At 27.3% G+C, this 115,343-nt stretch carries 101 protein-coding genes, 1 pseudogene and 3 riboswitches; of the genes and pseudogenes, 14 read left to right on the plus strand and 88 right to left on the minus strand.

The genetic code is table 11. From position 1 onward, the window contains the following. The first annotated feature begins 173 nt into the window (after positions 1-173). The gene (locus ACYUET_RS04275; protein ID WP_460278003.1) at positions 174-1,064 is read left to right on the plus strand and encodes a LysR family transcriptional regulator; all 891 of its coding nucleotides are present in this window, start codon (positions 174-176) and stop codon (positions 1,062-1,064) included. 38 nt (positions 1,065-1,102) lie between these two features. On the opposite strand, the gene ACYUET_RS04280 is transcribed toward ACYUET_RS04275, so the two are convergent. From ACYUET_RS04280 to ACYUET_RS04315, 8 genes are all read right to left on the minus strand, one after another. Further along, positions 1,103-1,564 carry a hypothetical protein gene (locus tag ACYUET_RS04280; protein ID WP_460278004.1) on the minus strand — a complete coding sequence of 154 codons (462 nt, stop codon included), beginning with the start codon at positions 1,562-1,564 and terminating at the stop codon, positions 1,103-1,105. Between the two features lie 140 nt (positions 1,565-1,704). Continuing rightward, positions 1,705-2,745, minus strand: a complete 1,041-nt coding sequence (locus ACYUET_RS04285; RefSeq protein WP_460278005.1) for an alpha/beta hydrolase — start codon at positions 2,743-2,745, stop codon at positions 1,705-1,707. A gap of 263 nt (positions 2,746-3,008) precedes the next feature. Then, positions 3,009-3,659, minus strand: coding sequence for an SGNH/GDSL hydrolase family protein (locus ACYUET_RS04290; protein ID WP_460278006.1), 651 nt, complete (start codon positions 3,657-3,659; stop codon positions 3,009-3,011). Between the two features lie 145 nt (positions 3,660-3,804). Further along, on the minus strand, positions 3,805-4,209 hold the full coding sequence (locus ACYUET_RS04295; RefSeq protein ID WP_460278007.1) for a ribosomal maturation YjgA family protein: 405 nt from the start codon (positions 4,207-4,209) through the stop codon (positions 3,805-3,807). A 480-nt stretch (positions 4,210-4,689) separates the two neighbouring features. Continuing rightward, a complete protein-coding gene (locus ACYUET_RS04300) occupies positions 4,690-6,177 on the minus strand; it encodes a reverse transcriptase family protein (RefSeq protein WP_460278008.1) in 1,488 nt (495 codons plus the stop codon). Continuing rightward, on the minus strand, positions 6,174-7,982 hold the full coding sequence (locus ACYUET_RS04305) for an SWIM zinc finger family protein (protein ID WP_460278009.1): 1,809 nt from the start codon (positions 7,980-7,982) through the stop codon (positions 6,174-6,176). Before ACYUET_RS04305 ends, ACYUET_RS04300 begins: the two co-directional genes overlap by 4 nt. Continuing rightward, positions 7,972-10,989: a hypothetical protein gene (locus ACYUET_RS04310; protein WP_460278010.1), complete on the minus strand. Its 3,018-nt coding sequence runs from the start codon at positions 10,987-10,989 to the stop codon at positions 7,972-7,974. Before ACYUET_RS04310 ends, ACYUET_RS04305 begins: the two co-directional genes overlap by 11 nt. A 774-nt stretch (positions 10,990-11,763) precedes the next feature. Continuing rightward, on the minus strand, positions 11,764-12,279 hold the full coding sequence (locus ACYUET_RS04315) for a hypothetical protein (protein WP_460278011.1): 516 nt from the start codon (positions 12,277-12,279) through the stop codon (positions 11,764-11,766). Between the two features lie 288 nt (positions 12,280-12,567). Here ACYUET_RS04315 and zupT point away from each other — a divergent pair, with 288 nt between their 5' ends. Next, positions 12,568-13,371 (plus strand): zinc transporter ZupT, encoded by an 804-nt coding sequence (gene zupT, locus ACYUET_RS04320; protein ID WP_460278012.1) that lies wholly within the window; start codon positions 12,568-12,570, stop codon positions 13,369-13,371. A 197-nt stretch (positions 13,372-13,568) separates the two neighbouring features. Here the strand turns inward: zupT and ACYUET_RS04325 are convergent, their stop codons facing one another. The 5 genes from ACYUET_RS04325 to ACYUET_RS04345 form a co-directional block, all read right to left on the minus strand. Next, entirely contained in the window at positions 13,569-14,891 is a 1,323-nt protein-coding gene (locus tag ACYUET_RS04325) for an NCS2 family permease (protein WP_460278013.1), read from the minus strand. A gap of 375 nt (positions 14,892-15,266) precedes the next feature. After that, positions 15,267-15,491 carry a hypothetical protein gene (locus ACYUET_RS04330; RefSeq protein WP_460278014.1) on the minus strand — a complete coding sequence of 75 codons (225 nt, stop codon included), beginning with the start codon at positions 15,489-15,491 and terminating at the stop codon, positions 15,267-15,269. Between the two features lie 217 nt (positions 15,492-15,708). Next, positions 15,709-16,671: a YybS family protein gene (locus tag ACYUET_RS04335; protein ID WP_460278015.1), complete on the minus strand. Its 963-nt coding sequence runs from the start codon at positions 16,669-16,671 to the stop codon at positions 15,709-15,711. A gap of 263 nt (positions 16,672-16,934) precedes the next feature. Further along, positions 16,935-18,152 (minus strand): tryptophan synthase subunit beta, encoded by a 1,218-nt coding sequence (trpB, locus tag ACYUET_RS04340; protein WP_460278016.1) that lies wholly within the window; start codon positions 18,150-18,152, stop codon positions 16,935-16,937. Between the two features lie 196 nt (positions 18,153-18,348). Next, on the minus strand, positions 18,349-20,052 hold the full coding sequence (locus ACYUET_RS04345) for a methyl-accepting chemotaxis protein (protein WP_460278017.1): 1,704 nt from the start codon (positions 20,050-20,052) through the stop codon (positions 18,349-18,351). 237 nt (positions 20,053-20,289) lie between these two features. On the opposite strand from ACYUET_RS04345, the pseudogene ACYUET_RS04350 reads away from it, so the two are divergent. Next, positions 20,290-20,364 (plus strand): annotated as a pseudogene (locus ACYUET_RS04350) (8-oxo-dGTP diphosphatase MutT); the annotation flags it as partial. A 395-nt stretch (positions 20,365-20,759) separates the two neighbouring features. On the opposite strand, the gene ACYUET_RS04355 reads toward ACYUET_RS04350, so the two are convergent. From ACYUET_RS04355 to ACYUET_RS04365, 3 genes are all read right to left on the minus strand, one after another. Beyond that, complete coding sequence (locus tag ACYUET_RS04355; RefSeq protein ID WP_460278018.1) at positions 20,760-22,763, minus strand: methyl-accepting chemotaxis protein; 2,004 nt, start codon at positions 22,761-22,763, stop codon at positions 20,760-20,762. A 340-nt stretch (positions 22,764-23,103) separates the two neighbouring features. Next, positions 23,104-23,469: a heavy-metal-associated domain-containing protein gene (locus tag ACYUET_RS04360; RefSeq protein WP_460278019.1), complete on the minus strand. Its 366-nt coding sequence runs from the start codon at positions 23,467-23,469 to the stop codon at positions 23,104-23,106. 216 nt (positions 23,470-23,685) lie between these two features. After that, complete coding sequence (locus ACYUET_RS04365; protein WP_460278020.1) at positions 23,686-24,267, minus strand: TetR/AcrR family transcriptional regulator; 582 nt, start codon at positions 24,265-24,267, stop codon at positions 23,686-23,688. 226 nt (positions 24,268-24,493) lie between these two features. Between ACYUET_RS04365 and ACYUET_RS04370 the strand changes: the two genes are divergently transcribed. Then, positions 24,494-26,497, plus strand: coding sequence for an oxidoreductase (locus ACYUET_RS04370; RefSeq protein WP_460278021.1), 2,004 nt, complete (start codon positions 24,494-24,496; stop codon positions 26,495-26,497). Positions 26,498-26,657: 160 nt separating this feature from the next. Here the strand turns inward: ACYUET_RS04370 and ACYUET_RS04375 are convergent, their stop codons facing one another. From ACYUET_RS04375 to ACYUET_RS04455, 17 genes are all read right to left on the minus strand, one after another. Continuing rightward, a complete protein-coding gene (locus tag ACYUET_RS04375) occupies positions 26,658-28,739 on the minus strand; it encodes a HAMP domain-containing methyl-accepting chemotaxis protein (RefSeq protein ID WP_460278022.1) in 2,082 nt (693 codons plus the stop codon). A 48-nt stretch (positions 28,740-28,787) separates the two neighbouring features. Next, positions 28,788-29,276 (minus strand): chemotaxis protein CheW, encoded by a 489-nt coding sequence (locus ACYUET_RS04380; RefSeq protein WP_460278023.1) that lies wholly within the window; start codon positions 29,274-29,276, stop codon positions 28,788-28,790. A gap of 20 nt (positions 29,277-29,296) precedes the next feature. Beyond that, positions 29,297-31,348, minus strand: a complete 2,052-nt coding sequence (locus ACYUET_RS04385; protein WP_460278024.1) for a chemotaxis protein CheA — start codon at positions 31,346-31,348, stop codon at positions 29,297-29,299. Between the two features lie 29 nt (positions 31,349-31,377). After that, complete coding sequence (locus tag ACYUET_RS04390; protein ID WP_460278025.1) at positions 31,378-31,731, minus strand: response regulator; 354 nt, start codon at positions 31,729-31,731, stop codon at positions 31,378-31,380. Between the two features lie 340 nt (positions 31,732-32,071). After that, complete coding sequence (locus tag ACYUET_RS04395) at positions 32,072-32,899, minus strand: methyl-accepting chemotaxis protein (RefSeq protein WP_460278026.1); 828 nt, start codon at positions 32,897-32,899, stop codon at positions 32,072-32,074. 218 nt (positions 32,900-33,117) lie between these two features. Next, positions 33,118-33,996 carry an aldose 1-epimerase family protein gene (locus ACYUET_RS04400; RefSeq protein ID WP_460278027.1) on the minus strand — a complete coding sequence of 293 codons (879 nt, stop codon included), beginning with the start codon at positions 33,994-33,996 and terminating at the stop codon, positions 33,118-33,120. A 380-nt stretch (positions 33,997-34,376) separates the two neighbouring features. Further along, on the minus strand, positions 34,377-34,781 hold the full coding sequence (locus ACYUET_RS04405; protein ID WP_460278028.1) for a hypothetical protein: 405 nt from the start codon (positions 34,779-34,781) through the stop codon (positions 34,377-34,379). Positions 34,782-34,922: 141 nt separating this feature from the next. After that, positions 34,923-35,624, minus strand: a complete 702-nt coding sequence (locus tag ACYUET_RS04410; RefSeq protein WP_460278029.1) for an HAD family hydrolase — start codon at positions 35,622-35,624, stop codon at positions 34,923-34,925. A gap of 78 nt (positions 35,625-35,702) precedes the next feature. Then, positions 35,703-35,801: riboswitch (TPP riboswitch) on the minus strand. A 147-nt stretch (positions 35,802-35,948) separates the two neighbouring features. After that, positions 35,949-36,452, minus strand: a complete 504-nt coding sequence (locus ACYUET_RS04415) for a GNAT family N-acetyltransferase (protein ID WP_460278030.1) — start codon at positions 36,450-36,452, stop codon at positions 35,949-35,951. Between the two features lie 290 nt (positions 36,453-36,742). Beyond that, positions 36,743-37,300 carry a cytochrome b5 domain-containing protein gene (locus ACYUET_RS04420; RefSeq protein WP_460278031.1) on the minus strand — a complete coding sequence of 186 codons (558 nt, stop codon included), beginning with the start codon at positions 37,298-37,300 and terminating at the stop codon, positions 36,743-36,745. Between the two features lie 123 nt (positions 37,301-37,423). Continuing rightward, positions 37,424-37,984: a hypothetical protein gene (locus ACYUET_RS04425; protein ID WP_460278032.1), complete on the minus strand. Its 561-nt coding sequence runs from the start codon at positions 37,982-37,984 to the stop codon at positions 37,424-37,426. A gap of 237 nt (positions 37,985-38,221) precedes the next feature. Then, positions 38,222-38,881 (minus strand): 7-cyano-7-deazaguanine synthase QueC, encoded by a 660-nt coding sequence (gene queC, locus ACYUET_RS04430; RefSeq protein ID WP_460278033.1) that lies wholly within the window; start codon positions 38,879-38,881, stop codon positions 38,222-38,224. Between the two features lie 148 nt (positions 38,882-39,029). Beyond that, positions 39,030-39,620 carry a GTP cyclohydrolase I FolE gene (gene folE, locus ACYUET_RS04435; RefSeq protein ID WP_460278034.1) on the minus strand — a complete coding sequence of 197 codons (591 nt, stop codon included), beginning with the start codon at positions 39,618-39,620 and terminating at the stop codon, positions 39,030-39,032. A 1-nt stretch (position 39,621) separates the two neighbouring features. After that, positions 39,622-40,287 carry a putative 7-carboxy-7-deazaguanine synthase QueE gene (queE, locus tag ACYUET_RS04440; RefSeq protein ID WP_460278035.1) on the minus strand — a complete coding sequence of 222 codons (666 nt, stop codon included), beginning with the start codon at positions 40,285-40,287 and terminating at the stop codon, positions 39,622-39,624. Between the two features lies 1 nt (position 40,288). After that, positions 40,289-40,720 (minus strand): 6-carboxytetrahydropterin synthase QueD, encoded by a 432-nt coding sequence (queD, locus tag ACYUET_RS04445; RefSeq protein WP_460278036.1) that lies wholly within the window; start codon positions 40,718-40,720, stop codon positions 40,289-40,291. A gap of 19 nt (positions 40,721-40,739) precedes the next feature. Beyond that, entirely contained in the window at positions 40,740-41,498 is a 759-nt protein-coding gene (locus ACYUET_RS04450) for an acyl-CoA dehydratase activase (protein ID WP_460278037.1), read from the minus strand. After that, positions 41,495-42,496 (minus strand): 2-hydroxyacyl-CoA dehydratase family protein, encoded by a 1,002-nt coding sequence (locus ACYUET_RS04455; protein ID WP_460278038.1) that lies wholly within the window; start codon positions 42,494-42,496, stop codon positions 41,495-41,497. The genes ACYUET_RS04450 and ACYUET_RS04455 overlap by 4 nt, the downstream gene beginning before the upstream one ends. Positions 42,497-42,883: 387 nt before the next feature. Here ACYUET_RS04455 and ACYUET_RS04460 point away from each other — a divergent pair, with 387 nt between their 5' ends. The 3 genes from ACYUET_RS04460 (at position 42,884) to ACYUET_RS04470 (ending at position 45,220) form a co-directional block, all read left to right on the plus strand. Beyond that, positions 42,884-43,171, plus strand: coding sequence for a DUF503 domain-containing protein (locus ACYUET_RS04460; RefSeq protein ID WP_460278039.1), 288 nt, complete (start codon positions 42,884-42,886; stop codon positions 43,169-43,171). 502 nt (positions 43,172-43,673) lie between these two features. Beyond that, positions 43,674-44,453 carry a flagellar motor stator protein MotA gene (gene motA / locus ACYUET_RS04465; protein ID WP_460278040.1) on the plus strand — a complete coding sequence of 260 codons (780 nt, stop codon included), beginning with the start codon at positions 43,674-43,676 and terminating at the stop codon, positions 44,451-44,453. A 23-nt stretch (positions 44,454-44,476) separates the two neighbouring features. Further along, on the plus strand, positions 44,477-45,220 hold the full coding sequence (locus ACYUET_RS04470; RefSeq protein WP_460278041.1) for a flagellar motor protein MotB: 744 nt from the start codon (positions 44,477-44,479) through the stop codon (positions 45,218-45,220). 81 nt (positions 45,221-45,301) lie between these two features. Here ACYUET_RS04470 and ACYUET_RS04475 read toward each other — a convergent pair whose 3' ends face one another. Genes ACYUET_RS04475 through ACYUET_RS04485 form a run of 3 tightly spaced genes read right to left on the minus strand, consistent with a single transcriptional unit; the run spans position 45,302 to position 47,603 of the window. Beyond that, a complete protein-coding gene (locus ACYUET_RS04475) occupies positions 45,302-46,033 on the minus strand; it encodes an ATP-binding cassette domain-containing protein (protein WP_460278042.1) in 732 nt (243 codons plus the stop codon). Between the two features lie 20 nt (positions 46,034-46,053). Continuing rightward, a complete protein-coding gene (locus ACYUET_RS04480; RefSeq protein WP_460278043.1) occupies positions 46,054-46,962 on the minus strand; it encodes a glycine betaine ABC transporter substrate-binding protein in 909 nt (302 codons plus the stop codon). After that, complete coding sequence (locus tag ACYUET_RS04485; RefSeq protein ID WP_460278044.1) at positions 46,962-47,603, minus strand: ABC transporter permease; 642 nt, start codon at positions 47,601-47,603, stop codon at positions 46,962-46,964. Before ACYUET_RS04485 ends, ACYUET_RS04480 begins: the two co-directional genes overlap by 1 nt. Before the next feature lie 384 nt (positions 47,604-47,987). Here ACYUET_RS04485 and ACYUET_RS04490 point away from each other — a divergent pair, with 384 nt between their 5' ends. Continuing rightward, positions 47,988-48,581 (plus strand): hypothetical protein, encoded by a 594-nt coding sequence (locus ACYUET_RS04490; RefSeq protein WP_460278045.1) that lies wholly within the window; start codon positions 47,988-47,990, stop codon positions 48,579-48,581. Positions 48,582-48,651: 70 nt separating this feature from the next. Here the strand turns inward: ACYUET_RS04490 and ACYUET_RS04495 are convergent, their stop codons facing one another. Beyond that, positions 48,652-49,941, minus strand: a complete 1,290-nt coding sequence (locus ACYUET_RS04495) for an alpha-amylase family glycosyl hydrolase (RefSeq protein WP_460278046.1) — start codon at positions 49,939-49,941, stop codon at positions 48,652-48,654. Between the two features lie 284 nt (positions 49,942-50,225). Then, positions 50,226-50,401: riboswitch (Lysine riboswitch) on the plus strand. Between the two features lie 214 nt (positions 50,402-50,615). On the opposite strand from ACYUET_RS04495, the gene ACYUET_RS04500 reads away from it, so the two are divergent. After that, a complete protein-coding gene (locus tag ACYUET_RS04500) occupies positions 50,616-52,106 on the plus strand; it encodes an amino acid permease (RefSeq protein WP_460278047.1) in 1,491 nt (496 codons plus the stop codon). A 143-nt stretch (positions 52,107-52,249) separates the two neighbouring features. Here the strand turns inward: ACYUET_RS04500 and ACYUET_RS04505 are convergent, their stop codons facing one another. Further along, complete coding sequence (locus ACYUET_RS04505) at positions 52,250-54,253, minus strand: leucine-rich repeat domain-containing protein (protein WP_460278048.1); 2,004 nt, start codon at positions 54,251-54,253, stop codon at positions 52,250-52,252. Between the two features lie 479 nt (positions 54,254-54,732). Here ACYUET_RS04505 and ACYUET_RS04510 point away from each other — a divergent pair, with 479 nt between their 5' ends. Further along, entirely contained in the window at positions 54,733-54,981 is a 249-nt protein-coding gene (locus tag ACYUET_RS04510; protein WP_460278049.1) for a TM1266 family iron-only hydrogenase system putative regulator, read from the plus strand. A 67-nt stretch (positions 54,982-55,048) separates the two neighbouring features. Beyond that, positions 55,049-56,467: a [FeFe] hydrogenase H-cluster radical SAM maturase HydG gene (gene hydG, locus ACYUET_RS04515; protein WP_460278050.1), complete on the plus strand. Its 1,419-nt coding sequence runs from the start codon at positions 55,049-55,051 to the stop codon at positions 56,465-56,467. A gap of 384 nt (positions 56,468-56,851) precedes the next feature. Here the strand turns inward: hydG and ACYUET_RS04520 are convergent, their stop codons facing one another. From ACYUET_RS04520 to ACYUET_RS04760, 49 genes are all read right to left on the minus strand, one after another. Next, the gene (locus ACYUET_RS04520; RefSeq protein WP_460278051.1) at positions 56,852-58,792 is read right to left on the minus strand and encodes a [FeFe] hydrogenase, group A; all 1,941 of its coding nucleotides are present in this window, start codon (positions 58,790-58,792) and stop codon (positions 56,852-56,854) included. A 365-nt stretch (positions 58,793-59,157) separates the two neighbouring features. Beyond that, positions 59,158-59,283: a hypothetical protein gene (locus ACYUET_RS04525; protein WP_460278052.1), complete on the minus strand. Its 126-nt coding sequence runs from the start codon at positions 59,281-59,283 to the stop codon at positions 59,158-59,160. Between the two features lie 74 nt (positions 59,284-59,357). Further along, a complete protein-coding gene (locus tag ACYUET_RS04530; RefSeq protein WP_460278053.1) occupies positions 59,358-59,717 on the minus strand; it encodes a hypothetical protein in 360 nt (119 codons plus the stop codon). Positions 59,718-59,987: 270 nt separating this feature from the next. Then, positions 59,988-60,278 (minus strand): ethanolamine utilization microcompartment protein EutM, encoded by a 291-nt coding sequence (eutM, locus tag ACYUET_RS04535; protein ID WP_460278054.1) that lies wholly within the window; start codon positions 60,276-60,278, stop codon positions 59,988-59,990. A gap of 55 nt (positions 60,279-60,333) precedes the next feature. Further along, entirely contained in the window at positions 60,334-61,005 is a 672-nt protein-coding gene (locus ACYUET_RS04540) for a phosphate propanoyltransferase (protein ID WP_460278055.1), read from the minus strand. Continuing rightward, positions 61,006-62,565, minus strand: a complete 1,560-nt coding sequence (locus tag ACYUET_RS04545) for an acetaldehyde dehydrogenase (acetylating) (protein WP_460278056.1) — start codon at positions 62,563-62,565, stop codon at positions 61,006-61,008. It abuts the gene before it with no gap. 39 nt (positions 62,566-62,604) lie between these two features. Next, on the minus strand, positions 62,605-63,237 hold the full coding sequence (locus ACYUET_RS04550; protein WP_460278057.1) for a BMC domain-containing protein: 633 nt from the start codon (positions 63,235-63,237) through the stop codon (positions 62,605-62,607). A gap of 22 nt (positions 63,238-63,259) precedes the next feature. Beyond that, the gene (locus ACYUET_RS04555) at positions 63,260-63,922 is read right to left on the minus strand and encodes a cupin domain-containing protein (RefSeq protein WP_460278058.1); all 663 of its coding nucleotides are present in this window, start codon (positions 63,920-63,922) and stop codon (positions 63,260-63,262) included. 166 nt (positions 63,923-64,088) lie between these two features. Beyond that, positions 64,089-64,637, minus strand: coding sequence for a BMC domain-containing protein (locus tag ACYUET_RS04560; RefSeq protein ID WP_460278059.1), 549 nt, complete (start codon positions 64,635-64,637; stop codon positions 64,089-64,091). 1 nt (position 64,638) lies between these two features. Beyond that, the gene (locus ACYUET_RS04565; protein WP_460278060.1) at positions 64,639-65,967 is read right to left on the minus strand and encodes a 4Fe-4S dicluster domain-containing protein; all 1,329 of its coding nucleotides are present in this window, start codon (positions 65,965-65,967) and stop codon (positions 64,639-64,641) included. Positions 65,968-65,984: 17 nt separating this feature from the next. Continuing rightward, positions 65,985-66,248 (minus strand): EutN/CcmL family microcompartment protein, encoded by a 264-nt coding sequence (locus tag ACYUET_RS04570; RefSeq protein WP_460278061.1) that lies wholly within the window; start codon positions 66,246-66,248, stop codon positions 65,985-65,987. Further along, positions 66,245-66,547: a BMC domain-containing protein gene (locus ACYUET_RS04575; protein ID WP_460278240.1), complete on the minus strand. Its 303-nt coding sequence runs from the start codon at positions 66,545-66,547 to the stop codon at positions 66,245-66,247. The genes ACYUET_RS04570 and ACYUET_RS04575 overlap by 4 nt, the downstream gene beginning before the upstream one ends. 15 nt (positions 66,548-66,562) lie before the next feature. Then, positions 66,563-67,408 carry an ethanolamine utilization protein EutJ gene (eutJ, locus tag ACYUET_RS04580; protein ID WP_460278062.1) on the minus strand — a complete coding sequence of 282 codons (846 nt, stop codon included), beginning with the start codon at positions 67,406-67,408 and terminating at the stop codon, positions 66,563-66,565. Next, complete coding sequence (locus tag ACYUET_RS04585; protein WP_460278063.1) at positions 67,390-68,058, minus strand: cobalamin adenosyltransferase; 669 nt, start codon at positions 68,056-68,058, stop codon at positions 67,390-67,392. The genes eutJ and ACYUET_RS04585 overlap by 19 nt, the downstream gene beginning before the upstream one ends. Beyond that, positions 68,058-68,510, minus strand: a complete 453-nt coding sequence (locus ACYUET_RS04590; RefSeq protein ID WP_460278064.1) for a EutP/PduV family microcompartment system protein — start codon at positions 68,508-68,510, stop codon at positions 68,058-68,060. Before ACYUET_RS04590 ends, ACYUET_RS04585 begins: the two co-directional genes overlap by 1 nt. Further along, the gene (eutS, locus tag ACYUET_RS04595; RefSeq protein WP_460278065.1) at positions 68,507-68,860 is read right to left on the minus strand and encodes an ethanolamine utilization microcompartment protein EutS; all 354 of its coding nucleotides are present in this window, start codon (positions 68,858-68,860) and stop codon (positions 68,507-68,509) included. Before eutS ends, ACYUET_RS04590 begins: the two co-directional genes overlap by 4 nt. A gap of 41 nt (positions 68,861-68,901) precedes the next feature. Next, on the minus strand, positions 68,902-69,855 hold the full coding sequence (gene cutD / locus ACYUET_RS04600) for a choline TMA-lyase-activating enzyme (protein WP_460278066.1): 954 nt from the start codon (positions 69,853-69,855) through the stop codon (positions 68,902-68,904). A gap of 117 nt (positions 69,856-69,972) precedes the next feature. Continuing rightward, the gene (gene cutC / locus ACYUET_RS04605) at positions 69,973-72,513 is read right to left on the minus strand and encodes a choline trimethylamine-lyase (RefSeq protein ID WP_460278067.1); all 2,541 of its coding nucleotides are present in this window, start codon (positions 72,511-72,513) and stop codon (positions 69,973-69,975) included. A gap of 50 nt (positions 72,514-72,563) precedes the next feature. Continuing rightward, on the minus strand, positions 72,564-74,054 hold the full coding sequence (locus tag ACYUET_RS04610; RefSeq protein WP_460278068.1) for an aldehyde dehydrogenase family protein: 1,491 nt from the start codon (positions 74,052-74,054) through the stop codon (positions 72,564-72,566). A gap of 31 nt (positions 74,055-74,085) precedes the next feature. Next, positions 74,086-74,391 carry a BMC domain-containing protein gene (locus tag ACYUET_RS04615; protein ID WP_460278069.1) on the minus strand — a complete coding sequence of 102 codons (306 nt, stop codon included), beginning with the start codon at positions 74,389-74,391 and terminating at the stop codon, positions 74,086-74,088. 27 nt (positions 74,392-74,418) lie between these two features. Continuing rightward, positions 74,419-74,715, minus strand: coding sequence for a BMC domain-containing protein (locus ACYUET_RS04620; RefSeq protein WP_460278070.1), 297 nt, complete (start codon positions 74,713-74,715; stop codon positions 74,419-74,421). A gap of 162 nt (positions 74,716-74,877) precedes the next feature. Then, entirely contained in the window at positions 74,878-75,144 is a 267-nt protein-coding gene (locus ACYUET_RS04625; protein WP_460278071.1) for a hypothetical protein, read from the minus strand. After that, positions 75,145-76,239: a hypothetical protein gene (locus ACYUET_RS04630; RefSeq protein ID WP_460278072.1), complete on the minus strand. Its 1,095-nt coding sequence runs from the start codon at positions 76,237-76,239 to the stop codon at positions 75,145-75,147. 563 nt (positions 76,240-76,802) lie between these two features. Beyond that, positions 76,803-77,663: a MerR family transcriptional regulator gene (locus tag ACYUET_RS04635; RefSeq protein ID WP_460278073.1), complete on the minus strand. Its 861-nt coding sequence runs from the start codon at positions 77,661-77,663 to the stop codon at positions 76,803-76,805. Positions 77,664-77,869: 206 nt separating this feature from the next. Continuing rightward, entirely contained in the window at positions 77,870-79,018 is a 1,149-nt protein-coding gene (locus ACYUET_RS04640; protein WP_460278074.1) for a 1-propanol dehydrogenase PduQ, read from the minus strand. Between the two features lie 288 nt (positions 79,019-79,306). Next, the gene (locus ACYUET_RS04645) at positions 79,307-79,771 is read right to left on the minus strand and encodes a UPF0158 family protein (protein ID WP_460278075.1); all 465 of its coding nucleotides are present in this window, start codon (positions 79,769-79,771) and stop codon (positions 79,307-79,309) included. A gap of 232 nt (positions 79,772-80,003) precedes the next feature. Beyond that, positions 80,004-81,650: a beta-N-acetylhexosaminidase gene (locus ACYUET_RS04650; RefSeq protein WP_460278076.1), complete on the minus strand. Its 1,647-nt coding sequence runs from the start codon at positions 81,648-81,650 to the stop codon at positions 80,004-80,006. A 112-nt stretch (positions 81,651-81,762) separates the two neighbouring features. Beyond that, the gene (locus tag ACYUET_RS04655; protein WP_460278077.1) at positions 81,763-82,632 is read right to left on the minus strand and encodes a phage replisome organizer N-terminal domain-containing protein; all 870 of its coding nucleotides are present in this window, start codon (positions 82,630-82,632) and stop codon (positions 81,763-81,765) included. Between the two features lie 488 nt (positions 82,633-83,120). Continuing rightward, positions 83,121-84,209, minus strand: a complete 1,089-nt coding sequence (locus ACYUET_RS04660) for a sensor histidine kinase (RefSeq protein ID WP_460278078.1) — start codon at positions 84,207-84,209, stop codon at positions 83,121-83,123. Further along, entirely contained in the window at positions 84,199-84,894 is a 696-nt protein-coding gene (locus tag ACYUET_RS04665) for a response regulator transcription factor (RefSeq protein WP_460278079.1), read from the minus strand. Before ACYUET_RS04665 ends, ACYUET_RS04660 begins: the two co-directional genes overlap by 11 nt. 53 nt (positions 84,895-84,947) lie before the next feature. After that, a complete protein-coding gene (locus ACYUET_RS04670) occupies positions 84,948-86,885 on the minus strand; it encodes a serine hydrolase domain-containing protein (RefSeq protein WP_460278080.1) in 1,938 nt (645 codons plus the stop codon). Between the two features lie 318 nt (positions 86,886-87,203). After that, positions 87,204-88,334 (minus strand): deaminase domain-containing protein, encoded by a 1,131-nt coding sequence (locus tag ACYUET_RS04675; protein WP_460278081.1) that lies wholly within the window; start codon positions 88,332-88,334, stop codon positions 87,204-87,206. 204 nt (positions 88,335-88,538) lie between these two features. Further along, positions 88,539-89,351, minus strand: a complete 813-nt coding sequence (locus ACYUET_RS04680) for a class I SAM-dependent methyltransferase (protein WP_460278082.1) — start codon at positions 89,349-89,351, stop codon at positions 88,539-88,541. Between the two features lie 395 nt (positions 89,352-89,746). Further along, a complete protein-coding gene (locus ACYUET_RS04685) occupies positions 89,747-90,481 on the minus strand; it encodes an EFR1 family ferrodoxin (protein ID WP_460278083.1) in 735 nt (244 codons plus the stop codon). A gap of 334 nt (positions 90,482-90,815) precedes the next feature. Continuing rightward, positions 90,816-92,114 carry a diaminopimelate decarboxylase gene (gene lysA / locus ACYUET_RS04690; protein WP_460278084.1) on the minus strand — a complete coding sequence of 433 codons (1,299 nt, stop codon included), beginning with the start codon at positions 92,112-92,114 and terminating at the stop codon, positions 90,816-90,818. 19 nt (positions 92,115-92,133) lie between these two features. After that, positions 92,134-93,333: an aspartate kinase gene (locus tag ACYUET_RS04695; protein WP_460278085.1), complete on the minus strand. Its 1,200-nt coding sequence runs from the start codon at positions 93,331-93,333 to the stop codon at positions 92,134-92,136. Between the two features lie 245 nt (positions 93,334-93,578). Continuing rightward, a riboswitch (Lysine riboswitch) is annotated at positions 93,579-93,749 on the minus strand. A 125-nt stretch (positions 93,750-93,874) separates the two neighbouring features. Beyond that, entirely contained in the window at positions 93,875-94,681 is an 807-nt protein-coding gene (locus ACYUET_RS04700; protein WP_460278086.1) for an HAD family hydrolase, read from the minus strand. Positions 94,682-94,857: 176 nt separating this feature from the next. After that, the gene (locus tag ACYUET_RS04705; RefSeq protein ID WP_460278087.1) at positions 94,858-96,213 is read right to left on the minus strand and encodes an MATE family efflux transporter; all 1,356 of its coding nucleotides are present in this window, start codon (positions 96,211-96,213) and stop codon (positions 94,858-94,860) included. Between the two features lie 147 nt (positions 96,214-96,360). Then, positions 96,361-96,936, minus strand: a complete 576-nt coding sequence (locus ACYUET_RS04710; RefSeq protein ID WP_460278088.1) for a TetR/AcrR family transcriptional regulator — start codon at positions 96,934-96,936, stop codon at positions 96,361-96,363. 132 nt (positions 96,937-97,068) lie between these two features. Continuing rightward, positions 97,069-97,647 carry a sugar O-acetyltransferase gene (locus tag ACYUET_RS04715; protein WP_460278089.1) on the minus strand — a complete coding sequence of 193 codons (579 nt, stop codon included), beginning with the start codon at positions 97,645-97,647 and terminating at the stop codon, positions 97,069-97,071. Between the two features lie 173 nt (positions 97,648-97,820). After that, positions 97,821-99,581: a 1-deoxy-D-xylulose-5-phosphate synthase gene (locus tag ACYUET_RS04720; RefSeq protein WP_460278090.1), complete on the minus strand. Its 1,761-nt coding sequence runs from the start codon at positions 99,579-99,581 to the stop codon at positions 97,821-97,823. A gap of 497 nt (positions 99,582-100,078) precedes the next feature. Continuing rightward, on the minus strand, positions 100,079-100,189 hold the full coding sequence (locus ACYUET_RS04725; RefSeq protein WP_460278091.1) for a MetS family NSS transporter small subunit: 111 nt from the start codon (positions 100,187-100,189) through the stop codon (positions 100,079-100,081). Then, positions 100,190-101,695 carry a sodium-dependent transporter gene (locus tag ACYUET_RS04730; RefSeq protein WP_460278092.1) on the minus strand — a complete coding sequence of 502 codons (1,506 nt, stop codon included), beginning with the start codon at positions 101,693-101,695 and terminating at the stop codon, positions 100,190-100,192. A gap of 577 nt (positions 101,696-102,272) precedes the next feature. Beyond that, positions 102,273-103,025, minus strand: a complete 753-nt coding sequence (locus tag ACYUET_RS04735; RefSeq protein ID WP_460278093.1) for a hypothetical protein — start codon at positions 103,023-103,025, stop codon at positions 102,273-102,275. Between the two features lie 247 nt (positions 103,026-103,272). Then, positions 103,273-104,391: a DUF1349 domain-containing protein gene (locus ACYUET_RS04740; protein ID WP_460278094.1), complete on the minus strand. Its 1,119-nt coding sequence runs from the start codon at positions 104,389-104,391 to the stop codon at positions 103,273-103,275. Positions 104,392-104,649: 258 nt separating this feature from the next. Next, entirely contained in the window at positions 104,650-106,134 is a 1,485-nt protein-coding gene (locus tag ACYUET_RS04745; RefSeq protein WP_460278095.1) for a hypothetical protein, read from the minus strand. A 31-nt stretch (positions 106,135-106,165) separates the two neighbouring features. Next, on the minus strand, positions 106,166-107,638 hold the full coding sequence (locus ACYUET_RS04750) for a YncE family protein (RefSeq protein WP_460278096.1): 1,473 nt from the start codon (positions 107,636-107,638) through the stop codon (positions 106,166-106,168). A 115-nt stretch (positions 107,639-107,753) separates the two neighbouring features. Further along, positions 107,754-107,996: a DUF3343 domain-containing protein gene (locus ACYUET_RS04755; RefSeq protein WP_460278097.1), complete on the minus strand. Its 243-nt coding sequence runs from the start codon at positions 107,994-107,996 to the stop codon at positions 107,754-107,756. A gap of 272 nt (positions 107,997-108,268) precedes the next feature. Further along, complete coding sequence (locus tag ACYUET_RS04760) at positions 108,269-109,759, minus strand: hypothetical protein (RefSeq protein WP_460278098.1); 1,491 nt, start codon at positions 109,757-109,759, stop codon at positions 108,269-108,271. A 255-nt stretch (positions 109,760-110,014) separates the two neighbouring features. On the opposite strand from ACYUET_RS04760, the gene ACYUET_RS04765 reads away from it, so the two are divergent. The 3 genes from ACYUET_RS04765 to ACYUET_RS04775 all read left to right on the plus strand — a co-directional run bounded on the left by ACYUET_RS04765 (position 110,015) and on the right by ACYUET_RS04775 (position 113,811). Then, entirely contained in the window at positions 110,015-110,776 is a 762-nt protein-coding gene (locus ACYUET_RS04765; protein ID WP_460278099.1) for a hypothetical protein, read from the plus strand. 279 nt (positions 110,777-111,055) lie between these two features. Then, on the plus strand, positions 111,056-111,562 hold the full coding sequence (locus tag ACYUET_RS04770; RefSeq protein ID WP_460278100.1) for a DUF4489 domain-containing protein: 507 nt from the start codon (positions 111,056-111,058) through the stop codon (positions 111,560-111,562). 446 nt (positions 111,563-112,008) lie between these two features. Continuing rightward, positions 112,009-113,811 carry a glycosyltransferase gene (locus ACYUET_RS04775; protein WP_460278101.1) on the plus strand — a complete coding sequence of 601 codons (1,803 nt, stop codon included), beginning with the start codon at positions 112,009-112,011 and terminating at the stop codon, positions 113,809-113,811. A gap of 178 nt (positions 113,812-113,989) precedes the next feature. On the opposite strand, the gene rfbH is transcribed toward ACYUET_RS04775, so the two are convergent. Beyond that, complete coding sequence (gene rfbH / locus ACYUET_RS04780) at positions 113,990-115,315, minus strand: lipopolysaccharide biosynthesis protein RfbH (protein ID WP_460278102.1); 1,326 nt, start codon at positions 115,313-115,315, stop codon at positions 113,990-113,992. Between the last annotated feature and the right edge of the window lie 28 nt (positions 115,316-115,343).

Below are 115,343 nucleotides of genomic sequence, written 5' to 3' on the forward strand. Positions count from 1 at the left end.
ATTAACCCTTCTTTTCATGTAAATTTACACTTTTAAGTAATTTTTAATTATTTATCTTTACTTGTAAAAATATAATTTATTCTTTATTATTATATCAATAGAAAATCTATATTTAAAATACATATTAGGAATAGATTTATACTCAAAAGATATAAATAAATAGGTGAATAATAATGGATATAAGACAACTTAAATACTTTCTAACCATAGCTGAAGAAGGACATATAACTTCAGCAGCAAAAAAATTAAATATTTCTCAACCGCCATTAAGTAAACAACTTAAATTATTAGAAGAAGAACTTGGAGTAGTTTTGTTTAATAGAACAAGTAGAAGTTTAGAATTAACAGAAGCTGGTATTTTACTCCAAAATAAATCTGAACAATTACTTGAGTTATATAAATCAACTGTAAATGAAATGAAAAATCTCAATGATAGTTTTAAAGGAACATTAGGTATAGGAACAGTTTGTTCCTCAGGAATTAATGTATTACCACAAAAGATAAAGGAATTTAGTAAAAAATATCCTAAAATAGAGTATGAAATATATGAGTGTAATAGTTTTAAAATAATGGAACTATTGAATAATGGATTAATTGATGTTGGATTTGTTAGAGAACCTTTTAATACTTCTTTGTACAATTCTTTTGTAATTAAAGATAATCTAAAAAACAATATAAATGACTACTTTGTCGCAATTGCAAAAGATGAATTCTATGATACCACTAAAGGTAATACAGTTTTTCTTAAAGATTTAAAAGATAAACCATTAATAATTAACCGAAGATATGATGAAATTATAAAAAATGCTTGTAATAAACTTGGATTTGAACCAAAGATAATATGTAGAAATGATGATATTATTACTTCATTAAGTTGGGCTAAAGCTGGAATAGGCATTTCGATTTTACCTCTTACTGCATCTAATATATTGCCTACTGGTAACCTAAAAATAAAAAAGATATTAGAGCCTTCTATTGAATCCTATTTAAGATTAATATGGCCTAAAAATAAAACTTTATCAAATATTTCTCGTAATTTCATAGAAATGTTTCAACTCATTTAAAAAAGCTAGGAAAAGATTTTTTCCTAGCTTTTATGATTTTAAAACATTGATTTAACATTTCCATTAGATTTGTCTACATAATACCAACCACTTGTTACTGCATGCCCTTTAACTATGTCATAACAGTGAATTACATAAGAATTTCCTTCTATATGGTCATATTCAATTCTACTCGCAATACGCTTTCCGTTATTTGCAAGATATTCTTTTACTTTTTGTTCTGCCCTAAAAAATTCTATATTACTAACACCGTTAGTCCATGCTCCACTAGAATTTAAATAATATCCGTCAATAGTTGTATCATGTGCCATGTATCCATCTGAATAAAAATAATACCAATTTCCATCAATTAATTTCCAACCTGTTGAACAAGAATTACCTTCTGTATACCACCATCCTGTTGAGTTTTGTCTCCAAGCTGCATTAGTTTTTACTGGATTTAACAGTGCTATTCCACAAAATATAAACAAAGCTAAAAGTAGTTTTTTAAAGCTTTTCATTGGTTCATCCCCCTAATTAATAATATATTCTATGTTTTCCTGTACAATTATACTATTAGGGTATATTTTGGACAATATATTTTAATTATATTTTAGTATTTTTAATAAAAATACCATTTAATTTAATGCTTAAATTATAATTATTCTTTATTTTTATCAAATTCCTTTTTTAAATATAAAGAAGTCTGCTTTAATGCCTCATCAGCCTTCGGTGTTATCTTATCCATTGTAATAAATCCATGAGTAACACCAGTGACTCTTATCATCTCTACATTAATTCCAACCTCTTTCAACTTATTACCATAAGCTTCTCCCTCATCCCTAAGTGGATCAATTTCTGCTGTTATTACAAGAGTGTTTGGTAAACCTTTAAAATCTTTAGCTAAAAGTGGTGATGCATATGGACTCTTTCTATCCTCATCTCTTGGTACATATAACGAAATATACTTTTCCATTTCTTCTTCAGAAATATTGAATTTATTAGAAAAATAAGACCACGATTTAGTATTTAATTCAAATATATTGGTGGATGGATATGTAAGTACTTGACAAATTATGTTAGGACCTTTTTTATTCCTTGTCATTAACGAAACTGCTGCTGTAATATTTCCTCCTGCACTATCTCCTGCAAGAGCTATATTTTTTTCGTCTCCATTTATACTTGCTGCATTTTTATATACCCATTCTAACGTATTATAAACATCAATAACGCCATTTGGAAAAGGATTTTCTGGTGCTAGACTATAATCTACAGATATTACAATTGCTTCTGTATTTTTTGAAATCTTTCTACAAACATTATCATGTGTATCAATGTTACCAGCAATCCAACTTCCACCATGAGAATAAATAATTATAGGAAGTTTTGTCTCTGATTCTGGTCTATATATACGTATTGGTATCTTATGAGAATTTACTTCTATATTTCTATCTTCAATTATATTAAACTGTATAGGTTTTTTTGAGACTTTATTGGAATCTCTATTTAAGTAACTTCTAATTTCTTCAATTGACTTCTCTTCAATTGACTTAGGATTAATAAATTTATCTATCTGTAAGTTTAATGCCACATACATATCAATTTTACCATTATTGGTTTCAGCTAAATTTCTTATAACCAAAAACAATCCTATAATAAATACAAATATAAATCCTACTATAAACTTGATGCTTCTTTTCATATTCTTTACCTCAATTAATTTTATATATAAAAAATCACTAAGAAACTGTGGAAAATCGATTTTTTACACATCTAAATTTTCAAACATATGTAAGAAAAATCTGACTGATTTATCTGTTGATCTCTACCATATTATTATTCAAGATAAAAATATTATACAATAATTAAGCATTTTGTTTATTTTTATATTTATAAAAATAGAATTCAAATTCTAGTATTGAAAATGTAAAATGTTATCTTAAAAATATATTTATTGATTTGATTTTAAGATAATATTTCAATACAACGTTTTGCAAGTGCTTCTCCTAGTAATTTATGTCCTTCTTCTGAAAGATGAAGTGAATCAATTTCAGAAGCTTTAGTAATTAATGAAGCATCAATAAATTCTACTTTTAATTCCTTAGCAACTATTTCATAATTCTTTGCAAGATTCCTAGAAAGTTCATAACTTCTCATATAACCAAACTCTTCTCCAGATTGGGATGTATTAATTCCTTCACCAATATGTATTGGAGATACTAATAAAACTTTTGATGGAATATTACTTAAGCTCTTTTCTGCTGTAATATCAAGAGCCATTTTTGTAAGAATAGCAGCTCCTTTTGCTACATCACAAGCTGGTACATGAAACTTTTCTTTTAAATCATTTGTTCCAAGCATTATAATAATTAAATCTAATGGATAATGAGATTTAATACATGCTGGAAAATATGTTTTACCATTTTTTATATCATCATAATATGGATCATCTAAAACAGTTGTACGACTATTCAATCCTTCCTCAATAACTCTATACTTATTTCCTAATATATTTTGCATTACACCAGTCCAACGCTTATCATAATCATATCGTCCATTATTTTCAGGATTAAATCCATATGTATTTGAATCTCCATAACAAAGTATATGTTTCATTTAAAAACTTCCTTCCTTAAATATTTTGTGTAGACTACGTTACATGAATTTTATTTTCTTATTTTACACATAGACTACATATAAATAATGTACTGCATTATTTTTTATATTATCTGTAAATGCTTCTAAAATATTAAACTTATCATTATCTTATAATATAATTATTAAATCTTCCTATTATTTTATCTAAAATTACTCCTATCAATATTCCAACTGTATAACATAAAATATCACTCCATAAAAATCCAAAACCTAAAACTAATCCTCCTAATGTAGTACTCCTTATAGCATCAATCCAAGATGCATGATAAAGCTGACTTAATTCAATACTATATGAAAATACTATAGAGCAATTAGCAATAAACTTAGTTGATTTTTTATTGAAAATAAAAGAAATTAATAAAAAAATCATTAAAGACCATAATGTATCTCCTGAATATTCTGAAAGAAACATTGGAATATGATTCAATTTTCTTGAAAGCAATCCTAATACCATAACTAATAATGTTAATATCAAATATATATACATGTTTCTTTTAATTATTACCATCTCCAATTAACTACTATAATTTATTATGTTCATTCATAAATTTTATTATATGCAAAGATTTTGAAATCTTTAACTTTATTTAAATTATCATAAAAAAGATTACCTTCAATATTAAAAACAGAAGGTAATCTTATAATCTCATAGACTTCTTGCTAACAATTCTTATATTTGGTTGTGACACTTCAGCGTAGCACCAATACTGTGGCATAACCGAAGGCTCGATTTTTAATGCCCACAGTATTGGTAGCGTAGCGAATTGCGCGCAACCTAATGATGTGTATTTGACAAATCTCCACCGTGGCGCAACACCACAGCATAAAGGCCAAGAAATCTATGTTTATTTTTCAATTTTCTTACTTGTTAAAGTATACCATATTAAAAACTAAATTTCAACATTTTTTGACTGTTTTTATATATTAATTTTTTAATAATGATTTGAAACTCAATCCTCTAATTAAGTATTTTACTATAAAAAAGCAACTAATTATTTATTAAATTCATAGCATCATTAATAATATCTTTATATCTCTCTTCATTAACACTTTTAACCCATGATGTCATACCTGATATTTCATTTATAACTTTGTTTGATAATATTTCTCCTCTAGCTTTAACTTTATTTGCATTATAAATTGCAGCTCTTAATATTTTGATCCACTTTTTAGGTACTCCAATTTCTTCATTGTTTATTACAATGCCTGTTATGCATTGACGATTATTTTTTCTTAAAAACTTTGTTTTATCTTTATTTATATTAAAGCCTTCTTCTTTAACTATCTTTGATACTAACCCTATAAAACTTCCAACTTTTAATTCATTAATATCTCCTGTGAAGCTAAAACTCATATCATCTGCATATCTTGTATAAATAAAATCATATTTAGATGCTAGTCCATTTAATCTTTTATCTAATTTTACACAAATAATATTTGTAATCATAGGACTTGCAGGTGACCCTTGAGGAAGAATTCTATCTGATATTTTAACATACTTTTCTTCTCCTCTAACTTCTACCTTCATACGCTCACAATATGTACAAATCATAGCTAACATAGATGCCACATACCCAGAATATCCAAAAGATTTAAACATTCCTCTCACTCTTTCAAATGTAATAGTTGGGAAGAAATCTTCAAGGTCAATATTAATAAGTAACTCTGGCTTTTTAACATGAACTTTTGCTGCTGAAACTACAGATTTTCCTTTTAAAAATCCATGTGCATAATTACTTGTAGGAATTTTTGATAAAATTTCTTCTAAAATTATTCTTTGTGAGTTTTTTAATATTAATTTAGGAGCTGCAATATTACGAACTCCTCCCTTTTTCTTAGGGATAGTATACCTATGATAATTATCAACTGAAATAACGTCTCTATGATAAACTAAAAATCTTAATTTCTTATATTCTATTCCAAGAAAATTAGCTAATTCTTTATCATCTTTTATAATAGGTAATTCTTGTGATAATAACTTATCTTCATCAGTTTCTTTATCATAAAGTAAAGAAGAATAACCTTTTCCTATAAATACAATTTTATTTTCTTTTTCTTTTTTCCATTCTTTAGAACGCTGCTCTTTTTCAAGTTCTCTTTGTCTTTTTCTTTCAGCACGTCTCTCAATAGACTCTTGCATAATAGTTTTAGATACATCTAACCTAATTCTTTCATAATCCCAAGTCTCATCATACTTTTTTTGAAGCTCTCTTAATTTTAAATTGATTTTATCTTTTTCCTCATATAACTTAGAAATATCATTAATTACCTTTTCATATTTTTCTAATAAACATTTTCTTTCGTTGTATTGTTCTTCTGTTTCACTTTCTTGTCTTTCATAAGGTGTAGGTAAATTTTTAGGCCAAAATCCATACTCTTGCATCTTTATAAGGGTAAATTCCTTTTTACCCATTGTATTTACAGCTTCTCTATAGTCTTTTCTGTTATCCATATTATTTTCTTGGTTCTCCATCATAGTACCGTCTCCATAATATCATTAATTTTGTATTCTTTATTTGGTTCTAATTTTAATTTCAAAAATTTTGTAGACATCATATATAAAGCTAGAATATGTGAACAAGGAGCTGAAATATTTCTAGGTCCCTTATTAAAATCTCTACAATTACATTTAACTTTTGAAATTTGGCCATCTTCATCTATTGTCAATAAAGTTTCTGTTAAATCAAACTCTCTATTAAAATCATCTGTTCTATAGTATTTCCATTTTTTATATTTAGGATTTGGTGTTTTTAGTGAATGTTTAAAAATAAATTCATTATCTTCGGTCATTTTAGCACTAAACTTATCCATTCCCTCTTCTATATGTTCCTGAACTTTTAGTTCCATACTCGTTGTCTCATACAGTTCATTTGGAATAGGTATATTGCATAATCTTCTAAATCTTATATTATCATTTATTGGATCATAGTATCCTTCACCACGCCTTAAAAGCATACCAATTCCAGCTTTATTAATGCTCTTTGAATCTTCATTTAACTCTTCATAAATATTTTCCATTGAAGCAAAACGTTTTTCTTTTAATAATTTATAAACTTTTTCATAATTTCCATCACCTATAAAGCCACCTAAAATATTAAAAGCTGTTCCTTTAACCCAATCATTAGAAGACCATGATGAGAACCCAATAGTCATTTTCATAGTCCCCATATCTCCTATAATAAATTGTGGCATTCCAAATCCAAGAAGTCTTAATTTAAAAGATTTAACTAAAGGAATTATCTTTTCCAAAACTAACCAACGTCTTCTTCCCCATATTTTCTCTTCTCTTTTCTTTTCACCATTATATATTGATTTAAGTGTAAGAGTAGTTCCAAATGGTTCAAAAACAATTTTCACTGGTTTGTTAGGTTCTAATACCCATTTCATATATCTAGGGCTTTTTTTAGCTTTATGCCTTCTTAAAAATGAACATATATCATACATGTCTATTGGTGATAATTCAATATCTATTCCTCCTAAACTTGAAGCAGAAGAAACTTGATTAAAACCTTTTATCCATGTTTCAGGAAGATCTATTTTCTTTTCCATATGTTCTGGCATTACTCCACTATCCACTCCAAATCCTTCTGGATTAACTGAAAGCTCAACATCACTATATGTTCTAAATCTTTTAATTTCTTTAGCTAACTTAGCTGAAAAATCTATATTAGTTGTTCCTAAAGATGGTTTTTGAAGTAATTCAAATTCTTCCATATCAATTGATAAGCATCCATATGTAGACTCATCTACAGAAAATGCTTCAAAAGATACTTGATCCGGATGTACTGTTATTACTGGATCTAGCACAAACCAAAGGTCAAGATCTCTATCTTTTATAAATTTCCAAAAATCTTTTTCAATCTTATAATAATCGTTCCATATATCATGTTTATCAATTTCTTTTTTAAGATTATTTTTAATATCAATTAACTTAAATATATCTGAATTTTTATCTTCTATTTCATCTAATAGTACATTCATATCCTTATTAAGATTTTCTCTAACCTCAGGTAAATATTGTTGATGTTTTAAAATTCTTCTTTCAATTTCCCCATCAAGCCATTCAAAAAATTCAACTCTTTCTTTCTTTTTCTGAGTCATATCTGAAACGACAATCTCACGTAGCATAAGCATTGCATCTCTAAAAATAAGAGGATGCTTTAATTTACCTAAAAAAGAGACTTTTTCATCCCTAGAAAGATCAGGACTAAGTCCTAAAACTGTTTGTTCTCCTTGATTTATACACATTGATGGACTTGCATATTCATAATTAACCTTCAAGAGACATATCCCCCTTTCTTATTTTAGCTAATGCAACAAGTGCACGTTCTGAATCTATAAGTATATTAGAACCTCCAATATCTAATAAAATTTCCTCAAGCTCTTTTAATTTATTTCTATGTTTAATTGCAAATTTAGGAATAGCTTCATATATATTATTTTTACTCTTAGAAATCCTATTAGGAAGGAATATCAAAGTCTTTATATAATACATAAAAAGTTCTTCATCTCCATCACCTAAATTATCAAGTATTTCATTTGTTTTATTAGAAATATAAGCTTTTATATCACTAGAGGTATGCTCTAACATTTGAATAATAAATTCTTTAGGAAGTAAATCCCCATAGATTTCATCTAATTTTCTAAGTCCAAATAAATAAACTTTATTTACCGGAGAATCAATTATCATACCATGTAATTTCTTTTGCTTTTCTTTTTCCATACTTTCAAAAATTTCTTCTGCTTTTTTATTAAGTATTGTTACATCAGATTCAAACATAATTAATAATGTAGAAAATCTTTTGCTTAACTCTTCGCTATTTTTCATAACAATCTCAAATAATATTTTAATCATTTGAGATGTACCAGATTCTAATATAGTTATAAATTGAGTATCAGAAGGTAATTGATTATTTTTTATAGATTCTAAAAGAGAAATAACTTGTCTATTTCTCAATGAAATTGCTTTTTGTTCATTTTCTATATTAATTTCTTTAAGTAAGTTTTCTAACTCTTCATATGAAATTGAAAAAATCACTTCTTCTATAAATAATTCAATCCATTCTGACATATTAGATTTTTCAAATATTGAGGAAATAACATGTAATATTAAATCAACTTTTTCATTAAATAAAATATTTTCAACTTTATTTGTAGAAAGTGATAATATGTCTTTAATATCTTTAGATAAATTAATATTAACTTTCTCAAATTTTTCACTATTGTCTATAATAGATTTTATAAAGTTTAAATATTCATTTTCATCTAAAGAAAGAAGGTTATTCTTAAATAAGCTTATCCATTTATCAAGATCATCTAAGAACATTAAATCTTTTATATCACTAGATTTAAATAATCCATTAGTCCTCTTAAAGAAACTCATTGCAAGCTCATTACTAATTTCACTATTACTATTAATTAAATCTATCATTAGTCTTGAATCAAATTTATTAATTTTATTTATCTTGTCTGTAAGAATTTCTTTGAACATATTTCCAAGCGGTTCATAAGAAACTTCAGTTAAATCAATTAATTTTTTATAAGACATAGTACTTATAAGTTCATTAGTTTTTTCTGAATCCTTTAATATGTAATAACATGCTTTAAATACATGATCAATATTTGAATTAATAGCAATGTATAATACATCTTCTAAATGGTTGTCCCATATTTCTTTCATGAACTCGTATCTTCCTTGAAGTTTCATTAATTGGTCATTTGACATCCATTCATGCCTAGCATACCAATTATCCCAACCAACTGGAGGCTTTTCTTTAAAGTCATAATATAAATAATGTTTTATAAAATCATTAAATTGGAAATTACCTTTAAATTTACACACATAATCATACTTTGTATAACTTGTTAAAAGTGATTTCATAGCCTCTATAAATTTTTCCGAATCATTCTTTGCATAAGAATCAATAATTCTTCTTACATATCTTTTAAAATATTTTAATTCTTTACTTTTACCATTGCCTTTAAAATAATAAGTTAATCTTGGAGCATCTAAATAATAAGCTATTGTCCCAATTACATCCGCTAAACCATAAACTTCTGCTTCTTCTATTGAGTTTTTAAGAGTAATAGTATTTAACATTACTCCATCAGTATAAAGTCCCTTTTTATAACGCTGAGGAGCTCTATTCTCTACCCATTCACCTTTTTCATAATCATATCTTCCATAGTATTCTTTTAAAAGATCTTGAGCAGCATATTTTCTATAATTAGCACCTTCAAGTATCTTATTTTTAGGAATATCTTTGCCGTCAATATGAATAAGATGTAAATCCATTTCATGTAGGTGTTCACGTATTGAATTTTCTCTATTTTCTCTTAATTCTTTAGTTAATGAATTTATATAAATATCTATACATCTTTTTACACCCTTATTATAACTTTCAGCAGCCCAATTTATATTAGATGAAATAATATTTCTCGCTTCTTCTATTAATAATGTATTATTTCGTTTGGCAAGTTCTAAAAACAAACCTGATATTACCTCAGTACTTCCAAGCTTTAAAATCAAATCATATATTTCTTTTGGTGGATTACTTTCAATTAATTGATTTAGATTCTTCTTTCTCATGTAAAGATTTTTATGACTTAGCATGTTATAAATATTTAAATAATACTTATAATATGCTATATCCAATTTAAGAATTTCATTAGGATGTTTAGCTAATTTAAAGTTAGAAAAATTTATATTTAATGCTTCTATCTTCTCTACACATTCTTCATATGTTATTTCTGTAAAATAATTTAATCTAATTTTATTCTCTTCTTCTAAATTCTTAAATTCTTTCACTACATAATTTTCATCTCTATCCCAATACCAATTATATTTAATACCAGTTTTGTAATACATTTTAGGAAATTCTTCATCTTTATTTCTATTATAATATCCATCTTCTTCTATAATCTTTACTGATTGAAAAGATGGTAAATGTCCTTCATTACCTTTAAAAAAGGCATAACTTGTATATTCAACTTCATCTTCAAGAATATTATTTATTGATTCTCCATCACTTTCAGTACTTTTAAACTCATGTTTTCCATAAAGTATAAGAAAACTTGGATTATTATCACTATCCCATCCCCATAAAACTATGCTTCTTAAGGGATTATACTCTTTCTTCCATGTTTTAATTTGTAAATTATTATTCCCTATTAAACAGTTTATACTTTTTTCATTATCATTTAATTTATCTTGTTTAATTAAATCTTCCTTCGGTTTCAAGAAAGAAAAAACTGTTTTCAAAAAGTTATTTTCTTTATAGTTTGACATAACAGTAAAACCACCTTACCCTTTTAATATTGTAAAAAGATCTTAATCTCAGATGAAATTTTTTCATTTGAAATCTAGAAATCGTTATCTATAAACCTTCATATACTTATTCTAATCTTTCTGATTTTAAGTATATATTTTATAAATATCATTGACTAAACTTTTATTAATATAATATTATAATTTACTATAAAATATAATATCCATATAGTCCTTTACAAACTATTTTACCACATTTTTGTTTAATTTTGAACTTTTTTGTCTAATCTAGTTATTAATGGTTTTATATACCTTTACAAAATCTTATTTGTAATTGCAGAATTTAAATTAAGAAATGATTAAACTTTATAATATCTAAAATTTAAATATTATAAAAAATTAATAAACTAAGTATATTGTTATGGTTTTAAAGATTAAAACTATTTATAATATAAAAAAGTGCAAAAAAAAGACTTTTACATGAATGATAATAAACAAAACACCTTTAAGAAATATATCAATATTTCTTGGCGTTTTCTCTATTATATATAACCATGTAAAAATCTTGCTACAGATTCTCACTATATGTCACTATTATATAATATAAATTATATAATTCGATATGCTAAATATCATTAGCATTATGTGTTTCTTACTTCTCCTTTATCTTACTATATATTACATAATATTGCAACATATTTTGCGAATTTTTTTAAACTTTTATTAGAAATTAGTAAAATATTATGATGATATTTTTTATTTATAAAACTTTCACTATCATCTTTACATTTTAATTTACACTTCAAATATAGGTTGATTAGAATTTCTATCATAAACTCCTTTTACACCTTTCAATATATAATAAGATGATAAAATTCCAATTACATTTCCAATATTAATATCTATATTAGGTTGAAGGGAAAAAGTTATTTCTCCATTAGTAGACTTTCTATATAAATCATCATATCTAATGAATCCTATTTGTGTAGCTATTAATCTTGTAATTACTCCTAAAGTTACTGCTTCCAATGATAAAAAATCTGGATTTGGAAGGTCTTCTGAGTTTGAATTATTATTATATTTATTATAAATTAATTCAAATCCTTCCATTATTGATATATAACCAAGGATATCAGCATATATGTTTACTATTTGAATACATCTTGCTATTTCTAGTAAGTTCAAACTATTTATATCATCTTCAGACATATTTTGATTATTATTACCCGCATTGGCATTATTATCAGTGTCATTGGTATTAGTTTTATTATTTGTAGAATAATCATTCTTATAATTTGAATTTTGTGCCACACCATTTCATCTCCATCTGCTTTCTCTTCTTTATTATAATATAGAATTAAAATTTTATTGGTGAAGAATTTTTAGATTTATCCTTAATTATTATATAAATAAAGAAAAACTATGCGTAGTATAGCTTTAAATTTATATTTGTTAAAAATATATTTAATATTTTATTGATTAAAATCTTTTAAGACGTTATAATATAAATCATAAAACAATATTGATATTGAATATCAATTGATATAATGTTGAATTGAATATTTTAACATTATATCTTCTTTACAAAGGAGGGATACTATGAATGATATTTTATTTGCTTTTTCATTAACTCTTTTTTCAGGATTGTGTACAGGCATAGGAAGTGCTTTTGCTTTTTTTGCTAAAAAAACTAATACCAAATTTCTTTCTATAAGTCTTGGTTTTTCAGCTGGTGTTATGATTTATGTATCAATGATTGAAATATTTTTTAAAGCTAAAGATGCTCTTACATCTCAATTTGGAATAAAAACTGGCTCTTGGCTTACAGTAATATCATTTTTTGCAGGAATGCTTATTATTGCACTTATTGATAAAGTTATTCCAGTTGGAGAAAATCCACATGATATATATAAAGTTGAAGATTTAAATTCAAATAAAGTTAATTCAAACAATAAACTTTTAAGAACAGGATTATTTACTGCAATAGCAATTGCAATTCATAATTTTCCAGAAGGACTTGCAACATTTATTTCTGGTCTTCAAGCTCCATCTATAGCTATACCAATAGCTATAGCTATTGCAATTCATAATATACCAGAAGGTATAGCTGTATCCGTTCCTGTTTATTATGCTACTGGAGATAAGAAAAAAGCTTTTGTATACTCATTTCTTTCTGGTCTATCCGAACCATTAGGGGCTATTATAGGGTATTTAATTTTAATGCCTTTTATTAATAATACAGTATTAGGTATTATTTTTGGTGCAGTAGCAGGAATAATGGTTTTCATATCCCTTGATGAACTTCTTCCATCTGCAAGAGAATATGGAGAACATCATCTTTCAATATATGGATTAGTAGGTGGTATGGTTATAATGGCAATTAGCTTATTATTGTTTTTGTAATATGTTAAAACTTCTATCAATTTTAATTTAACTACAAGAAATAAAATAATAAATCAAAGAAGTATTTATATTCATTAAATAAAATTATTAGTTAATATAATTATAAAAAACTTTCTCTTAACCAAAAGAAGTTAAGAGAAAGTTTTTTCAACTTAGTTATTTATCTTTATAATACTGATCTTTCCTAAAATATATTCTTATATTAAGAATTTTAATAAGAATATTAATCCTACGACTACTGTAGGTATACTAATATCTTTTATTTTTCCTGAAAATAATTTTAATAGTATATATGAAACAACTCCAAATACAATCCCATCTGATATACTATAAGATAATGGCATCATAATTATAGTTAAAAATGCTGGAATAGCTTCTGTAAAATCTGAAATATTTATTTCTCTTATCGGTTCTATCATAAATAATCCAACCAATACTAATGCAGAACAAGTTACTGCTGGAGTAATTGATGCAAATATAGGAGCAAAAAATAATGATAATCCAAACATTATTGCTGTAGATACTGCTGTTAATCCTGTTCTACCACCTTCTGCGACTCCTGATGCACTTTCAACAAATGTACTTACTGTGCTTGTACCAACACATGCACCAAAAGTAGTTCCTATAGCATCTGCTAAAAGAGCCTTATTTATATTTGGAACTTTTCCATTTTCATCTAACATTTTTGCTTTAGTTGTTACTCCAACCAAAGTTCCTATAGTGTCAAACATATCCATGAATAATAATGTAAATAATGCAATAAGCATATCTATAGAAAATATATTATTCCACTCAAAATCAAATAAAACATCCTTAATTGACGGAGGTGCACTCACAATACTTGTAGGAGCTGGTGTAATTCCTAAAGGAATTCCTATTACTGCAGTCACAAGCATTCCTATAAACAATGCACCTTTCACATTCTTAGCTAAAAGAATACCAGTAATTATAATTCCTATAATTGCAAGTAATGCTGTACCACTTGTTATATCTCCAAGTGCTAAAATTGTTGAATTATCTTTTGGATGAACTATAACTCCTGCACCTTCAAGTCCTATTAATGAAATAAGTAAACCAATACCTACAGAAATAGCTTTTTTAATATTATTAGGTATTGAATCAACAATAGCTTCACGCACATTAAATAAAGTTAGTAAAATAAATATAATACCTTCTAAAAGTACTGCTGTTAAAGCAAATTGATATGAATATCCCATTCCAATAACTACATTAAATGCAAAGAATGCATTTAATCCCATTCCTGGCGCTTGAGCAAATGGTAATTTAGCATATAGTCCCATTACTAATGTTGCAACTACTGCTGATAAAGCAGTAGCGGTAAATACTGCTCCCGGATCCATACCTGCTGCTGATAATATAGATGGATTTACTATTAATATATAAGCCATAGTCATAAAAGTAGTAAGTCCTGCAACAGCTTCTGTTTTAACATTAGTATTGTTTTTAGTAAGTCCGAAATATTTATCTAACATTCCGTCCTTTTCAAATAGTTTTTTCATTAAATCACTCTTTCGTAAATCATTTTTCCACCTGAACTATAATACGTCATCTTTTGATATATTGCAATAGTTTCAGGTGATTTTTAGACTATTTTAGAGTTAATTTTCGTATTTTTGTAGTTTCTAGCGAACAATACAAAGTTTTATTCCAGCTAATAATTCGTATTTTGTGCGTAATTTTAACTTTAAATATATATCATAAAGCCTTAAAATATTAAATCTAATATTTTAAATAATATTATAGTAACAAATTTCTATTTTAAACATAATATATATTAGTAAACAAAAGATAAAAAAGTATTAGTATTATAATAAAATTGTATTTTACAAATTTTATTATAGTCTAATACTTTAAATTAAATATAATATATTGAATTATATTATATAATTATTTAATTTTAACTCTTCTATTAACGAATTAAAATGTGAACTCTCTTCTCCTTCATCATACTGATTGCAGATTTTCTCTCTAACTTCATTTAATTCACATCTACTCTTTTTTTGTTTCATATACAGATAAAAATTTAATACATCTTGTAATAATTTTTCATCTTGTTCTTTTGATAATATGTTTGTTATTTTCTCGGTTAATAAATTCATTATGACACCTCTACATTATTTTTATAATCAAGAACTTTTTCCTAAGTTAATTATTTAAATTAATCTATAGATTAGTTATTATTTTTATTACTTATTCCACTCTTACAACTAATCATCTTTATTATACAATAACAATATATATATTGTTAACTGTAAAAATATGCTTTTATTCTATAATGATTAAAGAAAAATAATATTTTATCTTTTAAATTGTTATTTATAAATCTAGTAAATATCTCTCTAAAGTTGCACTTTGTCTATCTCTAAAATTTAATATTTTATCAATTACAACATTAAATACTACTATAGAAATACTTGTTAATTTAAAAAAATTAATTAACATATATAAACTTCCTACTTGCACAAATAATGATACTATCTTAGATTTAATTAATAAATACATAAACTTGTTAAGCATAGTATAACTATCTTGAATCACAAAATATAAAACCACGTATTTTACAGAATTAAGTAATATATCAATATATATTTGTGATATTAAATACTCATTCATCCCTACTAAAATTGTTAGTATTATATAAATTATTCCTATATTTATAGTTCTCTTAGAACATGAAATATATGTTCCATATTTATTAAACTTAGTGATAATAATATATTTTTTCTTTGATAAATCATTAAGTAATTTAAACCTATTTGCTAGTATTATACTTAAAAAGTATGTTATAAACATTGTTCCAATTGGTAATGAAGCAATTAAAAAATAGTATAAATTTTTCTTTCCATACTCACTTAAAAAGGGTACATACACTAAATACTCTTTGCATTCTTTTATAAAGCTATAACCTATTAATGTTGAAAAATTTATATCTACGATAATCATTACAAAGCATGCAAAAATTGATCCATAAAATAAATCATCAAAAATAGTCTGATTTCTAGAAATAAGAATTCCACATGAAATCCCCAATATCATTCCTTGACTCATACAAATAGCTGAAGGCATGTCACCTAAGGTAATCACCACTAATAAAAGAGAAGTTACTCCTGAAAGAAGTGTATATTTCAATCCACATCTTAAGTATATTAACACAATAATCACAGGGACTCCTATATCTAAATATCCTGCATAACCAAACCCTGTTCCTATTGCAAGAACGCTTATTACTACAAAAAGTGCTGAAAACATTGCAGCTTCTGTCATTTTTTTTATTTCCAAAAGTACCTCACCACATTCTTTCTTATCTTCTAAAAGTTAATAGTGTAATTTTAACCTTAAGTTATGTTTAAATCAACATTTCTATTCTAATTTCAATAATTTTTTAATGTTTCTTAATAATTAATAAAAAATTTAAAAAGGATGGTAAAATTCATACCACCCTAACTTTATGCACATAAAATAATAGACCAAAGAAACATTGTATATTCTGTATAGTACTTCTCTATTGTTTTTTGAATGCGCCTTATTGAAATATTTAATTTTTACTTAAAGTATTGTTCACCATATCCATAATTTTCAACAACATAATCAATATCTTTATCGCCACGTCCACTTAAACATACTAAAATAGACCCTTGCTTCATCTCTTTCGCTTTTTTCATGGCATATGCAACTGCATGTGAACTTTCAATTGCTGGAATAATGCCTTCATATCTTGATAACTTAAAGAACGCATCCATAGCCTCTTCATCACTTATTCCAGTATATTCTACTCTTCCTAAATCTCTTAAAAATGCATGTTCAGGACCAACCGATGGATAATCAAGTCCACTAGCAATAGAGTATACTGGTGCTGGCTCTCCATCTTTGTCTTTCAACATTATACTTTCAAATCCATGCATAATACCTTTTTCTCCATATTTCATTGAAGCTGCATGATCTCCTAGGCTATTTCCTCTACCTAAAGGTTCAACTCCAACTATATCAACTGGTTCATCAAGAAATGGTATAAACATTCCTGCTGCATTGCTTCCTCCACCTACACAAGCTGTGACTACATCTGGTAAAAGGCCTGTCATTTCTTTAAATTGATCTTTTGCTTCATATCCTACAACTGACTGAAAATCTCTTACCATAAGTGGAAAAGGATGTGGTCCTAAAGCAGATCCTATACAATATATTGAATCTTTATAATTTTTAGCATATGATTCAAATGCCGAATCTACTGCTTCTTTTAAAGTCTTCAAACCATGAGAAACCGGAACAACTTTAGCACCTAATATTTTCATTCTAGTTACATTAGGCGCTTGTTTTGCAATATCAACTTCCCCCATATGAATTTCACATTCTAATCCAAAAAAAGCCGCTGCTGTAGCTAAAGCTACTCCATGCTGTCCTGCTCCTGTTTCTGCAATAAGACGCTTTTTCCCCATAAATTTAGCAAGTAGTCCTTCACCCATACAATGATTTAACTTATGTGCACCTGTATGATTTAAATCTTCTCTTTTTAAATATATTTGGCAATTGCTTATTTTTCTAGATAACCTTTCACAATGGTAGACCGGTGTAGGTCTTCCTTGAAACTCTTTGCGTATTCGCCTAAGTTCATTAATAAATTGTGAAGAATGACAAATTGTTTGATACGCGTCCCCAATTTCCTTAAATGCAGGAATTAACTCTTCAGTTAAATATGCCCCACCATATGGCCCAAAATGCCCTTCTTTATCTGGATAATTTTTTAAGTATGTCCTAAATTCCATTATAAAACCCCCTTTTACTATACAAAATGAATATTTATATTCTATAATAATACTTTATTGGAATTTATGTCAACATATTGAATATTTAAATTCTCTTCCATTCCAATCATCTTTATTAAAATTATATAAAATATTCATCTATTTTAGCTTTTAGGGGGTAAAATGTATTATTTAAAAATAACTTTTATTCTTTATTTTACACTTTAAATTTTTCTATCACTTCCACAGTTTCATTAATTACAGAAGCTAATAATGTAGCACTTGATGCAACTTCTTCTGCTGAAGCACTCATTTCGTGACTTGATGCCGCTATTTCTTCTGCCGCTGAAGCATTTTCCTCTGATACTGCTGAAGCATTTTCAACTTTAATTATAATCGTTGATTTTTCATTATCTAATATAGATATTAAATCACTTACATTATTTATAAGTGGAATAATTTTATTTATAGCCTCTATTATTTCTTTAAAAGAACACATTGAATTTTCTATTATACTTTCTTGATCTTTAAATGACTTACTAACTACTGACGTATTTGTTATAACATAATTAGCTTCACTAGATATTACATCTACTATATTACTTATATCTTGTGAAGAAGTTTTACTTTGTTCTGCAAGCTTTCTTATTTCTTCTGCTACTACAGCAAAACCACGTCCAGCTTCACCAGCTCTTGCAGCTTCAATAGCTGCATTTAAAGCAAGTAAGTTTGTTTGATCTGCTATACTATTTATAAGTTGTGTTATATCTGTTATCTTATTTATGCTTAATCCTAATGTACCAATCTTTTCTGAAACACTCTTAAATGACTTATCAATTTCATTTAAAGAATCCATTAACTTAGTAAGCTGAGTTCCACTCTCTCCCGCCATATCATTTATATTATTTGCATTATCTGTAACATTTCCAATAACTGAAACTATGTTATCTATAGAATTTGCAAAATTACTTACTGAATTAGTTATATCTATAAGTTCATTTGTTTGACCTTCTGAACCTTTAGCAACCTCTTGAACAGCTTCTCCTACTTGTGATGCTGATGATGACATCTCTTCTGAGGTAGCAGATAAAGATAAAACTTGATCATTTATTGTTGAAGTATTATTCTTAAACTCCTTTAATATATTAGATATAGAATCCACAGTTACTGATAATTCTTTCTTCATAACTCCAAATTCACTTGAAGAATCTTTATCAATTTCTATAGTAAAGTCTCCTTTTGCTAACACTTTAAGTATATTTAAAAAATCTGCTATAGAAGTTTTAATAATCTTAGCAACTATAACAATTATTAAAGCAGTAATAACAATAGCAACACCTACAAGTATTAAAAATAACATTGTTGCTTTATTGAAATCTGTTTTTGATGAAATATAAGTATCTTCAGCAGATTTTACATTTCCATCTGTTAACTTAGTTAATATAGAAGATATGTTATCCCCAATCTTACCATAATCACTCATAAATTGAGCATCTATAGTTTCTCCCTTGCTTCTTTTATTTATAATATCTTGAGCACTATTCATATAATTAGAATAATTATCTTTCAATTCTTTCACTAATTGTTTCTCATTATCAGAAAGGTCAGATTTTTGCATATCTTCAAGATCTTTTTTTATTAATTCATCATTTTTTTTAACTATATCTATAGTATCTTGATTATATGGTCTGTCAATAACCTTTGTTAATGCATTTCTTAACTGTCCTAATTCACCATTTATATATCCCACTATTTTTACATTATTTAGTTTATTATCATATAGATATTTTATATTATTATTTAAATTACCCATATTAAAATAGCCTATACTGCTTATGGCAATATTAGAAATAAGAGCAGTTATTCCCAATATAATGATCCCATAAATAATTTTAAAGTTTTTTAAATTAATGTTATTCATTTTATAAAAATCCTCCTTTTAGATAATGTTAAGAATATTCATTCAAGTTTGTTTATATTATATATTTCGTTTATTTTTTGTAAAAGCTTTAGCTGTTTTTTGTTTTAAAATAAAATTTTTTTATATTTTAAATAAAAAAATTAGATTTTTTTTACATGTTTTGAAACTAATATAAAAATTATTTTTTTACAAAACAAATATATGTTAATATTGTAGTAAGATAGTTAAAAGTGGAAAATATTAAAAGTTGTTGGTGCAATTATAGAAAATGAAAACAAAGAGATTTTATGTGCCTTATCATCAAAAAAAATGCCATGTCAAATATATATTTGACATGGCATTTTTAATTTCATAAATTACGTTATTAAATTTCTTAATATTAATCTTTCTTGTTTACCTTTTTATTATGTTTAATTTTGGAATTATTAGCTTTCTTCTCTTTTTCTTGCTGACTTGAACAAGAACAATCACATTTTTCACTCATAATAATTATCACTCCTAAAATAGAATTTTATTATAATATCACATTACTATTTTGTTCAAGAGCATAATATTTATTCTTATTTTATATTACATTATGTTGCAAATTTAAATCTTCAATAAAATAATATATATTCATTTAATTTATTTAAAAATTATTATTACAACATATATATTAATATTCTTAAATTAACTTTTTATATTCAAACTAAAAATATTTAATTTAATTAGTTCTTAAAAAAGTTTGCTGATTCAACCATATCATCTGTCATTTCTAATAAACTTTGGGAAGAAACGGAAAGTTCTTCTGTAGATGCATTCATCTCTTCTATAGACGCCATAATTTCTTCCGCTGAAGCTGAAACTTCCTCTGATATTGCTGCTGCTGATTCTGTTTTATCAAATATAACATTCTTCTTGTTATCTATACTCTTTGCATATTCTGAAGTGCTATTTATTTTGGGATTCATCCTTTTAATAGATTCAGATATTTCTTTAAAAGAATTTATAGCAACATCAATTTGGTTTCTTTGATTTTCTATTTCAACTTTCATAGAACCTGTAGTATCTACTACATTCTTAGTGTCTATAACTATTCCCTGTATTATTTTTGCTATATTTTCTGCTGAATCTTTACTTTGTTCTGCTAATTTTCTTATTTCATCTGCAACCACTGTAAACCCTCTGCCTGCTTCACCAGCTCTTGCTGCTTCTATAGCTGCATTTAATGCTAAAAGATTAGTCTGTTCTGATATATTGTTTATTAATTGTGTTATTTCATTTATACTATTAATTTTAATTTCTACATTCCCTATCTTGTTTGCAACATCATTAAAAGTATTTGTAACATTTCTTACTGATATAATAACATTTTGCATATCTTTGTTACTATTTAAAGCCATATCACCAATCTCATTAGACATTAAATCAATTGCAGATATATCTATCAACAAATCCTTAAGTTCACCACTAAATTCTTTTATCATATTAACTATATCATTTAAATTCTGCGATTGTTCTACAGTTCCAGCTGAAACACATTGTATAGATGCTGAAATATTAGTAGCAGATGCAGTAAGTTCTTCTGACATAGCTGCTAAATTACTTGCTTTGTCATTTATTATACCAGATCCATTTTTAATAGAATTTACAATTTTCCCAATATTCATCTTAGTATTTTTTAATGCATTTGCCATACTTCCTATTTCATTTTTGCAATTTATTAATTTTTCATTTATATCTATATTTAATTTTCCATTTGAAATTGAATATAAATAATCTTCTACTTTTTTTATTAAGTCAGAAATTTTTCCAGAAACTAAATAAATAATACAAATTACAATTAATATTGATAAGATTGCTATTCCAATTATAACTTTATTTAGTATAGGTAAATTACTTAAAACATCATCTTTATTAACATATATACCAATTGACCATCCATTTACATTAACAGGATCATAAGTCATATATTTATGAGTACCATTATAAGTGTATTCTCCTATTCCGACTTCCCCTTGAATCATTTTTTGTTCTATTTCTGCAAGATTTTTTAACTCTGGATTATTAGCTGCTTCTTTAATGTTATTTATTTTGTTGTATACTAAATTCATATCACTGCTAGATATAGTATCTCCAACACTATTAATCATATATGCTTGTCCTGTATTTAAAAACTTAATTTTATTTACATCATTAACGATTTCATCAGCGTGAGAATATACAAGCAAAACACCAATTATATCGTTTCCATTTTTTATAGGTACAGAATATGCTATAATCATAGTTTTTTTATCTATATCATTTAAAAAAGGATTTGAAACAATTACTTTATCTTTTAAACTATCTTTGAAATATTGTTTATCATCTATTTTACTTTCTCTCTTATCAAAACTTACCATATTACCATTTATATCTGCTATACAAATATCAACCAAGTTATATTTTTCTTTATATTTACTCATATTTTGAAGTTTCTCATCTATAGTTATACTTTCATTTTTCAATATATCATCGTCTGCAATTTGCTTAACTAAATTAATATTTCCTTCAATAATATTTTCTACAGCTTCTGCTGCAATACTACTTGTACTATTAAGTATATTTAAAGCAGTCTCTTCTATAAGTTTTTTAGACATTTGATAAGATGCCAATGATAGAACTGCTAAAGCTATTAGCACTACTGTACCAAATTTAAATATAAGTTCAAATTTAATTTTTTTTAATTTCATCTACTTAACTCCTTATCTTATTATGTTATATTTTCCTAGTTTTAAATAAAAATAAAATTGATTAAATTCTAGTATTTAACCTTTTTATCTTTAAAAATCAAATATATATATTTTTACAAACTTTTTTTATTATAACATTTTTATATTATTTTGGTAATTGATTAAATATTTCGACTTTTTAGACATTAATGAAAATGAATTATTTTTATCAAAAAAAGATAATATTTTAATAATCACTATATTTACTATATTAATTATTAAAATATTATCTATACTATTTATTATTATTTAATTTATATTTCATTGATATTATAAAAATTAAACTCTATTTTTATATGTTTTAATTATTACTGTTAATTGATATTACAGAATATCCTGTTTTTTCTACAGTTCTTTTAAGAATTTGATCCTCTATATTTGATTTCATTTTAACCTTAGCTAATTTATTTTTTAAATCCACCTCTGCAAAAGTATTTTCTAAATGGCTAAGTTCATTTTCAATATGATTTGCACAATTTTTACATTTCATTCCTTCAATATATATTGTTTTAGAAAATTTATAATCTGATATATTTTTATTTTTATGTTTTCTTTGTTTTGGTTCAACTGTTCCTCCACAACATCCTCCCGCTAATTTTTTCATATAACTTTTAACTGAAAAAATAGTTATTAATACGATTATTATTGAAATAATACCTGTTGCCATTAATCCCCCTCCTTATTTATAGCAATATAAAACTTTAACTAATTACTTTCTACTTATATATATAACACTCTTTTTTAATTTTGACAATGATTATCATTACAAACATTATTTTTATTTAAATTTCTTTATTAATTTTTTTCTAAATTTAAATACATAAAAAAATCTTACATTATAAAATTAAGCCTTAATAATATAGTTTTAAAAAAATCTATATTATTAAGGCTTAAATATTGTTATAAGTTGTTTTAAAGTATTGTTCATTTCTTGTTTTAAATTGTACTCTCCATCATGCAAACACCAATCATACACAACTCCTCTCATTAATACAAAAATATATCTTGTAATATATTGAGGTGTCATTTCGTTTATAATTTCATTCTTTTCCTGACCTTCTCTTATTATTTCATCTAATATGGTTTGCATATTTCTTCCTTTAGTAATAAACATTTTATTATTTGAATTATATAACTGCTTCATCATATCAATTCCTGTGTTTTGATTATATTCTGCATAATAACCAAAATACTCAATAATTTTATCAAGTGCATTTTTACTAGAAAGTTTATCTTTAACATTATCATAAAAAAAATCATCTGCTTTTTTATATAATTCTATTAAAATATCATTTTTAGACTCAAAATAATGATAAAAACTCCCTACTGAAACCCCAGCTTTCTCACATATATTCTGTATAGTAATACTATCATATCCTTCTTTTTGCATAAGCTTTGTTGCTGTATTATATATCTTATTTTTTGTATTTATAGCTTGAATTTGCCTTTTTGTGAGTTTTGTCATTTTTTATTCTCCTAGTTACAATTTTCTAAAAATTCCATCATATTATCATTATACTTAACATTTATTTATTGTCAAATTTAACATATTATTTTTGTAAAATTTGTATTATATGTTGACGTTTTCATAATATGGTATTATACTGAACGTGTTCAACGAATTAGTTTTATGAATCTATTCATTGAATTAATTCGGTATATATATTTTTATAACATTGGGAGGTTTTTTTATGCAAAGTAAATATTCAAATTTATTTGAACCAATCAAAATTGGTAACCTTGAAATTAAAAACAGATTCGTAATGGCTCCTATGGGACCTGCTGGATTATGTTCAGAAGATGGTAGTTTTAATGAACAAGGAATAGAGTATTATGTTGAAAGAGCAAAAGGTGGTACTGGATTAATAATTACTGGTGTTACTTATGTTGAAAATGACATTGAAAAATGTTCTATGCCTTCTATGCCTTGTCCAACTATTAACCCTGGAAACTTTATAAAAATGGCAAAAATACTTACTGAAAGAGTTCATGCTTATAACTCAAAAATATTTTTACAATTAACTATGGGTTTTGGTCGTGTTAGTATTCCTGGTATTGTTGGAGGTGTTCAACCAATAGCCCCATCTGCTATCCCTCATAAATGGATGCCTGATGTAACATGCAGAGAACTTACAATAGAAGAAATTGAAACTTATATAAAAAAATTCGGTGAATCAGCTGCTATAGCAAAAGAAGCTGGATTTGATGGTGTTGAAGTACATGCTGTTCATGAAGGATATCTTCTTGACCAATTTACTATGACATTATTCAATAAAAGAACTGATAAATATGGTGGCAGTTTACAAAACAGATTAAGATTACCTATAGAAATTCTTAAATCAATAAAAGGAAATTGTGGAAAAAATTACCCTGTATCTCTTCGTTATAGTGTTAAGAGTTATGTAAAAGGCTTAAATAATGGTGGCTTACCAGGAGAAGACTTTGAAGAAAAAGGTCGTGATCTTGAAGAAGGTCTTGAAGTTGCTAAAATATTAGAAGAAGCTGGATATGATGCTTTTAATTCTGATGCTGGTACTTATGATTCATGGTATTGGAATCATCCTCCTATGTATTTTGAAAAAGGAATGTATCTTTCATTAAATGAAAAGTTAAAACAAGTACTTAAAGTTCCTGTAATTACAGCCGGAAGAATGGACAACCCTGATCTTGCAAGTGATGCTATCGCTACTCATAAAACAGATATGGTAGCTTTAGGAAGACCACTTTTAGCAGATGCATATCTTCCAAGAAAAATTAAAGAAGAAAAAATTAAAAATATTCGTCCATGTTTATCTTGTCATGATGGATGTATGGGAAGATTAGCTACTGGTGGTGGACTTTCTTGTGCTGTAAACCCATCTACTGGTAGAGAAAAAGACTTTGAATTACAACCTGCTAAAAAAATTAAAAATGTAATGGTTATAGGTGGTGGCGTTGCTGGATGTGAAGTTGCAAGAGTTTGTGCTATCAGAGGTCATAAAGTTTCTTTATATGAAAAAACAGATAAATTAGGTGGAAATATTATACCTGGAGGAGTTCCTGATTTTAAAGAAGATGATAGAGCCCTTGTAAACTGGTACGAAAATGAATTAAAAGAAAATAACATTGATATTAATTTTAATACTGAAGTTACAAAAGACCTAGTTGATAAATTAAATCCTGATGTAGTTATTGTAGCTACTGGTTCGACTCCTAAAATATTAAACTTAGAAGGCAATATGAAGAAAGTTTATACTGCTCAAGATGTACTTTTAGGAAATAAAAATTCTGGAGATTCAACAGTTATTGTTGGTGGTGGTTTAGTTGGTTGTGAAACAGCTCTTTGGCTTGTAAAACAAGGTAAGAAAGTTACTATCGTTGAAGCTCTTGATGGAGTGTTATCTTCTGGTCCTGAAATATGCCATGCAAATAGCCAAATGCTAAAAGATCTTTTAGCTTTTTACAAAGTTGATATCAAAACAAAAACTATTGTATCTAAAGTAACTGATGAAGGTGCTGTAATAAAAGAAAATGATAAAGAAACAACAATTCCTGCTGATTCTATCATTTTATCTGTTGGATATAATTCTGAAAAATCACTATATAATGAATTAAAATTTAATGATAAAGAATTATACTTATTAGGAGATGCAAGAAAAGTTAGAAATATCATGACTGCTATTTGGGATGCCTTTGAAGTAGCTAGACATATATAATTAAAAAATGACTATCTCAAAACATATATTTATGTAGTTGAGATAGTCGTTTTATATTATCTTAGAATAATAAATAATTTTGTGTAAATTCTAACTTATTTTTCAAAAGAATTGTTCATATCTAATCTAGTTTTCATTTTAAATAATCACATATTCTCTATTACTTTTTAAGCTTAAAAACAGAAACCATATCTTTAAGTAATTGTGATTGACTTGAAAGTTCCTCACTAGCTGCTGCACTTTCTTCAGCAGTTGCTGAATTTGCTTGAATAACTTGTGAAACTTGATCAATTCCTGAATTTATCTGTGAAATACCAATAGCCTGTTCAGCTGAAGCTGCTGCTATCTCAGTCACAAATGTTGTTGCTTTTGAAACTCCATTTACTATCTCATATAAAGCTTTTGCTGTGTCATTTGCAATCTCAGTACCTTTTTCAGCTTTTTTTATAGAACCTTCAATAAGTTCAGTAGTTTCTTTAGCTGCTTTCGCACTTCTCTCAGCTAAATTTCTTACTTCTTCTGCCACTACTGCAAATCCTTTTCCATGTTGGCCTGCTCTAGCTGCTTCCACTGCTGCATTAAGTGCAAGTATATTAGTTTGGAATGCTATCTCATCTATTACCTTTATTATTTTTGAAATACTATCAGAGCATTCATTTATCTCTGCCATAGACTGAAGCATTTCTTTCATTTGTATGTTTCCTTGTTCTGCTTTTTCTTTTGCCTTAATTGCAAGTTCTTTAGCTTCATTCGCATTTGTAGCATTTTCTTTAGTTTGTGCTGCGATTTCAGCTATAGATGAAGTTAATTCTTCTATAGCACTTGCTTGTTCTGCCGCGCCTTCAGATAAACTTTGACTGCCTTCTGAAACTTGCCTTGCTCCCATAAATACTTCTTCAGAAGCAACATTTATTTCACTAAGGACTGAATTTAATGAGATTATTATTGTATTTAATGAAGCTGAAATATTATTAAAATTACCCTCAAATTCTTTAACAGATTCGATTGCAAGATTACCCGTTGAGACTTCTCCTATAATTTCAGAAATTTCTCCAACAATACCCTTTAAACCTTTTTGTGTATTATTAACAGACCTTGCTAATACTCCAAATTCCCCTTTATAAGATCCATTTACCCGAACCTCTAAATTTCCTTTAGACATTTCACTCATGACACTATTAACTTCTTTTATTGGTTTTACCATACCTTCAATTAATCCATTTACCCCCTCTACTATCTTTCTAAAATCTCCACTATGTTTTGTTTCATCTGACCTTATATCTAAATTACCTTCTTTAGCTGCATTTGATAAAATATTTGCATCCTCTACTAATGCCTTTATAGTTTTTATTGTCTTATCTAAAGCTGGAGAAATTTCATCCTTTTCATCTTTTACAATTATCTCCATGTTAATATCCCCTTGTGATATTCTTTGCATTGTACCAATTACATGTTCTTGCAAATCGCATGCAAATGCATCCATTACTTGTGCCATTTCACCTAACTCATCGCATGTATTTATATTTAATCTTTCACCAAGATGTCCTTTGCTCATTTCCTTAATCATATGTACTACTTTTTCCAAAGGCTTAGTTATCAAACCAGCTATGTATAATCCTATTAATACTGATATAATCATAACAAAAATATTTACTACTATCATTGCTATTATAGCCGTGTTGCTTTTACTAGTATTTAAGTTAGATTGTTCTTTTCCATAATTAGTCTTCATAGAAATCAAGTTTTCTATAGCTTTTTGTTCCTCTAATGACGCTTTGTCAGCTTCTTTATTTTCTTTCATCATAGTAACAACTTCATTATGTTTTCCTTCTTTTACAAGTTGTATTAATTTTTCAAGTTCTGTTTTATATACTTTTTTTGCAGCAATAAAAGTATCAAATTCTCTTCTTACATCATCTGATTTAATTGTTTTATCAAATGATTCAGATAATTTTTCAATCTTTTCAATATTTTCTTGAATTGCATTTATATTTTTTAAACTTTCCTCAGATGACTCTGCCATTACTAAATCTCTTATATTTACTCTCATTTGTTGAAATTCAATACCTATTTGGCTCATTTCTGCAATAGGGACTGTCATATTTTCATATAATTCAACATCCAATTTATTCGCTGTTTTTAATGCATAAATTGAATAACCTCCCATTGCTCCAGAAATTAATGCTATTAACACAAAACTTAATATTAATTTTTTGCTTATCTTTAAATTAGTAAACCACATATTCCATAGCCCTCTCTACTTTTAATATATTTATCAATGCGTTGTTTTTTAAAATTTTTCGATTTCATCGTCTTCTATAATCTTATTACAATCTATAATAAGCCTTACTTCATTTTCAACTTTAGCAATATTTCTTATATATTTATTAGAATTATCTTCATTTTTTTTAATTTTAGGAAGGCTAGATAAATCCTTTTCAGGTATAGTAGCAACCTCTAACACTCTATCTATTATAAATCCAATACATATCCCTTTTATTTCTACTATTATAATACATGTTCTATCATCATACTTTTTAGCTTCTTTTTTTAACTTTAATCTAATGTCCATAACAGGTATTATTTTTCCCCTAAGATTTATTACTCCTTTAATATAATCGGGTAATTCAGGAACTTCTGTTATAGGTTGAATACATATAATTTCAATTACATTTTCAATATCAATACCATAATCTTGTCTATCGATTGAAAATATAAGGTATTTATCCTTTTGGGTATCTTCGTCATCTTCAATTATTTCTTGTAATAAATTTGACATCTTTTAATCACCTCTAATTTTTATAGATTAATCACTTTAGATATATCAAGTATCAAACTTATAGTTGCATCTCCAAGTAATGAACAGCCACTTATTCCTTGTACCCTTTTTATATAATCTGGAAGTGGTTTAATTACAACTTGTTGTTGTCCAATAAGCGAATCCACAAAAATACATCGTGTTTTACCTTGATCTTCAATCATAATTACAATACCATCTTCAATATTTACTACATCTGTTTTTATATTATAAAGTTCATGAAGTCTTAATATCGAATAACATTCTCCTCTTATAATTATCATCTCTTTATTATTAATATCTTTAATTAGATCTTCTTTTTTTATTATAAATGACTGCCTAATAGACTTAACTGGAATTGTAAAAGCTGAAGAACCAACCTTCATTGTCATCCCATCTATAATAGCAAGCGTTAATGGTATTTTTATTGATGTTATTATTCCTTTTCCCTCTATACTATCAACAGTTACCGTACCTCTAATTTTTTCAATTTCCTTAACAACTACATCCATACCAACTCCACGTCCAGAGAACTCTGTAACGTTCTCATTTGTTGAAAATCCTGGTAAAAATATCATTGAATAAATTTCTTTATCCGTCATATCTGTTTCTATATTTTTTAACAATCCATTTTTTTGAGCTTTTTTTAATATTTTATCTTTATTAAGACCTCTACCATCATCTTTTATGTTAATAAAAACTTCTCCACCAGTATTTTTAGCCTCAATTGTTATTTTTCCCTTTGCTTGTTTTCCACATGCAATTCTTTCTTCTGGAGACTCTATTCCATGATCCATTGAATTCCTTATTATATGCATTAAAGGATCAGCAATATGTTCTATTATATTTTTATCTACTTCTGTTTCTTGACCAATTATTTCGAGTTCTGTTTCTTTATTTAATTTTTGAGACATATCTCTAACTAATCTTGTCATCTTATTTAATGTGAGTGCAAGTGGTACCATCCTTATGGACATAACAACATCTTGAAGGTCTAAAATTCTTTTTCTATGTTGTCGTGCTGCTTTGTTAAAACTATCTAATTGCAATCCTGAAATTTCTGGGTTTTTAGTTACCATTGCTTCTGAAATAACCAATTCTCCAACTAAATCCATAAGTACATCTAACTTATTAACATCAACACTAATTAGGTTTTGTTTATAAACAGATTTAGTCTTTACGTTTTCATTTATCTTAACATTATTGGTAACGTCATTATTAATAATTTCTGTTTTTTCATTATCTACTTGTTTGACTTCTTGATAAAATTTATTTTCAGTTTCAAACTCTTTAATGTCAACCGTACTTAAAAATATTGTTTTCATAAAAAATTCTCTAGTTTCTTCCATAGAACTAGTAGTCTTAAAAAATATTTTAAAACCTTCAGATCTTATCGTTTCACATGTTTCATTATTTTCATTAATATCTTTTGGATCAAAATATAAAATCTCTGCAATTTTTTTAAGTTCATGAATAACACCAAAACATCTTAGATTCTCCATTTGGCATATATCTTCAAAAAATAAGATAGCATAAAAAAAATTAAACTTATCAGTATCTTTTTTATTATTCAAATAATATTTTTGATTTTCTTCTTTCTCTATTATTGATTCATCTATCATCTTATTATCTAAATTATTTGAATCTGTATTTTCTAACCTTAAAACTTCTAAAAATTTATTCACTTTATTAATAAATAAATTGAAATCAAAATCCGTTTCCTGATAATTATTTATTTTCTCTATTTCTGTTTTTATAAGGTCACTTCCCTCTAAAACTAAATTGGTAAGCTCTGAATAATCAATATGTTCAGGATTAAATTCTCTAATAAAATAAAATAATTCTTCTATACTATGAGAAATATGAGAAATATTATCAAGCATCATCATGCCAGATGAGCCTTTAATTGTATGCATTATTCTAAATATCTCATTGATAGCATCACTTTTTAATTTTTTATGCTTTTCACTATCAATTATAAGTTGCTCGAGTTGTTCTATCATATCAAATGTTTCAAAAATGAACACCTCCAACATAGGCTCTTTTCTATTCATATTTTCACCTTCTCTTGTTATAATAACTACTAAAAATTACTTAAAGTCTTTAAAAGATAATCTTCTTTAAAAGGCTTCACTATGAAACTTTTAGCTCCAATAACAATTGATTCTCTAATTTTCATTTCTTGTCCCATAGCACTTAGCATAATTACAGTTGCATTAGGATCAAACTTAAGTATTTCAGTTAAAGCTTCTAACCCATCCATTACTGGCATTGTTATATCCATTGTAACTATTTCTGGGTTTAACATTTTATACATTTCAACAGCCTGAACTCCATTTTCTGCTTCTCCTACCACTTCAAATCCATTTTCCTCAAGCATTTTTTTTAGTGATAATCTTATAAAAACTGCATCATCAACTATTAGTATCCTTTTCATAAATAAAATCCTCCCTGAATTTACATTTTAAAATATTACTCATTAGTTCTATACTCACTCTTTTTAATTCAAAACAGCCATCTCCTTTATATTGTTATTTTAAAAATATTAAAGAAAAACAAGTTATATTTTCCATTAATGTTGTTTGTAATCCTTTTATTCTACAAATTTCTATTATTTTCTCGTTTATATTTTATAATTCTTTATAACATAATGTCAATACTAGTATTATTTTAATAATTTAAAATTCAAAGCATATTTTTAATAACAGATATATAAAAAGACATAGTTATATTTGTTTTTATACAAATATAACTATGTCTTTTATATGTTTTTATATTTATAATTTTTCAGCTAAATTTCCTAATAATACTGCTGTATTATTTAACTTATCAATTAGTACTGTCATTTCTTTTAAAGCTTCTGATTGTTTATTTGACACATCATCAACATTTATTACTTTATCATTAATTTTTTCTATTGCTGTTGAAATATTTTTAATAACACCTTCTATTTTCCCTATTGATTCATTAGATGAATTAGATAATTTTCTAATTTCCTGAGCAACAACATTAAACCCTTTTCCATGCTCTCCAGCTCTTGCTGCTTCAATAGCTGCATTTAATCCTAAAAGATTAGTTTGAGAAGAAACTCCTTTTATAAAATTTACTATTTCATCTGTGTCATTAGCCATTTCATTAGCTTTATTAGCTTCTTCTAGTATTTTACTATTCATATCTGTCAAATCTTGTACACCAGATGAAATTTGATTTATACTTGTTCCAATTTGTGATAAGGATGTTATCAATTCTTGTGTAATATTAGTTACATCCTTTTTCTTTGAAAGACTTTTTCCAATAGCTATTGATCCTACAACATTATTTCCATCTTTTATAGGAATCATATATGATTTAAAAGCTAATCCCATAAAATCTTCTGGAATAATCTTCACTTCGATCTTCCCTTTTTTCATAGCTTCTTTTACAAATTTTCCTGCTTCTGAACCTTCTTTTATCTTACAGTCTATTTCTTTACTACCTTGATAATATAGTACTTTCTCCCTATCAGTTAGCATAATTTCTATATCATTATCAAAAAAAATATCGATATATGGAATAGAATAATAAACACTATTTAATGCAACATTTCCAAAATCATTTTTTAACATCCCATTACTCCTCTATTATATGTCTAAATCAATTAATTCTTATAAAATTATACTATAATACTTTAAATATATAAAGATTTTTACCTCTTATTACAGTTTTACTTTATTTGCATTTATAAATTCATATTCTTAAAATCAAAGTATTATAAAAAATAAACAAGCTATCTAAAATTTATAAAAATATTTTAGATAGCTTGTCTTATATTGTTTTTTATTTATTATTCTCTAACAGAAATTTTATAACTACAACTAAATTCTTTATTTATATCAAGTGAAACAGTTCCTTCTCTATCTTTAAATTCGCCATTAAAATCTTGATAATCAGCATGTCCGAACCAAGGTTCTATGCATAAAAATGGTGCGCTAGTTTCTGGAGCCCATATTCCTAAGTATGGGAATCCTTTAAAATCTACTGTTAAAGACTTATTATTATTTTTTGATTCTATAGTTATTTCATTAGATTTTAAATCATCAAAAACTAAAACGCCCTCTTTAAATAATTCTTTTGATAAATAAATAGTGTCTGAATCATTTAAATATTCTTTTCTTTCATGTAAAAAATAACTTTCTTTTGTAACTAACATAGTTGAACTATTTTCTATTTTATTAAACTTAAGATAGTAATCTTCTAATTTTTGATTTTTTTCAATAGGACACATTAATGCTGGATGACCTCCTATTGAAAAATATATTTCTTTATCATCTAAATTTATAACCTTATATGTTACATCCACAGTATTTTCTTCAATAGTATAAGTAACATTTAAAGAAAACTTATAAGGATATGCATTAAGAGACTCCTCTGAATATTTTAGTTCAAAGGTAATAGAATTATCTGTTTGTGATACCAAAGTAAAATCAGATATTCTAGCTAATCCATGAGCTGGTATTTCATATATTTTTCCATTCACTTTATACTTTAAATCAAGTGCTTTTCCTACTACAGGGAATAAAATTGGTGAATGATATTTCCAATATTCAGGATTTCCATCCCAAAGATATTCAGTATTTTTTTCTTTACCCGTTAAAGAGTGTAATTCTCCTCCATGAGTACTAGCTGTAATTTTTATTTTCGAGTTTTCTAGAGAATAAATCATAAATAACGTCCTTTCATTTCTATATAATATATAATCTTTTATTATCTTTCTATATGAATTAATTCTTTTATAAAGAATAGCAATAATAATTTAAAAAGCTTGTCTGCTTTAATCTATCTAAACTAGTATAAATTTAGATACATCCTTTACATTATATATCCTTTTAATCTATATTTCTATATATTTATAATATTGTGTTGACAAATAGCTATAATGCCAAATTAAAGTTATATAATCATATTATTAAAACTTTAAATCAGTTTATTCTTTAAATTTATCTAAAAAACAAAATAGAACTCCATTGTTAATTAATATAACAAAAGGAGTTCTATTTTTTAATTTTAAATCCTAACTTTGAATAAAGTTTGTAAAAATTCATTCTATTTTTGACTTGTTATTTGTATTAATTTTACTCCTGCTTGAGGAGGAATAGATTTAGTCATAGCTTCATTAAGTACCATAAAAACAGTATCGCCTTTTTCAATTTTAAGTTCCTTAGGATTAACTTTTTCATATTTATTATTCTTTTTCATATTAAAGCATTCATCGGGCATAAGCATTGTGTTTTCACCAACAATACCAATAACCTCTTCTTTATAAACCTTACCCCCTTTAATATATCCTTTAACTCTCACTCTTAAAATATTATCCTTTTCAACCTTTTGTACTTCTTGAACTTCACCCATAAAAAGGACATCTTTCTCTTTTTCACCAAAAGCAAAAGCTGGCATACTGAAAAACATTAAAAATAGTAGTGTAATCGCTAATACTTTATTATGTCTCATAAGTTTCTCCTTTCTTTTGTACAATTAATTTTAATATGCAGTTAATATTATTTGATAATAAAATAATTTTATACTATGTAAAATTTCTAACTTTGTTATTACTTTGAATTATTTACTGTTATGTTTTCCTATTAAAATCAACTAATATGGAATAGGTGCATTTGTAAAATCACTTAAATACCCATCAGCTATTTCTAGTATCTCTTTCCTATATTTAACAGAATACTTATCATAAATACCATAAACAGTTATTCCAACTTTTTTTGAATTAACAATTCCTTGTAAAACATCTTCAAATAAAATACATTTATCAGCAGACAAATTTAATTTTTTGATTGTTAATAGAAAAATATCTGGATATTCTTTACCTCTGCCAATCTCATCTGTAGAACAAAAAACGTCAAACAATTCGAAAATTCCATTATTTTTTAAAGCAGGTTCATATAATTTTCGTGGCAATCCTGTAGCTACTGCTAACTTAATCCCTTTATCTTTTAAATGTAAAAGATATTCTTTTGCATACTGTTTTAATTTAATATTATGACTATATTCATGTATCGCCATGTTTTCCCACTCTTTTATAATATCCTCTTCTTTTTCATCTAAATTAAATAATTTAATAGTATACTGAGCTGCTTCTTTAAAATTGCGAGCACATATCTCATTTATATATCCATCCGGAACTTTTAATCCCCTTTTTGAGAGAAAATCTATATCAATCTTCTCCCATATGTCCATAGAATCTAGTAAAGTTCCATCCAAGTCAAAAATTGCTGCTCTAAAGTTTATTTTCATAATATCTCTCTTATAATTTTTTTCTGCTGTACTTGTAAAAACCCCCATTAAAAATTTATCCTCCTTTTAAATTTTTATATAACAAAAAAGCGCTTACTTATAATAGCAAGCACTAAAATCAAATACATCGGTAGATGATTTGCTCCCTACGTCAGTATTAGCTAACAGGTTCAAAGGGTCAGGTTTTATCCTTCTCAACTTTTTACAGTCCCCCCGCAAATAATTCACTATTTAAATTTTATTCCAATATCTGCATATATTATATCATTCATAATATAATATGTATAGTAATATCCCTATTTCTATATATCCCGTTTTTCACTAATACAAAATATTGATTTCTTTCTACTGTTTATGTACTATTATTTTAAGTTATATTATTTTTTCAAAAGCTATTCTCTCACTTTTATCTTCTAAATAAATTATCCCACAATACTTAAATCCATTCTTCTTAAGCATTGTTTGCATAGATATGTTATCTTTATGTGTATCTATTCTGATACTATGTATATTTTTATTTAAACAAATTTTTTCGATATTTTCTATAATTAACTTTGCTATACCTAAACCTTTATAATTATTATCAATAGCAATTCTATGAACAACTGCATATTTATTATCACTTACCCACTCTCCATCATAAATATTTTCATAAGTCTTTTCTCCATCAAAGGAAAGCATTGCAGTTCCAATAATATTATTATCTTTTATCAAAATATAACTATTCTTATTAGAAATATCATTTCTTATTGTTTCAATATTAGGATAGTTATTTTGCCACTGATTAATTCCCTTTTTACTAAAATATTCTTGTGCCTGTTTAATAATATTAATTATACTATTAGCATCTGATTCTACTGATTTTCTAAATTCCATTTAATACTCCTTTTTTAATATCTTTATATTCTTAAACTTTATTTCTATAATTTTTTGATTATTTATATTTAAATAATCAAATTTAATAAATAAGCTTTTCATTAAGATATTATTTGTTTTCTTATAATTATATTTATTATAAATATAATTGTGTCTTTAATCTATATTTTAAAGTTCCTACTAGAATGTTTCTTTTGTATATTAAAACAATTATTAATATAACATTCTCTCAGAACTTTTAAAATACAAATCTTTATTTTCTTAAGTATTTATTAACTTAAGTGATAATTTTAATAAAATCTATTCATCTTACTTTGCGCCAAAAGCTGTGATACTCCTGTCTTTTCCCATTCTTCAACCTGCTCAATAGCTTCTTGTGGATCTTTTCCTAGTCCCACAAGCACACCTGCTAGAATAAATTCTTGGTATAAATGTTCAGGATTAATTCCTGCTTTAGCTTCTGCTAATTCCCGATTAACTAATGGGGTAATATATCTAACCCAATCATCAGGTGTCAATTTAGACTTATCTTTCATTTCACTTCTACTTATTCTATTATTTTTTTTAAGTATTCCAACTTTAGGTAAAGTACTTAAAAATTTAGGCATTCCATGACATGATTTAAATTGTTCTGTTAAATCTTTTCCTGCTGTAAGACCAAAATGTTCTCCATTATCCCAAACTGATTTTCCACTCACATCATAAACTATACCTTCTATTGCCACATATGCAGGATTACCATTTTTCCCATTGTATTGTGCTAATTCTTCTAATGTAAATTCTCTTTGTTCTCTATAATTATCTTTTATGAGCTCTCTAATAGTTTCTACATCAAAATATACAGACATATATACTCCTTAAATATTTTTTATCTATAATTAATATAGTATAAAACTACTAAGCAAATAACTATTAATGAAAATAATTCCATATATTTCGTATATTATTATAATATAATTTTAATCTTAATATTAAATATTTTTAATTATAGGTTTTAACCTTTTTAAGTATATTGATACTAAAACTATTATAATTATTGAATTTACTCCATAAGATAAAAATTTAAGTGCACTAAAAAAGCTTGTTAATTCTGTAATTCCATTTAAAGAACTTGGAAATCTTCTTAGCATAATAAAAACTCCTATGTTTTCCAAATAATCAAATAGAGTTACAGTAAATAAAGGTAAAATGCATAAATATTTAAATTTTTCTCCATTAAATAATTTTTTTATTAATAAAGCTATTGTTATACAGAATGTAAATCCCGCTAAAATAGGAAAAATAACATCTCCTAATTGCACAATATTATAATACTCTATTCCTTTGTCACCATAACTTGAAATAATTTTATAAGCTTCATCACTTTTAAGTCCAACATAGATATCTATTAGTTTAGTACCATTAGTTACTTGTCCAAACTTAGCTATTAACTTGTTAAAAACAAAAATTGTATATATTGCTGTAATAGTTATAGTTATTATTACATTTTTTATAGTTGCTATTTTTAATAAAAAATCACTAATTTTTTTCATAATTAACGTGCCTCTTATTTTCATTTAAATTATTTTCTAGATTAATTATATTACATTATTATCCTATAAATAATTTATTAAAATAAAAACACCTTCTATATTAAAGAAAGTGTTTATAATAAATTCTTTTATGTTTTAAACCTGTATTAATTTGACTAAACTTTATTTTTAGAACGCTTAAAGTAAATTCCTCTTTCCATAAGTCTTATGCTAGATATAGAAAGACTCACTTAAAGATTATTTTAAATATTCTTTTTTGAATTCTAAATAACCATTTTTTCTTAATTTACAAGCTGGACATTCTCCACAACCATTACCTATTATTCCATTATAACAAGTTAGTGTTTCTTCTTTAACTATTTTAAGTGCTCCTAAATCGTCTGCCATCTTCCAAGTTTCTGCTTTATTAATCCACATTAATGGAGTAAGAATTTCAAATTGATAATCCATAGCTAAATTTAATGTAACATTTAAAGATTTTATAAATACGTCTCTGCAATCTGGATATCCACTAAAGTCACTTTGAGATACTCCTGTTATAATAGTGTTTATTTCTCTTTGTTTTGCAAATACTGCTACAAAAGTTAAAAATAGCATATTTCTACCATCTACAAATGAATTAGGGACCCCATCCTTAGGAGCATCTTTATCAACATTTATATCTTGTCTAGTTAATGAATTAGGTGCTAATTGATTTAATAAGTTTAAATCTAAAATATGATGTTCTACACCATACTTTTTACATATATCTCTTGCACATTCTAATTCTAACTTATGTTTTTGATTATAATCAAAAGAAACTGCTATAACTTCTTTAAATCTCTTTTTAGCCCAAAATAAACAAGTTGTACTATCTTGACCACCACTAAATACTACTACTGCTTTTTCTTTATTCATTTATTATTACACCGTCCTTAATTTGTAGTTTAATCTTAACTACAGTTATTTATATTATTAAACATATTCTAAAATAGTGTTAATATTGTGGTATAAAGGTAATAACTTTGTTTATACTACAATATCAACATTTACTTAAAATACATTTTTATTGTCTATAAAGCATCATTAATTTATTATTTAAGATTGGATCAGTATTAAATCTTCCTCTTAAAGTAGTTGATATTGTTCTAGCACCTGGTTTTTGTATACCTCTAGTAGTCATACAACCATGTTCTCCTTCTATGATAACTGCTAAATCTTCTGATTCAGTTACTTTTTGAAGTATTTCAGCTATATCAGTTCCTATTCTTTCTTGAAGTTGCAATCTACGTCCTACCATATCAGCTATTCTTGCTATTTTACTTAACCCAATGACTTTTTTATTAGGTATATAAGCTATTGCAACTTTCATATTATACATAAGTGCCAAATGATGTTCACAATGACTGAATATTTCTATATCTTTGATAAAAACTATATCATTATTATTTTCTTTTATAAGTAAATCATCTTCAAAGGTAGTGTTAAACATAGCTGCAATTTGATCATTGCTATAACACATTCCTTGAAAAATCTCTTCATACATTTTAGCTACACGTTTAGGAGTATCTTTTAATCCCTCTCTATCAGGATTATCTCCTAAAGCTATTAAAATTCCTCTTATATGTTCCTCAATCGCTTTTACATCAATCTCCATTTTATACACCTCTCTTACTTGGTTCCCATATAACTTTATGAAGTTGTATTTGTAAATTAACTTTATTCATATTGTTTTCTTTCATAAATTCTACTATGTCATTCATATTAATTTTCCCGAACACAGGACTAATATATACACTAGTTTTGTCTACAAGATTATAAGTATCAATTATATGTTTTGCTTTTTTTAAATCTTCAATACTACCTGATACAAATTTCACTGTATCTTTATCAGTTAAATACTTAAAATTTTCTAAATTCATTTTATCTTCCATATTACTTGAAGGAAGTTTATAATCCATCGTGAAACTTGGTAGATTTTCCATAGTTGAAAACTTATCTATTAATACACTTCCATTAGTTTCTATCTCTACATGAAGTTTATTATCTTTAGATAATAGTTCTAACAGCTCTAATATTCCTTCTTGAAGAAGAGGTTCTCCTCCAGTTAAAGTTATATTTCTAACTTTTGTTGATTTAATGTATTCATATATTTCCTCAGAAGACATTAATTCATAAGAAACATTTTTTTCATTTGCCCAAGTTGTATCACAATAGCTGCAATTTAAATTACATCCTGCAAACCTTATAAACACTGCTAATTGTCCACAAAGGCGTCCTTCCCCATTAATACTTACAAACTTCTCAACCACTTTAAAATTCACTTTAACATCTCTCACTTTCTTCATATGCAGCACTATTTGTAGGAGTTTCATAAACCGTAGCTCTCTTTACGTTATACCCTTTATCTTTCATTATTTTAAAGAAAAATGCTGCAAAATTTTCAGCTGTTGGTCTAAAATTTACCTCTATCACTCTAAAACTATCTTGTTTTATACAATTTAAAGTTTCTTCTCTCATAGTATTTTCTTGTATAATAAGTGCGTGATCATAATAATCTACCATTTCTTTAACATCTTTTTTTAAATCTCCAAAATCTATAACCATGCCATCAAGTTGGCCACCTTTTACTAAAGTTTCTCCTTGTATTTCAATTTCTACTTTCCATCTATGTCCATGAATATTTCCACATTTCCCTTCATATCCAGCAAGAAAATGTGCACTATCAAAGCTGTGTTCTGCTTTTAAAATATACATAATTATTTCCTCCAATAACCTATAGCACCTTAGTTCCATAATAGCAGCATCCAATTGCTCCATTAAACTGTGGCTCTTTTACTTCTATTATTTCTTCATAATCATTTTTTAAATATTTTTTTATTGAAGAGTTAGTTGCAACTCCACCAGTTAAGATTAATTTTTTTCCTCTAAATTTACTTAAAAGAGGAAGTAGCCTCTTATAAAGAGAATAGTTAACCCCTGCGCATAATCTTTCTATACTTATACCTTCAGCTATCTTTCCTATTAATTCTGATTCAGAAAATACTGCACAAGTTGAATTTAAATCAACAGGATCCTCTGAATATTTACTCATTTCATCAATAGATATTTCAAGTACATTAGCCATATTTTCTAAGTATCTTCCACAAGAAGCAGCACATTTTTCATTAAGCTCTAAATCTCCAATAATTCCCTTCTCTACTTTAACTACTTTAACATCCTGTCCTCCTATATCTAAAAGAATAAAATCTTTTAATTCAGTTTGATAAACAGCTCCATAAATATGAGCTTTTAATTCATTTATAGGAGTAAACAGTTTTAAATCTGTATTATTTTTTCCATAGCCTGTTGAAACAGCTTTATCTATTTTTCCTATATTGAGTTTTTCTAAATCAACTACTACTTTTCCATCAAAATTGCAATAATCTCTATAGAAACTCATTGTACTTATTTTTTTCTTTTCTATTATCTTATTATCTTCCATTAAGACAATTTTAACTTCCCTACTACCAAGGTCTATTCCTAATACTCTCATTTTTTAATCTCCTTTAAATCCAATAGCATATCAAGAAAAGCTTCTAATCTAAGTTTTGTTCTTGCATCTAATGTATTTAATTTATCTCCTTCAATATTCAATATTGGAATATCTAACTGACTTTTTAATACTATATCCTCAACTGCTCTATGACAAAAAGCTTGAGTATAATGAATTATTCCATCCAATTTTCTCTCTTTAATCTGCCTTTTTAATTCTTTAAGTCTAAATTCAGTATTGTAAGGATAAGTATAATCATAATATTGCTCAAATATATTTAATGCTTTATCGGCTCTAGGAAATGCAAATTCTCTTTGCACTTCATTGTATACAAAATGAGAATTTAAATTTTCAACAAACTCATATATATCGCCAGTCATAGGGGGAACACCAATATATCCGAGTCTTAGCTTTTTATTTAGAGGTTCTCTTTTCTTTATATCATCAATAGCATTTTTTAAATCTTTCTCAAAAAAATTTAAGTCTCCATTTAAATCACTTAAACTTACTTGATATAAATGATTTTCAAATCCTCTAGCTTTGTTATGTAAATACGTTAATTCATCAATTTCTTTTGATAATTTTCTAATCTCATTTAGCCTTTTTCTAACCTTTTCAACTTCTTCATAAGTTACATTAAATATAGTCATAAACTTTCTTATTTCATTTTCTATATCTTCTTTTTCATGACTATGTGGAAATGAGAATGGATAAACCTTAATCCCTTTTAACTTAAGTACATCAATAAGAACTTTTGTATTAGAACAATCGCCTTCCATAACTCCAACTATCTCTTTAATGTCATTTTCTATGCATGCACCATAAATCCCCTTTATCCATGCACATAAACTTTTAGGAAAACCATCTCTTTCTGCTATATCTATATATTTCGCATAATCAGTAGAAGTTATAAACAGATTATTTAAATCTACAGGTGTATATCCTGCTGCAATAAGAATTTCTACTGGAACTGTTGTTGTTAATCCTATCTTTTTCATAATCAAGACCTCCTTACATTGGTAAAGGGCAAAAATTTTATATTAATAACCATTTTTTACAAATAAAAAAAGGGCAAAAACCGCCCTTAAACAAAAAAACTACCTATTACGGGTAGTTAAGCCCTAGTTTTGTTTATAGACAGGATGGTACACGAACTGTCTCTACCATTATTCAATACACTTAAATTCTACTATACACTCTTTTGTAAGTCAAATTTATTTTATATTATAACTTATAAGAATAAATATCTTTTAGGAGACTTATAATATATTTATAAATTACAAGAAGTTGTTAATGTATTTATTCGTAAACATTATAAAAATATAATGTTGCTACACATAAAATTTTAATAAATTTTATAAGTCTTATAGATGAGGAGATGCTCTATGAAAATATTATTAATAAAAGTAATCTTAAGAGCTAGCTGGGTTCATTCATTAAAAGAAAAAAGAATGGTTGTTAAAAGTATAATCCAAAGATTAAAAAATAAATTTAATATATCTGTTGGAGAAATTGATAATCAAGATATACATCAAACTATTGTAATCGGAATTGCAGGTGTTTGCAGCACAAATGCACAGATAGATTCTACTCTTGAAAATATTATAAATTTTATAGAGGTTAATACTGATGCTGAAATCATAAATATAGAAACTGATAAAGATATCTTTTAAAATACACATCTATCATTTTAATTACTATAAAATTTTTATTAATATGCTTCAAATCTGTCTTTTCTAATATTTTGAAATCCTATTCACTATATTTCCCATTTATTATTCTTAATTTATAATTAAAGTTATACCTAATATTTGACGAAATATATATTATAATAACTTTTTTATATAATGTCTATTAAAAATAGATTATTTAATAATAATGTGAATTTTTGTCGAATTTTTTCTAAAATACAGTTTTAGCTTTACAAATATTGTGGTATTATAGCTGTATGAAAAAAATTTATAAAATGCTAAAAAATAAAATTATTAGAAAAATTAATTAATTTATAGATACTTTTAGTAAATACATAAATTATAACTTTATACATATTTGTATTATATTTTTAAATATAATTTCTCTTTTATAATGTACAAGCATTATTAGAGTGTCTATGTAATTTATTTTTCTATATTTTATTTTTCATAATTTTAAACATATATTCCGGGGGGTATAAACATGGATATTTTTTTAATTATAGGTGTTATTACTGGTCTTCTTGCAGTAGTTGTAGGAATGATCGTAAAAGGTGCCAATGTTGCCGTATTATTAAATCCTGCTGCAGCTATTATAATTCTTGTTGGTACTAGTGCAGCAGTAATGAACTCTTTTCCTAAAAAGGAATTCCTTTCAATTCCTAAAATTATGGGAGTTCTTTTTAAAGAAAAAAAAGGTGAAGATCCAGTTTCTATAATAAAACAAATTGTTGAAATCTCACAATTAACTAGAAAAAATGGATTATTATCACTTGAAGGTACAGTACAAAAAATGGAAAATAAGTTTATGAAAAAAGGTTTAGAAATGGTAGTTGATGGATTAGAATCTGAAGTTATAAGAGAAACTTTAGAGATGGAAATTGAAAGTACAGAAGCCAGACATCGTAATGGTGCTGCTATTTTTACATCAGCAGGTGGAGCTGCACCAACACTTGGAGTTTTAGGAGCCGTTGTTGGTCTAATTGGTGCTCTTGGTAACTTAAATGATGTTGAAAAATTAGGCCATATGATAGCTGGAGCATTCGTTGCAACTCTTTATGGTATTTTCTTTGGATATGTAGTTTGTCATCCTTTTGCTTCTAGATTAAAAAGAAAATCTCATGAAGAGATAAGTAATATGAATATTATATACGAAGGAGTTTTAGCTATTCAATCTGGTGCAAATCCAAAAAGTATTGAAAGAAAGTTAGTTGGTATGTTAGAACCAAAAGATAGAGATCAAATTAAGAGTACGGATGATTAATTTTAAGACAAAGGAGAATAATCATGAAAAAGAAAAAAGAACATCATGAAGAACATGTTGATGAAACATGGCTTATTCCGTATGCAGATATGCTAACTCTTTTATTAGCTTTATTTATTGTTATGTTTGCTATGAGTAAAGTAGATAATCAAAAATTACAACAAGCTAGTGAACAATTTAGTGTTATATTTTCAAGTAATAGTGGTCTAATTGGACAAGGTGGTAATCAAAGTGCTCCTATAGAAAATTCACCTACACCAGAAGTTAGCCCTGCTGCAACTGAAGATGGTAAAATGACTGAAGTAAAGCAGATGTTAGAAAAAGAGATTAAACAAGAAGGATATTCTGATAAAGTTAAAGTTGATTTAAATGAAGGTGGATTAGAGGTTGCTATACAAGATGTTATACTGTTTAATTCAGGTGACGCAAATGTATTAAAAGACGTATCTCCATTACTTTTAAAAATTTCAGGTATGCTTAAAGGCTTAGATAATAATATTAAAATTGTAGGACATACAGATAACGTACCAATTAGTAATTCAAATTTCCGTTCTAATTGGGATTTAAGTGCAATACGTGCTATAAATGTAATGAATTTTATGGTTAGTTCAGGAGGAATTACTCAAGATAAAATATCAATTGAGGCTTATGCAGATCAAAAACCTAAGTTTGATAATTCTACTGAGGACGGTAAAGCCAAAAATCGAAGAGTAGAAATTTTTGTAGGACGTAAGTATCCAGCAAAAACAGCAGAAAATAAACAATAAAATATTATTAAAAAAGCTGAAAACTAGACTTTGTCTAGTTTTCAGCTTTTTTAGTTTAAGATATAATTAAAAGATTTTTTTCTATGCACTAATTAGTTCTCTTACAAAATCTGTTTTAGGATTCTCCTTTATTTCCTGAGGAGTACCAATTTGTATTGTTCTACCCTTATCCATCACAAGTACTCTAGTTCCAAGCTTTAATGCTTCTTTAATATCATGAGTAATAAATACAATTGTCACATTAAGTTCATTGTAGATACGTAATATTTCTTCCTGCAATAATTTTCGGGTTATTTCGTCGACCGCTCCAAATGGTTCATCCATAAGTAATATATCTGGTGAAGCTGCCAAAGCCCTTGCAATACCGACTCTCTGGCGCTGTCCACCTGAAAGTTCACTTGGGTATCGTTCTAACATCTCTTCACTTAAACCAACAACTCTTATTAAACTTTTAACTTTAGATAATATTTTGCTTTTATTATCTTTCTTTATTAAATTAGGTACATAAGATATATTTTTTCTTATATTCATATGTGGAAATAATCCCACTCCTTGAATAACATAACCAATCTTTCTTCTTAATTGAATTTGATTTACATGTGAAATATCTTCTCCATTTACATAGACTTTACCACTATCTGGTGTAAGTAATCCATTTATAAGTTTTAATACTGTCGTCTTACCACAACCTGAACTACCTATTATAGTTAAAAATTCACCTTTATTTATATTTAAATTAAAATTATTTAATATTAGATTATTACCATATCTCTTTAAAACACTTTCAAGTTGTATAGCCTCTTGATTTTCCATAAATCCTTCTCCCTTTGATATTATTGTTTTAATAGTCCCTTACTAATTAAAAATTCTTTGGCAACGTCTCTTTCTCCAATTCCTTCTGAATCTACTTTGTTATTTAATTGTGCCATTTCTTTATCAGTTAAAATGTTTTCCATTTTCATTAAAACCTCTTCTAGTTCAGGATGTTTTTTAAGTATATCTTTACGTACAACAGTTCCACAATAATATGTGTTATAGAAGTCTTTATCATCTTTAAGTATCACAACATCAGAATTAGCAAGCTGTCCATCTGTTGTAAATACATTCATTACATCTATTTCCTTAGAATTTATAGACTTATATTTAAGACCAATATCCATATCACATGACTTTTTAAATTTTAATCCATAAGTAGAACATAATGCATCATACCCGTCTTCTCTTTCATAGAAATCATACTCTGATCCAAACGTAAGATCTTGTGCATATTCTACAAGATCAGAATAAGTATTGATATTATATTTTTCTGCAATATCTCTTCTTACTACCAATCCATAAGTATTATTAAATCCATATAATCCTATCCAGTTTAAATTATATTTACTCTCATATTTTTCTGTAAGATTTTTATATAATGTTTTATCATCTGGAATTCCCTGTTCTTTTAGTACAAAACTCCAACCAGTCCCCGTATATTCTGGATAAAGGTCAAAGTCACCTTTTACAATAGCAGGATGTATATTACTTGTTCCTCCACCTACTCCCTTAATTATTTGCACCTTTAAGTCAGTATTATTCTCAATAAGTAATGCTAACATCTCTCCTAAAATAAATTGTTCAGTCATTGGCTTAGTAGCTATCTTAATAGTTGAACTTTTATTTGAGCACCCTAACATTGAAATTGCCAAAATAAATACTATCAATACAGAAAACTTTTTATAATGTTTTTTTAAATTTTTCATTATATTAACTTCCATCTCCTTTTAATTATTTTTTCGATACTTCCAATAATAAAATCAGCTATTAATGCTAATAAGGCTATTAATAAACTTCCCGCAATTGTCATAGAAGTATTATTAGTAGTTATTCCTCTATAAATAGCAACACCAAGTCCACCTGCTCCAATAAAAGAAGCAATACCTGCAAGTGCAATTGTCATAACTACCATATTTCTAAGTCCTGATAAAATTGCTGTAGTAGCCAAAGGAAGTTTAACTTTATATACTATTTCAAAAGGTGTACTTCCCATCCCTTTAGCTGATTCAATTATTGAATAGTCTATATTTTCTATACCTGCATATGTATTTCTAACCATAGGTAACAATGCATATATTGTAAGTGCTATTATAGCTGTTGTATTTCCAATCCCTGAAAAAGGAATTAAAAAACCAAGAAGTGATATTGATGGAATTGTATAAATAAAACTTGTTATACCAAGAATAAATGGAGATGTCTTTTTATACTCACTAATTAAAACTCCTAATATTAATCCTATTATTCCTGCTATTAGTATTGAAATTCCTGAAATTTTTAAGTGTTCAATTATTAACTTTAGGAAAAAATCCCATCTAGAAATATATAACTGAAATACTTCTCTAATCATTTAACCCTCCAAAATTTCTCTTAATTATGAGTTATCTTTTATGTTAATCATAAATATAACTAATCTAAATAAAGTTTTTTTACTATATTATTCTTATAAAATGAAAAAATTCTCTTAAATTACTTTTAAAGAATTAATATACTTAATTTAATAATAATTTAATTTACTATAATTTATTCTTTTTTGCTTTATATTTAAATTACATTATTTCTAGATATCTTTAAATATATTTATATTTTTTATATAAAAAGGTTAAGATATAAATAAACATCAGAGTATATTTTTAAATATCAACATCTACTAAAAATATATAAAAACAACAAAATTCTTATATAAATCTATTTAGCCTTTAATAAATAGATTTCTAGAAAGGATTGGATTTCTATGATTAATAAAAATAAAATAACTATTGGAATAGCACTATTATTTGAATTAGTATTAATAATTACAGCTACTTCAAATATTTTATCAAAGCAATGGAATAATTTACTTTTATCTATCCTAGCAATTATATGTATAATACTTCCTTTTGCTATTACTCATATTGCTAATGTAAAAAATATAGTCTTACCTTCTAGTTTTAATATAATAGCTTTATTATTTATTTTTCTATCACTATACTTTGGAGAAATTAAAAAATTCTACGTTATGCTATGGTGGTGGGATGTATTTCTCCATTCTGTATTTGGAATATATGGAGTTATTATAGCATTACATTTAATAAAAGGAATTATTGTAAAAGACAACAATGTTACACAGAGAAGATTTGGTATTTTGGCTGTAATATTAGCATTCACTTTTTCAATTGCTTTAGGTACTTTGTGGGAAATATTCGAGTTTTCAGGCACTTATCTATTTAAAATTGATATGCTTGGTGGAGGATTTGAAGATACAATGTCAGATCTTATGGTAAAAAGTTTATCTGCTTTTATAACTTCTGTAATATGTTATTATAGAAATTTTAGGATAAAAAAATAGATACAATCTCAAAAATATATTTTTTAAAATTGTATCTATAAATAATTGTTTCTAATATAAAATATAACTTTTATTTAAACAATTTAATAATTATCGGTTTTCCTGATACTCTAATTTTCCCCTCATTTACTTCTAACTCAGAATTATCAATTAAATTTAAATATTTTCCGTTATTAAGTTCAACTGGTATATCAGCTTTGTTTCCTCTTATGCTAAATATTCCAATAACCTTTTCATCCTCCGTTTCATATTTTCCGATAATAATATCTGAATCATTGTCACATTCTAAGGTGTAATCTCCCACTATAAAAATTCGATCTTTTTTTATCTTATAAAGGCATTTCATTAATTCTGAAATATCATATCCTGTATTCCAATTAACCTTATCAATCTCAAATAAATTTGGTCTAATAACATTTTCTTTTTCTTGACCTGCATAAATAAGAGTTGTTCCCTTTTGAAAATATAAAAATGCTGTTAAGTTCTTTAATTCTTCTTCATCTTTAAGTCTACTCTTAATTCTAGGTTGATCATGATTTTCTAAAAATCTTAATTTAATATAATTAACTGGATAAATGCAATCTTGAAAATTAAGTATATTAATATAATCACTTAAACTAATTTTACCATCAATATACTTATTAAAAAAACTAAGTATGTCATAATCATAAGTAATATCAAATGCTTTATATATTTCACTATCTGAATGCCCTACAAATCCTTGTTTTCTATTTAACTTTATATATCCAGGCTCTACTGTTTCCGATAACCATATGCATTCTGGATGAAGTGAATTTATCTCTTTTCTAGCCTTTTCCCAAAATTCAATTGGAACTAAAGAGGCTACATCACATCTAAATCCATCTACTATTTCTGCCCACATTTTAAGAGTATCTATTTGATAATTCCATAATTCCTTATTATTATAATCAAGATCTATTACATCCTCCCAGTCTCCAACTTTATTTCCTAAGTTTCCATCAGCTTTCTTATAAAAATATTCAATATGATTTTTAACAAGCCATGAATCAAGAGAAGTATGATTGTAGACAACATCTATTATACATTTCATATCAAGGCTATGTATTTCATTAACCAACTCTTTAAAATCATCTATTATACCATATTCATCATTAACATTCCTGTAATCTTTTATAGAATACGGACAACCTAATGAACCTTTTTTCCCCTCTACACCAATTGGATGAATAGGCATAAACCATATAATATCTGTTCCTAATTCTTTAATACGTTTTAAGTCTTTTTGAACACCTTTGAATGTCCCTTCTTCACTATGATTTCGTACATAAACACAATAAATTATTTGATTTCTTAAATTAATATTTGTATTAACTGCCATATAAATTCCCCCTTAATTACCTCTTAATACTATAATAGAATCTTATCTAATATATTTCTTGCTCTATTTTGAAAAATAATAATACAATTTTGATAATTAAGTCTGCTATATTAAATTATTATTGTTAACTTAAATTTAATAATTATTAAAGTAATTAATCACAATTTAAATTAACAATATATTATATTTATATAAAAAAATTAAATTTTAAAAATATTTTTTTATTTTGTATTGACTTATTTATAATTTTACTCCATAATTACGGTATAAACTAACAAGTAGATAACTGAGATAGAGGTGCGAAATTTAATAGTAGTATTATGGAGGTAAGCTCAATGAAGTAATACGAAAGGAACTTTCGCCGAAGTAAATAGTTAAATTGCTTTAATACTATTTACTGGTCTTATATAAAATATATATAAGACTGTCACAAATTCTTTTGTGGAGAGCTATTTTCAATGGAAATTTACGTTATTTGTTATATTGGTTTAATATAACAAATTCGTATTTGTGTCATGAGTGTGCTCTCATGGCATTTTTTTATTGTTTTAATTTACATTCAAAGTCTAATAGACAAGCTTTTTTGTTTATAGTTTCCTTTGAATGTATCAACCTTTAATATTATCTTAGTTACTTACTTATGGAAATTTAAAACCATAAGGAGGATAAATAAAATGAGTCAAGAAAATCACGAATTAAAAAGAAGTTTAAAAGCACGACACTTAAACATGATAGCTATAGGAGGTTCTATTGGTACTGGTATATTCCTAGCAATGGGTGATACCTTACATCAAGCAGGTCCTGGAGGAGCGCTTCTAGCTTATGCATTAGTAAGTATTATGGTGTACTTTCTAATAACTAGCTTAGGAGAAATGGCAACTTATATGCCAACATCTGGTTCTTTCAGTTCATATGCTAATAGATTTATTGATCCAGCACTTGGATTTGCACTTGGTTGGAACTATTGGTATAACTGGGCTATAACAATAGCAGCTGAAATGGTTGCAGGTTCTTTAATTATGAAATATTGGTTTCCAAATGTAAATGCCCTATTCTGGAGTATATTATTTTTAGCAATAATAGTTGGTTTAAATATTTTGTCATCAAGAGCATATGGTGAATCAGAATACTGGTTTGCTGGAATTAAAGTAGTTACTGTTCTTGTATTTTTAGCAATTGGTATTTTAATGATTTTAGGTATAATGGGTGGAGAAGAAACTGGTTTTCACAATTATTTTTTAGCTGATGGGCCATTCCATGGAGGGGTTAAGTCTATATTTTCTATATTCTTAATTGCAGGTTTTTCATTTCAAGGAACTGAGCTTATAGGCGTTGCTGCTGGTGAAAGTGAAAATCCCGAAAAAACTATACCAAAGGCTATACATTCAATATTTTGGAGAATATTAATATTTTATTTAGGAACAATAATTGTTTTAGGTGCTATAATTCCTTTTACTAAAGCAGGTGTTGAAACAAGTCCATTTACAATGGTGTTTGAAAAAGCTGGTATAGCAGGTGCTGCTTCATTAATGAATGCAATTATATTAACTTCTGTATTATCTGCTGGTAACTCTGGTATGTATGCATCAAGTAGAATGCTTTTTTCAATGGCTAAAGAAGGTATGGCTCCTAAGATTTTCTCTAAAACTAATAAAAGAGGAGTACCTATAAATGCTGTAATTTTAACTACTCTAGTTGCTTCTGCTTGCTTTTTAACTGGTATATTTGCAGAAAGTACAGTTTATGTTTGGTTAGTTGCTGCATCTGGTCTTGCTGGATTTGTAGCTTGGGTGGGTATAGCTGTATGTCACTATAGATTTAGAAAAGCATTTATTCATCAAGGTAAAAATTTAAAAGATTTAAAATACAAAGCTATATTGTATCCATTTGGACCAATACTTGCATTAATAATGTGTATAATTATAATGTTAGGTCAAGGATATTCATGTATAAAACCTGAAGGAATTGATTGGTATGGTTTAATTGCATCTTATATAGGAATTCCACTATTCCTTGTACTTTATATAGGTTATAAAATAAAGCATAAAACTAAAATTATTCCTTTAGATGATGTTGATTTAAATTTCTCTGAAGATAATAATGATAATACTACTGATTTAGATGAAGTTAAATTTGATAATTTTCAATCAGCTGAATTAAATTAGTAAAAAATAATATAATTAATAAGAGAAGGCTGAAAATTAGATGAAATCTAGTTTTCAGCCTTTTTAAAGTAAATTCAAATGTTAATGAACTTTATACTACCAACATTAACTTAAAACATAGCTATAAAAGTTTTTCTATAAAATTATTGAACCCATGCTCCACTTGAATTAACATAATAACCATTTATTGTTGTATTGCTGGCCATTGTACCATCATAATAAAGATAATACCAATTTCCGCCTTCATTAATCCATCCTCTTTTCATTATTCCTTTATAGCCATCTGATAATGGATTAAAATAATACCAATACCCATTTATTCTTTGCCAGCCTGTTAACATAGCTCCTTTATAACCATTTGAAACTGGGTTCAGATAATAAATAGCTCCATTAAGATTTATAAATCCTGTAGCCATCTGACCATTTCCGTAAAAATAATACCATTGTCCATTTTCTTCAAGCCATCCATTTCTCTTAGTTCCATCACTCCAAAGCCAATACCAATTTTCTCCTTCTTGATGCCATCCCTGTTTTACTGTTGAAGTCGGTATCTGTTGTATTTTTCCAGAATCTGTAGAGGTTTCACTAGTACTTTCATCTGGTTTAACCTTAGCTCCATCCCCTGTTAAAGTTGTCCCTCCAGGAAAAGCATTTTTCCCAATACTTTTTACGCTTCCAGGAATTTCAACTTTGCGAATATTAGTACAAGATTCAAATGCGCTCTCCCCTATTCTTTTTACACTTGATGGAATCTCAACCTTATTTAAATCAAAACAAGCATTAAAAGCTTTTTTTGCAATAGCAGTTACACCATCTGGAATGATTGCCTCTTTTATATTTCCTCTAGCATATACTAAAACATCATCTATAATTACTAATCCATCTGAATTCATATGATCTTCAATCCAAGGAGTAGATCTAAAGACACCATAACTTATATCAGTTAAATTTGATGAAAATTCTATCTCATTTAATGATACACATCCATCAAAACCATAATCTATATTAGTTACGCTTGAAGGTATTTTTATGCTTTTTAGATTGATACATTGATCAAAAGTACCTAATTCTATCTTTGTTATACCATCTTCAATATCAACACTAGTTAAATTTTTACAACCACTAAATGCAGCTCTTCCTATACTTTTTACACTTGATGGGATTTTAACATTCTTTATATTTTTACAACCTGAAAATGCTCCATCTTTTATAGTTGTTACACTTTCTGGTATTTTTACATTACCAGACGCATTTACACCACTTACTAAAATACCATTTGTAATTATCAATCCATCTGAATTTGTTTCAGCATCAGTTAATGGGACTCTTTCAAAAGCACCTGTTCCTACATATGACATATTACTTGGAATTTTAATATTAGTTAATTTAGTACAATCTCTAAAAGCATAATCTCCTATACTTTTTACACTTGATGGCATTATAACCTTAGTTAAATTAGAACAACGTTCAAATGAACTTTTTCCTATACTTTTTACACCTTTTGGTATTGCTACACTAGTTATATTAGTATTAAAGAAAACGCCATCTCCTATACTTTTTATATCTGAAGGTATAGTTATATCTCCAGATGCATCTTTCCACTCCATTAAGATACCATTTATTATGACTAGTCCATCAGAATTTCTTTGATTTTCAAACCAAGGAGTTCCATTAAAAGCTTTATTACCTATACTAATTACACTTGATGGCAAATTAATATCTTTCAAGTTTTTACAATAATCAAAAGCAAAAGCATCTATCCTTTTCACACTTGATGGAATCTTAACCTTAGTGATTTCTTTTTCTCTTTTCCCAAAATTAGGATCAGTACGCACACTTGGTGTAACTACATGTCCTATACTACTTACAACAAAACCATCTAGTTCTGATGGAACTTCTATATAACTACTAACATCAACTGTTCCACAAATTTTAATTGTTCCATTTTTAAGTTTTTTATACTCCCATGTGATACCATTCTCATCAACAGCACTATGTGTTCCTTCTAATATTTCCTCAAACTGATTACTTTTATATATTGTATCATTTTGAGTATATTCATTTGTTCCTGCCCATGCAAATTGAGTGCTTGCAGAGCTAAAAGTAAGTGCTGCAGCTATTAGTCCTACTATACTTTTTTTAATCATTATTTTTCCTCCATCCTATATATTTGAATACAAAAATTCAAATAACATACTTATATGTACTGTTTAAAATAAAATATCTAACACTTTTATAATTTAATTATTTATTAGTTTATATTTCCTTAACATAGATATAATACTATTGATTCCATACATTGTCTAATATCTAGTTTCACTCTAAATACCTTATTTAAACATTCATTGACTCTAAGTTATAATAATATATTTTTTACTATTTACTTTTATAAATATATAATCATAAATTAATTTTTTGATAAAAATATTAATTTATGATAAAATTAATTTAAATCTTACTTTAAGGATATTCCTGAGAGAAAAGATAAAAGCTAACAAAATGTTCTGAAGTACATGAGGGGTCTACCCAAGTGATAAGGCAAATATATAATTAAGTATATATCTCTATGCCTTTTTTGGTATAGAGTTTTTTATTTACTTAATTTAAAGAAGGGAATGAAAATACTATGGATACAAGAATTGCATTAATAGGAATAATAGTTCATGATATAACTGCAACTGAAAAAGTAAATGTCATACTACATGATTATAATAAGTATATAATTGGAAGAATGGGACTTCCTTATAAAGAAAAAAATCTCGCTATTATAAGTATCATAGTTGATGCTAGTAATGATATTATAAGTTCATTATCTGGTAAATTGGGTATGTTAAAAGGCATAAATGTAAAAACTATGTATTCAAAAATAGATTAAATTCCCGTTAACTTTAATGTTGTCAGAACAGCTTTATTAAAATTCATATAGAAAGAAGATGTTTGACATGTATAATGTAAAATCAAATGTAGCAACTGAATTTATTAACCATGAAGAAATTTTAGAAACACTTAAATTTGCAGAAGAAAATAAGAGAAACAAAGTTTTAATCAATGAAATATTAGAAAAAGCAAAAAAGTGTAAAGGTCTTTCTCACAAAGAAGCTGCTGTGCTACTTGAATGTGACTTAGATGAAGAACTTGAAAAAATATATGATTTAGCTAAAGAGATAAAACAAAAATTCTATGGAAATAGAATAGTTATGTTTGCTCCTCTTTATTTATCAAATTATTGTGTAAATGGATGTACTTATTGTCCATATCATCACAAAAATAAACATATAAGAAGAAAAAAACTTACTCAAGAAGAAATAAAAAAAGAAGTAATTGCACTTCAAGATATGGGACATAAAAGACTTGCACTAGAAACTGGTGAAGATCCTATTAATAATCCTATTGAGTATGTTCTTGAAAGTATAAAAACTATTTATAGTATAAAACATAAAAATGGTGCAATAAGAAGAGCTAATGTTAATATAGCAGCTACAACAGTTGAAAACTACAGAAAGCTTAAAGAAGCTGGAATCGGAACATATATTTTATTCCAAGAAACTTATAATAAAGAAGCTTATGAAAAACTTCACCCAACTGGTCCAAAACATGATTATGCTTATCATACAGAAGCTATGGATAGAGCTATGGATGGTGGAATTGATGATGTCGGATGTGGTGTTTTATTTGGATTAAATCTTTATAGATATGATTTTGTTGGGCTATTAATGCACGCTGAACATTTAGAAGCTGCTAAAGGAGTTGGCCCTCATACTATAAGTGTTCCTAGAATAAGACCAGCTGATGATATAAATCCTGAAGACTTTACTAATGCTATTTCAGATGAACTATTAGAAAAAATAGTAGCTATTCTAAGAATTACAGTTCCTTACACTGGAATTATTGTTTCAACTAGAGAGTCTCAAGAAGCAAGAGAAAAATTACTAAAAGTTGGTGTTTCTCAATTAAGTGGAGGTTCTTCTACAAGTGTTGGTGGCTACTCTGAAAAAGAAAAAGAAGATGAAAATTCATCTCAATTTGATGTAAATGATAATAGAACTTTAGATGAAATAGTTAACTGGTTATTAGAAATGGGACATATCCCAAGTTTCTGTACCGCTTGCTATAGAGAAGGTAGAACTGGAGATAGATTTATGAGTCTTGTTAAGTCTGGTCAAATAGCTAACTGCTGTCAACCTAATGCTTTAATGACTTTAAAAGAATATTTAGAGGACTATGCTTCTTCAAAAACTAAAGAAAATGGAGAAAAAGTAATAGGAAAAGAAATTACTAGAATTCCAAGTGATAAAGTTAAAGAAGTAGTACTTAAACATTTAGAAGAATTAAATGAAGGCAAGCGTGATTTTAGATTCTAATTTTTAAATAACGCTATGTTTTAAGTAAAGGTTGATATTTTAGTATAAGGGCGAACTGGCATTGGAATTTGCTTTTTAGAACTCTTAAGTGAAAGTCAAAATTTTATATTTTGATACTTGAACTTACTCAGCGAATATACATGAGTCGAGTTTCCTTTTAGGCTTACAATTAATTGCTTGTCATCAATCTGTGATTGGGAGCATGCATTAATTGGACTAAGCTTTATTTTAGAATTCTTAAAGTAAATTCCCATGTCCATGAGCTTTATACTATAATATCAACCCAATTTTAAAATATAGCATTAAATAAATATAAAGAGGATGTAGTGAGATTTGTGTAAAAGCAAATCTACTACATCCTTTTTGAATTATTTTAAATAATAATTATCTCTTTTTAACTTTTGGGAAATACTTTGTATGAAGTAATTCATGAGCTTTATGACTTAATGGATGATCTAAATATTTTTCATAAAGAGCAAGTACTTCTGGATTTTCATTAGATCTTCTAAGTTCTTTAGATCTATCTATTTCATTTAAACCATCTGCTCTTTTTTCTAGAACTTGTTGTTTATTCTTTCTTATTTTAGGTTGACCACCGCCACCTACACATCCACCTACACAAGCCATAATTTCAATTGCATGGAAGAACTCTTCACCTGATCTTATTTTATCTAGCATCTTAGCTGCTTCTTTAAGTCCATGTGCAACTCCTATTCTAAGTTTAAGGTCATCAACTTCAATCTCACAAATTCTAAATCCATCCCATCCTCTAAGACCTTCAAATTCTATATTATCAATTCTTTTACCTGTCATATTTTCAATTGCAGTTCTAACAGCTGCCTCTATAACTCCACCTGTTCTACCAAAAATAATTCCTGCACCAGTATATTCACCCATAACATTGTCTATTTCTTCATCTTCAAGTTCTTTTAAATCTATACCTGAATTTTTAAATATCTTTATAAGTTCTCTTGTAGTAATTACATAATCCACATCGTAATTCATATCAACTGAAAACTCTTCTCTTGATGCTTCATATATTTTAGCAACACATGGCATAATTGCAACTGATGTTACCTCTTCTCTTGAAAATCCTTTTTCTTTTGCCCATATTTCTTTTGCTATAGTAGCGAACATTTGCATTGGTGATTTAGCTGAAGAAGGTACTTCTAGCATATCTGCATAATTCTTTTCTATAAAATTAATCCAAGAAGGACAACATGAAGTAAGTATTGGCAATTTAACACTTTTGTCTCCTGCTAAATGTTTTTCAAGTCTTTCTTGAAGCTCTGCTGCTTCTTCCATTATAGTTAAATCAGCTCCCCATGTAGTATCAAATACATAATCTACTCCTAACTTTCTAAGACCTGCTGCTAATTTCTTTTCTACATTTTCTCCTGGTTCAAATCCAAATTCTTCACCTATTGCAACTCTTATAGCTGGTGCCATTTGAGTAATTACAAGTTTATTAGGTGTAGCTAAATCTCTAAGGAATTTAATTGTATTATCTCCTGCTGTTATAGCATCAACAGGACATGCAGATATACATGCTCCACAATGGGTACATCTATTATAATCTATATTATGTTGTTTTTTTAATTCTCCTTCTATACAGTCTACAGGACATGCTCTTTTACAGCTTCCACATCCAATACATTTCTTTGTAATTGTTAATTTTATAAGATGATTACATTGTGATGTGTAACATTTCTTTTCTTCTATATGTTCTTCTATTTCATCATAAAAATTTCCTACAATTTCTTCTATTATATTATGCTTTTGATGCATTTTCTTTTTTACATCTTGTGCCATACTTCTTAAGCTATAAACATCACGCATATCAGATACGCCTTTACTTATTCTGTCTAAAACTTTTAGCATCTTAGTTATATCATCTTTAACTATTTCATAATTCTTATATGTGCCTTCTTTAATCTTGGCTAATAAATATTCTATGTAAAATTTTCCATATTGGATTATACAATCTTCTTCAGATAGAATAATAATAGCTCTACTAATATTTTCATAAAATAAGCTAAAATCAAATTCTTTATCTAAACTATCTTCATTTAAAAAACCTCCAAAAGGAATTCCTATTTGTGCTGCTTTAAAACTGCTCTTGTTTATAAGTCCTCCACAAATTTCTAATATATCCCTAAGAGTTGCACCTTCTGGAACTTCTATTATTCCTGGATTATTAATCTTCCCACAAATCGCTATACTTCTTTTCTCATTACTTGTTACTTCTTTTAGTTCTTCTTCACTAAAAGTTGAAAATACAGAACCTAATGAACTTTGTATAAAAGTATTATTTTTATATGACATAATCTCCACTCCTTTTAATATCTCCTGCAAACATAAATACGTGAAATTATTTTATACATAAACTATATATAAATATTGCATTCTATACTTTATATATTTATAATCGTTTTTTTTATATAATTCTTTAAACTTTTTATATTTATACATTATACTAATATCTTTTGATTTTTCTGTAATATAATCCCCCTTTTTCAACAAATAATATAATTTTTTTAATTATTACTTTAATATATAAAACTTTAAATATTTTTATATAAAAGTAATAACTCCTTATCTATATTATACATATATTTAGAGATTAAAATAAGAGCTTAAATCATCTAAGCTCTTATATAAATATATACATTCTTGTTTTATTATTAAATCTACATATATTTTGAAATTATAATATCACTATCATAAGGTGTTATTCCTTGATCTACTGAAAATCTTATATTAACATCTTCTTTTTTATTTACGATTTCTCCTTGAACTCTTGCATTAATTAACAAATTAAAATACTCCAGCTTGAATTTATGCTGAAGTATTCATATAAATAATTATTAAAACATTATTTAAATTAAGATTAATCCTCTGGTGGAATTACTCTTTTATAATTTGAAAATGCAAATATTGATGTACGTTTAACAGAAGAATCCCATACATTATTATATATCCTCTCTATATCATTTCTAATTTTAGTTATCGCTTGATATATTCCACATACATCATTGTATCTTGCTATTACATAAAATTCATTGCAATATTTATTGCTTTCATAAAGTTGTAAACCAGCATAATACTCAGGATATTTTTTAAGCAAATATTTATTAAGTTTTTTAGAAAATTTTTTATATAAGCATTCTAATCCTGGTTTAACAAGAATTTTATTTACGTTATATAGTGAGTCGTAATTATCTGTACATAATACATTATAATTGTCCATAATTTTTATCTCCTACCAAGATATTTTCTTTTGTATTATATATTATGTAATTTAGAAAAAATTGTTACTATTTTTATCTTATAACTGTATATCATAAAACTTATCTTCTATAAACTAAATTCTATCTAAAAATTAATTTGTTCTTATTTTTTATTATTATATTAAACTTACTTTATATAACTACACTTTAAACTCTAATTCAAAAAATGGATGTATCAAAAATAAATTTTAACACATCCATTTTACTATTTAAGTATTTTTGACTATTCCTTATTTTGTAATTTCTTTAGTTGATGGAAGAATAACTTCTACTTCAGAGTGTGGACGAGGAATAACGTGAACTGATACTAATTCCCCAACACGTTGTGCAGCAGCAGCTCCTGCATCAGTAGCAGCTTTTACAGCGCCTACATCTCCTCTTACCATAACTGTTACTAATCCACCACCAATATATTCTTTACCAATTAAATAAACATTTGCAGCTTTAACCATAGCATCTGCTGCCTCAATTGAACCAACTAATCCTTTTGTTTCTATCATTCCTAATGCATCAAATTTCATTTTAAATTCCTCCTAATTTCTTGATTATTTTTTATATACTATAAAATTTTTATATTTAATTTATATTTAACTTTTTCTGTTTTACAATTTTAATTTTTGATTTTGAATTAATATTCATAGCATTTGCTTCTTCTATATCTATATGACATTCTAAAAAAGATTCATCATTAGCTCTAACAGCCACATTACTGTAAATACCACCTCTTAAATCATCAAACTGAATAGATACTATCTCACCATCAAAAACATTAAAATGTTTTGCATCTTTTGGTGTCATATGAATATGCCTTTGTGCAACTATAAGTCCTTCTTGAAGCTGTACTGACCCTTTGGGTCCAATTAAAGTTATCCCTGGAGTTTTGCTTAAATTTCCAGATAATCTTGTATGAGGTGCAACACCTAAACTAAAACAATCTCCTGCTAATACCTCTACTTGTGATTTACTTCTTACAGGCCCAAGTATTCTAACCTTTTCTATAGCACCCTTAGGTCCACAAATTGTTAATGTTTCTTTACAAGCATATTGACCTGGTTGTGACAATTCTTTCAATTTTGTCAATTCATAGCCTTCTCCAAATAAAAGTGGTAAATCTTTTTTCGAAAGATGTATATGTCTATTTGAAATACCTACTGGAATTTCCCATTTATCCTTTTTTTCTTCTGCTTTGGCCAAATTGGCTTGTACAGTTTCCAGTAAAAGTTTCAATATAGCTTCACATTCATCCATCTACGCTTCCCCCTTCATAGCCTTAACTAATTTATTTATCATATCTAAAAGTTCTTCATTACTAGCACTTTTAATTTTATCTGTATTAATACATTTTGATGCAGCTGCATATTGATCAGGACTTAATGTTTTACATTCATTATGATTAGTAAAACAATCATTGTCTTTTATTATAGACTTAAAAGATAAATCATTTTCAGCTAATGTAGAACAATCTTTTAAACCATAAGCAACTTTTTTCCTATTAATTAAATGCATTGGAGTAACATTTTCAGATACTGAACTTCCACCCCAAGTACCACATCCTAATGTAAATGATGGCATTAAACCTGTACTAGCTCCTGTTCCTCCTTGACTTCCACCTGTATTAACTAAAATACGTGATGCAGGTTTTCTAGCAAACTTTCTTACTATATCATCATCTTCAGTATGAATACTCATTGTATGTCCTATTCCATTTTGAAGTAATTTTATACTTAATTCGCATGCTTCATGCCAATTTTTAACTTTATAAAAAGCAAGTACTGTTGTAAGCTTTTCGAAAGACAATGGATATCCATCTCCAACACCTTTTTGCTCTCCTATTAGCACTTTAGTTTCATCTGGAATACAAATTCCTGCTGCTTCTGCTATAACTTGTGGTGTTCTTCCAACAAATTTTGCATTCATACTATGACCATTCTTAAATAACAACCTACAAACCTTATCTGTTTCTTCAGTTGTCATAAAATATCCACCTTGTTTTTTTAATTCTTCAACAACTGTATCATGATTACATTCTTCACATATAATAGATTGTTCTGAAGCACAGATTGTACCATTATCAAATGTCTTACTTGCAATAATATTTCTTATTGCTTTTTCAACATCAGCAGTTCTTTCTATATATGCTGGTGAATTTCCAGCACCAACACCAAGAGCTGGTTTTCCTGCACTATAAGCTGCTTTTACCATTCCTGGGCCACCAGTTGCTATTATTATAGAAACTTCTTTACTCTTCATTAATTCATTTGTGGCTCCAATTGTTGGGGTTGTAATACATCCAATAATATTAGCTGGAGCTCCTGCTTCTATTGCTGCTTCATTCATAAGTTTTGCTGTCTTTATTGTGCATTTTGATGCTGATGGATGTGGTGAAAATACAATTGCATTACGAGATTTAATTGCAATCATTGATTTAAAAATAGTAGTTGATGTTGGGTTTGTTGATGGTACAATCCCCATAACTAGTCCAACTGGTTCTGCAAGTTCTATTAATTTATTTTCTTTATCCTCATTTATTACTCCTATAGTTTTCATGTCTTTAATTGAATTATATAATACAGTAGAAGCTAAATGATTTTTATATGTTTTATCACAAACCTTACCAAATCCTGTTTCTTCTACTGCCATTTCAGCTAATTTTAATGAATTTTCTTGTGCAACTTTAACCATGTTGCGTAAAATTCTATCAATTTGTTCTTCAGTATAATCAGCAATTTTTTCCGCTGCAACTTTTCCTAAACGAGCAAGATTTCTTGCTTCTTGTATTGAACACAAATCTCTATCAAAATTCTCCATATCAATTACTCCTTTTTTAATTGTATTTGTGTATTAAAGTTACTCGTAATATGTTTTAAATTCTCTTATCAATAGCTTTTTACTTGCTTTTGAAATTTTTCCTCCTGTAACTTTAAAATCATCATATTGATTAGCTAGTGCTCTAAGTTTTGATACTTTAAGCTTAGATAATATCTTAATAGTTTCATCTATTCCTTTTGTATTTACTAAATCGTCTACATCAGATTTTTTAATATTGTCTAAATCAAGTTCTAATTTATATTCTATATTATTAGATAAACTATCATCTTGTTTTAAATCTATTTCTTTTAATGTTTGTTCTATATAATCCTCTTTTTTGTTTGTTACATTATTAAAATCTTTAGTATCTAGCAAACTTTTAGATTCTTTTAATGGCTCTTTAAGTCCAATTATACTATTTAACTCTTCATGAGGACGTGGTATAACATGATCAGAAACTAATAAAGTACTATCTAATTTTTTTATAGCTACTACACCTGCCTCTACTGCTGCTTTTACTGCACCTACATCTCCAGTTACTGCAACAGAAACAAGACCTCCTCCTACATAAGTTTTTTCTAAAAAACTTACATTTGCTGATTTAAGCATTATATCTGCACCTTCAATAGCAGCAATTAATCCTCTTGTTTCTATTAACCCAAGTGCTTGCATAATCTACGCCTCCAAAAGTTTGTTATAAAAGATCTGCCCAATTAGCAGGATATGTCACATAAAAAACCTTTGCTTTATTAGGTGATCCCCAAACTACTTTTGATCCTGATGGTACAAATAACACATCACCTTTACATACAGTAAATTCTTTTCCATTTATTTTAATAGTCAAAGTTCCTTCAATAACATAATCTATTTCTTCATAATTAAGTTCCCAATCAAAATGAGAATTTTCTATAGTTAAAAAACCTGCACTCATTTTTGATTCATTCTTACTAATTAATTCTTGATAATAAGCTTTTACATTAGGATCTCCTGTATCAAATACATCCATTTTGACAGTATTTCCTCTTATAACTTTGAGTCCACTTGAATCACATTCACAAATATAAGGAGTATTTTGTTCTTTACTTAAATGATTTATTAATTCACTCAGAACTCCTTTATCCATTAATAACTTAAAAGCTTTAAAAATTGTTTCAAAATCCATTTCTTCATTACTACTTATTTTTTCCTTTTCAACATGTTCTTCTTTTATTAGAAGTTCTGTTGAAAATAATATACCATTAGATTTGGCTAGATCTTTAGCTGAAGGAGTTATAATTACATTATCATCAACATAAAATTTATTTTTTCCTTCTTTTATAAATTCTTGAAGATCTTTTGCACAAATCAATTTTTTCATGTTCTCACACCCTTTCATTTATACTTATATATTGCAATTTAAGTTCTACATTTATTTAAATAATCTTGTTAAAGATAATTCAATATTAAATTCAAAATTTAATTGTAGAAATCATATTACAACATATATATTTAATTAATAATTTTATTTAAATCTTATACTAAATTTATAGTAAAGAATCTATTAATCTATTAGATGGTGACGGTATTACTTCTGAATTTACTAATAATCCTTTTTCCTCTGCAATTTCTTTTCCTGCTTCAATTCCAGCTTCAACAGCAGCAACATCTCCTGTAAATGTAAAGAATGATTTTCCTCCTAAGCCTGTTCCTAATCTAAGTTCTAAAGGTTCTAAATTAGCCGCTTTTAATATAGCATCTGCTGCTATTATCATAGTAGCTAACGAAAATGATTCCATAATTCCAAGTGCTTGTATTGTCTCTGGCATCGTTGCTCCTGTTATTGATGGAAATACTAACGGACTAACATTTGGTATAATCATAGAGTCTACCAAAAATTCTCCTGCAATTTTTTCACCAACAGTTACTGATTCATTAACAGCAGCAACATCTCCATGAACTATAGCAATATACTTTCCTGGACACACTGAACTAGCAGTAACTATTTCAACCTCAGAAGTTTTTAACATTTGATCTGTTGCATAAATTCCTCGTGCAATGCTTATAAATTCAACCATTCCTATTGCATTTGCCATCTTAATCCCCCCTTATAGCGATAAATTCATTTTCAATTTGTATTACTGTGCCTGAAATACTTGAATGAATTGTAGCACCTAAACTTTTTTCTGGAATTTGTCCTATTATCTCTCCCGCTCCAACATGTTGCCCTATATGTACACAACACTTTGAAGGTGCACCTACATGCTGTTGAGTTTTAATATATATTGTTTCAGATTCTATTAATTCATCTACCATAGGAGCTGGTTTATCAAACTCTTTTAATCCTAATCTTGCTATAAGCCTTTTACTTGGAACCAATCTGTACTCTCTTGATTTTCTTGCCTCAAATGTTTCTTTAATTGGTTTATATCTAATGTTTTCACTTAAAAGCTTTTGTTTAAAATACATATTTGAAGCTTTTGGATAAAGTCCTGCTGGACAAGAAAACAACTCACATAAATTACATTGACAACATAATTGTGCAATTTTTTGTCCTTCTGTATTATTTAAATCATATGCCATTGCTCTCATCATTTTATGTGGCTGAGTAGCATGTCCAAGCAAAAATCGTGGACACATATCTGTACACATACGGCATTGTTCACAAGATGATCTATTTACTCTTTTTGCTTGATCCATAGTAACAGACTTTTTGCGAATTAATGAATGATTCTTTTTTAATATCACAAAGCCCTTATTTTTCTTTGAAACATATCCATTTAAATCATTCATAACTGGCCCCATCATTGGACCTCCATCAATGACTGCATAATCTTCAAAATTTTCAATTCCACTAAGTTTTAATACATCGATAATAGGCGTTCCTACTAAAACTTTAACTGTTTTTCTACAAGGAATATCTCCTGCAAGTGTTATATATTTTTCAGTAACAGCCTTTCCTATTGATGCATTGTATATATTAAGAGCTGTTTCACTGTTTACTACTACACAACCAACCTGAATAGGTATTCCTACTTCTGGAACCACTCTTCCTGTAAGTTCATAAACAAGAACTTGTTCATCACCTGTTGGATAAATATCTGGTAATTCCTTCACCTCAATAACATCTGATAATTTTAAATTATTAATTCTATCATTTAAAATCTTAATTACTTTTTTGTGTTTTCCTTTAATACCAATAATCCCTTTTGTTGCTTCAACTATACTTCTAGCAGCCTCAAACCCTTTTATTATTTCATCTGGAAAAAACTCCATCAACTGTTGGTCAACTCTTAAAAGAGGTTCACATTCTGCTCCATTTAGAAGTATATACTCAGCCTTTGATGCTAATTTAGCATACGTTGGAAAACCAGCTCCTCCTGCACCTATAACACCAGCATCTCTTACCATATCTAAAAGACTCATTTTTATACCTCCTGAATCTATCCAAAATTACAATCCTCATCAATTATTCCAACAACAACTGCATCTACCGGAATATTGTCATCACCTAGCATTCTTCGTGCTGAAGATCCTGTACAAACAATAACTCTATCACCTATACCAGCACTTATTATATCTACCACTACCATCCTTCTTCCTTCTGTAGTTCCACCAATTTCTTCAGCTAACATAAATTTAAATCCATTAAGAAGTTCTGATTTTCTAGTTGCCCATACATTATCAATTAGTCTTGCTATTATCATAAAAACTTTCCTTCTTCCATTTTTAGCTTAATTTCTTTAACTGCGGACTCAACCGATGCTGTATCTCCAAATATTCCAATCAACACCATATGTTGTGGACAACATCCTCTGATATCTTCAACGGTAACTCCAACAGCTTTTTCAGCTATGTCAGCTGCATAAATCATATCTATAATTTTACCTTGTACAAGACCAATTGCATCAATCATGCTTAAGTCTGTTTTACTACTTGACCCTATACGCTTTCTAAGAATATCTATTGTACTCTCAGAAGGTGATTTTATGATTCTAAAATCCACCATTTATCACTTCCCCTATTCTATGATATCTTTTGTACAACTAAGAGCTATTCCTAAAGGAGTAACAAACATTGGATTATAAGGCTTATGAGTATATATTCCTGTTTGTTTTTGAATAATACCCTCTATTCCTTTTAAACAGCATGTACCACCAACTAAAGATATTTCATTAACATCATGTCCATCTATATGCTTATTTATAATTGAAGCTACCTTTTCAACAACTGGTCTTAATACTGGCAATAATTCCTTATGTCTATTATTATCTCTTTTGTATTTGTCAGCATCTGCAAAATCCATCCCATATGCACCAGCAATTACTAATGAAAAGTGAGTTCCACCAGTTGGCTCATCAGCAATATAAACTACTTCTCCATTTTTTAATATAGATATTCCTGTTGTTCCACCACCAATATCAACAACAGCTCCATTTTGAATTTTAAGGACAGCATTTGCTGCTGTAGGTTCATCTAATAAACTTGTTAATTCAAATCCAGCAGATTGTACAACATTTTTAATTGCTCCTGAATCTAATGCATCTGTTCCTGGTGGTATTGCTGCTGAGGCATAAATAAGTTCTGTTTCTAATTTTTCTTCAATTTCTTCTTTTAATTCTCTAACAATTCTAACAGCACCAATATAATCTACAACCATTCCATCTTTTACAACATCAGCATATCTATATGCACCCGCCACCGGATTATAGTTTTCATCTAAAACTGCTAACACTATACAAGCTGTTCCTAAATCAACACCTGTATAATATATAGATGTTTCATTTTTAATTGGATTTTTTATAACTTCTTCAAATTTTTCTACAAGATTATCACAGTATTCAAAAGTTAATTTTTTCTCTGACATCTTTCCCCTCCAATAGTTAAACAAATTAATTGTGATAATGAATTAATAATAAAATTAATATTTTTTATAATTTCATTTACTAAATCATTATTGTTTTGATAACTCTGAGCTATAAATTCATTAGCTTCTCTAAGGAGACATCTTAACATGTTTAATTTTAAAATTTCTTCTCTCTTTTCAAGTTGCATATGGAACTCTGTAATCTCAAAACAATCATCTATATCATCACAAAAATTTTCTATTTTTATTCCAGTGCATTCTTTACAAAGTGGTTTTTCAAAATTGCATATTCCTTTTATAGAATTTCTAATATTAACAATTTTCTTTTCTAAATCAATGATAGCTTGTGCTAAAAAAATATCTTCTTTTATAAATTCACTACCAGTTATAAGAAATAAAGATTCTATTGATTTTAATTTTAAATAAACTTTTTTATTTATATTTGCATTATTTTTTAATATTTCACTATTACTTTGTTTAAAGCTTTCATTATTACCTATTGTGAGTTCAGTTATTAATTTTATGCCTTTATCTGATAAGTATTGATGTGCTCCAGGTGTAAGCCGCTCTCCTTGATTTAATTTGTACATACTAAAAGCTTCTTTTTTATATAAAATCCTTAAATATTCTTCAGTAATAAATTTCATCATTAGCCCCCTTTACTTTTATTTTTAAACAAATAATTTTTCAAATCATCAATACCTGTTCCATTAGAAAAACTAATATGAAAATATGGTTCTGAAACTCCTATCATTTTTAATTGCTTTAAGCACCTTTCTTTATTTTCAGGGTTTAAATCACATTTGGTTATTACTCCTATTACAGTACATTTAAATAACTTTCCAAAACCATGTGAATAAACCTCTATAGCTCTAGATTGATCAATTAAAATCAAAATATGAGATGCATTTTGTGATAAAGCAATTACATGCTTATACATCCAGGTATTTTCTATATAAGCTCCTGGAATATCTATAGTATTTTTTCCATAAATAATATCTTGAGTTTTCTTTAGTGAACCATTATAATCATTAAAAAAATTAACTAATGTTGTTTTTCCACAGTTTGAAGGGCCTATCACCATTATTCGTTTCTTTTTCATGTTCTTGTGATGGGAGCTTGAGTAAATCCAAGTAAATTTTTTAATGTATCATTAACTGAAGTAAGCGCCGTTTCCACACTTTCTACATCACCATTTATAACAACAGAACCTGTAAAACGATCTAAAAACCCTATTTCAACATCTGCAACTTTTGTTGCTATATCTGCTGCTATAATAGCTGTTTCACATGGTGTTAAAGTTAATATTCCAATAGCACCTTTATCATCAATTCCTAAGCGTTCATATATATCTGGCATAGGTGAAGCAATAATATGAGCTATTGTAATTTGTTTTCCTGGAACTGACTCCTGTATAACTCTTTCAATATCTTTTTTAAAAACCTCTCCCATATACCTTACCTTCCATCTTATTTTCTATCTTTTAACTTTATTTAATGACGAATTACTTTAACAGATAAGTCGTGTTCTTTAATAAAATTCTCAATTTTATCTAAATCATCATTACTTAAACTAGGATCATCTTTAATTTGATACTCAATTCCAAGCTGATTATACTTATTTACTCCCATTTTATGATATGGAAGCAAATCCACTCCTTTTAAATTTTTATACTCTTTAAATGGATTTAAAAATTCTATTACATTTTCAATATCTTCTTTACTATCATTTACTCCTTTTAATAAAGGCATACGAATTTTAACATTATATTTTCTTTTTAAAAGCTCCTTTAGATTTTCTAGAATTTGTTCATTTCTTACTCCAGTCCAATAAAAGTGCTTTTCTGGATCAATAAGCTTTATATCAAACAGAAATAAATCTGTAAATTCTGCAACCTTAAGTACTGTTTCTAATGAAGCATAACCACAAGTTTCTATTGCAGTATTTATTCCTTGCTGTTTACAAGCCATTAATAAATTTGTAGCAGCTTCAGGTTGCATTAAAACTTCACCACCACCTAAGGTTACTCCTCCACCTGAAAGATCATAAAATGCCCTATCTTCCTCAACAATCTCTAAGAGTTCTGATATAGTTTTTACTTGACCAACTATAGATAATGCTGATTCAATACAAGATTCAGCACATCTTCCACATCCAACACACTCAATATTGCGATTAATTTCATGTTGTAATGTTTCGTCTGAAATACTATGTATTCCAACTGGACAGGCTTCAACACAAGCACCACAATTAACACATGAGTTATGTTTAAACATTACTCTATATCTTTTTAACATTCCTTCAGGATTTGCACACCATTTACATCTTAAAGGACAACCTTGAAAAAATATAAGAGTTCTTACTCCTGGTCCATCGTACATATTATATTTTTGTACATTAAATATTGTTGCTTTTCGTTCAATCATCCCTAAATTAATATTTCCCATAGTATTCAAATCTCCAATTTTATTTATTCTAACCTTATCTAACTTTGATTTTTTAACTTTATCATTAGCATGACTAAAACCACTCCAGCGATAAAAATTTTAGTTAAAAGTTAGATTTTAAAAATGTGTCAACATAGTTCTACTTATAATTTCATCTTGAACATCTTTACATAGCTCAACAAAATATGCACTATATCCTGCAACACGAACAATTAAATCACGATATTGCTCTGGATGTTTTTGAGCTTCAATTAAAGTATTATTGTCTAAATAGTTAAACTGAACTTCTCCAAGTCCAAGAGCACATGCTGTACGTAACAATGTTATTATTCCATCTTCTCCCTCGCTTGTATCAAGTAATCCTGACATAAGTTTGAAATTGTGAACCATACCTATGTTCATATTGTCACATGCCATCTTAGAAACAGATTTTATTATAGATGTAGGTCCCTTATAATCTGCTCCTTGTGATGGACTTATACCATCTGATAATGGCATCCATGCTTTACGTCCATTAGATGTAGCACCTGTTAATTGACCAAATGGAGTATTATTAGAAATAGATAATGTACCATGGCTAAGAACTGAATATAATGTCTTATATTTACGATGCTCCATTTCTGTAAAGTTTATTAAATCTGCTGCAATATAATCTGCATAATCTTCATCATTACCGTACTTAGGTGATTCTAAACAATCTTTTCTAAGCTTTTCATATCCTTCAAAGTTAGCCTTTAAAGCTTCATTTAATTCTCTTAAAGTATACTTTTTCTCTTCAAATACTAACTTCTTAATAGCTGCCATAGAATCTGTATAAGTTGCAAGTCCACTCCATACTACTCCTGGTCCAAAATTATACATAGCGCCACCTGCTTCTACCCCTCTACCTTTTTCCATGCATCCTTCATACATAATAGACATAAGAGGCTTTGGTGCAAGATTTTTATGAACACGTTGCGAAATTACAGTAGCAACACTTGTCCATTTAGTAATGTATTTTATTTGTTCCTTAACAGCATATTCAAACTCTTCATAAGTTTTAAAGCTATCTATATCTCCCATGTTAGGACAAACTTGTTTTCCATACCAAAGTGGAACACCATTATTAAGTGCAAGCTCTATACATATAGGCCATTGAGTATATGCAGTTGATGTCCATTGATATAATCTTCCTGCTTTTTGTGGTTCAACGCATCCCATTAAACAATAATCCCTAGCATCTTCAATAGAAACACCTTTAGCTAACATCATTTTTATATGAATATCATCAAAATGACACGCTGGGAATCCCATTCCTGCACGAACAACATCAACAATTTTCTTTAAATATTTTTGTGGTGATTTGTTATGAATACGACAAGCTAATGATGGTTGATAAATCTTAACATGCCTTACAGCATCCATAAGAAGATAAGTTAATTCATTTGTTGCATCTTTTCCTTGTCTATCAACTCCACCAACACACATATTAACAAATGGTTGATATCCTGCAAAAAATTTAGAACCACCTTCGCTTGTAATCCACATCATTTCAGACATCTTTATAAGCATACAACCTGCTAATTCAAAAGCCTCAAAATCAGTTATTCTTCCTGACTCAATATCCGCTTTATAAAATGGATACATATATTGGTCAACACGACCTATAGACATACCTGTTTGATTTTCTTCTACTACTAATAACGACTCAATAGTCCAAACTGCTTGAATAGCTTCCCAAAATGTACTTGGTTTATGAGCTGGAACTCTAGCATTAATCTCAGATATCTTTTTTAATTCAGCTTTACGTTTAGGATTAGTTTCATTTTTAGCTAATTCAGAAGCATATTTAGATAAACGCTTAGCATAAATCATAACACCTTCAGTGGTATCAATAATTGCCTTATAAAAATAAATCTTTTCAATATCCTCTGGATTTTCATAATTAAGTTTTTCTAAATGTTCTTTAGCTTCTTTTTGAATATCTAGCATACCTTTTTTCATTAAAATAACATCATATCCTGGATTTGAATCCCCTCCACCATTAATAGCATGATATGAACAATCAGAAACAAACGATTCACCTGATAATTCCCAAACACCTGCTTCACGATATTGGTCTTCACAATATTCATCAACAGATTTGCCTTGCCAATAAGGAAATAATTCCTCACGCATAATTTTTTTATCTTCCTCAGATATATAAAATGGATCTTGAGCACGATTGCCTATAGTGTCTATTTCATCAACCATCCATCTCCATGCTATATCGGGTGAAAATGCTCCTGCACGTGGGGCTCCACATGGTGCTCCAACTATTAATTCATTATCTTGAATTAATAAAGGTGCAGTTTCACAACAATATCTAAAACATTTAGCTCTTAATAAAATCTTAGGCATTCCTGGATTTTCTTTAGCTATTTTAGTTATTGCTCTTGCACGATAAGTCGTAATTGATGGAACTTGTTTTAAATAATTATCTTTTAATTTCTTTAAACGATTTGTTATTCCATCAGGAATTTTATCTCCTTCATCACATACTTTATGCTCTAAAACTTCTTCTTTTTTTATAATATCTTTTGAAACACTCTCAAACATTCTCATCAAACATTCTCGTTCTTCAGTAGACATTTTTTGAGTGGCTTCTATAAACTTATTTGAAAATTCACTAATATCCAAACTATTACCTCTCATTCTTTAATGTATTTCAGATTTATAATCTGATTTTATTATTTAAATTCCTTAATAACCTCTTTTAAAATACTCTGTAAAAATTCAACATTGTTTAAATCATACTTTTCTAAATTCCCTTTATTATTTAAAACTGAACTTTTATCAGATAATTCTTTATTAATAATTTCACTTATTTTTCTAACTCCATAACCAACTTTACGAATATAAATTAAATTCATTGGTGAAACATTGTCTGATGTCATTCCATGTCCTGCAGAACCACTTCCTAATGTCATCGCAGGAAATAAATTAGTAGTTGCACCCATACTTCCAAATGAAGCTGGAGTATTTACAAGTACTCTTCCTACTGGTTTCTTCAAAGCAAATTGACGAATTACTTCTTCATCTTTTGAGTGTATTACAAGTGTATGTCCTTGTTTTTCACTAAGTAATAACTCAATACATTTTTCACAAGCATGCATCCAATCATCCTCAATATAATAAGATAAAACTGGACAAAGTTTTTCTCTTGAATAAGGATTATCTTTTGCTACATATCTTTGCTCGCACATTAAAACCTTTATATTTTTATCAACATTAAATCCTACTTTTTTAGCTAAATACCATGCTGATTTACCGACTAATTCATTATTTGCTCGTCCATCTGAATGATAAAATAGTTTTCCTAACTCAGCGCTTTCTTCTTTTGTCATAAAATAAGCACCATTATCTTGCAGTTCCCTTTTCACTTCGGATGCAATCGGACTATCAACAACAATTGATTGCTCAGCAGCAGAAACAAGACCATAATCAAAAGTTTTACTATCTATAATATCTCTTACAGCTTGTTTTATATCAGCTGTACGTTCTATAAATGCAGGCCCATTACCTGTACCACCATAAATTACTGGTTTACCTGATTTATAAATAAGCTTTAATAAAGTAGGTACACCCGTATTCATTATTAATGAGCTGTCTTTATGACTAACTAATTCTTTTGTTCCACTTTTAGTTACATTATGAAGATATGCAAGTGCTCCTTCTGGCAATCCATATCCTTCTGCAGCTCTAATTAAAATATCTAATGTTTTACTCATTGCATTCCTAGCTCTTGGATGTGGTGAAAATATAATAGCATTTCCAGATTTTATTGCAATCAATGCTTTATATATAGTTGTTGAAACAGGACTTGTTGATGGACATAATGCAATTATTACCCCCATAGGAACACCTACATCCATAGTCATGTTTTCATTATCTTCACTAATTATGCCTACGCATTTCATATTTTTTAACCTGTCACGTAGATACTTACAAACAAATCTGTTCTTTATACACTTATCTTCCCATTTTCCATAATCAGTTTCTTCGCTTGACATAGTTGCAAGTTCAGAAATATGCTTTTCAATTTCTTCTGTCATGCGTTCAACAATTTCATCAAGTTTTTCTTGAGAAAATGTTGATAACTTTCTTTGAGCTTCTCTAGCATTTTCAACAAGAATTCTAGCTTCTTGCATGGAGAGTAAATCATTATCAATTGTATTCATATACTTCTCTCCTTTTCATCTAATATATTACTTAACCTAATAAATTTTCTATTTTATAACGCTTAATAATCTTTTCTAAATCTGGATGTGGACTTGCTATAACAACAGAACTATATACATTTCCATTTTCCATATTATTAACTGCTTGTACCCCTGCTTCTACAGCTGTTTTACATGCTCCAACATCACCACGAACTAATACTGAAATATACCCCGAGGCAACGTTTTCATATCCTATAAGTTCAACATCTGCTGCCTTACACATGGCATCTGCTGCTTCCAAAACAAAAACTAAACCAAAAGTTTCTATAAGACCTAGAGCTTCATACCTAGTCATCTCTTTAACCCTCTCTTTTATAAATGTTTATGAGTCAATATCATGTACTGAAACAATGTCTCCAACTTCTCTAATAGGACGTGGCATAACATTTTTAGCAGTTAACTTTCCTATAGCACTAGCTGCCTCTGCACCTGCTTCCACAGAAGATCTTACTGCTGCAACATCGCCTTTAACCATTATTGTAACAAGTGTTGAACCTACATTTTCATATGAAATTAATTCAACATTTGCAGCCTTTAACATCTTATCTGCTGCTTCAAGTGCTGGTACTAAACCAACTGTCTCTACAAGACCTAAAGCTTCTTCACCATAATATCTCATTTTTTTCCACCTCTCGTTTTTTAAGTTAAAAGCCTAAAGATTATTTAAATAGATAATAACTTTTCAGAGTAGATTTTCTTCTCTCATCCTAACTTAGCTAAATTATAATTCCTTCCCTTTAGTGGAAGGTCAATACCTTTATTAATAAATATTTATTAATTTTTAATCCTTTATATATTTGTTTATTGTAGCTGCTCCTTCTCCATGAGCATGATAATAAACTCTTAAAACTCCTTCATCATCCATTTCAAACCTTGTTTCTTCAAGTAATCCATTTGCTTCTGCTGTCATTAATGCAGTAATTACATCTTTTCTGTTAAGAGCTCTAAAATTGCCATATTCATCTTCTAAAGCTCTTATTACATCTTCTGCACAGGCTTCTTCTACTTTTGTAAAGTATTTTAAAATTGCATAATTAAGTGGTTTCATTTAAGCCTCCTCCTTCTTTTTAAATAAATCTAATGGATTCATAGCTATTGTTAATATTCCAAATATCATTAATATAGCTGAAATCCAAGCAATAGGAGGTAAGTTCCAACCATCCATTTTGCAAAATACTCCAAGTACTATCCAACAGCAAAATGGTCCCCAAAATGAATAAGTTCCATTACATGCCATTCCAAGTGCTGCTCCACACATACTATTACCGTTATACCAACACATATATGAGACAAAAGCACAAAGACCACTTATAGCAAAGCAAATCATAGCTGGTCCACTTGTAAATGCTTGGACTACTAACTTAGTTGAAAAGCCAATTCCATCTCCAAATATCATTCCAAAAATAGGAACTAAAATTATTAAATTTGAAAGACCTGATGTTGCTTGACGAATAGTTATACCAATTTCCGAGTCTATCATTGATGTACCATATCCAGCCACACACCCTTCAAATCCCCACCCTAAAGCAGCAATAAAAGCAATACATATTCCCAAAAACATGCCTTCTGGTGCATCACTACCGATACTTGTACTACCAATCATAAAACTAGATAAAACACAAATAGAAATTCCAAGCATCATACGCTTGTTCAATTCTTGTTTAAATAATACTCTACCTAAAATTGCTCCAATTGCTGGGCAAAGTGCTGTAATAGGAATAACAATTGAACCTGCCATTTGTAATCCAACAACATAAGCTGTACTTGCAATTGGTCCTCCTATAAGTGCTGCTAAAATCATAACACCACCTGGAGTTGTTTTTATACATCTAAAAAAGTCTCCTATTTTTCCTCTTAAAGTAGCATAGCTTATAGCCCAAATAGCACTACATGTATCATTTACTGCACTACCTAGCGCGCCTAATAAATAAGTAATAACAAGTACAGATAATCCTGATGTATTTTCGCCATACCAATCCGCCCAAACTCCTCTACTCATACCAAGTGTTAAAAACGCTGAATAAAATCCATACATTACAGCTGAAAATAAAGCAATTGAAATACCTTTTCTAAAAAAGTCAGATGCTAACTTTTTCTTAGCAGCAACCGCAGATGCACTAGCACTTGTTGATATTTCATTCATAAAATAAAACTCCTTTCGATTTTAAATCTTCTTATCATTAATATAAATTTATAATGATCATATTTATTAAGGGATTTAAAGTGTAGAAATACACCATTTTAAATGTTTACTGTATAAATTTATACAATGCAACCATTTTATAATATATACAGTAAACAAATTATATAGGGTTTTAAATTTGTTATATTTTATGGACATTTTATTTAATTTTGAAATTACAGAATAACTTTTCATCTTTTATTTAATACTATATTTTAAAACATAGGTTTACTTAAACAGGTATTCCTATATTTATTTAAATTATAACTCTCTCCCCTTAGGGGAAAGTCAATAAATTATCTAGTATAAAAAGCAATTTAAATTTAAAATATCTTAATATCATTTAATTAATTTGTTTTTATACAAATTCTGTTAAAATTCAGTTTTTTTCATCTAATTACGTAAAGAAATTTTTAACAAAAAATAAAAGATTATAATTTCAAAAAATCTATCTTTTGAAATTTAATCTTTTATTCGTTAAATTATTCTATTTTATATTTGAATATATTATAAATACATTCCCCTTAGGGTAACGTTTTCATTTGTTTGGTATTCTTTTTCTTGTTAATTTTTATAATAACTTCAGTTACAAATTGATTAGCATTTTTAGTTGTCCAATAATCTGTTACATATCTTTCATAAGTTACATTATCACATTCATATTTATTGTCTTCTGCCCATTTTATCATTTTATTATAAGTTCCATTAAGCGTTTCATGAGTTCCTATATGATAGCATGAAAGTGCCATAAATCCTCCAAATTTAATAGTTTTATTCTCATTGCATTTTAAAATCAAATTCTGCATTATTGTTATTTTATTACAACTTCCATTTATCTTTTCTTTAAATGAAGGAAACTTTATTATAACAGGCCCTGTTATTGCATTACTTATACTTTCTATATAATTTGTAAATTCTATATTTATTATGGATTCAATATAATTATAATTAAAATTTTGATTTAAATAAACCATTTCACAAGGTTTAATATATTTTACACACACTTCTTTAATATCATTTTCTATTACTGTTTGTGCTTCTACAATAAGATTATACCAGTCTTTTATTGATTTAATCTTTAAATTTAATTCTTTTTCTAAATCTTTTAATTCTTGAATTTTATTTCTAAAACTCTTTTCAAAAACCGAGTATTTTTTTCCATCTAATAAATTTTTCATTTCCTCAAGCTTAAAACCACTTTGTTTATAATACTTTATCATCGGAACAGATAATAATGTTTTTTTACTATAATATCTATATCCATTTTCATCAGATACTTTATCTGGACATAATAACCCTTTTTTATCATAATATCTAAGTGTTTTTTTTGATAAATTACATATCCTTTCCACTGTTCCTATACAATACAAGTCATCTTTTCTCATAAAATACACTCCCAATCCCACAGTATTTTGTGTAAAAACATAAATTACTTATAACCCTTTTGTATTATTTTACTTAAAAGTAATATTATTTGCAATTTCTGAAAACACTATATATTTTTACGATGTTTGTTTATCTGTCCCAAAATCAAAAATACCTAATATATTAGATAAGTCTCTAATATATTAGGTAAACTTCTACTTAACATTTAGTTAATTCCCTTAATCTTATTTATAATACTTAATAAATCTTCTTTAGTGGTTTCTCTTGGATTACATGAAGTACATATATCTTTCATAGCAGCATTAATAAGTTCTTCTTTTACTTGTTCTAATAAATTTAAATCTACACCTTGTTCTTTTAATGTTGTAGGAATATTTAATTTTTTTTGTAATTCAACAATGTGTCTAATTAAATTATTAACTCCAATATTTACTGTAGAAGCATGAAGATTTAATATCTTAGCAATCCTTTGATACTTTTTAGCAGCTATTTCATATTCTTTATTATAAAAATTATTATTAAGCTTAGCATTAAATTCTATTATATGAGGTAATAATATCGCATTACTTCTTCCATGTGATATATGTAATTTTCCTCCCAAAGCATGTGCTAAACTATGTGTAATTCCAAGCCCTGCTGAATTAAATGCCATTCCTGCTAAACAAGAAGCATTATGAATTTTTTCTCTAGCTAAAAGATTATCTCCATTTTCAAAAGCTTCAGATAAAAACTTAAATGCTAAGGATATTGCTTTTTCTGCTAAAGCATCTGAAAAATCATTAGCATTTTTTGAAACATAAGCTTCTATAGCATGTGTAATAACATCCATTCCTGTATCTGCAGTAATAGTTTTAGGTACAGATGTAACCAATTCTGGGTCAAGTATTGCAACCATTGGTAAAAGTGCTTTATCCGCTAAAGCATATTTTAATCCTTTATTTTTATCTGTTATTACTGCATATTCAGTAACCTCTGAACCAGTCCCACTTGTTGTTGGGATTGCGAAACATTCTTCTACTTCATAATTAGAATCTAGAATTTTTTTTGAATATTCCCTAATTGCCTTAGCTGCATCAATTGATGAACCACCACCAAGAGCTATTATAATCTGTGCATTACAATTTTGTAATGTTTGAATACCAGCAGCAATAATTTCTACTGGTGGATCAGGTACTATCTCACTAAATACTGTTATCTTACAATCAACTAACTTCTCCTGTATTTTTGAAGTCATTCCTGAAGATTCTATGAATTTATCACATACAATCATCACTCTTTTATTTTTCACTTCGTTTAATCTACTTAAAGCGCCTTCTCCAAAATAAACATTTGTACTAATACTAAATTCTTTCATATATACTCTCTCCTAATTTTTAAATTTATAAAATATGAATGATTTAGTTATTCTTTAATTTATAATACAATGATTATTACATAATTTTATCCTTAAACTATGTTTTTATTTTAAATTCATATTAAACTTAAATTGTATTAAAAATACTTTTTCATAAGATCATATATAAATTTAAACATAATATAAAAGTATAACAGATCAAAATCCCTATTGGTTAATTATAACACCTTTTTGTAAATGTATACAACTAGAAACATATTTAATATTTAAGTAAGTATATTTTTAAAATTAGCTATATTCTATATTATTTTTTTCACACCAATTAATAGCTAATTGATATTCAGCTTTCTCCCTATACTCATACCAATCACTAAGACGCTCAATACTTTCAATATATTCTCTTAATTTACGCATTGAATATTCTTTTTGTACTTCTTCTAATTTCTTATCTTTAAAATTTTCATCACTTAAAGACTTACAAAACTCTACCATCATTGCATATTCATTAATCTCATCTTTATTGGGTAATTGAATATAATCTTCAAAGTTTTCTTTTAAATCATATAAACAACTTATCAATTCTCTTTCCCATTCTTCAAAGCTTTCAAGATTATTAATATCATCTGCTTTATAATTTGAAGTACTTTCATCTTCAACATATATAATTATACCTGTATGCTTATTATAATAATGAGTCAATAAATCTCCTTCAAATTCTATTGCCTCTATTACATCCTTTAAATCAACTTGCATGCTTTTACTCCTTAAATTGTATTAAATTTATACTTTTGTTTAAATTATATTACAATTATAAACTATAACCCATTTACATAAAACATTTATTATATATGTTGCAATAATAATTTTCAATAAATCAAATAACTTAGTATATTATTTTGCCTAAAATTTCAATTTGCAACATAATATATATGAAAATTTAAAACTATAAATTAAGATCTATTTATTTGTATCTTTTTTATGATAATTACTTTTTATTATCTGTCCATATGTTAGTATCATTATAATAATTTATTCCTTGATTTTTCATTCTTTCATCATGTTTTTCTAACCTAATCTTATATTCATTCCAATCTCTATTAGTTTTAGGTGTCCAACCTATTTCAGCATAGCCTAACAATCTTGGATATATCATATAGTCCATAGCTTTTGTATCAGAAATTGTTTCTGTCCATAATGGTGCTTCTATACCTAAAACTAATTCTTTTGGTGAATAATCAGTAGGATCCCATTTATATGCAGTTTCAACAGGAATATAACCAGCCCATGCTAATCCATATGGTGTACTCTCATTATATTTCATATCTAAATAAGCTTTTTGTGCAATTGAAATAATCATTTTCATCTTTTTTTCTCTAGCAGCTTTGTTTGAATCCTTCCAATTTTGCAATATTACACTTGAATTTATTTCTGGTGATGTATCAATTGGATCATAACCTATTGGAGTTTTTCCGTACTTTTGAGCTATTTTAGATACTCTTCCTACAAAGTAATCATAATCTGCCTTTTTAGTACTATTTGCTTCATCCCCTCCTATATGAATATACTTTGAATGTGAAATTTCAGAAACTTCCTTAATTACATCATCAATAAATTCATATGTCTTTTCATTATCAGTCATAAGAGAACTAAACCCTACATCTGTTCCTGTATATAAAGGCTTTCTTTTACTATCTTTATTTAAAAATCCATAGGATGCTAATGCTGCATTACTATGACCTGGCATATCAAATTCAGGAATTATTTCTACATATCGCTCTGATGCATATTTAACTAAATCTTTAAATTCTTCTTGAGTATAATATCCTCCTTTTCCACCACCGACTTCTGTACTTCCACCTATAGCAGTTAAATCTGGATATTTTTTTATCTCTAATCGCCATCCTTGATCATCACTAAGATGCAAATGAACCTTATTTATTTTGTATTGAGCTGCATGATCTATTTGACGTTTAATTTCATCTACAGTAAAAAAGTGCCTAGCCACATCAATCATTAATCCTCTGTAAGCATATTCAGGTTTATCCTCTATTGTTACAACTGGAATGCTCCATTCAACATCATTAACCACAGCGTTTTTTTCAATAGTCGGTGGAAATAATTGTCTTACTGTTTGAACTCCTCTTGAAATTCCTTCTGGTTTATACGCTATAATTTTAATGTTTTCAGGAGTAGTTATAAGTGTATAACCCTCATTTCCTTGATTTTTATCTGAGCCTATAGTTGTTAAATAAATGCCACCTTTTTTCCCTTCTTCTCCTTTAATAATATTTAGTTCAAATCCTGTTGAAGTCTTTAATTTTTCTTTTATAAATTCCGCAATTTTACCAATCTCTTCAGTTTCTTTTTCATTATTTCCTTTCACATAAATCGTAGCATCTTTTGTAAGTACAAATTTACCCTCACCCTTTTTATAACTTAGAGGCTTTGGAATAATATCATTACTATTGTTTTCTTGGGCAAAAACTACTTTTGATTCATTGTATCCTTTAAAAATCATTGTTACAGAAACAGTTATTAATACTAACACTATTATCCTTATATATTTAAACTTTGTCTTTCTATTATGTCTAGTCTTCATTATTTCACCATCCTTACATATTTTAAAATACATGATTTTTTGTAATACATTATTATTCAAATTACTAAATTAGTTTTAAACCTTTATTATTATTTTATAACCTAAGATAGCTAAGTATATGCATACTCATATCAAATTCATATATTTAAAAACTAAAGAATTTAACTACTTCACCCTCAATCTTTGGATTTTCTTCCCACTCACACATTTCACCCAAACAATCATCATCATCTATTTTAAAAATCTCACTATCTTTTTCTTTATCTTCCTTAGCACTATTCTTTGTTTTTTTATTCTTCTTACTTATTTTCTTATTTTTCTTCTTATCTACTAATAAATTCTCACTAAATTCTAAATCTTTAGTACTACTAAATTGTTTCTTTTGCTCTTTCTCATATATATTATTTAAAATAGTATTTTCATTTTGATCATTTTTAAATTCTATAATTTTCTTTTCTTTCTCCAACTCATCTTCACTTTTAATCTTCTTTTCACGTTCTTTTTCATTTTCTTTTAAAGTTTGCTTTTCTAAATCTTTCTTTTCCTCAGTTTTATCTTTTCTATCTATACTTGGAGTGATATTTTTAAATTCTTCTTCCATATACTCTTTATTTTCTGATTTTTGATATGATAAATTTTCTTTATCATTAAATTCTATACTATTATCTTTAGTTTCTATTTTATCCTTAACCTTAATATTTTGATGCTTTGCAAAATTTCTTATCTTATAAACATTACTCTCAGTTAATTCAACCATCTCTAAGTCTTTAAATACATTTAATGCTAAGCTGATCTTTTCAACACTTCTATTAAACTCTATTGATAAAGTTTCTTCTGTATATGGAATATTTTTTGACATATATAATTTTCCTTCTAAATTAACTTTACCAGCTAAAGCTAATAATCTAGTCCAAATGTAATGAATAACATCTCTTTCTTCCATCCTATCTATTATCTTAAACTTAGTGTCCTCATACATATCAACTCTTAATTTAACAAATTTTCTATCTCTCATCCTTAACAACCCCTTTTAAATTTATATTACTAATTAAAAATTATGTATTTTTTATCTTTTCAATTAATATATATGCTTTAAAAAGAAATTTTCTATATAAAATCCAAAATTTTTTAAATTTATTTTTGGCTATATTTTAAGTTAATGTTGATATTGTAGTATAAACAGACTTCTAAGCATTAGATAAAGCTTGTCTTTGACTAATGCTTAGAAGTCGTTATCCATGAGCGTGTAGCTGTTATGAATTTACAGATACTAGCTATCGGATAAAGCTCATATTTAATGAAGTTTTACTTTAAAAACTTTAAATAAAAAACACCTACATAAATGAATTACCTCCTGTCAAATACGCAGGGACAATTCAAAGTAAGTGTTTTTTGCTACTTTAAAATTAGTCTTAAAACTTCTTCACTAATTTTTCTAAGTTTATCTTTTTTAAATTTATTGTTCTGAAGATGCTTTAATAAGATTATTATTTTTTAGTTATATTAACTACAAATTACTTTAAATTCTGTTTTTTCTTTAAAACTATTAATTAATATCTCTCCCTCATGCATTTCTATAATTGTTTTTGTAATTGCTAATCCTAATCCAGTTCCTTCTTTTTTATTAGATTTCTTTTCTACTCTATACAATCTCTCAAATAATCTATTTAAATCCTCTTCTTCTATCATATCTCCATAATTTATAAAACTTATTGAAGCCTTATTATCTTCTTTTTTAATATTTATATCTAAATATTTTCCATTGCTTCCGTATTTAATAGAATTAGATATTATATTTTCAAATGCTCTTGCTAATAAAACAGGGTCTCCATCAATTGATATCTTAGATTCTTCTGCTAATATTCTATATTTCATATTCTTCTCTTGAAATAAAGGAATGAAACCAATAGTTACTTGTTCTATTAATTCATTTATATGTACTTTTGTTTTATTTAATTTAATATCACCGTTAGTTAATTTAGTAAATTCAAACAATTGATCTATACAAGCTTTTAATTGATTAGCTTTATTGAATGAAATTTCACAATAATGATTTAACTCATCCTCACTACAAAATTTCTTGTTTTTTATCAATTCTAAAAATCCAATAACAGAAGTTAAAGGAGTTCTTAAATCATGAGATATATTGGTTATTAAATTATTTTTATGCTTTTCCCATTCTCTTTCCTTTTCCATAAGATCTTTTATACTAAAAATCATTTGATTAACATCTTTAGCTAATTTACCTAATTCATTATCTAATTTTATAGGAATAATAGTTTCCATATTCCCCTTTGCTACTTTATTTACATTAATTGATATTTCTTTTATGTAATTAGTTATCTTATCCATTTTTTTTATAAATATAAAACTCATTATTATTATGAATACAATAAATATTATTGCTAAAAACCCCATCATAAACCTAGTATCAGTATTATATAAATTAATAAAAGTTAAATAAAGCTTTGCATTAGATTTATGTAATATCAGAATAATTCCAAATAAAATTGACAATGTAATACCAATAGAAGATAATATTGCTACAAAAAAGTTTATAAGTATTTCCCATTTAATGCTTCTATTCTTCAATTTTATAACCAACTCCCCATACAGTTTCTACTATTTTAGGATCCTTTGGATTTTCTTCAATTTTTTCTCTTAGTCTCCATATATGAACCATAACCGTGTTATTACCTTCAAAATATTTTTCTTTCCAAATAGCTTTAAATATCTCTTCTGAATTAAATATTTTCCCTTTTTCACTAGCAAGCAATAGTAATATCTCATATTCAATAGGTGTTAGCTTTATCTCATTTCCATATAAATGTACCTTATGATTTCTTTTATTAATACTGATTCCCTTTATTTCAACTATATCATTTTCTTCATGTTGTTTAACATTTTCATTAAGATAAACATATCTTCTAATTTGAGCCTTAACCCTTGCAAGAAGCTCCATTGGATTAAATGGTTTTACCATATAATCATCTGATCCCATAGATAATCCATTTATCTTGTCCATATCCTGAGATTTAGCACTTAACATTATTATTGGAATATTATAATTTTTTCTTATTTCTCTACAAACCTGTAACCCATCTATTCCTGGCATCATTATATCTAGAATCGCAATATGTATTTTCTCTCTATTAATTACATTAAGTGCTTCAGTACCATTAATTGCTTTAAATACTTTATATCCATCATTTTTTAGATATACTTCCATAAGCTCAAGTATCTCTTCTTCATCGTCAACAATCATTACATTAAACATTTTAAATTCTCCCTCATGTTTTTTCTCTTTATTTTACCATAATATACAATACCTTATATTTTAAATCCTAAGAAATTAAAATAATAAATTAACCAAACAAAAATGAAATTTGAAACAGTGACAATAGTAAAATAAACCTTATCTCTTTTTCTGAAAATCTCTTTTCTAAAAGATCTTATTAAATTTATCAAACCTACTACACTTAAAAATGTTGAAAGCATTAATAAACCTAATAATATATATAATAAATATATATTTGAAGAATTGTTCATAACTATCATATAAGCTGCTAGTATTAAAATTCCTATAAAACCACTTAAGTTAAGTAATGATATTATAAAATTTAATAAAACGTTTTTCTTTATTTCTTTACTATTTTCTTTCACACTTCTTTTAAATAATCTTTTTAATCCCATTAATATGCCAATTCCTATATTTATAATAAATATCAAAATCACTAATGTAAATAAAACGATATTAAATGTTCTTCCCTCATAAAACTTTATCTTTTCAAAAGAGTTATGACTAACATCATTAAAAGCATAGATAACCTTTCCGTTACTGTCTAATTTAAAAGCAAAATCTCCCTTTCCATCTTCCCTTGCAAATACTCCATCTTTTATTTCACTTAACTTTGTTATATTTTCTTCTTTTGCACTTGTATATTCCTTAAGAGTCAACGTACCATCTTTATTATCTGTTATTCTTAAATCCATAGTTTTATCAAATAAGAATCCTATTTTCATTATATTACTTTTTGAAATCCCATCATAACTTCTATATGTTCCTTCATATTTACTATAATCTTTATTAAAGTTTGCTTGAATATCACTATATTTACTACTCTCTTGTGGGTAAAATTGATTTAAAAATTCATCTTCTATATTAAAAGGAAGTGGACTTAATGAATTTGTTGCTACATATATTCCTAAATTTTCTTTAGGCATTAAAAACATAGTGGTAGTAAATCCAGGTAATCCCCCTTCATGCTTTAATATTTCTTGTCCATTTCTATTACTTCTAATAAACCCATAGCCCATGCCTGGAAAAGCTTCATTATTAGTAAATTGTTTCTTTTTCATTTCTTTTGATGTTTCTTCTCTTAATATTTTAACTCCCTGAAATTCTCCATTGTTTAGATGGCCAATCATAAAATTTTCCATGTCTCTTGGAGTTGCATTTACTCCTGATGAACCCGAAGTATATTGATAAGCTAAAGGAATTTCATTAAATGATCCATCATCATACTCATACCCTGTAGCTATACTATCGTTTTTTACTCTTACTAATGTATTATTCATTTTTAAAGGTTCTAATATATTTTTATTTATATATTCTTCATAGCTAATACCTGATACTTTTTCAATAACATAACCTAAAAGATTATATCCTTGATTTGAATATCTACTAGCTGTATTAGATTCTCTTACTACCTTTGGTTTATGATTATCAAAATAGTATTCTTGAGATTTTATATCATTTTCATTTCTTGTACTTCCATTAATTTCACTAGCTTCATCTACTCCACTTGAATGCGTTAGTAAATTTGCACAAGTTATTATTTCATTATAATTATTTTCAATTTTATATGGTGCAATATATTTTTCTACATTTTCATTTATATCTAATTTTCCTTGCTCATATAGCTGCATTATGGCTGTCGATGTAAATAATTTACTTACTGATGCAGCAGGAAAAAGAGTTTTGTCTGGATCAACTTCTATCTTTTTATCTAAGTTACTATATCCATATCCCTTTTTAAAAACTTCTCTTCCATCTTTAACAACTACCACAGCTGCTCCTGGTATTTTATATTTTTGCATATTTGATGTAAAAAAATTGTCCATAAACTCTTGTACTTCTTTATTGTCGTTTATGTCTCTAGTTTTTATACTATGTTCAGTTGCTGCAAAAACAGTACTTCCTTCTGTAAACACTAAAGTAATAACGCATAATATTGCTATTATAATTTCATTTATCTTTTTCTTCATAATTAACCACCCCTTAATATCTTTAGCCTTATTCTATATGAAAAACTTTTTTTAAATTTAACTTTTTTCTTACGAAAATTTAAAGATTTTATAATTATTACTTTTTTAATAACTCCTAAAAACTTTATAGACCCTTTATACTAATCGTCAATATTCTAAATATAATTAAAACCCACGTTAATCAGTACATTGAAGTACCTTAACGTGGGTTTTATATATTCTAATTTTTTTATTAAACTCTTCTTTATATAGGTTTATTAGCTATTATAATTATCTATATATCTAAATAAAAATTCAAATTTTTATTAAATTAAGATGCTATTCACCATATTTTTTACTATATTTTACTTGTACTTTTATATTTGGATGTTTTCTACAAAACTGACTAATTACAAAATAGCAGCTTGGACATGGTTCCCATTTACTATATAAAATAAGTTCCCCTTCATTTTTTAATAGTTTCTCTTCTATTTGTTTATGTATTTCTTCAAGTATCTTTTTTTCACTATCATTAACTCTGTTATATCCAATTCCTAATTTGCCTAATTTATTAACTTTACTACTTTTAAAATTCTCCTCTTCAAACGAAGGTGCTTTACAATAACCGGTTATATTATTACTACCACTAATTGCTTTAAACTCCTTATTATCATATACTGCTATTGCTATATTTATAGAATCTTGTAGTGCCTTACTTTGATCTATTTTAAATGTTGTTTTCTCTTTTTCATCAACTTTCATATATTTATTTATATTTTTTATTAAACGCTGCATTCTTGGTATATTATTTTTTAAATGTTGATGATATTCTACAGTGCCTTTCTTTACTGGAATATAATCATAAGTTATCTTTTTAGGTATTTCTATTGATATTGTTTTAGTTCTTGTTTTAACATTATATTTTTCTTTTACAGCTTCTTTTTTTAAAATAAACATCTTTTTCAATAGTTCAATATCCTTTGCATAAAGATAATCTTTATTTATTTCTTTTTCTAAACTTTCCAATCTTGCTTTTTCTTCTTCACTTATTGTTCTAGATATCTTACTTTTTATTTCTTCTATCGCATTTAGAATGTCTTCTACATTATCCTGGGAGCTTGGCTCTCGTTCATATTCAATTCTATCTATATTTAGTCTTTTTACATTACGTATTTTTTTACATAGTTTATAATGTTCATCTTCAAACAGCATAATTTTTTCTATATAATTTATAAAATCCTTAATATCATTTGCTCTATAAGTAATATTAGTATCATTAATGCATTTATATATTTTTTCAGTTATACTATTATCTATCTTAAAAGTCTTTGCAACTTTTTCCTTAAATATTTCTTCATTAAGTTCATTTATCTTATAGCCTTCTCTTTTTAATGCAGTCTTAAAATCATTTATATTATTAATATTTATTCGTTCTTTTTTCTTCTTTAATAGAATACTTATTTGTGTCATATTTACCTCTTATCTTTTGTCCTATTTATCCATGGACTATTTACTAACTAAATAATATTTTACTTAGTTCTAATAAGTATGTCCAACAATTTATACTAACACCAATTTATCCCATATATTTCCACAAATTATCATACCTTTATACTAATAAATTCTTTACTCATAAAAACTTTATAAATAAGATACTTTTATAAGTAAACTCTATTAATTTATTTTAATTTTTATTATTTTCATCATTCTTTTAAATCTCGGAATACACCAAAGCATTCTCATGTTTCTCCACCTTTTGCCTCCGACATCAAAATGATACCACTCTTTTATAAACTTAAGTCTATCATCAAAATGTTCAATCTCTTTTCCAGATTTGAACCCAGAATTAAATTCAGATTGTGTTTTTAGTTTTTTCACTGACTCATGATGCTTTGCTTTTCCTACAAGCATAGGATCCATTGCTTCAAAAATTATATTCGAATTTGTAAACCTATCTGCTAGGTTCTTAAATAACTCTTTTAATTGTTCCATATTAAAAAACATAAATATTCCTTCTGCAATAATTAATACATTATCTTTTTTATCTATTAAATCAATCCATTCATACTCAAATACAGATTTTCCTATAAATTTGATTCTATCTGTTTCCTTTATGAACTTTCTTCTTATATTTATTCCTTCTGTTAAGTCTATATCATACCATTGAGCATTTTTTATATTTATTCTAGTAGGTCTTGTGTCTAGACCTGCTCCTATATTTATTATGGTTCCATTAGGATTTTTTTCTACATATTCTTGAGTTAAACTATCTAATATTTTAGTTCTTGCAGCAACACCAACTTGTGTTTTATAAAATTCATCATATTCTCCAAATATAGAAAAGTCGTAATCAATTTTTTTTACTATATCTAAAGCTTTAAAATCTTTTATAATACTATCTTCCCTTTTTGTTTCCTGCGCTCTCGCCCATATAGGGATAAGCATTGTTTCTGGAACTCCTGATAATTTTGATTCATGTTTTTGCATATTAATTCACCCCTTCTTTATATTTAAAATATGTACTTAGATACTAATATTCATTATCAATATATTCTAAAAAATAAAGCTACCTCAAAAAAATATATTTCTATATATTCGATTACTATACTTTAATCAAATGTTAATATAATACTTTTCTTTTGAAATAACTCTTATCATAAAATCTATTAAACTTAAATTCGTTTTTTTCACTTGTTCAACTTTAATAAATATCTATTTAATTTTAACTTTTCTACATAAATAATTATATTCTAATATGTGTTCATTGTCAATTATTGGAAATATATTTGCAATAATATACTGTTTTAAATCTTATATATATATTATTTTTACAAAAATTAAGGATAGATCAAAATAAGCCTATTCATTAAATTTAAGATATATTATTTATTAAGTTTTAAATAATATCTACCATGTTTTTTTGTATTTTTGCCATATTGAATTGCTTTCTCTGGACATCTATTAATACATGCCAAACATTGTAAGCACTTACCTTTCCAAACTGGTTTACCCTCTTTTAATTGAATACACTTAACAGGACATATTTTTTCACATAAACCACAAGATGAACAGTTTTCCTCAATATAAAAAGCCTTTGTATTTCTTGCATACTTATTAAATAAAGATGTAATAATAGTTGATTTAATTAATGATAGTGATCCTTTACTAACCCTAGATACACATTCTCTTCTTTTTATTTCATTACAAATTTTATTTATACTCTCTTTTGCCTCATTAATTTTCTTTTCAATTACTTCCTCTGAATCAACATCACTAGAAATTATATAGTTATTAGGCATATTTATTGAATAAATACTATTTAATGGGATATACTTTTTAATTAATTTTTCAGTATTTCCTGCTTCACTTACACATGTACCTATTGCAAAAGAAAAAGCTCCCTCTTCTAACGTGAAATTTTTCATAAAATCAAACATTATTTCAGGTGGTGCCCATGCATAAATAGGAAATATAAATCCTACTACTTCACCTTTTCTAACTAATTTCTTTTCATTCCTATTAATATCTATTATATTAATTACTTCATAATTTAATTTGTCTCCAATCTGTTTTGCGATCCATTTAGAATTACCTGTACTAGAAAAATAATAAATCATTATCTCATCCCCTAAAACTTATTTAAATATTTCGCTATGTTTTAAAACAGTGTTGATATTATAGTATAAGGGCGAACTGGCATTGGAATTTGCTTTTTAGAACTCTTAATGAAGATTTGTCAAATTAATTGCTTGTCATCAATCTTTGATTGGGAGCATGCATTAATTGGACTAAGCTTTATTTTAGAGTTCTTAAAGTAAATTCCCCTGTCCATGAGCTTTATACTATAATATCAACATTCACTTAAAACATATCTAAATATTTTATAATATTATACACCAAAATGGCTGTATCAAAATAAATTTAATTTTGATACAGCCTATTTATATATGTCTAATCTAAAATTTCTCTGCTTATTATATCTTCATAAGTTTCTCTTCTACACATAACCTTAGACTTTCCATCTATAACGCTTACTACTGCTGCTCTAGGTATTTTGTTATAATTGTTTGACATTGAATATCCATAAGCACCAGTTGAAAATACAGCTAAAATATCTCCACTATACATTTCTGGGAGTTCAACATCTTTTAATAATATGTCTCCAGACTCACAACATTTTCCTGATATAGAGACTACCTCTTTCCAATAGCTATCTACTCTATTTGCAATAGCACATTCATATTCAGCTTGATACAGTGCAGGTCTAATATTATCTGTCATACCCCCATTAATAGATGCATATTTTTTAACATTTGGTATATTTTTAATTGAACCTATTGTATATAAAGTAATTCCTGCATTTCCCACCATTGAACGACCTGGTTCTATTATTAGCGTTGGCATATCCATTTTTAAGTTTAATGCTGTCTGCTTTGCTTTTTCTAAAATACATGAACAAAAATCTTCTATTTTTTTAGGTTCATCTCTATCTTTATAGTAAATTCCAAAGCCTCCACCCAAGTTTAATTCTTTAATAGTATAACCTGTTTCTTCTTTTATACTTTTAATAAGATTTAACATTAACTCAACTTCATCTAAGTATGGTTCTATACTAAATATTTGTGAACCTATGTGACAATGTAATCCAACAAGTTCTAAATTTGAATACCCAATAACTCTTTTTACTGCACTTAAAGTCTTATTGTTTAACATAGTAAATCCAAATTTTGAGTCTATAGAACCTGTCTTTATATATTCATGTGTATGCGCTTCTATTCCTGGTGTTATTCTTAAAAGCACTTTTTGAACCTTATTATGTTTTATGGCTAATTCATTTATTTTGTCAATTTCATAAAAATTATCCACTACAAAGTTACCAATATTAAAATTTATAGCCATTTCTATTTCTTCTGGTGTTTTATTATTCCCATGAAAATATATGTTTTCCATAGGAAATCCACTTTTATAAGCAGTATATAATTCTCCACCTGAAACTACATCAAGGTTTAACCCCTCTTCATTTATAATTTTACACATAGCAAGTGTTAAAAATGCTTTTCCGGCATATATAACCTTATTATTATTTTCTTTAATCTTAAAAGCTTCTGCGTATCTTCTGCAGTTATCTCTTATTAACGCTTCATCCATTACATAAAGTGGTGTTCCATACTTTTCTACAAGTTCTACTGAAGATACTCCTCCTATATGTAATGTATTATCAATTACTTTCATACTTCCAAAAAGTTTCATAAATACTCTCTCCTAACTACTATAAATCAAATTCCTTAGCTGTAGCATTTATAGCTTTAACCTTATCATCCTTTTTAATTGCACAAGTTATTCTTATTTCAGATGTAGTAATCATCTTTATTGAAATGTTATTTTCAGCAAATAATTTAAACAATCTTCCTGCAACTCCTGATGTTGTTTTCATCCCAATACCCACTATTGAAAATTTAGTTATATCTTCATCTATAAAAATTTTATCTTTTTCTGTAAATTCACTTATTATATTCATACATTCTCTTAAATCATCTTTTGGTATTGAAAAAGATAAATTAACATTTTCCTCAATCGGAGAGGTTTGACTTATCATATCTACATTAATTCTTTTACTTGCAATTTTCTCAAATAAATTTGCAATCATATTTATATCATTTTTAACTTCTTTTAAAGTTATAATTATATCCTCTTCACTTGTAGCTATTCCTGTTATTGGTTTACTTTCTAAATTCATATTTTTTCCCTCCCTGATTACAGTTCCTTTAATATCACTATTACTCAATCCCACATATACTGGAATTTTATATTTTTGAGCAAGTTCTATAGATCTTGAATGCATTACTTGTGCTCCAAGACTTGATAATTCAAGCATATCTTCATAGTCTATTTCATCTAACTTTTTAGCATTAGGATATTTTCTTGGATCTACACTATATATTCCATCTACATCAGTATATATCTCACATTCACCATCAAGTCTTACTGCAATTGCTACTGCTGAAGTATCTGAACCTCCTCTACCAAGTGTGGTAATATCTCCATCTTCATTTATTCCTTGGAATCCAGCAACTACGACTATCTTTCCTTCTAATAAACTTTCTCTTATTTTTTCTCCATTAATATTTTCAATAAGAGATTTTCCATGTGGTCCTAATGCTCTAATTCCAACTTGATAAGCAGTATAACTTACTGCATCATATCCTAACTCTTTAATAGCCATAGCCAAAAGAGAAGAAGAAATCATCTCCCCAGTTGCTATTAAAGCATCTAACTCTCTTTTATCAGGCTCTTTAGAAATTTGTTTAGCTAACTCTATTAAATTATCTGTAGTATCTCCCATAGCTGAAACTACAACAACTAAACTATCTCCACTTTCTTTTCTCTTAACTAAGGTTTTTGCAACCTGCTTTATTTTATTAACATCTCCTACTGAACTTCCCCCATATTTTTGTACAATAACACCCATATTATCAACTCCCTATAAAATTTAAAACATCAAGTAAATTTTCCACTCTAGGCTTTTAATAACTTTTAGATTTCTATACATTTCTTAACGTCAAAAAAGGTGTAGCAAAGAACTCTCTGCTACACCCTTGTATAAACCTTTTTACAATTTACAAATTTAAAATATCACTTAAATAAATATTAAAAAACTCATATATTTGTGATATTAATAAATCTCAAATTTATAATCTTACGTTAAACAAAAATGTACCTTGTAGCTCTCCACTATATCATTAGCGACAGTATTACACATATTATATGCAATACCAGAGAATAAACTCGCCAATTTACTCTCTTCGGCAATATTTCCTTTGACTATTTATCATAGCTTGCCAGCTCCAAATAGTTACTCTTAAATATTGCACCTCTACCCTAGGTATATTTACTCATTCAATTTTATAAAAATTCTAACACTTTATATATAAACTTGCAATACTTTTTTCTAAAAAACCAATTTATTTAAAAAGACCAAGTTATTTAAAAAAACCAATTTTTGAATATAATTATGCCATCTTTTGTTCTTTTATACAAAGTTCATTTATAACTTTATATACTCCATTATCATTATTACTTTCTGCAATAAAATTAGCATGTTCTTTGACATCATCTGGAGCATTTTTCATAGCATAACTATAATGAGCTGTCTTAAACATAGTTAAATCATTATAATAATCCCCAAAAACCATAGTATTTTTTCTATCTATGTTAAACTTTTTCTGAAGCATTTCTATAGCATGTCCTTTACTTACACCTTTATTCATTATATCTATCCATTTATCACCTGATACAACAAACTCTAGCTCATCACTAAGATTTTCTTTTAAATACTCTACTATTTTCGGTTTAACATCATCAGCAACATAATAAGTTATTTTATAAATAGGAACTTTTACTTCATCAAAAGATTTTACTACTACTGCTGGGACATTAAAAAATTTAAATTTATCCATCATATCCTCTGTAGGATTTTCTATATAAGCCGTATTATCACTTGCTAAAAATATTTCTTCTCCAAATTCCCTCTTTAAGTCTATTACCTTTTTTATATTTTCTTTAGATATACAATTTGAATATACTGTTTTACCATTTTTATTGTATTTTACAAGTGCACCATTATGAGCAATAAACAACATATCATGATTCACCTTTTCAAAATTTTTATTTAATTGGTAATAAAATCTTCCACTAGCTGCTGCAAATTTTATACCTTTTTCATCTAATGTATTTATCAAATGAAACATTTTTTCATTGATTTTTCCATCACTATTTACAAGTGTTCCATCAAGATCTGATGCAATAAGTCTTATCATAAGTATTCTCTCCCTCTCAATTTTAAAATTCATATACTATTATATACCAGACTTCATTTTTATTACAACAAATCCTAAATTTACACATAAATACTCAAAGTCTTTGGTCATCTTTATTTATATCTATATTATATCTATTTTTCTCAAGTGCTATTACTTATTATTTTAGTTTCAGCCTAATAATTAGTTACTGATTTCATATCAAACCTAATATAATCTTTTTTTAGTAATACTTTAAAATAATAAATTCCTGCTATAGTTGCAGCAATATGACTTATCAAAACAGCTACCCATATCCCATTTAATGCTAAACTACTTGTAGATAATACTTTTGCTAGTGGCATACGAACAATAATATAGTAGAAAATCATTAAAAGCATAGATGACATTGGTTTTCCAAAACCATTTACTGCTCCAAGAACACAATTAGTGATAACATTGCAGATATATCCAACTGAAATAATTGAAAAATAAACTTTAATTATATTTTTAGCACTTTCATTTGCCCCAAATATTTGTGCTAAATTTGCTGAAAAAAATACTACTATAATTGTTAATACAATTAAAAATCCACTACCTAATATTATTCCAGATTTAAGATATTCCTTTGCTTTTTTTATATTTTTAGCACCAAAGCACTGGCCAGTGCAAGTAGTAATTGTCATATTAAGTGCCATGGCAGGATAAAATAAAATTGTTTCCAATTTTCCTGAAATACCAAATGCAGCTATAGGCAGTACTCCAAATACACTAACTAAGTAAGTAATGAAACTTGTACTTATTGCAGGAATGCTTTGTTGAATAATAGATGGTATTGCTTTTAGTGTAAGATTCTTTAAAGTATTTTTGTCAAATAATTTAAAATTAATTACTATTAATTTTTTCTTAATAATATACACAATCATAATAAGCATCATCATTCCTTGAGACAATAAGGTTGCAATTGCTGCCCCTTTAAGTCCCATTTTATTAATAAAAATAGGATCCAAAATTATATTAAGTATTGTACAAAAAATAATAGATACCATCTGCATAGTTGTATTACCAAAACTACGTAATACAGCCGTAAAATATAAATATATAAATACAAAAACATATCCAATCATATATAAAATAAGATACTCTTTTAACATAGCATATATCTCGCTTGGTGTGTTTAAAAGATTTAAAATAGTTTTTGCACTAAGTTCACAAATAACAGTTATAATTATGCTGAAAATAAATGCTACTATAAAAGAAGTCGAGATTACCTTATTTTGATTGTCTTTATCCTTTGCTCCAACATATTTTGATAACAAAATTGCAACCCCATTAGTAGCACCCATTGCAATAGAAGTTGTTATCAATATAGGTGGCATTGATACAGTAAGTGCTGCCATTGCTTTTTCACCAAGTATATTTCCAACCCAAAGACTGTCAACTATGTTGTATGCCATACTAAATATAAATGCTATTAGCACTGGTATAGTAGCTCCTATTAGCTTTTTAGTTGTATTACCTTTTGTAAAATCTTTTTCTAATACATTTTTCATTTAAATCGTCTTCTTTCTTTAATTACTATTAAGTGAATTACAGTCAATGAATAACGTTCACTGAGTAAACATTTTTTTACCCTAACAAAATATCACTTTACAGAAATACTTTATTAGGGATGTTTATCTAATTCCCAATCATCATATCTATTGTCTTATTTCTAATATTGAATTTATAAATACACGAATTTGTTTGATTTTTTCTTCCATGGAAATATCTTCGCATGACAAAACACCGATTTGTCCATACATAATAAAATTAGTCATTATTTCAATATTTTTAATATAAATTTCTCCTTTTTCATATAACTTTTTAAATTCTTTGCATAAACTTGGAATTAAATATTTTGCAATCTTTATAGTAAGTTGCTCATGCAATATTTCATTACCTGTCTTATGATAAAAATTATGATATTTGCTGTTATCTTCTTGAGTTAGCATTAATTTAGCCATATGATCCATACGTTCTGTTAATGTTTTTTTATCATCACAAATAATCTTTAAAAATTTTTCTCCACATTCTTCAACATACTTATCCATTGCGGTTTCAAAAAGTTCTTGTTTTGATTTAAAATAACGATAACACAACCCTGGTACCACATTCATTTCCTTTGCTATGTCAGCCATAGATGTTGATTCATATCCTTTTTTATAAAATACTATCATTGCTGTATCTAATATTTCCTGTTTGCGAACTTCGGGCGCCTTTGAAATTCGTACCATAATTTTAAAACCTCCTTTTATCATTCTAAACATAATATACTACTCGAGTGAATAAAAGTCAATGAATTGTATTTATTCGATATTGTTTTTATTAAAAGCATCTAAACTAGTTTTTTCATATTCAATATCTTATTACTTCTCACCAATTTCGATTTTCTTGATAATTTTTGCAGGTACACCGCCCACAATAACATTAGGTGGCACATCTCTGGTCACAACTGCACCTGCTCCAATAACAGCACCATCACCAATGGTGACACCTGGAACGACAGTGACATTTGCTCCAATCCATACATTATTGCCTATCACAATGGGTACAGGATGCATATCACTGCGTTTTCTTGGGTCAACGTCGTGATTGAGAGTAGCCAACACTACATTGTGTCCAATGAGAACTCCATCTCCAATTGTAATGCCGCCTTGATCCTGAAAACAACAGCCTGAATTGATAAATACATTCTTTCCTACAAAGATATTCTTTCCGCAATCTGTATAGAAAGGTGGGAACATAGTAAATGTTCTATCTATTGGTTTACCAATTAGCATGAAAAAAAGCTCTTGGATTTCTTCTGGCGTATGATATTGCCCATTCAGATTAAAAGTTAATTTCAACGCCTCCTGCGAGACATTATGCATTATTCGGTGTAATTCCGAACCACCCTCAACCACTTCTCCTTTATTTAGGTGTGCTAATAAATCATCAATGTCCATTAATATCCTCCTTTTATTGATAAGATTTTCTAAATACTTTAACAATCTCTTTAAGTATCATTTCATATGGATTTGCTATAATCAGATCTGCCTTTGGTTTCACGAACATTAGTATCAACTTCATAATTTTCTGTATTCCTATCTATTTTTTAATTGATAGCATGTATAATACCTTATTTTATGATACTTATAATATCTTCTACTATCTGAATATCTGTAAGTCTATTTTTTTTCATAAGTTCATCTGGAACATAACGATCTAGTAATTCCTTCTTGATACCATAATTTAAAACCTTCATGTCAGAAGGACCATAAAATCTTGTAATCTTCTCACCAAAGCCACCATCTAAAATACCATCTTCAAGAGTAATTACAAGCTTATGCTCTTTTTTCAAGTTTTCTAATAATTCTTCATCAATACCTGTGATATACTTTGGATTAATCAGCGTAGCTTCAATGCCATTTTCATTTGAAAGCTTTGCGACAACTGCCTGACCAAGCTGATAGAAATCTCCAAGTGCAATCACTGCAACACCTTTTCCTGCTTTTGTCACCTGATATTTATTCAATTTAGAATAATCTGTATTATCTTCCACTCCACTTTCGATTACTCCCATTGCTGGAACACGGATAGCCACTGGATGCTCCTTTTGATTCATTCCCCACTTAAGCATCTTAAAATATTCTTCCTTACATGTTGGAGCAAGATATACCATATTAGGAATATTACTCATCATACCAATATCGTATAATCCAAGATGTGTTACATCATTCATTCCATAAACAGATGCTAAATATACCAGTATTACTGCTGGATTATTATTTATACATAGATCCTGTGAAAGCTGGTCATATGTTCTTTGAAGAAACGTACTACATACTCCATAAACTGGCTTTCCACCATTTGCTGCAATTCCTGAAGCCAAAGCTACTGCGTGTTCTTCTGCAATACCAACATCAACAAACTGTCTACCTGCTTCTTTTCTTCTTTCTTTCCCAAAACCAAATACTGCCGGAGTTCCTGATGTAATGGCAACTACTTTTGGATCATTTTTCATAACATCTAATAAGTATTTTCCAGTTAAATAGTCATAATCTTCTGTATCACCCATAGGAAACTTTGATTCTCCTGTTTCTAATACAAAAGGCATTCCCCAATGCCACTGTTCCTTATTCTTTTCAGCAAATTCAAAGCCTTTTCCTTTAATTGTATAAATATGGACAACTACTGGGTGCTCTATATCCTTAACCTTGTTAAATACGCTGATTAACTGCTCAAAATCATGTCCGTCTTTTACATAATAATAATCTAATCCCATTGCCTTAAAGAAATTACATTGACATTTTCCTTCTGAATCTCTAAGCTTTTTAAGATTTTTATATAAACCACCATGGTTTTCTGCAATGGACATGTCATTATCATTTACAACAATAATCATGTTTGTTCCTGCTTCTGCTGCATTATTTAGTCCTTCATATGCTTCTCCGCCACTTAGTGAACCATCTCCAATGATAGCAATGACATTATCCTTCTCATCTTTTAAGTCTCTTGCTTTAGCAAGACCACAAGCAAGACTTATAGATGTGGAAGTATGTCCTATAGTAAAAAAGTCATGATTGCTTTCTTCTGGATTGGAATAACCAGAAACATCATCATATTTTTCTGAATTAATAAATGCCTCTTTTCTTCCAGTAAGTATTTTATGAGTATAACTCTGATGAGAAACATCATAAACAATCTTATCCTTTGGTGAGTTAAATACATAATGCAATGCAACAGTCAGTTCCACAATTCCAAGATTAGGCCCAATATGCCCACCATGCTCACTTAACTTTTTAAGTAGTAGCTGACGGATTTCCTCGCTCAAATCTTTCATTTCATCTATTGATAATTTTTTTACGTCTTCTGGTGAATTTATTTTTTCTAAATACATACTTCATCCTCCTAAAATTCATTTATTTTACTGCACACATTTTTTCTATCTTCATCTTCTTATTCATCCTCTGTGTTTTGCTTATGAATCTCCTCTGTGCAAGCCCCAATTGCAGTTTCATAGTACCATATCTTATGTTTGATAGTTTCCATAAGCTTATTTAATCCCTCTATCTGCTTTTTAACAACTTCCTTTCTTAACTGAGTGATTAATAATCATAATTAATAGAACCTACAAAACAATCATAAAGGGTAAAGTTAACTTTATGTCAATACCTCAATTTAAAAAATATTTATTTTTTGCCCTGTCCTCTCATCTTAACCAACCAATTACAATACTTGAAGCCAATTTAAGTTTATTCGCCGATTCCAATAATTCCTCCATAGTTCTATTATCTATAATTTATAAAATATATATTTGTTTAATAAAAGTTATTCTTTCCAAATACAATTAATGCCCTCAACAAGTTTTTAAATTAAAACTTGTTGAGGGCATTATTACTCCTTACCTACACTTTCATTTTTTATGTTTATTCCCAAGGTTAGTATTAATCCGCCCCAAAGAATTGTTGCTCCTAATATTAAAAATGATATAGCTTGTCCTGTCATTTATACTACCTCCTTATTTTTAAAATTTTCAACATCACTTTTCCAAGATTTTTTACTTATTAATATTCCACCTATAATTCCTAAAGCTATAATTGACCATCCATATAATAATAACGGTATTAAATCATATCCCCCATAAGGAGTTTTAAATTCTTTTATAAGACTTTGAATTAGTGTTATTGTTAATAATGTAGGTGTAACAAACTTTATAATTACATCCCACCATTTTCCTATCTTAAAATAAGACATAGAATTTGTATGTTCTCTTATTGTCTTAGGTTTAACCATCCATCCTATAACAAACGCCTCTAATAATCCAACTACAACTATTCCATAATTATTTATAAAATTATCCATAATATCTAATAGATATAAACCAGCATTTGTTGCAAAAACTGCGCTTATTAAAAATCCAACTATAGAAAGAGTTGTCACAACTTTTTTACGTTGCCATCCAAATTTATCAATTATAGCTGCTGATATTGCTTCAACTAAAGAAACTGATGAAGTAATCCCAGCAAATGATAAACATATAAAAAATAGAACTCCTAATATATTTCCCCATACTCCCATTATTGTAAATATCTTAGGGAATGCTATAAATGCTAATCCAATTCCACTTGTTGCAACATCTTCAACTGCTACTCCTTGGCTTGTTGCCATTGCTCCAAGAATCCCAAATACTCCAATAGCGCATAAAAATTCAAATCCACAATTAGCAAAAGCTGTCATAAATGCACTGTTATTTATATCTGTCTTTTTAGGAAGATAACTTGAATATGTCATCATAATTCCAGTACCTATACTTAATGAGAAAAAGACTTGTCCATATGCTGAAATCCAAATTTGAGGATTTTTTATCTTATCCCAGTCTGGTGTAAATAAAGTATTTAATCCTAAAGTAGCTCCCTCTAAAGTAACTCCTCTTATAACTATTATTATCATTACTACTAATAGACAAGGTAATAATATCTTATTTGTCTTTTCAATTCCTGATTTTACTCCGTTGTAACATATATACCAATTTACTATCCAAATTAATGCTATTCCGATTAATATAGGCCACACTATATTTCCTATATTCATAGGTGAATCAGATAATTTTAAGAATTCATTATAGAAAAATGTATTAGAATCTTCTCCCCATACTTTACCAAAGCTGAATGTTAGATATTTTATAGCCCAGCTTAGTATCATTGAATAATAACATAATATAATTGATGAACTAATTATTGACCACCATCCAAACCATTCAAATTTTTTATTAGCTCTTGATAATGCAAGAGGTGTAGAACCTCTAAATTTGTGTCCCATTCCATATTCCAATATTAAAAGAGGAATTCCAGCTGTAAATATAGCACAAAAATATGGTATTAAAAATGCTCCTCCTCCACTTGAATAAATTACATACGGAAATCTCCATATATTACCTAATCCTACAGCTGATCCAATTGCTGCAAGTATAAAACCTAACTTTGTCCCCCATTGTTCGCGATTTTCTTCCATTTTTAAATCCTCCTAAGTTAAATATTTATAATAAAAAAGTCTCATAGTTCTTATGAGACTTTTTAACCTAGGATACAAAAAAGCCTCATATTAATCTATGAGACTTGTTTCATCTATAAAATACAAAATAGCCTCATATTAATCTACGAGGCCATTCTATCTATAAAATATAAATTAGCCGTCATAGATACACTCACTTTAAGCAGCAATTGCATCTATGACAGTAATAAATATAAATTCATCAAACCATAAACACAATTGCTACAATAACTCGGCTAACAATAAGAGTACTCTATTAAATTTTGTTGTTATCTGAAGTTTTGCATTTATTAAATTCATAATATTTCCTCTCTTTCATTTCTTTGTTATTTATAATACCATAGTAATTTGTTTTTTGTCAACATTTTACCATTTATATTATCTATTTATAAGTTTATATCTTGTTTTAATATTAATTTATTAATAATTGTTTGTTTTAATATATTATACTTTACAAATTTATATTCTTGATTATAGTAAAGTTAAAAATATCTATTCTATATTTAACTTTTTTATTATCTTTTATTTAATATATAATCTATAAACATTGTTTAAAATTTACTGCCATTTCATTATCTAATACTAAAATAAACATTTCTTCAAATGATTCAATATTACTATTCTTAAATCTATAAGCTTTATATGTGTTAATCAATTCATTAGTTCCTTGTTCTGTTTTACAAAGTTCATCAAGTTCACTGCTTTTTTCATATACTCTTAACGCTTTATTAATTATATCCATATTCTTTTCTTCAATAAAAACTACTTTTCTCGTTTCTTTATTTCCCTCTTTAAACTTTTTAAATCTCTCATCACCTATACTTTTTATTAATGACTTTTTATTTTTTGTATGACCTTCTTTTACTAATTTAGGTCTCTCTTGATACTTTCTATATAGTTCTTTTGAACTAATTATACCACCTTTACTGTATAAATATTTAATTAGTTCTAATTCATTCTTATTTAATTCAATAAATCTATATCCTGGAACATTTCCTCCAAACTCTTTTAAAATATGATATTGACCATCTATATATTTTGCTAACATCCAATTATTTTGTATTTCTTCTTCTGTATCAGCTAAAAGACAATGCTTATTCCCATGAGATATAAAATTCCAGTGATCTGATATTCTTAAACTTCCTTCTGGCTTATGATCCCAAGAAACCCCTGGTACATTATAATAACTTAAACTATATGGACTTTTATTAATATATTCAAACTTGTTAATTTCATCTAATACTTCCTTTGGTGTTACCTTTGCACTTTGTGGTAATAATAATTTCCTCATAAGTATTCTCCTAACTACTTTATCTAATAAAGAAACTCTGCCTAAATTTAATAATTATCTTATGTAAATAGTATGCGTATGTTTAATATTAAAATTACCCTATTGTATACTTTTTATTTTTCATAATAAAAAATAGACTAGAAACTAATCCAGCCTATTTAATATATAAGTCATTTGATTTTTTATTATGTTTTAACATAGTATTAATATTGTAGTATAAAGGTGAACTGGCATTGGAATTTGCTTTTTAAAAATACTTCTCCTCTATTTTTAAATTTGTAAATAATACTTCATAACCATTATCAATAGGGCTACAACAATATATTCCGCATTTAACCTTTTTTTCTTCACTATGAAGATGACAAATTCTTAATTGTCTCCATCCTCTATTTAAAACATTAACCTCTACTTTGTAGTCTTTCCCTTCTCTACTAATTCTAAATTCAGCTTCATTTGCCTTTGAATCTAATTCTTCTGTAGACCAGTCTGAATATCCTAAATTTGTTACAACAGCACCTAGCTTTGGTGGATTATTTAATTCATATTCAATAGATGTTTTTAACCAATTATCCTCATCTACTCTTACTACTAACCCACATTGGTCAAATTGATGAATTGCATTAAACTTAACCTTTGTTGTCATTATAAAATCTTTTTCAGTTTCTATATATAACATATGAGCATTATCATTTCTAAAACCATAATGAGTTCTTTGCCAAAAATCTGTTATTCTATCAGTCTTTACAAAAATGCCATCTTCTCTGAATTCCCATGCTGATGGTTCATATAACCATTTCATATTCTTTAATGATTCATTGTTATTTAATAAGTCAACAAAAACTTCTGGATCATTTTCTAACACTTTATCATTTTTTATTATTATATCCACTTTACACTTAGGATTATCTATTGAAAAATGTTGCCTTTGAAGCCACATAAAATAATCTTCATATAATTCCTTTTTATCTTCACTACTTCTTTCTATTGATGATGTAAAAGTACAATCTAACCATACCTTTATATCAAAATTAATATCTACTGTGTTTTTAAATAATAATAATCCTTCAACTATAACTATATCACTTTTTTTGTAACATTCTTCAATTTCTCTTTTTAAATTATCAAAATCATAGGCATTTTCATAATAAAACTTACATGGATTCTTATCATTAAGAGATTCTTTAAATACATCTACATTTTCCTCTAAAGAAATTACCGAAATATCATAATTAGATTCATAAAATTCCTTTAGCTTATTAGCAAAAGTAGTTTTACCACTTAAACTTATGCCACTTATTCCAATTACTACTTTTCCATTTTCCTCTATCTTCTTATGTATTAAAGAATATAATTCTTCATTTAACATCTACTCTTTCTCCCCCTTATAATCCTCCTTGATTTTTTACTTTTATCCCTACTTCTTTATATTATATTTAATAATCTAACTATTTACTTGCAATAATTTGATAATAAATAACACTAAACTGACTTTGTTAATTATTATCTGCTGAAAATACTATACCTGCATCTCACCACTCTATGCTCTTTACGAACATAGAGAGTTTTTGTTTTTTACACAAAATTATCTACTGTCCTCTTTGAGATTAATTACTTATCCTACATCTTAATTTTCATCATCAAGCGGCCATTTAACAAAGCGGAATTTTATTTCTTTAGATCTTTCATTAGTACTTTCCCTCATAAATTTTTCTGAATTAGATAAATTTTGAACCATCATAACATCTATTTGTTGTTTTAAACTTTCATTTTCTTTTTCTTTTTGAGATAATTTTCTTTCAATTAATGTTTTTTCTTTATCCTTTAATAACAACTTTTTCTCTAAAGAACCATTCTTTTCTTTTTCTTTATAAAATTCATATTGTAACTTTACTAATTCATTTTTTTCATACTTTATAGTATCATTCACTCTTCTTAGTTCTTCTTCTGCAATTTTAAGATTTTCTTTTAATTCTTTTTTTTCTCTTGTAAGTATTTTCACTTTTGTAAAACAATCTTTTAACTCATCTACATCATTCTTTGAATTTTCTGCATTGACTTTTAAACCATCTTTATTATTGACTTGTACAATCTTCTGATTTTGTAACAGCTCCTGCAAAAATATTTGTTCTTCCCCATTTAGGCTAATTGCATATGTTTCATGGCAATAATATTTATTTTGATTATCTTCTAAATACTCTTGATAAAATAATTTTATAGGCAATCCATTATCAAAGAGTTTATATACCATTGGACTGCTAAAAGTCTGTCCACAATTTGTAGAAAAACATCCATAAAGCTTATCATTACAAATCCACAGAGCCCATAATATATTATTGAATGATGTTAATAAACATGAATCAATCTTTTCATTTTGAAATAGTATTATATTTTTTTGTAATTCCATTTCTTTATACTGATAAATCACTGTATTAACCTGATTATCTTGAGTAATAAACAGATAATGATTTCTATTTTCTCCTACGCAAAAGGTAAAATCTATGTAAGGTAAGAGTGATGTATGTATGACTTCTTCCTTTCCCCATATACCTTCAATAATATGGAGATTTCTAGAAGTTAATTTATACACCCCAGTTAATACAGTGTTTAATAGGATTAAGTTTGCTTTAGAATCTTGATAAATACAATATGGAACTTTATAGTAATAATCTAATTTAGTAATTATTTGTGGCAAACTCCATTCTATTCCATTTTTGAATACTTGATAAACTAATACTTCTGAATAAGTATGTTGATCTACTATGTTATATAATAGATGAATATCATCTGAATAAAAGAATGCTCTAATATATACAGGCATAATTGCATCACTCTTCATATGGAGGAGTATTTTATACCGCCATTTTGTTCCTTCTAATGTGCATAAAATTATATCACCACAAATATCCTGGCAAAATACATGAATTTTCCCATTACACTCTCCTAATACATAAAAATATTTAAGACTTTCTTTATACATACTCTTCTTATCTGACCAATTCTGTTTCATAAGTATCTGATAACATATTCCTTGCTCACTATCATAATAAAATTTAAAAAGTGTGCCATCTTTTTGTTTAATAAAATAACAATCATATTTTTCGTTAACCATTATTTTCCCTCACTACTTTTTCTCTCCTTTGTCATACATCACAGTCCTTGCAAAATGGAATAAATACTAATTCATCTACAATTGCTTTTGTTGAAATTAAAACACTAACATCAAACTTTAAATTATTGTTTACGATTACTGGATTACTTGTTAATTTAGTAAAAGAATTGATTACAAATTCTACTCCTTGTTGTTCTGTATAAGCTGGTACATATAATGTAGCTTTCTGTGTTCCTTCAAGCCTTCCTTCAATAACATGTTCTTGTTGCCCTTCATTCTTGCATACTATATAATAGGGAATGTAAAATTCATATTGTAATATTGAATACTCTTTTCGACTATCTATAATCTTTCTATTCTTTGTTTCATTTATAATTTCACACTTTTTAAATATAACTTCTTCTATTTTTATAATCTCTTCCTCTTTTAGAGATACTTTAATTGAAACCTCAGGAAAAATTATTTTTTCTTGATAGTTTGATAAAACTTTTTTAGCAAGAATAGTTGTCCCATTTTTTTGTTCAAATTTATCTTGTGAATTCGTGAAGATAAAAGATTCTTCCTGCACTTGAAATTTACTTTGAGTAACTACTCCAATATCATATGGAATACTGTTCTTTTGTTTAAAATTAAATGTATTTAAAATAGTATTACTAGAAATATTGATTTTATCAATTACCCCCTTTCCATCAGTGCTTCGACTAATTGCAAGTAGTGTTTTTTTATCAGAAGATAATCGAAGTCTTTGCAGATCTGCTAGGGTAGTTTTAATTATTGCTATACATTCTCTTTTTAATATATCTATAACATCAATTCTATGCAATCCACTATTTGCTGCATATAAAGTACCCCCATTTTGTTCTACATCTGTAATAACAGACCCCTTTTGTAAATCTATATATGAAACATTTCCGCTTTCAATATCTACTACAGAAATATTACCAGTATAATCCAATTTTCTACTTCCTTTGTTAGCAATATAAACATACTTTTCATTTTCTGCTATTAGAATTTTATTAGGTGAATTCCCAACATCTTTATATATATTCATTAAATGAAAATCTGATGTATCATAGACTTTTATTTCATTCTGTAAAATATCTAATACAAATAATCTTTTTTTATCTTTATCAAGTTTTAAGCTATCTGCTGCAATAAAACCTGTTAAACAGCCTATCTTTTTACCATTTCTTAAACTATAAATACATACTTCTTCAGTATTACAAACATAGATTTTCTGATTTATTGAATCCACTTGTATATTACCATTATTAGGCATAATCCATGTTTGGTTAGAATCATATAAATCATGAATAAGCGTAACTTTACTATTTCTATCACTAGCTATATACACATTATTTTTTTCATCTACGATTATATTTTGAGGTCTTGGACCAATTTCAATTTCCTTTATAATACGATAACTGTCTCCGTCAATAATAGACACCATACCCGTGCCTAAGTTTGATACATAATAAATTATTTTGTCTATTTTATCAACCATAGAGTCACCGTCTCCCCCTCCTTTGCTTATACTAAAAGATATGCTTTATCAGTGCTTATTATGCAATATAAGCATAGAAAGATTTGGTTAACCAAATCTTTTCAGTTAACCAAATCTATTCAACTAATTCATAAGTTTCATTTTTTCCCTCTCTTACAATCCTATATATTGCAGTAGGATAAATATTATTCCTTTGCCATTCCTTTTGAACAACTTCCTTATTTATTTCTTTGAATTTTACTGCTTGAGTACAACTAATATTAATTTTATTAGGAGCACTAACAAGTTTCACCTTGATGTTTTTTCGAATTAGATGTTGATATATATATAATGCTCTATTATGAGAAGTAAAGGTCATTATATAATCATACTCTTCTGCCTTCGTGTTAATCACCTCTATTTTGTGTATTTTTAATATAATTTAGGCACATAAAAGAAAATAATAGACCAAAGATGCGTCGTATATTTTGTGTCAAGCAAGGAAGCAAATTCAGTTAATAGCAAGCTATTAGCTGAATTTGCTGACGCAGTATGACGCAGAATAGACAAGCATACTGGTCTATTATTTTTTGAATGTGCCTTATAACGAATTCCTATTTTATTGTATGCTCTAAAACCTTAGAAGTGACTTTATATTTCTCTTGGTCTCTTTCTTAGTAATCGTTCCATAATAGATTGATTCTTCTCAAATTCAAGTTCTTTATACAATTTCTTCTTTTCTTCATTTATCTCCTCAATTTGTTTTTTAATTATTACATTCTCATTTTTAGATTCTTTCAATTTATTTTCAATACTTGTTTTAATCTTTCTTTCTTCTATTAACTGTTGATTTGTATTCTCTAACTCTTTTTGAATATTCTGCTGCAATTCCAAGAATACGTTACAATTCTCCTCTACTTTGCGTTTTTGTTCTAATATTCTAGCAATTCGTTCTTCATACTCTTCCATAAATCTTTGCTTCTTTTGTAATTGCATATTTAAAGAAGCAATTTTTTTCTCTAAATTTTTCTTATCCGATATTACTCTAGATAATTCAATCTTTAAGCTTCGAAATTCTTCTATTTCTGGTGTAACTGCTTTAGTTTGATCTACTTCACATTTTAATGACTCCTCCGTATTTACTACAAACCAGTTTGGAACAAACAAACACAAATCTAGTTCATTAGTTCCATAAACTCCTGTTTCTTTAATAGAACTCTCTCCATCGCAACAAAAAAAACAATTATATCGTCTTACTGGGAGCTCATTACCCCTATCAAAATAAAATGCACTACTCCACTTTTCATTATTAAAAACTGAATAAAAAATCTTACCTTCTTCTAACCAACAAGAGTATACCTTGTTACTTTCAATAAATAATAGAGGTTCCGCCAATTCTTTATTACTTTCATGAATTCTGAATTCCTCAATATTTCCAGCTATATCTATACAAACATGATCCAAAAAATATAGAGAATCTTCTCTGGACTTATTTAGTATATGAATCTCTTGTTGATCCTCTACTACTTCAAATGCTATATCGTCTCCTTGGATACCATAAAGTCTTTTTACAGAAGACCATTTACGTTTTTGAAAATTGCAATAGTTTAAAGATATCTCATCACCTTCGTCTGTAATAAAAAATAAATCAATATTATTATTTTTATTTACGTTTATTAAATAGTGTTCCTTTAAATTAGATATCAATATAATATCCTGCAATGTAGTAATGCTCGTTTCTTTTCCGTTCCATGTACAATGCATTAACACACCATGATCACTACCATCATCATCTATTAGTAAATAAAAAATATGCATCTTATCTCTGATAATTTCAACTTTTAAATTTTGTATTTTGCAGTAATCATTTTCCAATTTATAGAGCATCTTACCTACCCATTGCTTATTCTTCATGGTACAGTATTTTAGCTCTCCTTTAATATTGCTGTAGACTATATGTATTGTCTCATCTTCCTCAACATAAACAGCAAAATCAAGTACATCCTTGTCAATAAGACTTTCTTTTGTCCATTTTCCTTCTCCATACATAATTTTGTAAAGTAATTCTCTGTCATTATTTCGAAAAAACTTCCATATATTATTTGTATAATCAACATATATCCAAGGATATATAATACTCATTTTCATTCCCTCCTTTATAAAATTATATTTTTAGTGAAAAGCTATTATGCCCTTCTATAAAATAAAAAATTATTTTAACCTAATTTTAATCCATAAATCACCTCTATAATATTGATACTTTTTTCAAGTATTATTTGCAAATGTATTTATTAATCTAATTGTTTATTTTCACCATTTCCATATTCCTACATACAATATACTGTAAGTGTTAGATAAACTTGCATTTACTATAACTTTTAAAAAGGAGGAGAATTTATGTCGATTAACTTCAAGAAATTTTCGCCACGTCCTGGTATTGTAAATAAGCAAGGACGTTTACCGGATCCTTCTGAATTAGTTTGCATTGAAGTTCCTAAAATTTTTGATCAATGTTTAATCAAAAGATGCCTTGTATATGGTGAAGGTCCTGATACAAATACAACAGATTCTGAGTTAAGAAGCAATCCACTAACAGACCCTAAGAGATATATTAATAGTAGAGATTTTAATTTAACATTACTCTCAGTAGATAAGATTCCACTTGCTGGAAAACCAGGCTTCAAAAAAATAGTTATCTCTTACAGGATTTCTTTCTATTCAGATTATATTGATGCTAATGGTGTAAATAAAAGTGAACTGTTTGAAATTAATAGAACAGATGTGATTGGAAAGTTCTACTGTCCTGATTCTATAGCTCAAATTTCTGCTAGTTTTGTACCTGTTAACCATGCTGAAGATTTAGATTCAAATATAATAAAACTTGAAATGGTTGCTGATGCTTTAGATGGTGAATTACTAGAAGATGAATGTGGGAAAGATGTTTTAGATATCACTTTAGGCTATTACATTGTTGTAAAATGTGAGCTTATTGTACAGCTCCTTATCCCTGCTTATGATTACTGCCCAGTTCCAAAGGAGCCATGTGAAGAAGAACCTGAGGAGGATCCATGTGAAAGATTTGAAAAAGCTCCAATTCCTAAGTTCTATCCAGATCAAAACTTAGACCCATTATTCTCAGACTGTGATGATAATGATTGACAGTATAATTAGTGAAGATTATGAACTTTCTTGTAGCTTAAAAGATAATTAAAACTTCTATAGCTAAATGAATACCATAATTTTACTAAAATTAGTGGTTGCAAAAGTGTGGTGATACTTTTTTACTGAGTTATTATATTTTATTATAAAACTCACGTATTATAATCACCTTCCTACGATAAAATTCATATATTATCGTAGGGGAATTAAACAAATACCTTAATTACTCATATAGTAATTTAAAATTAAAATTTATCTATTAAAAGGAGGAATTCGTTTATGAATTCAATGTCAAAATGTCATGATCATCATGATTATCATGATGATTGCAGAAAAGAAAAAGATATTTGTCCAACTATTGTAAAATGTAGTTGCCCTAGTTCAACTACAATCCCTGTTATTACTACAGCAGGAGCAAGTTTTCCTCTTACTTCTCTTACTTTAAATACTTCTGACTTATGTAATCCATGTACTAAGCTAGAATTTGCAAGTAATCTTGTTGCTTCAGTTGCTTTTACTGGAACTATAAACTTCCAAGTATCTAAACTTTGTAGAGGTCAAAACACTCCAGTTCCTGTTGGACCTGTATGGACATTCACTGGAGCCACACTAATTAGTGCTCAAACATTCACCTTCTTCGTTTGTGACTGCGATTCTTGTTTTGATGATTGCTGCATCTATACAGTAACTGCAACTGCTGCTACAACTACTCTTGGTACTCTTAGTATCACTAACTCAACACTTGGAGCAATATCAACATGTGAAAAAAATAACTGCTGTAGATAATAAATAAAAAAGCAATGAGTATTTAAAGCTACAAAAAAACTTCCATAGAATCTAGTATACAAGTTTTTTGTAGTTAGCTCTTCTAAAATTTATAAAAATTAAAATACCTTAATAATTTATTTATCAGTTAGACTCAAGGTTATTAATCTTGAGTCTAACTGATATCTTATATAGTATTTCAATTTTCTCTTTTCAAAAGTATTCTATAAATTCTTTTTTTATTAATAACATTAAATTTTTATCTAGTATTAAAAAACTAATACTCTAATATAAATTTAAAAAAATAGAATGAATTTTATTTCTCCATATATTATATGCTACATATTAAATTTTCAAATACCAATTGTATATTTTTTACAATTGGTAATGACATTATAAAAATATAATCATATATTAATTATAAAAACATATAAATTAATACAATTACTTAGAAGGAGAATAATAATATGACATTAAGTTTATGCATGATTGTTAAAAATGAAGAAAAGAACCTAGAACGCTGTCTTGAAAGCATCAAAGATATTGTTGATGAAATTATAATAGTAGATACAGGTTCAATAGATAATACTCTAAAAATAGCAGAAAAATATAGTGCTAAGATATTTTTTTATAAATGGGATAATAGTTTTGCTAATGCTAGAAATTACTCATTAAGCAAGGCTTCAAAGGATTGGATTTTAATTATGGATGCAGATGATGAACTAAAAAGTGAAGATAAAGATAAGGTAATTAAATTAATTAATAATGAAAATAATAAAGTAGATGTATACTATGGTGAAACTTTAAGCTATGTAGGAAATTATTCTGACAATAATATACTCTCAAGTATCAATATACGTCTTATTAAAAATGGTAAAGGATATAAATTTTCAGGAGATATTCATGAACAAATTACACCTGGTAGCGAAGCTGCAAATAAACAAGGTTTTGTGGAAATTGTCGATATTAAATTTTATCATTATGGTTACTTAGATAAAGTTGTTAATGAAAAAAATAAAAGAAAAAGAAATATAGACATTATACAAAAAAAATTAAAAGAAAATCCTGATGATGCATTTATGCTTTATAATATGAGTACTGAATATATAGCTAATCATGAATATGCAGAAGCTTTAAAATATTTAGAAAAAGCTTATAAAAACTTTGACCCTTCATTTGGATTTGGATTTAACTTAATATTAAAAATGATTGTTTGCAATGAGATGCTGCAAAAATTTGATGATTGTTTAACATTGATTGAAGATGGTTTAAAATATTATCCTAATTGTACTGATTTTGAATTCTACAGGACAAATATTTTTTTTACAAAAAAACAATATTTGTCTGCAATCGAATCCGCAAAAAAATGCATATCCATGGGCGACTCCCCAGTTCTTTTAAGAGAATGTCTAGGAGCTGGAACCTATAGACCTTATTATCTTTTAGGAATTATTTATTCTGACATAGGTGATTATGATGCATCATACAAATGTTTTGATGAAGTACTAAAATTAAATCCTAAATTTTCTGATGCTATTTTCAAAATATCCGGGATTATGGCTATCAAAAATATAGCTATAGATGAAATGCAGAAAAAACTTGAAAGTTATTTTGACAATATTAATCAAGAAACAAACCTTTTATTATCAAAAGTTTTTTATACTCAAAACAAGTTTGATATTGCCTATAATTATGCTGATAAAGCAGAAAGCTTCGATGAAAATTTGCTTGAGATATATTTTTATAAAGGTATATATTTATTTTATCTAAGAAATTACAATGAATCTTTAGAATATTTATATAAAATCAAAGAGGGCAGATATTATAAGGATGCTATTTATTGTAGTATATTATGTGAATTGTTTATTAAAAACTATGAAAACGTAGATAATTTACTAAATATTACTCAAAATTTTAACAAATCCGAAGAAACTATGGTTTATAAAACTTTCATTTCTATAATTAAAGAAAATAAATATAACCAATTAGCAGATGATAAAGAAAATTCAAAAAAATTTATAAAACCAATCTTTAATCTATTAGAAATATTATTAAGAGCAAATTGTTTTGAACAATTTGACAAGGCTGTACAACTTTTAAATCTTATTCATGATGATAATCTATTGCTGCTTCTAGGTAAGCTCTATTATAAATATGGCTATTCAAATTTTGCATATGAATTATTTATAAGATCTATAAAAATGTATGAAATAATAGATGCTGATGCCCTCTATATGATGCAAACAACCCTATTATCAAAAAAAGACTAGAAAGGTAATGAAAAAGAATTATTTAATATTTTTATTGTAATCGTCAAAAAATTGACACATACCAGTAGAAATAATCAGATGATATAATAAACCCAGTAGAACAACAGTATTGCTTTCTACTGGGTTTTAAAACTTAATTATTTTTCCTTGTTATTATTTCATCATTGTTTAAATTATATTAACTAAAATACAATTTAAATTGTGATATAATATAATCTATTTGTTCATCATCAATTCCTGGCCATACACCAATCCAAAATGTATTATTCATAATTATATCAGTATTAGCTAGATTTCCAACAACTCGATAATGTATATTATTTTCTGTAAATAATGGTTGCCTTAATATATTTCCCGCAAATAATAATCTTGTCCCTATATTTCTCTTCTCTAAAAATTCAACTAAACTATTTCTACGATAGTTATTATTTTCTCTAATAGTAATAGTAAACCCAAACCAACTTGGATCACTATTATCTGTAGCTTTTGGTAATATTAAATATTTTTCAAACTGCTTTAACCCTTCATATAATTTTTTATAATTTTCTCTTCTTTTTTTTACAAATTGCGGTAATTTTTTAAGTTGTGATATTCCGATTGCTGCCTGCATATCCGTTACCTTTAAATTATATCCAAAGTGAGAATATACATATTTATGATCATATCCAAATGGTAGTTTACCATGCTGTTGTGTAAACCTCTTACCACAAAAATTATCTTTTCCTGGTGGACATATACAATCTCTTCCCCAATCTCTTATAGAACATATTATCTTGTATAATTTTTCATCATCGGTAACTACAGCTCCGCCTTCTCCCATAGTTATTTGATGAGCTGGATAAAAACTAAATGTAGACATATGTCCAAAAGTTCCAGTATATTTCCCATCATATCTTGCGCCAAGTGCATCACAGTTGTCTTCTATTACCCACAAATCATATTTTTTAGCTAATTTCATTACTTTTTCTAAATTAAATGGATTTCCTAATGTATGTGCTAACACTATAGCTCTTGTTTTATTAGATATTGCTTTTTCTAAATGTTTTTCTTTAATATTATAAGTTCCAAGTTCTACATCAACAAATACTGGTATAAGTCCATTTTGAATTAATGGTCCTACTGTTGTTGGAAAGCCTGCTGCAATAGTTATCACCTCATCTCCTGATCTTAATCTCCTCTCTCCAAGAGTATAAGATGTAAGTGCTGTTACTGCAGCTAAATTTGCAGATGAACCCGAGTTTACAATTGAGCAATATCTTACGCCTATAAATTTAGCAAATTCTCTTTCAAATTGATCTTTATATCTTCCTGATGTAAGCCACATGTCAAGAGATGCATCTATTAAATTAGCCAAATCATCTTCATCCACTACTTTCCCTGATGCTGGTATATATGTTTCACCATGTACAAATTTTTGTCCTGAGTTTTTTTCTTTAAAAAATTGTTTCGCTTTATTTAATATTTCAATTCTTACAGAACTTTCATTAAAATTTGTAATACTCATTTTGCTCACCCCACATTGAAACATCTGA

Source organism: Clostridium sp. CTA-5 (genome assembly GCF_054768135.1).

Bases quoted from the DNA above. Each gene is read 5' to 3' on its own strand.
- lysA (WP_460278084.1), bottom strand. From the start codon at position 92,114: ATGAAACTTTTTGGAAGTATGAAAGTAATTGATAATACATTACATATA.
- ACYUET_RS04480 (WP_460278043.1), bottom strand. From the start codon at position 46,962: ATGAAAAATTTAAAAAAACATTATAAAAAGTTTTCTGTATTGATAGTA.
- ACYUET_RS04520 (WP_460278051.1), bottom strand. From the start codon at position 58,792: ATGTCATATAAAAATAATACTTTTATACAAAGTTCATTAGGTTCTGTA.
- ACYUET_RS04275 (WP_460278003.1), top strand. From the start codon at position 174: ATGGATATAAGACAACTTAAATACTTTCTAACCATAGCTGAAGAAGGA.
- ACYUET_RS04750 (WP_460278096.1), bottom strand. From the start codon at position 107,638: ATGGTTGATAAAATAGACAAAATAATTTATTATGTATCAAACTTAGGC.
- ACYUET_RS04760 (WP_460278098.1), bottom strand. From the start codon at position 109,759: ATGAGTATTATATATCCTTGGATATATGTTGATTATACAAATAATATA.
- ACYUET_RS04540 (WP_460278055.1), bottom strand. From the start codon at position 61,005: ATGGATGAATGTGAAGCTATATTGAAACTTTTACTGGAAACTGTACAA.
- rfbH (WP_460278102.1), bottom strand. From the start codon at position 115,315: ATGAGTATTACAAATTTTAATGAAAGTTCTGTAAGAATTGAAATATTA.
- ACYUET_RS04405 (WP_460278028.1), bottom strand. From the start codon at position 34,781: ATGAGACATAATAAAGTATTAGCGATTACACTACTATTTTTAATGTTT.
- ACYUET_RS04410 (WP_460278029.1), bottom strand. From the start codon at position 35,624: ATGGGGGTTTTTACAAGTACAGCAGAAAAAAATTATAAGAGAGATATT.
- ACYUET_RS04650 (WP_460278076.1), bottom strand. From the start codon at position 81,650: ATGTATTTTAAAATATGTAAGGATGGTGAAATAATGAAGACTAGACAT.
- ACYUET_RS04280 (WP_460278004.1), bottom strand. From the start codon at position 1,564: ATGAAAAGCTTTAAAAAACTACTTTTAGCTTTGTTTATATTTTGTGGA.
- ACYUET_RS04565 (WP_460278060.1), bottom strand. From the start codon at position 65,967: ATGAGTCTTTTAGATATGGTAAGAGATGCTGGTGTTATAGGTGCAGGA.
- eutM (WP_460278054.1), bottom strand. From the start codon at position 60,278: ATGAAATTTGATGCATTAGGAATGATAGAAACAAAAGGATTAGTTGGT.
- ACYUET_RS04500 (WP_460278047.1), top strand. From the start codon at position 50,616: ATGAGTCAAGAAAATCACGAATTAAAAAGAAGTTTAAAAGCACGACAC.
- ACYUET_RS04460 (WP_460278039.1), top strand. From the start codon at position 42,884: ATGAAAATATTATTAATAAAAGTAATCTTAAGAGCTAGCTGGGTTCAT.
- ACYUET_RS04615 (WP_460278069.1), bottom strand. From the start codon at position 74,391: ATGACTAGGTATGAAGCTCTAGGTCTTATAGAAACTTTTGGTTTAGTT.
- ACYUET_RS04665 (WP_460278079.1), bottom strand. From the start codon at position 84,894: ATGTTTAATGTAATGATTGTTGACGATGAAGAAGAGATACTTGAGCTT.
- motA (WP_460278040.1), top strand. From the start codon at position 43,674: ATGGATATTTTTTTAATTATAGGTGTTATTACTGGTCTTCTTGCAGTA.
- ACYUET_RS04470 (WP_460278041.1), top strand. From the start codon at position 44,477: ATGAAAAAGAAAAAAGAACATCATGAAGAACATGTTGATGAAACATGG.
- ACYUET_RS04485 (WP_460278044.1), bottom strand. From the start codon at position 47,603: ATGATTAGAGAAGTATTTCAGTTATATATTTCTAGATGGGATTTTTTC.
- cutD (WP_460278066.1), bottom strand. From the start codon at position 69,855: ATGGGAAATATTAATTTAGGGATGATTGAACGAAAAGCAACAATATTT.
- eutS (WP_460278065.1), bottom strand. From the start codon at position 68,860: ATGGGAGAGGTTTTTAAAAAAGATATTGAAAGAGTTATACAGGAGTCA.
- ACYUET_RS04715 (WP_460278089.1), bottom strand. From the start codon at position 97,647: ATGGACATTGATGATTTATTAGCACACCTAAATAAAGGAGAAGTGGTT.
- ACYUET_RS04420 (WP_460278031.1), bottom strand. From the start codon at position 37,300: ATGTCTGTATATTTTGATGTAGAAACTATTAGAGAGCTCATAAAAGAT.
- ACYUET_RS04630 (WP_460278072.1), bottom strand. From the start codon at position 76,239: ATGAATGAAATATCAACAAGTGCTAGTGCATCTGCGGTTGCTGCTAAG.
- ACYUET_RS04765 (WP_460278099.1), top strand. From the start codon at position 110,015: ATGTCGATTAACTTCAAGAAATTTTCGCCACGTCCTGGTATTGTAAAT.
- hydG (WP_460278050.1), top strand. From the start codon at position 55,049: ATGTATAATGTAAAATCAAATGTAGCAACTGAATTTATTAACCATGAA.
- ACYUET_RS04635 (WP_460278073.1), bottom strand. From the start codon at position 77,663: ATGAGAAAAGATGACTTGTATTGTATAGGAACAGTGGAAAGGATATGT.
- zupT (WP_460278012.1), top strand. From the start codon at position 12,568: ATGAATGATATTTTATTTGCTTTTTCATTAACTCTTTTTTCAGGATTG.
- ACYUET_RS04325 (WP_460278013.1), bottom strand. From the start codon at position 14,891: ATGAAAAAACTATTTGAAAAGGACGGAATGTTAGATAAATATTTCGGA.
- ACYUET_RS04330 (WP_460278014.1), bottom strand. From the start codon at position 15,491: ATGAATTTATTAACCGAGAAAATAACAAACATATTATCAAAAGAACAA.
- ACYUET_RS04685 (WP_460278083.1), bottom strand. From the start codon at position 90,481: ATGATTTATTATTTTTCTAGTACAGGTAATTCTAAATGGATCGCAAAA.
- ACYUET_RS04510 (WP_460278049.1), top strand. From the start codon at position 54,733: ATGGATACAAGAATTGCATTAATAGGAATAATAGTTCATGATATAACT.
- ACYUET_RS04555 (WP_460278058.1), bottom strand. From the start codon at position 63,922: ATGAAAAAATTGATTTGTGCAAAAGATCTTCAAGAATTTATAAAAGAA.
- ACYUET_RS04505 (WP_460278048.1), bottom strand. From the start codon at position 54,253: ATGATTAAAAAAAGTATAGTAGGACTAATAGCTGCAGCACTTACTTTT.
- ACYUET_RS04625 (WP_460278071.1), bottom strand. From the start codon at position 75,144: ATGAAACCACTTAATTATGCAATTTTAAAATACTTTACAAAAGTAGAA.
- ACYUET_RS04680 (WP_460278082.1), bottom strand. From the start codon at position 89,351: ATGCAAAAACATGAATCAAAATTATCAGGAGTTCCAGAAACAATGCTT.
- ACYUET_RS04745 (WP_460278095.1), bottom strand. From the start codon at position 106,134: ATGGTTAACGAAAAATATGATTGTTATTTTATTAAACAAAAAGATGGC.
- ACYUET_RS04590 (WP_460278064.1), bottom strand. From the start codon at position 68,510: ATGAAAAAGAAACGAATAATGGTGATAGGCCCTTCAAACTGTGGAAAA.
- ACYUET_RS04545 (WP_460278056.1), bottom strand. From the start codon at position 62,565: ATGGAGAATTTTGATAGAGATTTGTGTTCAATACAAGAAGCAAGAAAT.
- ACYUET_RS04400 (WP_460278027.1), bottom strand. From the start codon at position 33,996: ATGATTTATTCTCTAGAAAACTCGAAAATAAAAATTACAGCTAGTACT.
- ACYUET_RS04395 (WP_460278026.1), bottom strand. From the start codon at position 32,899: ATGTTAAAAAATGATTTTGGAAATGTTGCATTAAATAGTGTTTATTAT.
- ACYUET_RS04455 (WP_460278038.1), bottom strand. From the start codon at position 42,496: ATGAAAAAGATAGGATTAACAACAACAGTTCCAGTAGAAATTCTTATT.
- ACYUET_RS04770 (WP_460278100.1), top strand. From the start codon at position 111,056: ATGAATTCAATGTCAAAATGTCATGATCATCATGATTATCATGATGAT.
- ACYUET_RS04735 (WP_460278093.1), bottom strand. From the start codon at position 103,025: ATGAGGAAATTATTATTACCACAAAGTGCAAAGGTAACACCAAAGGAA.
- ACYUET_RS04310 (WP_460278010.1), bottom strand. From the start codon at position 10,989: ATGTCAAACTATAAAGAAAATAACTTTTTGAAAACAGTTTTTTCTTTC.
- ACYUET_RS04290 (WP_460278006.1), bottom strand. From the start codon at position 3,659: ATGAAACATATACTTTGTTATGGAGATTCAAATACATATGGATTTAAT.
- ACYUET_RS04670 (WP_460278080.1), bottom strand. From the start codon at position 86,885: ATGAAGAAAAAGATAAATGAAATTATAATAGCAATATTATGCGTTATT.
- ACYUET_RS04530 (WP_460278053.1), bottom strand. From the start codon at position 59,717: ATGGACAATTATAATGTATTATGTACAGATAATTACGACTCACTATAT.
- ACYUET_RS04645 (WP_460278075.1), bottom strand. From the start codon at position 79,771: ATGCAAGTTGATTTAAAGGATGTAATAGAGGCAATAGAATTTGAAGGA.
- ACYUET_RS04295 (WP_460278007.1), bottom strand. From the start codon at position 4,209: ATGGTAATAATTAAAAGAAACATGTATATATATTTGATATTAACATTA.
- ACYUET_RS04345 (WP_460278017.1), bottom strand. From the start codon at position 20,052: ATGAATAACATTAATTTAAAAAACTTTAAAATTATTTATGGGATCATT.
- ACYUET_RS04640 (WP_460278074.1), bottom strand. From the start codon at position 79,018: ATGAAAGAATTTAGTATTAGTACAAATGTTTATTTTGGAGAAGGCGCT.
- ACYUET_RS04285 (WP_460278005.1), bottom strand. From the start codon at position 2,745: ATGAAAAGAAGCATCAAGTTTATAGTAGGATTTATATTTGTATTTATT.
- queD (WP_460278036.1), bottom strand. From the start codon at position 40,720: ATGTATATTTTAAAAGCAGAACACAGCTTTGATAGTGCACATTTTCTT.
- queC (WP_460278033.1), bottom strand. From the start codon at position 38,881: ATGAATAAAGAAAAAGCAGTAGTAGTATTTAGTGGTGGTCAAGATAGT.
- ACYUET_RS04655 (WP_460278077.1), bottom strand. From the start codon at position 82,632: ATGAGAGATAGAAAATTTGTTAAATTAAGAGTTGATATGTATGAGGAC.
- ACYUET_RS04415 (WP_460278030.1), bottom strand. From the start codon at position 36,452: ATGGAATTTAGAAAATCAGTAGAATCAGATGCTAATAGTATAATTAAT.
- ACYUET_RS04720 (WP_460278090.1), bottom strand. From the start codon at position 99,581: ATGTATTTAGAAAAAATAAATTCACCAGAAGACGTAAAAAAATTATCA.
- ACYUET_RS04370 (WP_460278021.1), top strand. From the start codon at position 24,494: ATGCAAAGTAAATATTCAAATTTATTTGAACCAATCAAAATTGGTAAC.
- ACYUET_RS04385 (WP_460278024.1), bottom strand. From the start codon at position 31,348: ATGAATAGAAAAGAGCCTATGTTGGAGGTGTTCATTTTTGAAACATTT.
- ACYUET_RS04620 (WP_460278070.1), bottom strand. From the start codon at position 74,715: ATGAGATATTATGGTGAAGAAGCTTTAGGTCTTGTAGAGACAGTTGGT.
- ACYUET_RS04495 (WP_460278046.1), bottom strand. From the start codon at position 49,941: ATGGCAGTTAATACAAATATTAATTTAAGAAATCAAATAATTTATTGT.
- ACYUET_RS04475 (WP_460278042.1), bottom strand. From the start codon at position 46,033: ATGGAAAATCAAGAGGCTATACAACTTGAAAGTGTTTTAAAGAGATAT.
- ACYUET_RS04775 (WP_460278101.1), top strand. From the start codon at position 112,009: ATGACATTAAGTTTATGCATGATTGTTAAAAATGAAGAAAAGAACCTA.
- ACYUET_RS04300 (WP_460278008.1), bottom strand. From the start codon at position 6,177: ATGATGGAGAACCAAGAAAATAATATGGATAACAGAAAAGACTATAGA.
- ACYUET_RS04675 (WP_460278081.1), bottom strand. From the start codon at position 88,334: ATGACACAAATAAGTATTCTATTAAAGAAGAAAAAAGAACGAATAAAT.
- ACYUET_RS04550 (WP_460278057.1), bottom strand. From the start codon at position 63,237: ATGCAAGCACTTGGGTTAATAGAAACAAGAGGATTAATTGCTGCTATT.
- ACYUET_RS04585 (WP_460278063.1), bottom strand. From the start codon at position 68,058: ATGATGAAATTTATTACTGAAGAATATTTAAGGATTTTATATAAAAAA.
- ACYUET_RS04360 (WP_460278019.1), bottom strand. From the start codon at position 23,469: ATGGCAACAGGTATTATTTCAATAATAATCGTATTAATAACTATTTTT.
- ACYUET_RS04560 (WP_460278059.1), bottom strand. From the start codon at position 64,637: ATGGCAAATGCAATAGGAATGGTTGAATTTATAAGCATTGCACGAGGA.
- ACYUET_RS04710 (WP_460278088.1), bottom strand. From the start codon at position 96,936: ATGGTACGAATTTCAAAGGCGCCCGAAGTTCGCAAACAGGAAATATTA.
- trpB (WP_460278016.1), bottom strand. From the start codon at position 18,152: ATGGAATTTAGGACATACTTAAAAAATTATCCAGATAAAGAAGGGCAT.
- ACYUET_RS04740 (WP_460278094.1), bottom strand. From the start codon at position 104,391: ATGTTAAATGAAGAATTATATTCTTTAATACATAAGAAGATAGAGGAA.
- ACYUET_RS04425 (WP_460278032.1), bottom strand. From the start codon at position 37,984: ATGAAAAAAATTAGTGATTTTTTATTAAAAATAGCAACTATAAAAAAT.
- ACYUET_RS04365 (WP_460278020.1), bottom strand. From the start codon at position 24,267: ATGACAAAACTCACAAAAAGGCAAATTCAAGCTATAAATACAAAAAAT.
- ACYUET_RS04755 (WP_460278097.1), bottom strand. From the start codon at position 107,996: ATGACCTTTACTTCTCATAATAGAGCATTATATATATATCAACATCTA.
- ACYUET_RS04700 (WP_460278086.1), bottom strand. From the start codon at position 94,681: ATGATAAGACTTATTGCATCAGATCTTGATGGAACACTTGTAAATAGT.
- ACYUET_RS04705 (WP_460278087.1), bottom strand. From the start codon at position 96,213: ATGAAAAATGTATTAGAAAAAGATTTTACAAAAGGTAATACAACTAAA.
- eutJ (WP_460278062.1), bottom strand. From the start codon at position 67,408: ATGTCAGAGAAAAAATTAACTTTTGAATACTGTGATAATCTTGTAGAA.
- ACYUET_RS04390 (WP_460278025.1), bottom strand. From the start codon at position 31,731: ATGAAAAGGATACTAATAGTTGATGATGCAGTTTTTATAAGATTATCA.
- ACYUET_RS04450 (WP_460278037.1), bottom strand. From the start codon at position 41,498: ATGAGAGTATTAGGAATAGACCTTGGTAGTAGGGAAGTTAAAATTGTC.
- ACYUET_RS04375 (WP_460278022.1), bottom strand. From the start codon at position 28,739: ATGTGGTTTACTAATTTAAAGATAAGCAAAAAATTAATATTAAGTTTT.
- ACYUET_RS04725 (WP_460278091.1), bottom strand. From the start codon at position 100,189: ATGACAGGACAAGCTATATCATTTTTAATATTAGGAGCAACAATTCTT.
- folE (WP_460278034.1), bottom strand. From the start codon at position 39,620: ATGGAGATTGATGTAAAAGCGATTGAGGAACATATAAGAGGAATTTTA.
- ACYUET_RS04695 (WP_460278085.1), bottom strand. From the start codon at position 93,333: ATGGGTGTTATTGTACAAAAATATGGGGGAAGTTCAGTAGGAGATGTT.
- ACYUET_RS04570 (WP_460278061.1), bottom strand. From the start codon at position 66,248: ATGATAATAGCAAGACTAATTGATAATGTATGGGCAACTAGAAAATCA.
- ACYUET_RS04380 (WP_460278023.1), bottom strand. From the start codon at position 29,276: ATGTCAAATTTATTACAAGAAATAATTGAAGATGACGAAGATACCCAA.
- ACYUET_RS04490 (WP_460278045.1), top strand. From the start codon at position 47,988: ATGATTAATAAAAATAAAATAACTATTGGAATAGCACTATTATTTGAA.
- ACYUET_RS04355 (WP_460278018.1), bottom strand. From the start codon at position 22,763: ATGAAATTAAAAAAAATTAAATTTGAACTTATATTTAAATTTGGTACA.
- ACYUET_RS04730 (WP_460278092.1), bottom strand. From the start codon at position 101,695: ATGGAAGAAAATCGCGAACAATGGGGGACAAAGTTAGGTTTTATACTT.
- ACYUET_RS04610 (WP_460278068.1), bottom strand. From the start codon at position 74,054: ATGAATACAATTGATAATGATTTACTCTCCATGCAAGAAGCTAGAATT.